The following is a 115343-nucleotide window of genomic DNA, read 5'->3' as shown; positions in this document are numbered from 1 at the left end:
TAAATTCGATACTGCCCCCTCCAATATCCATGATCAGATTCTTATCATCACCAAAATCAAGTGCTTTGCTGGCTCCAAGGTGAATAAGCTCAGCTTCCCTCGTTCCCGAGATCACCTCAATTTCAATCCCCGTTTGTTTCTTTATTTCAGCTACGAGTGCCTGACCATTGCTGGCATTTCTGATTGCACTGGTGGCAGTGGCAAAGACCTTATCAATGTTTCCCTTATCAATAGTGGCCTTAAACTCATTGAGCGCTTTCAGAGCCCGGTCCCAGGCAGCTTGGGTGATCTCACCCTGGTTAATGCCCTTTTCTCCAATCTTTACCGCTTTGCGTTCACGATACAACATTTCATGAGAATCCCGATCCACTCTGGCAATGAGCAGGTGGAAGGTATTGGTGCCAAGATCTATTACTGCGACTCTCATAAACAGGCCGCAATATAGCAAATTGGATTTGAGTGCTTTTGGATTTGACCAATAGGACCAATAGATAAATCACTAATTCCACATTGTCCAATGGTCACCTTATCTTTGGCGTTTTGCAATCGAGATATGAGTACAGAGAAACCAAAAACCGCAACCAACATACAATCCATCGCAGAAAAAACAGCGCGACTGGAATCCATGAATGAAGAGGCGCTGAAGGGTGGAGGTGAAGACCGAATTGCCAAGCAACATGAGAAAGGAAAGTTGACCGCACGCGAGCGAATTGATCTTCTTTTGGACGAAGGTTCTTTTCAGGAAATAGGAAAGTTTGTGACTCATCGCGCTACTGATTTCGGGATGGACGAGCAGAAGATTTTGGGTGATGGTGTGGTGACAGGATATGGAACGATCGACGGTCGATTGGTTTATGTATTCAGCCAGGACTTCACCGTTTTTGGTGGGTCGCTTTCAGAGACCTTTGCCGAGAAGATTGTAAAGATCATGGACATGGCCATGAAAAATGGTGCGCCGGTAATTGGACTCAATGACTCTGGTGGAGCGCGGATCCAGGAAGGTGTTGTTTCACTTGGTGGCTATGCAGATATTTTCTACCGAAATACGTTGGCTTCTGGGGTTGTACCTCAGATTTCTGCTATCCTCGGTCCATGCGCCGGTGGCGCTGTTTATTCACCGGCCATCACGGATTTCATTTTCATGGTGGAGCAGAGCAGCTACATGTTCGTGACCGGGCCAAACGTGGTAAAAACGGTGACTCAGGAAGAGGTAACAAGCGAAGAATTGGGAGGCGCGCAAACGCATGCCACAAAAAGTGGAGTGACTCATTTTGCCTGTGCAAATGAGGCTGAGTGTATCCGCCAGATCAAACAACTGATGAGCTACATCCCTTCCAACTGTGAGGAGGAGCCACCCAGGCTGGAATATGAAGTTGGAGACGAGACTAGAAAGGAACTTGATGGTATTTTGCCAGACAATCCAAACCAACCCTACGATATGCATGATGTGATCAATGGAATCATTGATTCGGGTAGTTTCTTAGAGGTGCATAAAGATTTTGCTGAGAATATCATCTGTGGGTTTGGAAGATTGGCAGGGAGAAGCATCGGGATAGTGGCCAACCAGCCCATGAGTATGGCAGGGGTATTGGATATTCATTCAAGTACTAAAGGCGGTCGCTTTGTTCGTTTCTGTGACGCATTTAATGTGCCTTTGCTGGTTTTGGTAGATGTACCGGGATTCTTACCGGGTACCGATCAGGAATGGAACGGTATAATCACCAACGGAGCAAAACTTCTGTATGCATTTAGTGAGGCGACAGTCCCACGAATCTCGGTGATTACCCGTAAGGCTTATGGTGGTGCCTATGATGTGATGAACTCCAAGCACATTGGTGCTGACATGAACTACGCATGGCCTACGGCTGAGATTGCCGTGATGGGAGCACAAGGAGCATCTGAGATTATTTTCAGAAAGGAGATTCAAAAAGCAGATGATCCCAATGCGAAACTTCAGGAGAAAATCAATGAGTACACTGAGAAATTTGCAAATCCGTATATCGCAGCATCACGTGGATTTGTGGACGAGGTAATCATGCCGCACAATACCAGAACAAAACTTATTCATGCGTTCTCGATGTTAGAGAACAAAGTGGATAAATTACCCAGAAAGAAGCACGGAAATATTCCTCTTTAAGCTACAAGGCTAAAGCGACAAGCGGCAAGAATGAGAAATTTTAAAGAGTTACTGATCTGGCAAAAAAGGAATGGAGATTTGATAATTGAAGAACAAAAAATGTTGTCTGGATTCCTCAAGAAACTTGTAGCTTGAACCTTATGGCTGGCCTATGTCTTGAGGCTTGAAACTTAAAACTTAAAACTTGATACCTAAAAATATGGATAAGAAGAGCAGAGATTTCCTTTTCAAATACCTCAATAATGCTGCGCCTACAGGCTTTGAGATGGAGGGTCAAAAAATATGGTTGGATTACATCAAACCGTATGTAGACGATTATGTGGTGGATACCTATGGAAGCGTTTATGGGGTGGTAAATCCGGATGCGAAGTACAAAGTAGTGATTGAAGCGCATGCCGATGAGATCAGCTGGTTTGTGAATTATATCACTGATAAAGGATATATCTATGTGGTTAGAAATGGTGGCTCTGATCACCAGATTGCACCGTCTATGCGTGTGAATCTTCATACCAAAAAAGGAATTGTGAAGGGAATATTTGGCTGGCCGGCTATCCATGTGAGAAAAGAAAAAGAGGACGCCCCAACCTTGAAAAATATTTGCATTGACGTTGGAGCGGAGAGCAAAGAGGAGGTCGAGAAAATGGGCATCCATGTCGGTACAGTTGCTACCTTTCAGGACGAGCTCTTCGAGATGAATAAGAAATACTTTGTCGGCCGGGCGCTTGACAACAGAGCAGGAGGATTCATGATTGCCGAGGTGGTGAGGAGGATTTCTGAAAACAAAGTGAAGTTGCCTTTTGGCCTTTATGTGGTGAATTCTGTGCAAGAGGAAATTGGTCTGAGAGGGGCAGAAATGATTTCCCGAAGGATCAAGCCGGATGTGGCCATCGTCACCGATGTGACGCATGATACGCAATCTCCCATGTATGACAAGATCACCAGCGGAGACATGGCTGCTGGTAAGGGACCTGCTATTACGTATGGTCCGGCTGTGCAAAACAATGTGCGCGATATGATCATCAAAGTGGCTGAGAAGAACAAAATTCCATATCAACGAATGGCGGCTTCCAGAACTACAGGAACTGATACAGACGCGTTTGCCTATTCTGACATTGGAGTGGCATCTGCACTTATTTCCCTTCCCTTGAAATACATGCATACCACGGTTGAAACCGTGCATAGCGAAGATGTAGAGAACGTGATCCGACTGATCTACGAAACCGTGATTCAAATCAAAACCGGACAGGACTTCACATACTTCAAATGATGAGATTACTTTCACTCGTATTTGTGTTACTGCTTGCCTGCTCGGAAGCAGAAAAACCGCTGGCTGGCAAGTGGTATACTTATGCGGAGAGTGGCGATTATATGGAGCTTTGGCTGGGTGAAGACAAGGCGATGAGCTACCTGAGCGGGATTGATCAGTTCTTGCTTTATGACCTTGAAAGAGAGGGTAAAACACTCAGATTTTCCCTGATAGAAAGCAGAATTATTGATGAACACAATTTCCATCTGGAGATAACCAAGTCGGATGGGGAGCTTTTCCAGGCCACCTTCATTGGTGACAACAAAGTCGATTCATTGAAGACGTATTTTTTGCTAGATGCTGAAGTGCCAGCCATCAAGGGAAGTTTGGAAGGAAATCAGTCACTCATGAATGAAATGTTCGAGAGGCTGGAAAGTGGCTCTCATGCTGGACATGGGCATTAGCTATGTCCGCCTCAAGAAAAATAACTGATATGATGGGGAGGGAAGTTGAAGTCCCTGTTCTTCCAAAAGGAATCATCTCCCTTGTACCCTCACAAACAGAATTCCTGTTAGATATTGGTGCTCCCGTTGTTGGGAGGACAAAGTTTTGTATCCACCCGGCAGATAAAGTGAAAGACATTCCAATCGTTGGAGGAACTAAAAATTTCCGTTTTGATGTAATCAGAAATCTCAAACCAGATCTAATCATAGGAAATAAGGAGGAAAATTATGAGGAAGGAATTGAAGAGTTGACGCAGGATTTTCCGGTATGGATGAGCGATATCTATACGATGGAGGATGCTTTTCAGATGATGACGACCATAGGCCACTTGTGTGATTTGGAAGCTCGTGCAGATGAAATTATTCGGGAATGCCGCGAGGCAACCGAAAGCGTGAAAGGATCGAAATCTGGAAAAGTCATCTATCTGATATGGAGCAAACCATGGATGGCGGCCGGAAAAAATACATTTATCGATCACATGCTCACTCACTTGGGGTATGAAAACCTGGTCACTGAAGAACGCTACCCTGAGTTAACCACGGAGCAAATTACCGAATTAAATCCTGATAAAATTCTATTTAGCTCAGAGCCATTTCCCTTTAAGGAAGAACATTTGACGGAAGCTAAAAGCCAATGGCCAAGTGCAAAAGGCCAATTAGTAGATGGAGAACTATATAGCTGGTATGGGAGCAGATTGAGAAAGTGGGAATCTACTGCTCAATGATTCTTGCTGAGATGATCCTCACATTTTCTACCGGACGATCCAGTTCATTCACCTGAACTGCCGCGATCGAATCTACCACCTCCATGCCTGAGATCACTTCGCCAAATACGGTATAGTTTTGATCCAGGTGGGGAGTTCCTCCCAGGGATCGATAAACTTCCCGGTGTTCCTCAGGTATCGTGTAGTGATCAAATTCGAATGATTTGGCGAGTGATTTGAGGGAATCATTGAGCTGAGAGTAAGTCTCCCATTCCTGATTTTCCATAGCCTTTTCCATCTCATTCTTCAACAATTCATTTTCTGGTGCATTGAGCACATAATTCTCCGCCAGCCACCCATTGATCCTGGATTCTCCTCTGTCTATCAGGCTATCGGTGAGCGCTCCTCGCTGCACGATGTAAAACTGCATGGCTGAGGAGGCTCGCTCCGAATTCCCATCCCGGGCAGCTCCCAGTGCGCCTCTTTTATGAAAAAGGGTCGTATCAAACTCTGCAGGGATTTTATAATCACGATCACCATCCCCAAGCGCAGCAGAGTCATGGGCATATTTACTCTCAGGATCGCCTGCCTGAACCATAAAACCTTCAATCACCCGATGAAAGAGCAAGCTGTCATAGGCATTTTCCTTCACCAGTTGGATGAAATTATCCCGGTGCTTTGGGGTTCTGTCAGACAGCTCCAGCACGATGGTGCCTTTAGAAGTCACTAGCTCAACTTGGACAGGTTGGGTGGCTTCTTCCTGCTTTTCTTTGGGTGAAGTACATGAGATTACTGAAATCAGTAAAAGGAGGGGTAAATAGGTTTTCATAGTTTGGGTTTCTAATTCGTGTCTCTAAAAACGATTTTGTTTTAGCTTTTTTCTTAAGAGTGAATAAAATCCTGTGAAGTACTCTTTTATAGCTATGGCTTCACCTTTCTCATTGATTTCAAATATGACATGGTCAAAGGGCCATTCCTCAATCCAAAACTTATGATCACCAATATAGGCCATAGGAAAGCACTCCTCCTTATAACAATAAACCAGTATTCCTTCCTCATTCAGTTTGATTTCAATGATTTGTTCTGTTTTATCATTATGAGCACCGTAGAATCCAACATATTTAGAGGGGTCATTCAATGGTTTAATGGAAATGGAGGGTTCATTGGGCTGAACACCCAGGTATTCAGCGGCGAATAGGCCGAAAACCTTTCTGGCATTGGTTGGGGTATGATCTGTATTTACAAATACCACAAAAGACACGTCCCTTGCAGGGAAGTAAACCATAATGGCGTAGGTAGATTTATGCCCACCAGTATGCCCGATGATTCTTTCACCAAAAAACTCTCCATTTCTGACACCCAGACCATATCCTGTTTGAATACCATCGGTCAATATTCGTGGCATTATCATCTCTTCAAAGGAAGATGGGCTGATGATCACTCCGGATGCCCATTGTCTTGGGAACTGCGCCAGCATGATGGAGGTAGCAGTTAGGCCACCATCTCCTTGGATCCAGGTCCAGTGAGGATAATGAAGGTAGTTGGAATCTACCAATTCCCAATAAGGGGACATTTCGGGAAGTGATGTGGCCTCTGCAATCAGTTTTAAATCCATGCTGGTAGGTTCGTTAATTACTCGGTCAAATTCTTGCTGCAAGGTATTTCCAGTAATTTGCTCAAGGATAATCCCAAGTAAAACATACCCCGAATTGCAATAGCTATAATTGGACCCGGGTTCAAAGAGTAAATCTCTCCCTTTAAAGAAATTCAAGTAATCCTCTCTGGTTGGTGCTTTGCCTGTTTTGACAAAAATCGTGTCAATCACTTTGGCGTATTCTGGCAGACCCGAAGTGTGACTTATCATATGCTCCAATGTAATTTTTTTTGCTTGTTCAGGGTTCGGGAAGTCAGGCATCAATTCAAATAAAGTCTTGTTCAGACTTAGCTTTTCTTCCTCTACAAGTTTCATCAACAGAGTCGACCCAATCAATTTGGATACGGAGGCCATTAGAAATCGTGTGTCCTTGGTAATGGGCATGGTCTTTTCTACATCCATAAAACCAAATCCTTGATTGTAAACAGTATCTGCACCCTGCATGATGGCTACAGAAAAACCCACAACTTGCCCCTCTTTTAGAATGGACTGCCCCAGAGAATCAAGCACTGCAATTTTCTGATTGATATCTGTGCTTTTGGTTTTTTTGGTTTCACAGCAGATAGTGACTGAGATTAGTGAAATGATTATTGGCAATAACCGATGTAAATGTTTTTTCATACTTTGGTGAGTTTAGCTGAAATTAAGTTAGTTAAAGAAAATGTCATTCAGATATTTGACCCTTTCAGGTTTATATGAATAATTAATTTCGTGCTAAATGCCAATTTACCAACTGACAGACGACTTGATATTTCCTCCGGTAGAAGGAGCCCAAGATGGCATTGTCGCGGTGGGTGGGGATCTGTTGCCCGAGCGGCTGGTCATCGCCTATCAGTCGGGGATTTTTCCCTGGTACAGTGAGGGCGACCCAATCATCTGGTGGAGTCCCGATCCTCGCTTTGTCCTTTTCCCCGAGGAGTTGCACGTTTCAAAATCCATGTATCGGGTGTTGAAAAAGGAAGATTTCTCTGTGACGGTTGATCAAAATTTTGAGGAGGTCATTCAGAAATGCCGGAGGATTCCACGGAGAGGGCAAAAGGGGACGTGGATTACGGAGGAGATGGAACTGGCCTATATTCGGTTGCATGATATGGGGATCGCTCATTCAGTTGAGGTTTGGGAAAACGATGAGCTTGTGGGTGGGATGTATGGCGTTCGGTCAGGTAAGGTTTTTAGCGGGGAGTCCATGTTTTCCAAAGTGAGCAATGCCTCCAAAGTGGCTCTTATTAGCTTCATCCAACGATTCCAAAAAGAGGGGGGAGTGCTGTTTGATTGTCAGGTGCATTCAGATCACATGGCAAGTATGGGCGCCAAAGAGATTGGTCGGGAAGAGTTTTTAAAATACCTTAACTAAAACCCCTCAGCATAATTATCCCCGCGAGTATAATCCGCACCACCTTCCAGCATTCCATCTTCTCTGATCAGGATACAATCCATTCTGCCCATCGCTTCTCTTGGCTCTATTTCATGCCCCAAGCGTTCTAGCTTTTCGATCACCCGAGGGTCAATCGGCCGTTCCTCTATAAGAATTCTATCCGGCAGCCACTGGCTGTGAGTTCGTGTCGCATTCACGGCATCCTGCATGCTCATGCCATGATCAATCACATTCATGATCGCTTGAAAATTGGAAGTGATAATGGTAGCTCCTCCGGGTGTACCCACCACCATTTTTAATTTTCCATCTTTCTCCACAATGGTAGGCGTCATGCTGCTCAGCATCCGTTTTTCCGGTCGGATGGCATTGGCTTCCCCTCCTACCAGGCCAAACTGGTTGGCAACTCCGGGTTTGGCGCTGAAGTCATCCATCTCATTATTGAGGAAAAATCCTGCGCCTTTGACATATACTTTGCATCCAAAAAACGAATTGAGGGTGGTGGTGAGCGAAACGGCATTTCCTTCGGGATCAACAATCGAAAAATGGGTGGTCTCCACACTTTCGATGATTTCCACCTCTCCTTCTTTTATCTCCTGAGAATCGGTCTTTTTAACTAATGAGATGGAGGAGAATCGATCCTTATTATAGTCAGGATCAAGGAGCATTTTCACGGGCACATCATAAAAGTCCGGGTCGCCGAGGTGAGTGGCCCGGTCAGCATACACCCTCCGCTCCAACTCCGTCATCAGGTGAATTGTCTGAGCCGTGTTGTGCCCCATTTCCCGAATGTCGTACTGCTCTGCTCCCTGAAGGAGCTGCAACAAAGCCACACCACCGCTGGAGGGTGGCGGCATGGAAATTACCCTATGCCCACGATAATTTCCGGTTATTGGCACTCTCCATTTGGCTTTATAGGATGTGAGGTCTTCTTTGGTGATCAGTCCACCGCCCCGTTCCATTTCCTGTACAATCTGATCGGCCACTATACCTTCGTAGAATCCCGCTCTTCCCTGATCGCGAATCTGAATGAGGGTACCGGCCAACTCCTGGAATTTGACACTATCTCCGGCTTGCCATGGTTGATCCTTTACCAGAAAAAAATTGGATCCGTTTACACGGACAAAATCTTCTCTTTTTTCATTGAATTCATCTGCCTGGTCTTGCGTGATGGCATATCCTGAAGTTGCCAGGTCAATGGCTGGCTGGCTGAGCCGACTCAAAGGCTGAGTGCCATGCATTTCATGCAGCGCTAAAATCCCGTCTACTGAACCCGGCACAGCAGCGGCTAGATGCCCCACAGTGCTCAATTCATCAATCACATTGCCAGCAGAATCAAGATACATATCCCTCCTGGCACCTTTTGGCGCTTTTTCCCTGAAGTCAATTGCTCCAATCGTGCCATCATTTTTCCTGAAAACGGCAAATCCTCCACCTCCAATATTGCCAGCCCGGGGGAAAACCACCGCCAGGGCAAACTTGACCGCCACTGCTGCATCAAAGGCATTCCCGCCATTTTTTAAAACTTCCACCCCAATTTTGGTAGCCAGGGGATGAGCCGATGAGATCATCGCTGTTTCTCCAAGCGGCCCGGTTTCACTTGTTGGTGAATTGGTTTGCTGTGGTTGACAAGCAAAGGCAACCCAAAGAAGCAAGCTGAGTCGAAAGGTTTTCATGGGCTAGGATTTCATTCGAACAATCTTGGTTCGCTTTCTTTTGTGATGTTTTGCCTGGTCATAGGGAAACCAGTGCTTTTTTGGCTTCACCACTTTCACGGTATGCTTACCTGAACTACAGGATGAAACCATGGTGGCTCCCATCAGGATTACGAACACTAGTAAAATCTTTTTGAACATATCAACCCAGAAAGCTAAACAACGTTGTTTGGGTAAAAAAATGATATTACGCATACGTTAAGGATGAAGGTTTTTAGCTGATTTCATAACTCCATCGTTCTCAGTGATTAGCAAATAAGTATTTAAATGAATTGATGGATATAAAATTTTGTTGTTACGGGTCGAATTACTATCTTCATCGGCCCTAAGAAAAAGCAACCAATCTTATCAACCTAGAAAAGCTAACCAGCCTTATGAAAGATTCTCCAAGAACTCCCGTAGAAATTGAAATTCCCAAAGGATACAGAAAGTACAGGTTGAAAGGAGTGGATCGGGAGATTATCGCCAAAAAAGGCGGCCCTACTGCAAAGCAGATCAAAACGAAAGCTTCTTATAAGGAGCTTAGAAACAATCAAAAGGAATTTGGGGTAGCATCTATGATGGCCAAGACGCTGAGGCAGTCCCTTTCAACCGGGATGTCCGAAATCTGTGAAACTTATGTTTCCGGTAAGCTGACAGCCCAGTTTCGAAACCTGGCCAAAATGGAGGAGGGCAAGACAGGAACCCGTCCACTATTTTTGAGTAAGCACGGATATTTGCTCAATGGGTTTGAGTTCAATTCAAAAGCTCCATATGAGAAAATCTTCGGTGCAAAATATTTTGTAAAACCGGGATCGCAGAGAGGGCAAGTCATTTTGCATTTTCCTGCATTTATTCCGGAAAAAACATTCAAAAGCCCAAAGGGAGCTACCAATTTTAAAATTACAGCCAGATTGATCGCACTTTCCGACTATCAGTTTGATCAAAAAGCTGGTGGATATAAACCTGTCAATAAAGACCTGCACGGCAAGTTTGGAACCTACGAAAGCTCCATGCTGCCACTTTTGAAGATACCAACGGAACCGATGACGGGTATGATCTCTATCGACAATCGAATCATTCCGGAAGGAACAGGCCTTTTTCTGGTGATGGCTGTAAGCTTCTATAAGATGGAGAGCGGCAAATTTGAGCATCTGTGCAAAGAGAGCAGCATGCAGATTCAGAAGGTGTTATAACTAATTCACCTGACTGATCGTTTTCATGGAGAATCCCAAACGCCATGAGATCGGCCATCCTGACTTTCTTTTTCCTTAATTCAAGCCTACTTTTCGCTCAGGACTATTATGAGCAGGCCAGATCATGTTTCAATCGAAATCAACTTGATTCCGCCAGGTTATTTATCAATCATAATTTGGCCAGAAAGCCAAACGCACAGGACTATTTTCTGAGCGCGATGATCCATGAAGCTGAGGGGAAAGACCTTAGGGCCCTGGCAGATTACGAGGCGGTAATTAAGCACGATCCAACCAACCTTGAAGCGTATTTTCAAAAGGGGCTCATCTATTATCATTCAGCCAGTACGGATCAGGCAATCGCAGATTTTACCCATGTCATTGAAAATCAGTCTGGATCTGAAACCAAAGCGATATACTATGTGAGTGACCCTGCCGGGGCAAGTGGTACGTTTTTGACCACCCTACAAACCATGCTGAGCAGGGTGTACCAATATCGAGGGATGGCCTATGAGAAGACCGGAGATTGGGAAAATGCATTGCGGGATTTCACTAAAGCATTTGAATACGACACGACAGTAGACTGCTATATCAATCGCTCACAGCTCTATGCGAAAATGGGAGAGGAGCAGGCAGCCATTGAAGATTTGAAGTCGGCAATCCGACTGGATTCAGGCAGCTATCTTGCCTGGTACAACCTGGCGATTTTGGATGAGTCTACACAATTGCCTCAGCAGCTAATGGACGATGAGGAATTTGCCCCCATGCTGAATCTGGTGGGAGCCAATGCTTATGAAAGTGGAAATTTCAGCCTAGCCGCCAAGTATCACTCCAGGGCAATTGAAGCGGATCCGGAAGACGATCTGGCATATATAAGTAGGGGAAAGGCCCTGCTCAGAATGGGTGATTACGGTCAGGCCCGGAGGGATTTTATAAAAGCCATGCAAATTGAGTCGGCCAGGACCGAGGCATTTTACCTAATCGGCAATTCGCTCTTTTATGAAAGTAAATACCAGGATGCAGTGGGCTTCTATGAGCAATACCTGTCTATAGATCGAGGCTATGAACATGTGTGGTTTAATGCAGCTATGGCTTACCTGAGCCTGGATGAAAAAGAAAAGGGATGTTCGTATTTGAAAAATGCGAGTAAGCTGGGTATGAAACAGGCGGATCAGATGCTGGACAAGCATTGCGGTAGCCAATAGGGGATTTTATTTTTACCTTTGTAATATGGCAAATAAAACAAGTTTGAAAATAGATATGCACACGCATATCCTCCCGCACAGCATTCCAAATTTTGCTGAGAAATTTGGGTATGGAGACTTCATCAGTTTGCTGCACCATAAGCCAGAGGCTGCACGCATGATGAAAGGTGATAAGTTTTTTCGGGAGATACAATCAAACTGCTGGGACGAAAAGCTGAGGATTGAGGAGTATAAAAAATTTGATACACAGGTGCAGGTGATCTGCACGATCCCTGTCATGTTTAGCTATTGGGCAGACGCGCACGATTGCCTGGATCTTTCCATGTTCTTGAATGACCACATTGCCCAGGTGGTTGAGGAAAATCCCAAAAATTACATTGGGCTTGGCACGGTACCCATGCAGGACCCTGATCTGGCAGTGAAAGAGTTGGAAAGACTAAAAGAGCTTGGAATACCGGGAGTACAGATTGGTTCCAATATCAATAATCATAACCTGAGCAAGCCGAGATTCTTCGAATTCTTTGAAGCCTGTGAAAGCCTGGGGATGGCCGTACTGGTGCATCCATGGGATATGATGGGCAAGGAATACATGGAGAAGTATTGGCTGCCGTGGCTGGTGGGGATGCCTGCAGAAACAGCCAGAGCAGCTGCTTCCATGATTTTCGGTGGGGTATTTGAGCGATATCCAAAATTGCGGGTCTGCTTTGCCCATGCCGGCGGATCCCTGCTGGCAACCATTGGCAGGTTAGAGCATGGGTTCAATTGTCGGCCCGACCTGGTGGCCGTCCACAACGATGTAAACCCAAGAGAATATCTGGGCAAGTTTTGGGTGGATAGCATCACGCATGACCCGACATATCTGCAGTACGTCATTGACTTGATAGGATCGGAAAAGGTGTGCCTGGGGTCAGATTATCCCTTCCCGCTGGGAGACCTTGAAATAGGGAAGTTCATCGAAGAAATGGATTTGCCTCAGAAGGATTTGGACAATATCTTTTTTCAGTCTACACTTGACTGGCTGGGACTAAGTGAAAGCAAAAACAAGGAATTGATAAAAGTGCTGATGGAGGAGCGCTAGCCTTTCTCCTTCAGGTAATGATCCAGCGACATCCGCGCTATCTTCCTTACCCGATTTTTGATCATTGGGGACCAGCCGAGTAAAACCCCGGTAAGTCCCAGTGCCATTTTGGACCATCGCCAAAAGTCAAACTCATCCGTGTGTCTGATAATCAGGCCATCCTTAAATTCCATAGTGCAGTGAATAATATTGTGAACCGGATTGCCGGTTTTTGAAAATTCATATTCAGCTTCCCAAATACACTGCGCAAGCGCATCATCACCCATCACCGTGTGAAAGTCAATTTCAAGATTTCCATTCGAGCGTTTGATGAGCATGTCCCACATGGCGGTGGTCTGCGCGTAATCCAGGTTTTTAAATACAGGATCATTGAAAACAACCTCTTCATGGTAGCACTCTGCCATGGATTTGGCATCCAGTTTTTGGAACGATTGATAAAATTTTTCAAGTGTGGATTTGCTCATGGTAATTTTTGATCAGGTATTCTTTGACTTTGGGCAGGCCGGTGCTGGCAGGCTCTTCATAAAGATAAAAATTATTTCCGGTAGCGGTCTCCGGAATTTTTGGATCCACCACGAATTTAGGTACCTCCGGTCGGATGAAGTCGAGCAAACCTGCGGCTGGATACACCACCAGCGAAGTGCCCGCAACAATAAAAATATCAGCAGAAAGAGCCTCTCTTATTGCCGGCTCCATCATCGGCACAGGCTCTCCGAACCAGACAATGTGTGGACGAAGCTGCGATCCCTTGCCACATTTGTCACCCTCCTTCAGTTCCCATCCTTCCAGTTCATAAATCAGTTCCGGGTCAAGTGTGCTTCTCACTTTACTTATCTCACCGTGAAGGTGGAGTACGTTTGAGCTCCCGGCCTTTTCGTGCAGCGCATCTATATTTTGGGTGATGATCACCACTTCAAAAAATTCCTGCAATGTGGCCAGTGCCAGGTGTCCGGGGTTGGGTTTTACTTCAAGTGCTTGTTTTCTTCGCTGATTGTAAAATTCCAGGACCAAAGCCCGGTCCCTTGCCCAGGCTTCCGGGGTAGCTACCTTGGTCACATCATGGCCTTCCCAAAGTCCATCCGAGTCCCGAAAAGTTTTTAGGCCGCTTTCAGCACTGATGCCCGCCCCGGTAAGTACTGCGATTTTCTTTTTCATGTTGCAAATAAAAAAGAGCACATCTCAAAAGTGTCATTCTGAACGATAGTGAAGAATCTTCAACTTTTAGATAACTGAAATGCTGAATAGTTGAGATTCTTCGTTCCTGCCTTTGCCGGCCGGCAGGCTCAGTATGACAGACCAGTTAGGACTTATGAGACATGCTCCTGATAGTTCGCTTGGTGTTCTCCTAAAAGGAATAAACCACTCCGCCTTTCATATTGAAACCAAAAGGATCGTTGGCTCCATCAGGTTTGGCCATATTATAATTCAATGCAGCAGCAGCACCTAGGTTGCCGGAAAGTGGAAAGATTGCCCCAGCTCCGAGGCTTAAACTCAATGTACCATCTACATCTCCTCCGAGATTAGTAAGCCCGGCAGAGCCATATACCTGCGTGTCCCCGGTCACAAAGTAATAGCGATAATCGATTCCCAGAACATTGGTGGTAAAGCTGTCTTTGGTGTAAGAATAATACTCCAGCGAGCCAGACATTCCCGACTTGAAAACGTATTCGAAGTTGGCACCAAAGCCGAGCGCCCCGTCTCCTCCAAAAGGAGAAAATCCAAATCCAAGACCTGCACCTGCACGAACGTCCCCCTGACTTTGGGCAAATGATGCTACCGAAAGAAAAACCAGGATCAGGCTTACTAGTTGTGTTTTGATTTTCATGTTTGATGAGTGTTTTAGTTGATTGATAATTTTTCCTTTAAACTTAACCAAAGAATGCCTCAAACTAGCGTTGCTCCACACTTAAATAACCTTCCTTTTGCTCATTAATCAAGTAGCTGCCGCCATTGATCCTTCACATTCCTTTCCCAGGCTAAGTTTTTTTAAATTTAATTATTTAAATAAATAATTTAACTATTCAAATAGAGTGAATTTGGAATCATTGATTTGGCCTACCAAAGCCCCTTTTATTTCACATTTTGAGCCTCGAAATCAGCCATTTATAAAATACCACCAAATGGGTATTTGCAGATGCAACTATCCTGACTATATTGCGTCTATTGTACAACCAAATTATTTATTAATCCTATGAAAAAATTTACTATTCTTTCAGTATTCGCAGCTCTTCTTCTAGTAGGAACGACTGCAAACGCACAAGAGCAAGGTGATATGAGCATCAATGCTGGTGTTGGTATTGCTACTGGAGCTTTCGGCGGTGACGAAAGCACTACTGGTTTTGGTGGAGGTTTCGAGTATGTCTTCATGGATGCTATGTCTGGTACTGTTGAGTATTACTCTTACACAAAAGACAGCTTCACTGCAAGCGCTATTGGAATTGACTACAAGTATTACTTCATGACAGACGCTTTTAAAGTATTCGGTAAGGCTGGTCTTACTATGCTTGGAGGAGATGTTGACAGCACTATGGGTCTTAATCTTGGACTAGGTGGTGTTTATGGCATTTCTGATCAGTTTGGTATCGGTGCTGGATTGGACTATAACTTGGCAAAGCCTGATGGAGCAGAAGATCCATTTGGATTGATCATCAAGTTTGGCGTTTCTTACTCATTCTAAGGGATACCGATAAAAGATTAAAACCTCAGCGCAAGCTGGGGTTTTTTTATGCCTATACTTATTCGGGAAGTCCAAAAAAAAATCACAATGTTTATATTGCAAGTATTAAAAACTAAAAATCAAATCACATTATGAAGAAAATTTTACTAACCGCCACACTCGTGGCATTATTTGGATTTGCTGCTACCGCTCAGGAGCAGGGAGAAATTAGAGTTGGTGCAGGACTCGTATATGGCACCAAAGCGACGGTTGATTTGACCGATGGCGATGAGAAAGGAGCATTGGGAATCAATATTGGAGGTGAATATCTTATTACTGATGTTATTAGTGCGGCTCCTAGCTATACCTTTTTCTTCAAAGAAGAAGAGGGGGGAGCATCCGTTAAGACATCATCTTTCAACTTAGATGCAAGATATTATTTCAGTGATGGAAAATTTTACGCACTAGCTGGTCTAGGTTTTGGGTCAGCGAAGTTTTCAGGTGGAGGATTTTCTATTTCCGATAATGAAACAGGAATCAATTTGGGTGGAGGAGCTATGATCCCAGCAGGGGACGCTTTATACATCAATGGTCAATTAAAGTACAATACTGCTTTCGAGCAGTTCGTTATTCAGGCAGGTTTATCTTATAGAATTGGTGGATAATCAACATTGTACTTCGAATCAAAAACCTCTCCTACGAGAGGTTTTTTTATGTCCTTATTTTTTTTATGCCTTATGTTTGCCGCCGTTTTAAACTAAAATATGAAACAATGAAAAAATCACTACTTACCGTTACGTTGGTAGCATTTTTCGGGGTTGTCCATGCGCAAATAGAAAAAGGAGGGTGGCTTATAGGCCCTAATTCCAACCTTGGATTTTCATCTACCAGTTTTGATGGTTCCGGGGATAACGTAACCAGTTTCAATATTGGTGGCAAGGCAGGATATTTTTTGATTGATAACCTTGTGGCAGGGGTGAATGTTGGATTCTCCAGCGTAAAACAGGGGGATTCAAAAAGCACATCTACCCAGATTGGTCCATTTGCGAGATACTATGTTAGTGGTATTTTTTTTCTTGGGGCATCTTTTTCAGCTGCTTCAAGCAAATTGGATTCAGGAATAGGTGAAGCAAAAATCACTTACAATGTTCTTGCTTTTGAAGGAGGCTATCCGATCTGGATTGTGGATAACATAGCAATTGAACCTGCCCTGAACTATACCATGTCTTCCGGTGATGATATTATCGACCGGAATACTTTTGGGCTGAACATTGGGTTCACGCTGTATTTCTAGTATCTCAAGATTACAAAAACCCTTCCAGGCTGGAAGGGTTTTTTATATCTAATGAACAGGAACATAAATAATTTTCTTCGTCTTAAAGAATTCTTCTTCAAAGTATTCCGTTAAATCCTTTTCAATATATCTTCTTCCGAATTCCTTCATTTCCAGGGTCAGATCCCCGCCTTTTAGCAGGATCATTCCATTGTCCAGGTTGTTGCGTTGGTCCTTGCTCACCTTTTGGTGCGCCCAGATAAACAGTTGCTTTGTTTGTGCCACAGCTCTCGAAACAATAAAATCAAAAGAGCCCTTTACTTTCTCCATTCGCTGATGTTCGGCTGTCAGGTTGTTTAGCCCGATTGAGCTGGCCACCTCGCTTACCACCGTAATTTTCTTCCCTATGGAGTCTACTAAATGAAAGTAACAATCTGGAAAAAGTATGGCCAAAGGAATGCCCGGAAATCCACCTCCGGTACCCACATCCAGGATGCTGGAATCATTGGTAAACGAAATGAATTTGGCAATCGCCAAGCTATGCAGGACGTGCCGTTCATACAATTGGTCTATGTCTTTTCTACTGACGACATTGATCTTTGCATTCCACTCCTTATAAAGGGGGAGTAGTTGTTCCATTTGACCCTTTTGTTTGTCTGTGAGGTCAGGGAAGTAATTTTTAATGATTTGACTAGTCATGATTTAAGGAATATTCCTCCCTTGAGGGAGGTTAGGAGGGTGTTTTTAGTTCTAGCTTAAAACACCCCTGTAGTCCCTCAAGGGGACATATTTAATTTAATTAGATATGCTTTTTCTTATCCTTCACGAGCTCGTACATGAGTTCACGGGCACGGTGCAATTGTGCCTTTACCGTACCAAGCGGGGCTTCCAGCTCTTGGGCAATTTCATCGTATGAAAGCTCATCAAAATATCGAAGTTTTACCAATCGCTGGTATTTGGCCGGGAGCTTATCTACAAACATGCGAACCAACTCAATCTTTTGGTCTTTGATCGCTTCCTGATCGGGAGTAAGGTTTTTATCCTGCACATCCATGTTTACGGACTCACCACTGTCGTCGGTGAAGGTGCTGTTCAGGCTGAAGGTATTCAGTTTTTTCTTTCGGATAAAGTCAATGGCATTGTTGGTCGCGATCCGGAAAAGCCATGTGCTGAATGTGTAGTCCTTTTTGAACCGGCTCAGGTTTTTGAACGCTTTGGCAAAGGCCTCAATCGTCAGGTCCTCCGCATCGTCTACATTCCTCACCATTTTGAGGATCATGTGGTAAACAGGCTTCTTGTATCGCTGCATGAGCTCCGCATAAGCAGCCTGATCTTTGCCCTCAGTGGCCAGATCAATCAGCTTAAAGTCCCGGAGGGCCTTTTCAGAAAACTGACGATTTAGTTCTTCCATTTAATGTCCTTTACGAGTTTTGACCGCAATGCAATCACCGGGGTGAGAAGTGCATACAGCATGTCAACGAGTGGAAGCAGCAGATAGTTGATGCTGGTTCCAATTTTGCCTGCGGCAAATCTATAACTCATGAATTTAATAAATAGGTAAAAAAGGAGTGTCGGCCAGAAAAAAGAGTGAGTGGTATTGAAAAGACAGCCAGTTACAAACAAAAAGTGAACCCCATGATTTAAACCTAATATTAGCTGATCACTTTTTTTGTAGAAATGTCCGACGGATAAATGCCTGACCTTCTGGTGAAAATAAGCCTTCCAGGTCTGCTCCGGTTCAGTTTCCATCAGGCTTTCCCTGCCCAACACTACCCGGGTATTTGTGGTTGTTGCATTTTTCTGGATAAAAAGGTCATCATCACCCCCTGTAATGGACTTGAAAGGAAGGTAGCCGCCAACTTTATGGAAGAAGGATTTTCTGATGGCCATGTTTCTGCCTACTCCCATGTAAGGCCTGCCATAGTGAGCTTTTGATATATAGGAAAAGGCAGTCATGAAGGATTCAAAACGGATGAAATGTGACAAGAACGTACCATGAGCTCGGTAAGGTGAAACCCCGAGAATAATCTCAGTTCCATCTTTCATATTACCTGTCACGTTTTTCAGCCATTGATTGGAGAGAGGGACACAATCTGCATCCGTAAGTACCAGCCACTCTCCACTGGCAGTGTCAATAGCTGAGGTCAGTGCATATTTCTTGGGATTCCACCCCGTTGGCACCTCAGATATTTCTACACTTTTGACTTTAGGATGAGCCAGTGCTTTTAGGTATTTTTTGCTTTCGTCCGTACATCTGTCCAGGGCTACAATGACCTCAAAATCCATATAGTCCTGCTGGAGAAGTGCAGGTATCAACTGCTTCAGGTTTTTTAATTCATTGCGTGCGGCAATGACAACACTTATAGCTGGAGATCGCTCATTTTCAGCATGCCTATACTTGCTAAATGCAAGTGCAAAAATTAACGTAAAAGCCAGGTGGTACAGTCCGAAGGCTACCCAGAGTGTGAAAATCATGTAGTGAAATAAACAAAACCTGGGACCAAAAGGAATCCCAATTCAAAATACCCTTCATCCATACGATTTAAGCGTATTTTTGCGCCCCAATGCAATTTGATTTACAGCATACAGATAGTAAAACTTCCGCTCGTGCAGGCATAGTGAAAACAGCGCATGGCGAGATTCAGACTCCCATATTTATGCCTGTGGGCACGGCCGGGACGGTGAAGGCAGTGCATCAACGTGAGCTTAAAGAAGATATTAAAGCTCAGATTATCTTAGGAAATACCTATCACCTGTATATGCGTCCGGGATTGGAGGTTATTGAGCAGGTGGGAGGATTGCACAAATTCAATGGCTGGGATCGTCCTATCCTCACGGATAGCGGGGGATATCAGGTTTATTCGCTTGCGGATAATCGCAAGATTGTGGAAGAGGGTGTGCATTTCCAATCCCACAAGGATGGGAGCAGGCATTTCTTCACCCCGGAATCGATCATGGATATTCAGCGAACCATCGGCGCAGATATCATCATGGCTTTTGATGAATGCACACCATATCCATGTGAGTATAGCTATGCGGAAAAATCGATGCATATGACTCATCGCTGGCTGGATCGATGCGTACAACGATTTGATGAGACTGAGGGTAGGTATGGCTATGACCAAACGCTCTTTCCGATTGTACAGGGGAGTGTGTATAAGGATTTAAGAAGTCAATCGGCTGAGTATATAGCGAGTAAAGGCAGGGAGGGGAACGCCATAGGTGGGCTTTCCGTAGGTGAGCCTGCTGAGGAAATGTATGCAATGACCAATCATGTGTGTAGTATCCTACCTAAGGACAAGCCTCGGTACCTGATGGGTGTGGGCACACCTGCAAATATCCTGGAGTGCATTGCTTTAGGAGTAGATATGTTTGATTGCGTGATGCCGACTCGTAATGCCCGAAATGGCATGCTATTTACCACTCAGGGGATTGTGAATATCCGTAATGAAAAATGGAAAGATGACTTTTCACCGATCGATCCTGAACTGGGTGGATATGTGAGCACTTTTTATACAAAGGGATATCTGCGTCATTTAATCACCAGCAATGAGATTCTTGGCGCACAAATTGCCAGCATTCAAAACCTCACTTTTTACCTCTGGCTGGTAGGGGAGGCACGCAAACAAATCTTAAGTGATAACTTCGCTGGCTGGAAAGATACAATGGTGAAAAAGGTGAGTCAGCGGCTGTGATTTGGCACGATCAATGAAAAAATTAGACTGGTACATATTAAAAAAAATCCTGGTGGCATTCGTTTTTGTGGTGCTATCCCTGGAGGTAATTATTTGTGTGCTGGACTATGTGGACAAGAATGATGACTTCATTAAAAATGATGTTAGTGGGGAATTAATCCAGCAATACTACCTCACCTTTATCCCTTTCATAGCCGGTCTTTTGACGCCTATCACGGTGTTTATTGCCACTGTTTTTACCACTGCCAAGATGGCTGGCAAGTCTGAGATTGTAGCGATTCTGGCAAGCGGTGTAAGCTTTCGGAGGATGCTGTTTCCGTATCTGATAGCCGGGGTGATGATTGCCATTGCCAGCTTCTACCTCAATAGTTATGTGATCCCCAACGCCAACAAGTTTCGGATTCAATTTGAATTGGAATACCTAAAAGACCCTTTTTACAATACGGATAAGCACATCCACATGAAGATTGCCGAGCGGGATAGCCTCGAAGATTACATCTATATGTACCGATATGATGTGCGTAGGGATATCGGATCGTCTGTGACCATGGAAACCATGCATGGTACGAAGCTGGTGGATAAAGTAACCGCACGACAGATTGCCTGGGATACTACGGGGAGATGGACACTGAAGAAATGGCAAAGGAGGCAGATCAATGAAGGTGGGGAGATCATAACCGAAGGCGCAAGCATGGACACTTTGCTGAATATGTATCCTTCTGATTTTGGAAATAAGGATCGGGTGTGGGAAACCATGACCATGTATGAGCTGAACGATCATATAAAGCTCCAAAAGTCACGCGGTGCAGACGATGTGCATATCTACGAGACCGAAAAGTACATTCGATACATGGCACCTTTTACGGTGATCATCCTGATGGCCATCGGTGTAATTGTGTCCGCTCGAAAGACCAGGGAGGGTACAGGCTTTCAGATCGCCCTCGGTTTTGTGATTGCTTTTGCTTTCATTATCACATTTGTATTGGGTAGGGCCATTGCAGAGGCTGGCTCCATGAATATAATCCTTGCTATCTGGATGCCCAACATCATCTTCACCGGAGTAGCGATGTTGCTTTATAAAACAGTACCGCGATGATCCAGGAAAAGAAGGATTATCTCATACTTCATTTCATTGTTTTGATATGGGGTTTCACGGCGATTTTAGGCTTGCTCATTCAAATTCCATCGGTGGAGGTGGTCTTTTACCGAACGCTTATCGCAGCTGTTGGACTTTGGGCAGTGTTGAAGTTTTCGAAGCGATCCCTGAAAATTAATTCGAGGAAACACTACCTGATTATCCTTGGAACGGGAGCACTCATTGCCGCTCACTGGATTCTGTTTTTCCTGTCTGCACGTATTTCCAATGCATCCGTTTGCCTGGCTGGTATGGCCACCTGCTCACTTTGGACCAGCTTGATAGAACCACTTTCTCAGGGTAGAAAAATTCGTGGGTTTGAAGTTTTGTTGAGCGTTATTGCCTTTATCGGGATCGGCGTGATTTTCAATGTAGAGTTCGATTACCTATCTGGTTTGCTCACCGCAGTACTTTCGGCGTTTATTGCCTCGGTATTTACAGTAATTAATGGGAGGCTGACAAAGTCGTACGATCCTTATGTGATCACCTTTTATGAGATGATTGGAGCCTGTGCGGCTACAGCCCTCTTCTTCCCCATCTATGCCGGATACTTTGTTGATTCACTTTCGCTATCCCCCTCACTTTCCGATTGGCTGTATCTCAGCATCCTTGCAATTGTGTGTACGGTGTATGCTTACTCTGTCTCCGTGGAATTAATGAAGCGCCTATCCGCATTTTCCATCAATCTGGTAGTGAATCTGGAGCCAGTTTATGGCATTATCCTCGCTTTGATTATTTTCGGAGATAGCGAAGAGATGAGCCCCGGATTTTACTTAGGGACATTATTGATCCTAACCTCAGTGCTACTCTACCCGTTATTGAATCGGCGCTACAAGAAAAAGGCGCTATCAACCGATATTATAAGATAACTATGCTTTTAACTACTACAAATACCGTAGAAGGGAAAACCATCTCTACATACTATGGGATGGTGACCGGTGAGGCCATCATTGGTGCCAATATTTTCAAGGACATTTTTGCATCCATCACGGATATTGTTGGAGGCCGATCTGGTGCCTACGAAAAGTCACTCCGGGATGCCAAGAATATTGCCATTCAGGAAATGATCGAAGCAGCAAAGGCACTGGGAGCCAACGCAATTCTGGCCATCGATCTGGACTATGAAACCCTTGGGAAAGATTCCGGGATGATGATGGTGAGTGCCAATGGCACAGCCGTGAAGCTGGATTAGTTTCAAACCTCCCTATCCATCAGATCCGTCACTACATGGTAGCGAGGATCATCGATGGATGATACAATCATATTTTCAAACTCCGGGCTGGCTTTTTGTAAGAGCATTTTGCACTCTGGACTCAGGTGGGTCAGCCTGATTTGTTTGCCGTAATCCTTATATTTCTGAGCCAATGCATAGATTGCTTCAATTCCTGAGTGATCACTTACACGTGATTCAATAAAATCCAATTCAATCATTTCAGGATCATTGGCGGCATCAAATTTATTGTTGAATGCCTGAACAGAACCAAAAAACAGTGGCCCCCAGATTTCATAAACTTTGGTGCCATCCTCTTTGATTGACTTTCTGGCACGGATCATTGTGGCGTTCTGCCATGCAAATACCAATGCAGACATTATAACTCCTACAATCACGGCTATGGCCAGATCTTGCCAAACTGTTATAGCGGATACGGTAATTAAAACGATAGCATCCGCCAGTGGTATTTTATTGATGATGCGAAAGCTACTCCAGGCGAACGTTCCGATCACCACCATGAACATGACACCTACTAGTGCTGCAATTGGGATTTGTTCGATGAGAGGAGCGGCAAAAAGAATGAAACAGAGAAGTGCAACTGCTGCAGTGATCCCGGAGAGTCGGCCTCTACCTCCTGAACTTACGTTAATGATGGACTGACCAATCATGGCACATCCCCCCATCCCTCCAAATAATCCATTCATGATGTTGGCGCCTCCCTGGGCAACACATTCACGGTTTCCGCTTCCTCGTGTTTCCGTCATATCATCAATTAGGTTGAGGGTCATGAGTGACTCGATCAAGCCAACTGCAGCCAATAGGAATGCAGTGGAAATGATTAATCCCCAGTTTCCATTCAGGGTATCCAGCAAACCAAAAATCTGAAACTGGAAGGAGGGAAGGCTACCTTCAAGCCCGTTTCCACCTCCTTCGCGAATAAAAGAACCCACCGTGCTAACGTCTAACCCTCCGAAAATAGTGATGGATGCTACTACCACTATACCAATTAGTGCTGATGGAATCTTTTTAGTGAGCTTTGGCAAGAAGTACATAATGGCCATGGTAAGCCCTGCTAGACCGAGCATAATAAAAAGATCCTCCCCCTGCATCCATTGGTACTGACCATTCACTTTTTCTTTGAAAAGACCTAGCTGTGAAAGGAAAATTACAATTGCAAGACCATTCACAAATCCCATCATCACCGGGTGGGGGATGAGGCGAACAAACTTTCCCAGTCGTAAAACTCCGGCTAAGACTTGAATACCCCCAACCAAGAGAAGTGTGATGAAAAGCCAGTGCAATCCCAGATTTTCAATAGGGTTTGCCAGAGAAACTCCAGCTTCATTTCCTTTCTGGATCATATGAACCATCACGACGGCCATTGCACCAGTAGCACCGGAGATCATACCTGGACGGCCCCCAAACATTGAAGTAACAATCCCCATCATGAATGCGCCATACAACCCAACCATTGGATCTATACCTGCGACAAAGGCAAAGGCCACAGCCTCGGGCACTAGGGCAAGAGCTACTGTAAGACCCGATAGGATGTCATTCTTAGGATTGAAAGTGAAATTTCGAAATATTCTTTTCATGTGCCTTCTCGATTGAGCGCGCAAAGATAGAATATTTGGAGAGGGAGGGTAGGAATTGCTGGAGTTTTTGAAAGCGAGGAAGTACTACTTCTTGCCTTTCAATGACTCCATCTCTTCCTGGAGCTGATCCAGTTTCTGATGAAGCAGCTTATTTTGTGATGCTACAAAACTCTTGATGTGCTCCTCTTCTTCATGCATGCCTGCAATGGCCAGTTGGTTCATGGTATTTACCACGATTGCAATGAAAACGTTGAGGGTGGTGTAAGTAGCAATGAGGATAAACGTAACAAAATAGATAGCAGAGTAGGGCACGCCATCCATGATGGGCCGGGCGATAGCAGACGACCAGCTTTCCAGGGTCATGATCTGGAAAAGAGTAAAAAAGGCTTTGTCTAGCGTGCCAAAATACTCAGGGTATCCTTCCTGAAATAGATTATAGCCCACCACCGCATAGATGTAATAGACAATGCCCAGCAACACCACAATCCAACCAATACTTGGAAGGGAATGAAGCAATGATTCGATGATGAGTCGTAGCTTGGGGAGGCTTTTGAGCAGGCGTAGCGTACGGATGATCCGAAGCGCACGGAAAATGGAAAATGATCCCGCGGCTGGCAAGATGGAGATTCCAATCACGATGAAATCGAACACATCCCATCCATTTGTAAAGAATTTACGGCGATAGATGAAAATCTTCAGCGCAATCTCAATGGTAAAGCACACCAGGATCACCATATCGAACGTATCGATGAGGGGCTCGTAATCCTTTACGATCTCTGGGTAGGTTTCCAGCCCAATCAGAGCCGAATTGAGGATGATAATGCCAGTGATGAAATTTTGGAAGCGAGCCGACTCCAGGAAATTCTTAAGGATGTGTTCTACAAAGCGAAGCATGCGTGTGGTGATAGTATAACTAATCTGGAAAGATACATGCGATTGGCTTATAAATCGCTAGATAATGTGTTGGGTGGTGTATTGAATAAAGTTTTAGAGGCCAAAAGTCCTCCAGTTCTGATTGGTAATAGGCTTTTCAAACACCCCAAAAACCGTACTGCCGCTTCCGGTCATGGAGGCATAGAGCGCTCCAGCGTCATACATTTGCTGCTTAAGTTTTGCGATTTCCGGATGGTTGGGGAAAATAGAATTTTCAAAGTCATTGTGAAGCGTGCCTTTCCATTCCTTGGCTGGTTTTGAGACGATATCTATAATGGAATGTTCAGGCTTCTTTGGAGTGACTCCTGCGTATGCTTCCTTTGTAGAAATGTGAATGCCCGGGTTATGAATGGCTAAGTAATAGCCGGATAAATCCAGGTTGATAAGTTTAAGTTGCTCACCTCTCCCGGCTGCAAGGGCCGGTTGGTTTTTGATAAAGAACGGGCAGTCGCTTCCGAGTTGCAAGGCGTAAGCTTCAAGTTGCAGGTCGGAAATACCCAATCCAAACAAATCATTTAGTGCTTTTAAAGTAAAGGCTCCATCTGCTGAGCCTCCGCCCAGTCCGGCACCCATAGGGATGTTTTTCAGAAGGTGAATTTCCACTGGTGGGATGTCGTGATCGGCCTTGATCAGGTCATAGGCTTTCACACAGAGGTTAGAGGAGGAGTCTCCGGGGATATCCAGTCCATAGCTATGAAAAGCAAAAGAAGCTGCTTCTATTACCTCCAGACAATCATTCCATGGGATGGGATAAAAGCAGCTCTCAATGTTGTGATAGCCGTCTTCCCGCTTGCTCAGAATGTTGAGCCCAAGATTGATTTTGGCGTTTGGGAAAGCGATCATGATTTAGTTGCAAGCCTTAAGTTTCAAGCTTCAAGAAGTAAGTTGTTTTAAATAGCCCGAAAGCATCTTTTGCTCTTCAATTATCAGTTCTAAAATCCTATTAATCTCCGCTTCTTCAGCAAGTTTTAACCGTGTCATTCCAATGTAAAAAGTCTCAAGTTCAAAAGTAGAACCAAGGGCAATTTGAATAAACCTTGCCTGATCTTTTACTCCTTTTCGACTGGCTCCTTCTGCTATGTTGGCCGGTATGGAAGCTGACGCTCTGTTTATCTGACTTACTAAGCCAAACCGTTCATCAGCAGGAAGCAATTGAGTAATCTTGTACGATTCCTCCCATATCTCCATTCCCCTTTGCCATATCAGCAACTCTTTAAAGTTCCGCATACCAAACTTGCAACTTGAAGCTTGCGACTAGCTACTTACTCAATTCCTCCACCAATGCATCAGTAATCCCCGAAGTAGAAAACCCGCCATCGTGCATCAGGTTTTGCATGGTCACCATTCTGGTCAGGTCGGAAAACAGGGTGATACAGTAGTCTGCACAGCTTTCCGCATCGGCATTACCAAGCGGAGACATTTTGTCTGCGTAGTTGAAGAATACATCAAATCCAGGAACCCCCGAACCGGCTGTAGTCATCGTTGGAGACTGAGAGATGGTATTCACCCGTACTTTCTTGCTTACGCCAAGTCTGTAGCCGTAGCTTCTGGCGATGGATTCCAGTAAGGCTTTGGCTTGTGCCATGTCCGAGTAGTCCGGAAAAGTCCGTTGTGCAGCGATATAGGAAAGCCCTACAATAGATCCCCACTCATTCATGGCATCCAGCTTCTCGGCTGTCTGCATCATTTTGTGAAAAGAGAGGGCAGAGACGTCCAGTGTCTTTTGAAACCAATCATAATTCAAGTCACCATATGATTTTCCCTTTCTCACGTTGGGGCTCATGCCAATGGAGTGGAGCACGAAATCAATTTTGCCACCTAATGCTTCCTGCGATTTAGTGAAAAGGTTTTCCAGATCCTCCATGGAGGTGGCATCCGCAGGGATGATCTCCGAACCGCACTGCTCGGCAAGCTTATTAATCTCACCCATTCGCATGGCGATAGGAGCGTTGGTTAGTGTGAAGCTTGCACCTTGCTCTTTTGCTTTCTCAGCTACCTTCCACGCGATGGAGTTTTGATCCAGTGCACCGGAAATAATTCCTCTTTTTCCTTTAAGTAGATTATGTGACATAGTATTTGTTTTCTAGTTAGGGTTATTCTGAACCTGTTTCAGAATCTATTACCAATTTTACAAAAATAGACCCTGAAATAAATTCAGGGTGACTAAAGTTTTCATTTTATCAAAGCTGCAATAACTCCCTGGCACTCTCTACTGCAGAAGCCCCCGGATTCTCCCCGCCGATCATCTTGGCGATTTCTGTAATTCGGTCTTCATCTGCCAGCCGCCTGATCTTACTGACCGAACGATGAGAACTGTGATCTTTGTAGACAAAGTAGTGAGCATCCCCACCTGCGGCAAACTGCGGCAAGTGACTAATGCTAATTACCTGATGACTTTTCGCCATGTGCTTCATCATCCGGATCATCTGCAGGGCCACCTCTCCGGATACCCCCGTATCAATCTCATCAAAGATGATGGTAGGCATGGCAGTCTTGTCTGCAATCAGGTACTTCACCGCAAAAATCAGCCTTGAAAATTCACCTCCTGAGGCTACCTCCTTGAGCTCTTGCGGTTTGATGCCTTTATTGGCGCTGAAAAGCATTTCAATGGTATCCAGTCCATTAATAGAAGGTTCGGATGGGTTGACCTTGATCTCCACGGTTCCATTCTCAATGCCAATCTGTTTAATGATTTTCTCGATTTCATCCGAAAGGTTAAGTGCGGAAAGTTTGCGGGACTCGGAAAGTTTATTGCCTCTCTCCAGCATCACTTTCTCTGAATCAGCCAGCTCTTTTTTTGCCTTAGCAATCTCACTATCCAAATTGGCCACCTGGCTCAGGCTTTGATCCAACTCATCCCTCAGTTTGATGAGCTCATCGGTGGTGAGCACCGCGTGTTTTTTTTGCAGTCGATAGAGCAGGTCTAGCCGGTCTTTTAGCTTCTGGATTTTTTCAGGATCGTGCTCTACCTTATCCTGTATACGCTGCATTTCATTGGAAATGTCATTGAGCTCAATGGACACACTTTCCACCCGATCGCTGAGTTCGTCCAGCTCTTTGGAAAAAGAGGCAATTGAATTAATAAGCGATTTTGATTCGTTCAGTTGCTGAAGTACGGCCACCTCCGATTCATCCAGTAAATGAATGATTTGCGAAAGTTTGAGTTTGATATCCTCGGCATTTTCAAGCACCTCGAGCTCTTTTTCCAGTTCCTCCTGATGGAGGTCATCCAGCTTCGCTTCCTGCAGTTCATTGAGTAGAAATTGCCGGTAGTCTGCATCTTCTGCACTCTGAGCAGAAAGGGACTCCAGTCGCTCCAGTCGGTTTTTGCTTTCCGCATAGGCCTGATAGGCTATCCTATAGGACGAAATCCAGTCTGGATGGGCCGCAAAGGCATCCAGCACATTGAGTTGATACAGGTTTTTTCCCAGCTGTAGTGACTCATGCTGTGAATGCACATCCATAAGTTTTTCACCAATAGCCTTGAGGGCGTTGAGGTTAGCAGGAGTGTCATTGACAAATGCACGGGACTTTCCGGAAGGGCTTATTTCTCTTCGGATCACGCACTCTGGCTCATAATCCAGATCCTCTTCTTCGAATATTTTCTTCAGTGAGTAAGCTGAAATATCAAATACTCCCTCTACGATGCACTTTTGATTTTCATCCAGTAACACCTTGGTATCTGCACGTTTTCCAAGTAATAAACCAACAGCACCGAGCATAATGGATTTACCCGCTCCGGTCTCACCGGTAATAATGTTTAGGTTTGGAGAAGGGGACATCTCCAGGTCTTGAATGAGGGCGTAGTTTTTTATTTGTAACGACTTAATCATAAGCGGGTCACAAAGATATCAGAGACTACTCAATCAACGACTTATAATCGTCCGTTCTTGACGGATCAATATTATTGAGAAGGTTGTATGCCTGCCTGCGGGTGGCAAGGTTTGCTTCTGCAAATACCTGCAGCAGCTCACCGGATTTGGCATCCATGAAGCTGATTGTTAGGATAGATCTTGGTCGGGCACGGTTTGCCTTCTGCACCTCCGTGAGTGCAGCCAGAATGTTTTTTTCTGCCTCCTCTCGATTTTCCGCCATGATATCCAGGCCATTTCGATGGTAATTGTAGAGAGCTTTTCGGATAGGTTCCAGTTGAGGATTTTGTACATTTTCTACCAGCCAGTATCTGTTTCGCACACTGTTGAATTGCTGCCAGCCCTGATAGCTTGTTTGCTGGGCATTGTTTACGATTTTGAAGGCATTTTGAAAATGCGGGGTGCCGCCCAATTCTGAGAAAGTATCGTAATCGAACCCAATGATCATGTAGGCATAGTAGGCCAGCATGGAGGTAATATTGCTGGTAAAGGTGTTTTCATTGAAGCGGAGCGGCTGAGATTGTACGTATTCAAAATCCCAGTCCCGGTCGGCAAAATTCATCACCACAGATTCGTAGCTGGTACCGTACACCGGACGACTGGAGAGGACTTGTACGGAAGCCTTGAAGACACCTATGCTAGGCATTTCAGAAATGGTGATCACCAGGTTGCAGCTGATCACTTCTTCTTCTTCAAATTCATCATTGGTCCACTTGGTGGTGTTAAGAAACTGGGCAAACTCCGTTTCCATCTCGGTGAAGATGGCGCGCTCTGTTGTTTGCACCTGCTGGGCATTCACGATGACGCGGCAGTTGAGTTCCTGTGCGAAGGAAGTAATAGTGATAAAAATAAGAATGAATCCTAAATATCTCATGCAAGATTTTTTATGACATAATCTACAATATCCTGCGCCACATCAGCCTTACTCTTCAACTCAAATTTCTGCTCGTTATTGTTGCGATCAAAGAAGGTGACTTTGTTGGTGTCTTGCTGGAAACCGGCTCCTTCATCATTAAGTGAGTTGAGGACGATCAGGTCAAAGTTTTTCTTCTGTAGCTTTTCTTTGGCATTAACCGCTTCATTGGTGGTTTCCAATGCAAAACCCACGTGATATTGTTTTGTTTTCTTTCCTCCGAGAGTGGCGGCAATGTCAGGGTTTTTTACAAGCTCAAGATGTAAACTGTCATCATTTTTTTTAATCTTTTCCTTTGCAGGTTCTTTTGGGCGATAATCTGAGACTGCTGCAGAGAAAACAACAATATCAGCTTCAGCGTGATGCTTTTCTGCTTCATTTAGCATTTCTTGTGCGGATTGTACTTTGATGACTTTTCCCTGATTTGGAAAGTAATCTGCCGGGCCGGATATCATGGTGAATTCTGCACCGGCACTTCTAAACGCATTGGCAATGGCTGTGCCCATCTTGCCCGAGGAGTGATTGCCGATAAACCGTACTGGATCAATTGCCTCGAAAGTTGGCCCTGAAGTGATAAGCACCCGCTTACCCTTTAGTGCTTCTGAGTTAGCGAACTTTTTTTTTACGATCTCAAGTAGTTCTTCGGGTTCTGCCATCCTTCCCTGACCTGAGAGCCCGCTGGCTAGCTCTCCATCTCTGGCCTCTATCACTTCATTTCCAAAAGACTGTAGTTTCTTAAGATTTTCCTGAGTGCTGGGGTGCTGGTACATGTCCAGGTCCATGGCGGGGGCAACCATCACAGGGCATTTAGCAGAGAGATAAGTTGCGAGAAGTAGGTTGTCACAAATGCCATTGGCTATCTTGCCGAGCGTATTGGCACTGAGTGGCGCAATGAGCATCAGGTCTGCCCACATGCCAAGTTCTACATGGTTGTGCCATTCACCACTTTTCTCGTCAAAATACTCCGAATAGACAGGATTTTTAGAAAGCGTGGCAAGGGTGAGTGGAGTGATAAAGTCCTTGGCGCTATTGGTCATTATGACCTTTACTTCAGCACCTTCCTTTTTGAGCAAGCGCACAAAAAAAGCGGCTTTATAGGCTGCTATAGACCCACAAACCGCTAATAATATTTTCTTACCCGCCAACATGGCGACTAATTTATGCTAAATCCGAACGAGACTCGTCTTCTTCTTCAGGTAATCTGAAATTTAACTCCCCGTGCAAAAATTCTTCGGTAGCCATGGTTGTAGGCTTGGGCATTCTTTCATAGAATTTTGAGATCTCGATCTGCTCTCTGTTTTCGAAGATTTCTTCCAAATTATCTACCGAAGAGGCAAACTCGGCGAGCTTGGCATTAAGCTCTTCCTTTTGATTTGCACTGATTTGCCTGGCTCTTTTTGCTACGATAGCGATAGACTCAAACAGATTTCCGGTTGGCTCCAGGATGTCCTGATTGTCTCTGGTGATAAGTGAAGAAGTAATGTGCTGCATTTCGTTCTTTTTAATTTGAATCGGCAAATTTAGTTATTTCTTCGATGCTATCGGCATAAATTTTCTCAGCATCTTTCAAATATTTGCTATTCGGGTATTTGTCGATGAAGGCCAGGTAATAATCCACCGCAGTTTTGTAGCGTTCTTCCTGTCTGCTTCTTATACTTTCTTTGGCATAGTCATGGGATGTTTCAATCCTCAAATAGGATACATGCTCGTTGTAGTCCGAATCCGGAAAATCATCTGCAAAATTATCGTAGACCACCAGGGCAGCCTTGTACCTTCTTAGCTTATAGTAAAGCTTACATTGCTCATAAGCCTTTTTTTCCAACTTTTCCTGCATCTCATCAATGATCCTGTCTGACTCTGGTGCATAGTCTGAATATGGGTATTTGTTGAGGAAATTTTGCATGGCCGCCACTGCCTCGTAGGTCACCGTCTGGTCAAGCTGATAGTCTGGTGACTGTAGGTAAAGGGAGTAGGCGTGCATGTAGGCGGCTTCCATCGCATACTCCGATCGGCCGTAGATCTTCACAAACTCATCAAAGTGGTGGGCGCTGAGGATGTATTGCTTTTGATAATAGTAGCTATATGCCAGGTAAAAATTTCCAAGCTCGGCTTCCTGAGTGCCTCGAATGATCGGAAGGATATCTTCAAAAAGTATGATCGCCCGGTGATAGTCTTCTTCTTCATAATAGGCCAAAGCTGCCTCATACTTTACTTTCCAGTCACCACTCTTTTGGATCTTGCGAAATTTGCAACCACCCAAAGTGCCAACAGCCACAATTAGCAAGAAAAGAATTCGAATTTCCCTCATAATTTTTTAATAGGTCGGCAAAACTAAGGACTTATACCTTAAACGGAAACAAGGCAGTGATCATTCACCTTTACCTTTAAGGGATTTTAACATTTGCTTCCTTTCTTCGGGCGCCCCTTCCAGGTCGATTTTCTGATTTAAAGGAAGTTTGGCAGGTTCGGGTTTTTCCAATTTCGGGTCTTCAATATCGCTTATCAAATCCTTGAGTTCGGGTCGTTCATCCCCTCTCCATTTGAACCCTGCAAGTTTTTGCACATCTGGGGTCAATTCATGAGGCGGGATAAATCGTGCCTCTGGTTTTATATAGAAGGAGATATTGTCTAGTTCCTCATTTTTGAACCGGATGGTCATGTCACTGCACAGGATGCGATTCATCCCCATGGTACTCATTGCCCCGGTTTCATCATCTTCATCGAGCACGTAATAGATACTTTCCCCATTGCCATTTACATAGATGTGGTTGATTTCCGATTTCTCGAAGAAGGCATGCATCGTTCTTCCTTTGATCTGATTGTAATTTTTGAGGGTGTCTTCGGTGGTGAGAAATGCTCCCTGCTGAAGATCCATTTTTTTGATCTCTTTTTCGGTCACTTCCATGATCACCGTATCTCCCACCAGCTGATTCTTTAGGTTCCAAAAGATGGGATCTTCATAGAAGTAAAGCAATGAATCATGTAAAAAGTAAGATGCTGAGTCCGCCAGCCCCTGCAGGTTACTTTTCCAGATTCTCACATTGTGATAGGCCAGGATTCGCTTAGCGGAATCATATTCACTTTCGATGGAAACCAGCGTGTCTGCTGCGAGGTATAGCGTGTCCTGTTCCAGAAATCGCTTCATCAGGGCATTGCCATAAACCTTGCTTACTCCGCTATTCTTGTTAGAATAGCCCTTATCTCCGGTGATTACTACATCCTTGTTTTTGGCTGTGAGCTTCACGTTTCCCTTTGCATCATAATATTTTTTGAGGTCATCAAAGAAGAGTTCATCCCCCTCCATATAGTAGTCGATGGTTTCGATGTTGCCATCCACAAATTCTGACTGATCGAATTTAGTTCGGAAGGTTCCGCCCTTTGCATGAAGGATGGATTCATCTTCTGTGATAATCGTGGTTTTCCCCTCGGTGATGGCGATTTTCGGAATGGTATTGTATCGGAGTGTGTCCGACTTCAGTGTGTAGTCCGGAGCTGTCAAAACCACATTCGTCCAGAATAGCGCAAAATCCTGCAGCCCGTAATAGTAGCCTGTTTCACTGGTTAGAATATTGACTGAATCTTTGAGCTTACCTCCATTGAAATAGTTGCCTATCTCAGTATCCATATTATAATCCAGGAATTCTGTTGTGAGGCGCTGATCCCCTTTCACATAAACCACATTTTCCCTTAGCTTGGCCGTCCGGTCCTGTCCATTGTAAATCAGCTTCCTTGAGGTAATCGTTACCGAATCATCAATGATTTTGACGTGCCCGAAAGCTTCCATCACATTGTCTTTCACATAGTAATAAGAGCTGTCGCAATACATGGTAGAAGTCTTCTGCACAAACACCACATTGCCAATCAGGCGCCTGATCTTCTCTCCGTCTTTACGAAATTCAAATAAATCATCAGCTTTGTATTGGATTCGGTCGACCTTCTGGGAATAGGCACTCAGCGAGGCTGATAGAATCGTACATACAAATGTGGTTTGGAGTAACTTCCGCATCCGGCAAAATTAATTGATCAAGCTGTGCATTCTTTACAAAAACAGTTCCATGATTTTATTCATTCCAATCATTTGGTTGAGAGGGATGAAAAAGTGCTGCTCGCCGTGAGTGGAGGACTTGACTCCATGGTGATGGCGCACCTTTTTGTGAAGGAGGGAATGAATGTCTCCATTGCCCATTGCAATTTCGGGTTGAGGGGGGAGGAGTCTGATGGTGATGAGGCATTTGTGATGCAGTGGGCAGATCAGCATGGATTGAACTGCTATGTGAAGTCTTTTGATCTTGGTGCCGGATCCATTCAAATTGAAGCCAGGAATGCAAGATATCAGTGGTTTAATGAGCTGGCTCTGGAGAATGATTTTGGCAAAATCGCTGTGGCTCATCACCTGAATGATTCGTTAGAGACTGTTTTGATCAACCTCACGCGCGGTACCGGGATCAAAGGGGTGGCAGGTATTTCTATCCAAAATAAAAAAATCATCCGTCCGCTGCTTTTTGCGGAGAAACCTATGCTTTATGCCTATGCAATGGATACCGGACTGGAATGGCGGGAAGACTCCTCCAACCAACGGACGGAGTATGACCGAAACCTGATCAGGCATGAGGTGATACCAATTCTTGAAAAAATTAATCCATCGTTGCTCAAAACGTTTGTGAATACTTCAGAGCGCTTGTTTTTGGCACAGCAACTGGTGGAGCAACGGGTAGAGGAGGTTAAGACTAAAGACCTATCTGAGAGGCCGAATGGCTGGGAACTGGATCTCGGCTGGATGAGGCACCCTTCAGATGAATTGGTCTTGTCCGAAATACTCGCTGAGTTTGAGGTCAACTATGCCACGGCCAAAGAAATAGCTCAGGCGAGGGGAAAGTCAGGAAAGACTTTTCCGGTTGGTGGTTTAGTGATTTCGATGGATCGAACTTCGCTTTTTGTTGGTAAGCCGGAGAAACAAAAATTTCAGCCACTGATAATCAAAGAGGAAGGTGTCTATTCGGTTGGTGACCACCAACTGACACTTGAAAGAGTGGATCGGGATGAGGTTGTTTTCGGAGTAAAGCATAAAGCCTACTTGGATGCCGGCAAACTCACTTTTCCCATTACGATTCGAAACTGGGAGGTGGGGGATAAAATCCAACCGCTCGGGATGCAAGGTAAGAAGAAGGTCAGTGATTTGTTGGTCGATCAGAAAGTGCCACTTCATCGGAAAGGCAGTGTTTTGGTTCTGGAATCTAATGGAGAGATTGCCTGGGTGATTGGTTACCGGGTGTCTGATCTTTTCAAAATTGCGGATGGGACCAAAGAGGTGACGAAAATGGTGTTCAATTAAAGAATCTCCTTCACCCTTCCCACAATCCCATCTTCCAGCATTACTTTGATGCCATGTGGATGCGTTGCTGATTTGGTTAAAATTCGTTTTACCACTCCTTCAGTCAGCTCTCCGGAGCGCTGGTGGTGCTTTTGAACCACCGCTACTTCAGCTCCAATCTTAATATTGCTTCTTTGTGTCCCTTCCATCATGCTTTTATTCGCATTTGAATGAGTTTGAAAGCAGAGAATACCACCCAAACGAAATTGACTGCCACGAATGGGAAAGCTGCATTCATATACGCATTGTACAATAGCAGAATGGAACCGATGAGGTTCAGCAGCAGGTAGCTGGTGGATTCAGCGGTGATTTTTTGAAAGAGATTTAAGGCAAACCCCAACAATAAGCATCCTGCTCCCAGCCATCCAATTAATTCGAGTGTGTTCATACTTCAGAATGTTGAATAGCGAAAGTAGGATGCTTTTCACAAAATACGGTTACTCATCTTTTAAGTATTGCGCAGGGTTTGTTTTCGTCACCTTGAAAACTTGTGAAATAATGGTGATTAGAGCAATGGCTAAAGTGATTATTGCCGTTAAGCTTATGATTGAGCCATCAAAATCTACGTGGAAGGGATAATCTTCCAGCCATCCGTTGATGAGCACACTTCCAACCCCAATACCCAGGACCAGACCAATCAGGATGATAACAATAAATCTACTGGTAAATACCCGATAAAGATTTCCCGGGGTTGCTCCTAATACTTTCCTGATGCTAATTTCTTTCAGTCGCTGATTAAGCTGCAATCCCACAATGCCCAGCAAGCCCATCGCAGCAAGGAATATGGAGACAAAGCATCCAATCGCCACCAGCTGCATCATCCGTTCTTCTTGCTTGTACCCTTGTTGGTAAACATCCTCGAGGAAGCTGAATTCAAAAGGAAATGGATCGAAGTATTTGGCCCAGACGCTGGCAAACTTTTCTTGACTAAAGGTCGATCCCGGACTGAGTTTGAAATAGGCAGACTGCAACGGATAGGCAGGAGCCTGGTAAATGACCAACGGGTCTACGGTGCTTTTGGCAGACTGAAAGTGGTAATCTTCCACAACTCCGATAATTTTGGGATTCTTTAGGTCTCCATATTCGAATTCAGCTATTTCTCCGATTGGATTTTCCACACCCATTTTAGCGACAAAAGCTTCATTGACCAGAATATATTGTGACTGATCTGACAATTCTTCATCAAAATTTTTCCCTCTCACCACTTCAATATCCAGAAGTTTCAAGAGGTCTTTGTGAATGCGTAGGTGTCGGACACCAAATGGGTTTTCGCCTTTTGTACGGGTGCCGTTATACCCGGAAATGGCCGCCACGCTTTGAACGTCAGGTAATTGAGATAGCTCATTTACAAAAGGCTTAATATTACTTTCATCGCCCTGGATATAATCGAGACATATTACATTCTCTGTGTCAATTTTGGTGTCAAAAGTGGATAGATATTTGATTTGACTATTCATTGTGAGCATACCGGCAACCAAAACGGTTGCGATAATAAACTGCACCCCCAACAGAGACTGGGTGATCCATTTGCCGGATTTTATTTTCTGCTCACCTTTTAAGCTTTTAATGATTTGAAATCTGGATAATACCAAGGCAGGGTATACTCCACTTATGAATGCGACAAAAACAAGGATTCCGATGGCCCCAAGAATAAATTGAGTGTTGATGAGATAATCAAGAGTATAATTTTTCTGGACAAAGGACGAGAAAGTGGGTAGAATTAAAACCAACAGGGCCAAAGCGATTACCCCGGAGATGATAGCTGAGAGGAATGATTCAGTGATGAGCTGAGAAAAGATTCCTGATTTCTCTGCACCGATAACTTTTCTAAGTGCAACTTCTCGTGCACGGTTGATGTAAAGTGAGATATTGAAATTTGAATAATTGATCATTGAGATGATCAGACAGAAAATACCTATGCTCGCAAACAGTCTGATAAGCTCCGTATTTCCACCCCTTGTAATCCCATTGTATTGACCATAATCACTATTGAGGTGAATTTCTGATATAGGTTGCAGTCGCATGACCACTGTTACGTTATCATTGGTAATATCTTCCGGTTCGTTTTCCTGATGCAGTTTATTCATCTTTTGCTCAGCAGCAATTTTAGCTTGCGGACTGGTCAGTTTGATCAATGAATTCATGTTTATGTCGAACCATTGGGTGAGCCTTCTTTCGGGAGCATTAGCCAGATAGTTAGCGTAAGAAACGATCATGTCTCTGCGAACAGATGTGTTTTCAGGAATGTCTTTGTAAACACCCCGGATAATGAAATCCTCAAAGCCTTCACCTCCATTAGCTAGTGAGATGATCTCACCAACAGCCTTCCCTCGAAGGTTTAGCTTTCCGGCGAGTGATTCTGATATGATAGCATCATTTGGCTGATCAAACTGATTGCCTGATCCTTCGAGAAACTTAAGATCTAAATAACTAATTATCGATTGATCGGCAATAATGTATGGCTGATCTAAAGTTTCTTCTCCTTTCTTTATTACGCCATATTCTGATTTGAACCTTGCAACGCTTTCAATCTCGGGTATTTGCTCATCAAACAAAACAGTCATAGCATTGGAGCTACCACCGATGTAGTCAATATTATCTCCTCTTTGGATATCAATTACGATTCGATAGAGGCTTTCGTGATTAGAAAGATATTCGTCAAAGCTGGTCTCGTCATTCGCATACAAGTAAGCCAACCAGCAAAAAGAGATTCCCAAAGCAAGCCCTAAAATGTTTAGTCCTGAATACAGCTTGTGCTTTTTTAAAAATCTCCAGCCCGTTTTTATGTAGTTTTTGTACATCATAAGATATTGAGTTAAGTAGTGTGTGGGTTTTAAATTGGATGGTCGGATGGATCGCAAAACTTCGAAGATGAAAAACCATTTAGCTTTTGATATGCCCTTTTCTTTCAGTCTCCAGTGGTATGCTTCATGCAGGTCTCCCTGCACTTCTTCCACCAAAGGGGAGGCGCAGCATTTCTCGATTAGCCAATCGGCCCACTTTGGTGGATTAGGCCCTGACATACTGTAGTGATGGTTTAGTTACACCACTCCACAGCTTGGATTTTGCTTCATTCAACTCGCTAACGAGTTGGTATCCTTTAGGTGTAGCCCAGTAGATCCGCTTTCTTCGGCCTCCGCGCTCGGCGGTCGGTTCACCAAACTCAGATCTCACCCACCCTTTCTTTTCCATGCGTTTAAGCACCACATGAATGGCGGGAATGGAAATGTTCTTACTCAGCGCATCTTCATACTCCTTGGCAATATCCACACTGTTGATTCGCTCATTTTTAAGCAGAATCATCAGGACAATTTCTTCCAGTGATCCAATCGACTCCATTAGATTAATAATTGTTTAAGTTATGGATACGAATATCATTAATAAATGTTTAAGTAATAAATAAAAAAGGACAGAATTTCTTCTGTCCTTCATTAACACATCAACCTTGATTAAGCCTCTTCATGCTTACTTAGATTTCAGTTTTTTCCAGTTTTCGTCAGCACTTTTTGCCATGGAGTTGTGTCCTTTTTCATTCCAAACCTGCAAGGCATCCACCTCCACACTATTTAGAAATACATAGTACTTCCCTTCTCTTGCCAAAAACTTATTCGGGTCTGTTCTGAATTTCGCACCGATGGCAATTCCTGTAGCACACCATCCGCCATATTGAGGAAGGTACTTCTTAGGGTTTGCATCAAAGGTTTTTTTCTGCTCTGCAGATGTGAAGAAGTACTTCACTCCATCGTATTCAGAGACATATTCCTTTGAACCTCGCTGGGCGAGCTGTAAATCCAGGTACGAAACCGGACTGTAGCCATTCAGAGCGATTTTACTGTCATCCGTATTGTATGCCTGAGCATATGCACCAAAGGTCCCTAGAACCAGGAGTGCTGTAGTTAGAATTTTCGACATGCTATTGTTTTTTAGTTTTGAAAATATGTTTCATCTATGACCTGTCCGTCTTTCCATTTGCGACGGATCACTTCATGCCAGTTAATTTCACTTCCATCCTCCATTTGAAAATGAAAGCGGAATTCTGACATGCTTACATCCTGACCTACCGAACTATTGAGTAGCGATATTTCATTGACTTTAGCAATGGCTCCTACAAATCCTGTAAGCTTTTGGATGGCTTCTTCCTTTGTGGCTGTTTCTGAGCCATCTACATCTTTTGTGTGAGCAGAGTCACTGAAAAATTTGGCCACTGCCTGGGGGATCTCCCCTCGCAGCACCATGTTGTCCATTTCTGATACTAGTTTTTGCATTGTTTTAATGTTTGAATACAATGCAAATCAAGAAAGCAAGTGACCCTCGCTGTTTATAAAAAATTCCTAACCTATGGTACTTTCTGCGGAAAGGGAGGAGGGACTGGACCTGTATGGAGTTTGAAAAAAGCAGAAAAATGGCTGATCTCCTCAAAGCCTAATCCGAATGCAACGGAGGTCACGGACTCCCCCTGATCCAGCATTTTTTTTGCTAAGGAGATTAAATGTTTGGTGATGTGTTCTTTTGGTGTGAGTCCTGTCGATAGTTGGATGTTTCTACTGAGTGTTTTCGGCGTTTGATTGAGTAGATATGCATAAAAGGAAACCCGGTGAGAATAGGTGATATTTTGCTCAAGTGCCTGCCGGAACGCCTCAGAAAGGGCCTGATTTCTGGATATATTCTCTAATCCATCCACAAATTGACCGGGAGATAATGAAGTTTGATTTTTAAAAAATCGGGAAAAATAGGCCGGGTCTTTAAACCCCAGTAGGTAGGATGCCTCCTTCACCGATCCTTTCGTTTCGAAGAGCAGTTGTCTGGCCTTGTTGATTAGTTTGTGATTCTTCCATTGAAAGAAGGTCAGGTGAAGTTTTTCCCTGGAAATTCGCTGGACATCCTGATAGGATAAAAAGGAGTCTGGGGATTCCATTTTAGCAGCTACATTCCGTTCCAGCCATTCATTCAGGTCAAACAAGGTGGATAGCTCATCATATGTAGCTTTGAATGGATTCATTTGTAACCACCTTTCCTGTGCTGATTTCAGTGTCTCATGATGATTGACCAAAGGCAACTTTTCATCGGCATGCACATGACCTACGGTGAGCACCTGCGAAAAGAGGAAGCGATAATGACTGGTTGAGCCATCTTCTACAGCCAGGCTGTGAGCAGGCTCAATACTCACATATTGCCCTTTGGGAATAAAGATGGCAGAAGCTTCGCTGAAATGATAGGTTTGAAAATTGAGTTTTATGGAACTATCAGCGGGAATCAGATAGATGAATGGCTGCCGGGTTTTTTCCATCGCAAGTTAAAGGTACGATTTACAGGCAGTGGAGTCTATTATTCATCATTCCTTTTAATGTGATTGTCTACTGAGCGTCAAATATTTGCAGGCTCCACCATCACCACCTCTTCTTTCTCCACAATCACCTGACCCGCAGGAGCACCCTTCATTTTTCGCACAAACTTCTTTTGGGTGTAAATAACCGGGCAGAGGGTATCGGTCTTTCGTTTGGAGTTGGCGGCCGCCAGGGCAGCTGCTTTTTCAATGATGTGAGAGGGGAAGTTTTGTCCGGGCTTTTGTCTCACGACCACATGCGATCCGGCCACATCTTTCGCGTGCAGCCAGAGGTCATTTTTATTGGCCACTTTCAATGTTAGTTCGTCGTTGGCTTTTGCATTCCTCCCTAGCAGAATTTGCCAGCCGTCCACAATAAATTCATGGTAGGGGAGGTGCTCATCCTTCACTTTTTCCTTTTGAGATAACCCGTGATCCTTCAAATATCCTCGTAGCTCCTTTTGATCGGCAATCTCCTGAATATGCAAAACCTGTCTGCTCAGCGTATCAATAAGCTGCTCTTTGGCGGCTAAATTTTCCTTAAGTGCATCTATCTCCTGATGCCTGTTTTTGGCTTTTCTGTAGAGGTTCTCGGCATTTTTTTGTGGACTTAGCTCTCGATTGAGCTTGATTTCAATAGGCGCGTCATGGTAAAAATCATGAAGCACTGCTTTGGATAATCCGGTCTGTAGGCTGTTAAGATTGGCCATTAAAATATTGGCAACTTCCTCCGGACTCCTGGTATTTTCGATCTGTGCCAGTTTGGTTCTGGTTTTGGAAATGTAGCTCTCCGACTTCCTGATCCTTTGCTTCAGCTTAGCAACTGCCTGAGCTTTTTCTTTTTCGAAAAAAAATCCACGTACCAACTGATGGTAAAGCCAGTTGGCTGCTGTGATCGCACTTTCAGTGCTTTCTCCGGCAGGGCTCAGCAAGCTTATTGAAGGGGTTGGATGAAGGTATATTGGATTCTGATCCAATTGTTGAAGTAGGGAATTGAACTTCACCCATTTTTGATTCTCATTCAGATCATAGAAGCCTGTCTGCTCCAGGTAGATTTTGGTTTCCTTCCCCAGGGCAGGCAGTAAGAGGGTGGGATCGCAAGAATGAGCATTGAAATTTTCCTTGTTGATTTCGATTTTTCGGTTTAGTTCAGAAGGAATGATTTCGATATCCTGCCCTAAACTTTTTCGAAAAATATTCACCACCTCATCGTTTTGAGCATGAAGGATATTGGCTCGCCGGGCGTGCATTTTGAAGATGAGCACGTCCTCGTCAAATGCTATTTGAAAGGACCTTTCATACTGGAAAACGGTTACCCCGGTCACTTCTTTGTCCAATAGTCCGGAGAAAAGATCTACACTATTTTTTCCTGCTCTAGCAAACTCATCAGGGAAGGAGAGAAGCGAAACATTGGGGTCAAGATTGGCCCGGATGTAAAATTCTTTTGCTTTTTCCTTCCTCCCGAATCCAAGGATCAGCTCATCCTTATTTTGGGAAAAGCATTCAAGCAGCGTCAGCCCTTTCAGCTCATGCTCCAGCTCAGGTGCCAGTCTTTTCAGAAAGAAGTAGTTGTGGAACATGCCAATTGTCAATTATTAATTGTCAATTGACAATTGTAGTCCATCCCAGGCAATCTCCACATTGTCAGGTAGCTCTTTGGAAACTTCCTGGTGTCTGCCCATGAAGTGCCCAAGGTGCGTAAGGTATCCTTTCTCCGGCTTCAGCTCTTCCATCATTTCAAGTGCTTCTTCCAGATTGAAATGACTGATGTGTGTCTCCCTTTGCAAGGCGTTCAGCACTAAAACCTTAGACCCTTTGATCTTCTCTTTCTCTTCTTCGCTTATTTTATTAGCATCTGTGATGTAGGTAAAATCCCCAAACCTGAATCCCAGCACCGGAAGCTTATAGTGCATCACCTCAATGGGAATGACCTCTATGTCTTGAATGGTGAACGGTTTGTTTTCGATCGGGCACATTTCTACTTTGGGGATGCCGGGATAGTCATCTTCTGTAAAGATGTATTCAAATTCCTTTTTCAACCTGCTAAAGACATGCTCCGTGGCATAAATAGGCATGTCCTTTTGTTGGAGGAAATTATAACTACGAATGTCATCCAGTCCTGCCACATGATCTTTATGCGCATGGGTGAATAAAACGGCATCCAGCTTATCCACTCTTTCCCTCAGCATTTGCTGCCGAAAATCCGGGCCTGTGTCAATTACGATTTTAGTGTTATTGATGTCTACCAGAATGGATGCTCTAAGTCGATTGTCCCGATAGTCCACCGACGAGCACGTCTCACACTTGCACCCGATGACCGGTATGCCTTGCGATGTGCCGGTTCCCAGGAAAGTAACCTTCACAATTGTAATTGATTATTGGTGATTTCAGAATAGAGTTTCTTGTTGCCGTCGCTGAGTTTGCTGGTGTCTATTTTGATAGAGCGGATGATTTCAATGAGGCTGTTCACCTTTCCTTCCAGTGCAAAAAACTTATTGACAACCGCCACCTTGCTGTCATTGAGGATGCAATAGCCTGATTGAAAATTCCCTTTTTCATACCGCAGGATGTAGTCGGTCTCTGACATGATATCCTCCAGCTTGTGCAAAAAATGGTTGGTGTATTTAATGACCATCCGTATACTTTTTCACCATCTCTACCACTGAGTCATAGTTCAAAGGTTTAGGGATATACGCGTTGATCCCGGCTTTGTCAAAATCCTCCATGGTGTAATTATTGGCATTGCCGGTGATCGCTACGATGGGGATATTCTGATTGTTTCCCGTCATGCTTCTGATCCGGCGGGCACACTCCATGCCGTCCATCACAGGCATGTGGATATCCAGAAGTACCATGCTGTAGTCATCTTTTTCCAGCAGATCTAAAACCTGCTGTCCGTTCTTTACGGAGGAGATTTCATACTTTAGTTGGGTAAGGATTTTTTTGGTTAGGTTTTGGATCACACTGCTATCCTCGGCTACAATTATTTTTTTACTCATCGGTGACTAATAGGTTTTGGCTACTTTCTTTAAATTCCTGGAACAGCTTTTTGAGAAGCTGGACTTCCCCCTCCATTCCCTCAAATTTATTTTCTTTTAGGTTCTTTTCAATGGCGGCTGCCTGTTTAGAAAGTTTTTCTACTCCAAGTGTCCCGGCATTTCCCTTCAGTGTGTGTAATTCGCCACGCATTTTGACGTAATTTTTTTCCTGAAAGAATTTCTCTGTGTTGCTCACCAGTTGTTCAGCCTCTTCTTCAAACTCCATCAGGGTGGCTTCTATCAGTTCCTGCCCGCCAAACTTCGCCAATTGATTCAGGGTATTTTGATTGATGGCCAGATCTTCGGTTTTCTCAGCGATTGCCTCAATGGACACTTCAATTGGCTTGAAATCAACCCATTTTTTAATCTTGGCAATGAGCATTTCTGCTTTGATTGGCTTGGCCAGGTAATCATCCAGGCCTGCTTTCAGGAACCGCTCCCGATCCTCCTCCATGGAATAAGCAGTCATGGCAATAATCGGTGTATTGGCCCCAAATTTTAATTTTCTCACTTCCTGGGTAGCCCGGATGCCGTCCATCTTTGGCATCTGAATGTCCATAAAGATGAGGTCAAAGTCTTCTCCGGTCACTTTTTCTATCGCATGAAATCCATCAAAAGCTTCCTCCACCTGACAGCCGGATTTGAGCATAATGCTGCTGGCCACTTTGCGGTTCACATCATTGTCATCCACAAGCAGGATTTTTGGTTGCTTGCCGGTAAATTCCTTCGTAAATGGTTTGTCCGGTTGGGCCTGTTTTACCTGATCGGGGGAAATCTCTTCTCCCATAAAGGTGAACCAAAATGTGCTCCCCAGCCCGGGGGTGGAAACCACGCCAATCTCCCCCTTCATGGATTTGACCAGTTCTCGTGAAATAGCCAGGCCTAGCCCGGTACCGCCAAAGTTTTTAGAGCTGCTGTTGTCCAGCTGGTGGAAGCTCTGGAACAGGCTCTTTTGGTCTTCCTCGGAAATTCCAATGCCCGAATCTTTGATCGCTACCTTGAACACAAACTGCTTGCCCCGCTTTTTCACCAGGCGTATGCTCATGTTGATGTTTCCCTTGTTTTCGCTGAATTTGATGGCATTCGATGTGAGGTTGGAGAGCACCTGGATCAACCGTGTCTCGTCCCCCAAAATCCATTCAGGGATCCGGTCATCGATGTGGTAGTATAGATTGTTGTCTTTGGAGGAGGCTTGCTGCGAAAACAGATCGTATACTTTTTCAATGGTCTTGACCAGGTGCACCGGCTGCTGGCGGAGGTCCATTTTACCGGCTTCAATTTTAGAAAGATCCAGAATGTCATTCAGGATATTCAGAAGTGTCTGGGACGACTTGTTGATCGTTTTCACGTATTCGGACTGCTCCTCGTCCAGCTGCGTGCTTGCCAGCAGGTCAATCATCCCAATGATGCCGTTCATTGGCGTTCGGATTTCATGGCTCATGTTTGCTAAAAAGCGCTCTTTGATTTTCAATGAGCGTTCGGCCATTTCCTTGGCCCGCATCAGCTCCTCGTTGGTTTTTTTCAACTGGGAAATGTCCCTGGCCACCCCTTCAATCTCCACCGATCCATCGTCTTTGTCTATCAGTCGGATGTTGAAGAAAAATTGGAGTTTCTTTCCGTCTGCGGTCTTGAGTGTCCCCTCCACGTTTCGGATTCGCTTTTCTCTGTTGATCCTCCTTCCAATCTCCAGGATTTGGGTAGTTCTGTCCGCATAGTCTAGAACACTTGTATTGATCACCCGTCCCGGCTCATACCCTATAACCTCCTGCACTGAGGGACTGATCATGGTCACTTTTCCTTCTGTATCACACCGGAAGTAGATATCCTGAAAGGACTCGAAAATGGTCCGGAATTTTTCCTCACTGGCAATGAGTGCGCTCTCAGATTCTTTCTTCTCAGTGATGTCATTGGCGATAATGGAAAGCTCCTCGATTCTGCCATTCGGTAGGAAAATCGGGTTTACGAATACCTCCCGCCAGACCATTTTGCCAAACTTATCAAGGTTGTTCGTCTGGAAGTTTACAAACTTTCCAGTGAAAGCTTCATCATACTTTTTTGTCCAGAACTCCTTATTCTCCGAATCAAGGTGCTCTTCCTTCACATCGCGAATGCTGATGCCAATTTTCGGGGAAATACCATAGTATCGTTTGAAGGCAATCTCATAGTTTTGGTTGAAGGAAGTAAAACGAAACTCCCGATCAACTGACCAGATTTCGTGGGTACTGCTATCGAAAATTGCTCCAAGTGTGGCAGCCTGGTTTTCGATTTTTTCTTCCTTGATTTGTCGCTCCATCGCCAGGCTGATCTGCCCACCGATATAGTCCAGAAGTTCCAGGTCTTTATTGTTGAAGGCACTCTGATCATTGTAGCTACAGATAGACATAACCCCCGTATCGGTGGCCGTTCGAATGATCACGCCCAGCCAGATTTTAGGAAGTGGATCTTTAAACTCGATACCTGTCTGCTGCCCAATTTTTTCAATCCCATCCCGGTAAATGATCAAAGACCTGTCCCGATTAATGGTGTAATCCATCAGGTTGTGATCAATATCAAAGGAAAAATCGTATTCCTTGGATTTTTCATTAATGAAAAATACCTGACGGTAGCTCTTACCATCCTGAAGCGAAATGTGAAAGTTTCTCACTTTCAACATTTGATGCAGCTGATGATAGATGTTCTTGTAAAGCTGCTCCAGATCATTTTCTGTGATGGTGATGTTGGCAATCTGGTAATACAGGCTTTGTGCACTCTCGGCGCGGATTCGTTCTGTAATGTCATAGAATACACACCGGTACTCTACCGGTTCATCGTTTTCAAAAACGGAAGTCAGCTTTCCGGTCACGTAAATATTCTTCCCGGTTTTTGAGGTCAGCACCGTTTCGAACCGCTCAAAGCGGCTACCCGCCGTGATTTTCAGGATATTTTGAAGGGCCGCCCGGCGGTAATCAGGATGAACCACCTCCAGAAATTTCAGATCGGTAATTTCCTCTTCAGTGTAGCTGAGCTTGTTTTTTACCGCTTCATTGGCAAACCGGATTTCCCCGGTTTTTTTAAAGATGGTGATTAGGTCGTTGGAGTTGTCAAAGAGGTCCTTGAGGTTTTGATTTGTTTTTTCTACAAGAGTGTAATAATCGCGCTGCGTATTGTCTAATTGCGCCTCAAGGTTGGCGATTTTCTTTTTAAGCTGATCAATATTGTTTTCCACCTCTGCCATATCGAGAGCTATGCCCTGTTAAGAAAGTAAAGCCTCAAAATTGCGATGAAATGTAAATTGCAGGCCTTGATGTCTTTACTTGAAATTGATATCATTAGCAATAAAATTAGGCATTTTAGCCATTACAAATGAGGGAGAATAGCCACAAACCATTACTAATTTCCATCGTAGGGCCTACGGCCGTTGGGAAAACCGCTGTGGCTATCGAATTGGCACAATGGCTGGGCACTGAAATTGTGTCGGCGGACTCTCGCCAGTTTTATCGCGAACTTAACATTGGGACTGCCAAACCTAGCCCAGAAGAATTGAAAACGGCAAAGCATCATTTCATCAATTCCCATTCTATAGAACAATTGTACAGTGCCGGGGAATATGGTAGGGATGCCGTGGTGAAAATTCAGGAATTGCATAATCGATACTCAAGTGTGATTGCTGCAGGAGGTTCAGGTTTGTATTTGAAAGCCATATGGGAAGGGTTTGACGATATGCCTGAAATGGATTCCTCCATCCGGGAGAAATTGAATGTCGAATTTGAATCGAAGGGGCTGGCGCCACTCCTGGAAGAGCTTAGATCCGCAGACCCGGAGTATTATGCCCGGGTGGATCGCCAGAATGGCCAGCGGGTGATACGGGCACTGGAGGTCATCAGGGGTACCGGAGCACCTTTTTCATCTTTTAGGAAAAAGACTATGAATCAAATGCCTTATCATCAATTACGAATTGGTCTGAATCTGGCACGTGAGGTACTTTTTGACCGGATCGAGCAAAGAATGGATGCAATGATTGATGATGGCCTTTTTGAGGAGGCAAAGCAACTGTATCAGTTCAAGGATCACAATGCCCTCCAGACAGTAGGTTACTCTGAGATTTTTGGGTATCTAAACGGAGAATATGACAAAGAGGAGGCCATCCGTCTGCTGAAGCGGAACAGCCGGAGGTATGCCAAGCGGCAGCTGACCTGGTTTCGGAAATTTGAGGATATCCATTGGTTTGAACCTGGTCAGGTAGAGCAGATAAAAAATCTTATTGCACGACATCTCCCCGATTAAAGGAGATTTATATTGCTTTGTCCGAAGATTCATGAGCACCAATCGCAAAATCCTAATCATAACATATTATTGGCCACCAAGTGGGGGTGTGGGAGTGCAGCGGTGGATGAATTTTGCCTTGCAGCTCAAAAAGAGGGGCTGGGATCCGATGGTCCTAACGCCTGAGAATCCCCAGTTTGAAATCAGGGATGAAAAGCTATTGGAGCGGGTAAAAAATATTCCAGTCATCAAACTACCCATCTGGGAACCTTTTGATTTGTTTCATAGAATTACAGGTAATAAAAACCGGGAAAATGTGCAGCAGGGGCTGGTGCTTGAGAAAACAAACAAGTCGGTTAAAGATCAGGTAATGGTATGGATCCGGGGTAATATGCTCGTGCCGGATCCCCGGGTTTTTTGGGTTCGTTTCGCAGCGAAAAGGGCAATCGAGTTGATTGGGGAAGAGGGAATAGGAACCATCATCACCACAGGTCCACCTCACAGCATGCACCTGATCGGAAGACGGGTGAAGCGAAAAGCGGGAGTGAGGTGGCTGGCAGATTTCCGTGATCCATGGAGCAGGTGGGATGTCCTGAAGAAATTGAATACCTCATCATTTGTTCTGGATATTCATCGGAGGATGGAGCAAAGTGTGATCCGTGAGGCAGATGTGGCTGTGACGGTGAGCAGGAGGCTGGCCGAGTCGCTAGGGAATGTTCAGGTATTGCACAATGGCATCACTGTGGGAAGCACTTCCACTACCCAGCCAAATGAAGCCAGATTCACTATCGGATATTTTGGCATGCTCAATGAATTGCGAAATCCACGACAACTGTGGCACCTGCTTGATCAGATGTGTCGGGAGAATCAGGTCTTTGCGAACAAACTGCGGATCAGGATCGGAGGGATTGTTGCCGAATCTATTAAGCAGGAAATCTGTGATTTGGCAGAGCTAAGGGATCGGGTGGAGTTTTTGGGATACCTCTCTCACGAAAGCATGCAGGATGAATACAGCCGCTGCGATGTATTGCTGCTATTGCTCAATAAGTCTGACAACTCGAAGTGGATCCTGCCAGTCAAATTCTTTGAATACCTGGCAGCCAACAGGATGATTTTAGGGCTTGGAGACCGCAAAAGTGATCTTGGTGACCTGATGAATAGTAAGTATGTCGGGGAAATACTGGACTATTCGGAAATAAGTGAGATTCGTTCCTTTATTGAAGATATTTTTGAAAATGAAAGAAGACCGGATGCATCGGAAGTCAAGAGCCTGATGGATCAGTTTTCACATGATAAACTTGTTTTGAAGCTGGAAGAATTACTGATTGAAAATGAACAAAGTTAGGGTTGGACTCGTCGGTTGCGGGAGGATTGCGCAACGTCATGCCGGACACATTCAGAGGCTAGGGAAGCTGGCTGCAGTGTGTGATATAAATGCAGAAAAGGCACGGAATCTCGGAGAAGAATTTGATGCTCCCTATTTTACCCATGTTGCGGATTTTCTAAAGGTCAATGATATGGATGTGGTGGCGGTATGCTCCCCAAATGGACTTCATGCGGAGCATACCATTGAGTCACTCAAAGCCGGATTTCATGTACTTTGCGAAAAGCCCATGGCCCTTACTTCGGCGGATTGTGAAGAGATGATCAAAACTGCCGAGCGCTGCAATAGGCGACTGTTCATTGTAAAGCAAAACAGGTTTAATCCGGCCATTGAAGCCGTAAAAGAAAAGCTGGAGGCCGGTGCATTTGGCCAGATATATTCTATTCAGCTCAATTGCTTTTGGAATCGGAACTTTGCCTACTATCAGGGCTCAGATTGGAAGGGCACTAAAAAGCTGGATGGTGGCACATTATTTACCCAGTTCAGTCACTTCATTGATCTACTGTACTGGCTCATTGGAGATGTGGAAGAGACGGCCGCCACGATAGCCAACTTCGCCCATAAAGATGTAATCGAGTTTGAGGATACCGGAGTAGTCTCATTAAAATTCAAAAACGGCGTATTGGGCACCATCAATTATACAGTGAATGCTTATGCCAGAAATATGGAAGGTTCCATCACCATTTTCGGGGAAAAAGGTACGGTGAAAGTAGGGGGGCAGTATCTCAATAAGCTGGATTATCAATCCTTTGAAGGGGAGGAAATCGGGGAGCTGAAAGAAGGAAACCCCGCCAATGAATACGGTGAGTACCAGGGCAGCATGAGTAATCACGACAGGGTTTACGAAAACCTGATTGATGTATTGCAAAATGGAGGAAGCATTGCCACGAATGGACTGGAGGGACTGAAGACGGTGGAGATCATAGAAAAGATTTACAAATCAGCCAATGGCTAATCAGTCATTCATAGTGGGGGATGCCGGCGGCACCAACACCCAATGGCGTGTGGTGAAAAATGGGGCGATACAGCAGTTTGAGACGATTGGATTCAATGCTTACACCCACAACCTTGACGATTTGAAAACCAGTATCAGGCAGACCTTTAGTGATCATATTTCAAAGCAAGACCCGGTATTCTTCTATGCGGCTGGTGTAGATACTCCGAGGCAAGCAGCGGAGACTGCTTCTTCGTTGCAGGAAGTACTGGGAGATCAACTGCTGGTGGCCAATGACCTGGTGGGGGTGGCCCGTTCTTTATGCGGAAAGGAGGTCGGCAATGTGTGCATCCTGGGCACTGGTGCCAATGCGTGCTACTATGACGGAAATTCGGTCAATAAAGTGAGTGCCTCACTTGGGTATGTACTTGGCGATGAAGGGAGCGGTGCATATATGGGAAAAAAACTGATGATGGGGGTGTTTAGGGATCACTTCTCCAAAGAGGTTATTGATTTGTTTCAGGAAACATTCCATCTCACTTCCCATGAGGTAATTCAGCGAATCTACCACCAGCCCAGACCTAATCATTTTCTGGCATCCTTCGCCACGTTCATTTATCAGCATCGGAACCATCCGGAAATATATCAACTTATCTATTCAGCCTTTGAGGACTTTTTTCAGGCATTTTTCCTAAAAAACCAACACCCGGATCTCCTTTTTCATTTTTCCGGTTCCATCGCCTATTTCTTCTCCGATATTTTGAGACAGGTGGGTAATGAAAGGGGAATTAACATCAAAACAATTGTTCAGTCGCCCATTTCAGGGCTAGTTTTATATCATCAGCAGTATGACTAAAAAGCCCCTTACCGAGTCAGATTCACATTATGATCATTTGGAAAAGATGACCATCGGGGAGCTGCTAAGCAATATCAATCAGGAGGATCAAAAAGTAGCGGGTGCAGTCAAAAAATGCATCCCTGAAATTGAAAGGCTGGTGACAGAGATCGTAATCCGAATGAAGAAGGGAGGGCGTCTATTTTACGTGGGAGCAGGGACCAGTGGGAGGCTGGGTATTGTGGATGCCTCGGAGTGTCCTCCTACTTTTGGCGTACCACACGATCTGGTCATAGGCATCATGGCCGGTGGCGATGGCGCCATCCGCAAAGCAGTGGAATTTGCCGAGGATGATCCCGACCAGGGATGGAAGGACCTCCAGGTATTTGAAATCACGAAATCTGATACGATCATCGGGATAGCAGCATCGGGCCGTACACCATATGTGATTGGAGCAGTGAAATCTGCACGAGACTTTGGGTGCCTCACAGGATGTATCACATGCAATGAGGACAGTAGGCTGGCAGAAGTAGCCGAGCATCCCATTGAGGCGCTGGTGGGCCCTGAATTTGTAACCGGCAGCACACGTATGAAAGCCGGAACTGCACAGAAACTCATTCTGAATATGATCTCCACCACAGTCATGATCCAACTAGGGCATGTGCATGGAAACAAGATGGTGGATATGCAATTGAGCAATGAAAAATTAATCGAGCGCGGAGTTGAGATAATTGCAAATAAATTGAATGTTACCAGATCGGAGGCTAGGGAGTTGCTAGAACAATATGGATCAGTTCGGAAAATCCTACAGGAAAGAGGTCTTTTCTGACAATTTGGGATAGCATACCTTTGAAATTGCAATATCGCAGAATAGAGAGCGATTGATTTTAACAAATAGCAAAATTTTCTCTGTTACCTATTTGTTAAAGTGCCCAAATGAAATTTAAACGTAGCGAAACACTCGATGAAACAGTAGATTCTACTTTTGTATCGCTTATTAAACCTATAATAGAAAATTACTGAAAGCATGAAAAAATTTTTACTTCTTGCATCATTCATTTTCAGTGGTTTGATCCTACTTGGACAAGGATCAACTACCTCTGCAATGAATGGAAGGATCACCGATGCAAACGGTGAGGCCTTGATTGGAGCGACTGTTTTGGCCGTTTATACGCCAACAGGTGCGGAATATGGTAACATTTCGGATGTGGATGGTTACTATCGAATCCCAAACATGACAGTGGGCGGACCTTACACGGTCACAGTTTCTTACATTGGATTCGAGACTTACACTGAAGAGAATGTTTATTTGAATCTCGGCCAATCGTACAAACTTTCCATGGAACTGCGGGAGTCAGCACAAGCCCTGAGCGAAGTAGTTGTGACGGCCTCTTCCGGCCTTATTGATGGCAACAGGACTGGTGCAGATACGAAAGTCGGCAAGGAGCAAATCTCCACCCTTCCCAATGCGAGTAGGGGACTCAACGACTTCACAAGGCTAACTCCACAGGCAAGCTTCACTTCCGGTGGAGGTCTTAGCATTGCAGGAACAAACAATAGATACAATTCCATTTTCATCGATGGAGCTAGCAGCAATGATGTTTTTGGTTTGGCTGGCAATGGTCAAAACGGAGGACAAATTGACAACTATCCACTCATCAGTGTGGATGCGTTGGATCAGATCAGCGTAGCTGTTGCGCCGTACGACGTTACCTTGAGTGGCTTTGCGGGCGGAGGTATCAGTGCTGTAACAAGGAGCGGTACCAACGAATACGAAGGATCGGTTTACTACTTTGTGAGAAACCAGAAACTTTCCGGAAAGACCCCAAAATTCATCTCCGATCCTGCGGATATTGAGAGAGAAAGACTTGCTGAGTTTTCAGCCAAGACTTACGGATTTAGAGCCGGTGGGCCGATCATTCCAAATAAGCTTTTCTTCTTCGTAAATGGCGAAATCCAAAGAGAAGAAACTCCTGTGCCGTTTGATTTTGCATCGTACACCGGCAGTGCAACTCAGGCAGACATTGATAACCTGATTTCCACACTCGATGGACTAGGCTATGCTCCTGGATCGTATGAAGATGTGATCAGAAAGCTGGAAGCTGAAAGGTTCCTGATCAAATTTGACTATAACCTGAGCAAGCAGCATAAAATCTCCTTGAGACACAGCTACAATAAAGGTGAAAACTTCTCGCCAAGTGGATCATTCACTACAGGCATTCGATTTGCTAATTCAGGAGTTTTCTTCCCGAATACAACAAACGCAACAACTCTGGAAGTAAGATCAAACTTTGATAACATCTCAAATAAGCTGATCATTGGTTATACCTCAGTTTCAGATGACAGGGATCCACTGGGAAGTCCATTCCCATACATTGATATTACTCAGGGGGATGTGGAAGTAGGAAGTGAACAGTTTTCTACTGCAAACCTGCTTACTCAGAAAATCTTTACAGTGACAGACAATTTCAATCTGTATAAAGGAAAGCATACGATCACAGTGGGTACGCACAATGAGTACTACGATATGAACAACGTATTCATTCGTCAAAATTTTGGTTCCTACCGATACAATACCATCGCAGATTTTATTGCAGATGTGAACGGAGCTTCAGGCTTGGCTTTCCAGTATGACCGAAGCTACTCTCTTATTGACAATACTACAGGTGATAACACAGGAGCTTCGGCAGCTTTCAAAGCGTTGCAGCTTGGTTTCTACGTGCAGGATGAATTTCAGGTAAACTCGAAACTTAAATTAACAGGAGGACTAAGAGTGGATATCCCGATGTTTATGGATGATCCGGGAGAAGACACTTACTTCAATACAACTGCTGCCCCACTAATCGAAGCTGCCGGGTATGATCTGAAAGGGGCAAGGGCTGGTCAAGCTCCAGATGCTCAGCTGTTATTCTCTCCAAGATTTGGGTTCAACTATGACCTGAATGGTGATCAAAGCACACAGATCCGGGGAGGAATTGGTGTATTCACCAGTAGAATTCCTTACGTATGGCCGGGAGCGATGTACAACAATAATGGGGTAACTGTGGGTGGTACGAGACAATCCAGTGGAATTGATTTTGTAGCTGACCCGTTTGCCCAGCCTTCCAAGAGTGATTTTGGAGGCACAGACGATATTCCTCAGGGACAAATGGACTTGTTTGCTGCAGATTTCAAATTTCCTCAGGTTCTCAGAGCTAGTATAGCTGTAGATCAAAAGCTTCCAGGTGGAATTATTGGAACGATTGAAGGTATCTACACCAAGAATATCAATGCGATTTTCTATGAAAACGTGAACCTTGTTCCGTCTACTGAGCGATTTGAAGGAACACCTGACAATCGCCAAAGATTTACAAATGGAAGAATTGATTCCAACTATACTGCGATTTATCTTGGATCAAACACCAACAAAGGATACACCTACAACTTCACAGCCAGCCTGACCAAACCCTTCGAAAATGGACTGACTGCAAACCTGGCTTACAGCTATACAGATGCATACGCCATCTTTGAAGGTACGTCATCACAAAACTCATCCCAGTGGAGAGGAGTATACAGCGTGGATGGAAGGAACAATGCTCCGCTTGGCCGATCTGATTTTGCTTCAGGATCCAGAATCCTTGCATCAGTATCTTATAGAAAGGAGTACCTGAATAATTTTGCTACCACCCTGTCATTCTTCTACAACGGACAGGAGGGAGATCCATTTTCATACACCTACAACAGCGGCCTGACTGGGGAAGATTCTAGGGAGCGAGCCCTGATCTACGTGCCAGCCTCTCAGGATGAGATTGTCTTTGCAGATGCAGCCACAGCAGATGCACAATGGGAAGCCCTGGAGCGATACATCAATGAGGATGACTATCTGAGAAGCAGAAAGGGACAGTATACCGAGAAAAACATGGCCAGACTACCCTTCGTGAGTATTCTGGACGTGAGATTGCTTCAGGACTTTTATCTAGACATGAGCAACGGTAAGCGAAATACCATTCAGCTGTCATTTGATATTTTCAACTTTGGAAATTTCCTGAATGCTAACTGGGGTAAAAGATACTTTACTCCAAATGGCGATGGTACATCTGTGCAGTTGCTTGATTTTGAAGGATTCCAGGATGGGACAAATATTCCAACCTACTCATTCGATACCAGTCTGAGGGATAAAAAGGATATCATAGGCAAAGATGATTCTGGGCTGATCAGCTCCAGATGGCAGATGCAGTTTGGTATCAGATATATCTTCAACTAATCTCAATCAATAACATCAAGATGAAAAATATATTAAAAATTGCTTTCACAGTTCTACTGACCAGCCTGATACTAGTAGGCTGTGTTGAAAACGATGAGGTTTCTCCGAAAGGATACTATGTATCAGTTCGGGTCACAAGCGGAACCTCAACTGTTGGATTTGAAAATGAATCCATCTCCATTCCTTTGGAATTGAGAGCGTCTCAGGGAATTGCCTCACTGGATGCAAATGGAACGGATATTCCGGTTACAGAAGGCGAAATTGAAGAGACAGTAACATATGCTTTTACGGTTCCTGCGAATAATGTGAATACATCCATTGAACTGACCTTTACACTTACAGATAGTGATGGCAATGAGGGCACATTTGTCTACACCATTAGTACCCAGGAAGATCCATCTACCTTCTCTGAGCTTGATATGATTGACCTGGGTGATGGCGAGGGAGCTGCAGAAATATCTGCTTACGATACTGCAACCATGCAACTCTTTGTGGTAAATAATGATGATGGTGCCGGAAACAATAGAATTGACGTGTTGGATTTTTCTGATCCATCTGATATTTCGCTTGTCACATTTATCGACCTTTCTACTTTCGGAGGAGGGGCCAACAGTGTTGCCGTTTCGCAAGGCAGACTCGCAGTAGCCGTTCAGGCAAATACAAAAACTGATAATGGTGTTGTATTGATCTGGGACACAGACGATCTGGATGCTATCCCTGTTTCCATCACCGTAGGAGCTCTCCCAGACATGGTGACCTTCTCGCCTGACGGAAACTGGATTCTGGTAGCTAACGAAGGTGAGCCTAATGACGACTACACTGTAGATCCTCAGGGAACTGTTTCAATTATCGATGCATCGGGAGCCACTCCTTCTTTGGCGGGAACTGCTACCTTCACTTCATTCAATGATCAGGAAGATGAGCTGGAAGCCATGGGCTTTAGGGTATTCGGTCCGGGAGCCACTTTGGCGGAAGACGTAGAGCCTGAGTATATCACAGTATCTTCTGATTCGCAAACAGCTTTTGTGACCCTTCAGGAAAACAACGGCGTAGCAATCATCGACATTGCAAGTGCCACGGTTACCGATATCATTCCACTTGGTTTCAAGGATTACACCCTTGTGGGTAACGAAATCGATCCAAGTAACGCGGATGGTGGTGTGTTCTTTAGAACAGGCGTTTCCTTCCCTCTCTATGGAGTTTATCAACCAGATGCCATTGCTGCGTTCAATATTGGAGGTGTGGATTATGTGATCACGGCCAATGAGGGAGACGCAAGAGAGTACGAAGGTACTCCAGGCTTCATCGGTATCGAGCGGGTTTCGGACGTGACGCTGGATGGAACCGTATTTGAAGAAGCTGGCGATCTACAGGAAGATGCTTCATTCGGAAGGCTGAACATGATGCTGGACCTGGGAGATGCAGACGATAATGATGAATACGAAGCGATCTACAGCTACGGTGCGCGCTCATTCTCAATCTGGGATGCTACTGGCGCACAAGTATTCGATAGCGGCAATGACCTGGACATGAAAGCGATAGCCGCCGGAATCTATGACGATGGCAGAAGTGACGACAAGTCTGTGGAGCCGGAAGGTGTAGTAACCGGTGTTATGAACGGCTCTACATATGCTTTTGTAGGCCTTGAAAGAGTGGATGCGGTAGCAGTGTATGATGTGTCTACACCTTCTGCTCCGGTATTCGTTCAAATGATCGAAACAGGAGATGAACCGGAAGGATTGGTGTTTATCCCTGCTTCTGAAAGCCCCAACGGCCGAAGCTTGCTAGTGGTAAGCTCCGAGGCTGACGGGACAGTAAGAGTTTACCAGACAAACTAAATATCTGACTAATCTAATCTTTAACCCCTGGCGATTTCGCCAGGGGTTTTTTGTTTCTATCCTTCAAATCTACATTTGCCTTCATGCATACCCTCACTCCGTATGAGCGCTGGAATCAGTATTACAATTCCAGCTATGACGATCGGTCTCCGTTTGCTGGGAAGGAGTACAATTATGATGTCTACTCAGAAAATATCTATGGCTACTACATTGACCCTGCCTGGGATTTTTTCGGATCAGAGACCCTCTATCTCAAGATCATTTTTGCGGATTATGATCTTGGTTTTGCTGTAATAGAGTTGATCGGAGAGTGGAACGATGCACTCAATAATGACATCATGCTACTGAAGCGAAACATTATCGAACATATGCTGGATCACGGCATCAACAAGTTTGCGCTGGTAGGAGAGAATATCATGAATTTTCATGGCAGTGATGACTGCTACTACGAAGAATGGTTTGAAGATGTGGAAGATGCCTGCCCTGACAAAGGAAGTGGCTGGATCGCCGGGATCAACTTCGGGGAGTTCATCATCGATGAGATGAAAAACTTCAACATCGACAACTACATCAACATGTCCGGGAGCCTTCAGATCGAGAAATGGAGAATCCTGCCACCACTTCGTTTTTTCGAATTGGTAAATGGGCTGATCTCCAGAAGGCTGCCTATCTAGCCCCTAATTTCAGCAGCTTCAAATTGCTTAATTGCCTCATGGAGATCAATGCGATTGATCCGGGCAATGACCTCTTCACTGAGTTTCAAAAAATCCTCGGCCACTGCACTTTGTTGGGTGAAGCCATAGAGTGACTGGCTCATTTCGTTTGCCTCGCTCACACGGATCGATTCCCGTATACGCTGATCCAGAATCAGGCTGCCCAGCTCCTTTTCAGCTTCCCTCACAATCTTCTGGTGGAAAAGCGTATGCTTTCGATACTGATTGAAAAAAATCCCCAGCACATTGAGCGGGCGATCTTTTTCAACCTGACTCAGATAGGTTAGCAGCTTTTTGAAGCCCGAAACCGAGAAGGAACCCGGAGTGGCAGGAATTAATATGCCGTTGATATTGGCAATGAAGGATTTGACGGTGATTCCAAAATGGGTAGGGAAGTCAAGCAGGATAAAGTCATAGCGATGCTTGATCGCAGTGAGCAGCTTGTAGAAAATGATATGGCCAAACGAAATGAATTGAGTGTTGGACTCTATTTCAGCCATCAGATAATCACCCGGGATCAAGTGGAGGTAGGGATGAATTTCTATGGGCTCTATGGCAGGCTGCTCGTTGTGGAGAAGTTTTTTTGTCAGGGTGAAGAGGGTATTTCGATGAGATTCTGATATGAGGGCTTGCGTGAGGTTGGTTTGCGGGTCACAGTCGATCACCAGCACTTTGAAAGACCTGGACCAACTATGTGCAAGGCTCAACGTGGTGCTGGTTTTGCCCACCCCACCTTTGAAATTATAAACTGCTATCGTTTGGGACATATCTCCTCTCTTGAATGCCTGAAACCCAGCAGCAGTGATTAGCGTGTTAAAATAGTAAAACTTTATCTTAAAATCATCCTAATTATTAGGTTTATTATTTTTCCGCGTACTGCACTTCCGCCAGATCGGAAATCATATACTTTCTTTTTGTTTGAACCTCCTGACAAAGAGACCTGGTGCGTTTCTTTTCCAGTTTGACGAAGGTTTTCTTATTGAACTCAAAGGGTTGACCTACTGGGATATCCTTGAGCAGGATTTTATCAGAGGGGTCGTCAAACTGCTTCAATAGTTGATATAGGATGGGATCTGAACAGCTGGAGGCTTTTGGATTTTGAAAGTACTTTTTTAGTGCGGCAAGTACCCTGAGGTCAAATATTTCAGCAATGAGCATGGGTTGGGATACTTGTTGAAAACATTGCTTCCATTCCTTTCCATGCGGCTGAATCCTCCTTCCGTACTGTTTGAACGCAACCAGGTGTGCGACCTCATGCAGGTAGGTGACCAGAAAGGCATAAGGGTTCAAATCATTATTGATTGTGATGGTATGTCGCCCGGACTGTGGGTGAAACCGATAGTCTCCAAGCTTGGTCTGCCTGGCCTTCTTGATCTTGAATTCAAAGCCAAGCTGTTCATAAAGCTTGTTGCAATAGCTCACTGCAGGGGACGGTACAAATCGCTGAAAAACCTCTCGAGAAGTCATTATTTATGTCAATCGAGAATTTTGGTGAAAGATTAATCTACATAAATTCAAAGTATGTAGAAAACTAATTGCGGTATTCATTACTTTAGACTAGTTTGAATAATCATTATTACTACTAGCCATGAAATTTATACTATCTATCATAGTTTTAGTACTCACCAGCTCCAATTATTTGTTTGGCCAATGTGGTGTGGGTTATGCATATCCGGGAGGAGGAACTCAATCGGGCACGTGCTCGGAGACCGCAGGAAATAGAAATATCAATGGTGCATTTACTGTCGATGGTGATCTGACCATTAATGGTGATTTTACGATTGGAGGTACAGACTTAGTTGTAAATGGAACATTAACTGTTACTGGTGACCTGATATCAGGTGGCGGATCTTCTGTGGTGATAGCAAACGGAGGAACAATTAACGCTGATAATTTGACTAGTGCGCTGTTTGCGACCTTTACTGTTGAAAGTGGAGGCACGCTAAATGTGACCAATGATGCAGGAACCGGCTTGTTTGCGGCCTTTACGGTTGAGGATGGAGGCACGGTAGATATAGGAGGAGACTTTACCACTGGCGGAATTGGAATAACCACGATTGATGGGGATATGAATGTTGATGGTGACTTTACTAATGTAGGTGGAGGAGTTGTTGATGGAGATGGGGATCTAACCGTAGGCGGAACGTATACCAATGGTGGAGATGATTCAGGCTTTACTGGTACCTATAATGGAGGAGACCCACTTCCTGTAGAGATGGTCTACTTTAGAGGTGAGGCTACCAATGATGAAGTCAGGCTCAATTGGCTTACTGCCTCAGAGATTAATAATGAAGGGTTTGAAATAGAGCGAAGTTCTGATGGTGTCCACTTTACTCAGATTGCCTTTGTAGCAGGTTTTGGAACCACCAATGAACCAAATGAGTACACCTATATCGATCGATCGGTGGCAGAAAGATCCTACTATCGATTGAAGCAAGTGGATTTCGACGGACAATTTGAATACAGCTCAATCATAGCTATAAATGGCGGCTCAATGGCTGGCAAACTTGAGGCCTACCCGAATCCAACCAATGGACCTGTACACTTACTGACTGCAATCAGTAACTACCAGCTATACGATCAGATGGGCCGGGTGGTGATGAGTGCCTCATCCACTACCAGCATCATGGCGGAGCAGGAGATAAGCCAGTTTTTGGAGAATGCTAATCCGGGCTCGTATGTACTCGTTTCTGAAATAGACGGAAAACCGCAAAGGTTAAGATTGGTCAGGCACTAGTCTATTTTTTCCTGAACACCATTTTTATCGGCACACCTCTGAAGTCAAAGTGCTCCCTCATCCGATTGGTAAGGTAGCGCTGATATGGCTCCTTAATATATTGAGGGAAATTGCAGAAGTATGCAAAAGTGGGGGTGTGGGTAGGTAGCTGAGTGATGTATTTTATTTTGATATAATGGCCTCTCACAGCAGGAGGAGGATACTTCTCAATCTCCTTGCCCATGATCTCATTGAGCTTGGAGGTAGAAATCTTACGGGATCTATTTTCATGCACCTGAAGGGCAAGCTCAAGGGTTTGCATGATTCGCTGCTTGTTTAGTACCGAAGTGAAAATGACAGGAATAAAGCTGAGCGGTCCTAATTTCTCTTCCAAAAACTTTCTGTACGTATCGGCAGTCTTAGAGTCCTTTTCCTGAAGGTCCCACTTGTTCACCATCAGCACAATACCCTTTTTATACTTATCTGCCAGCCCAATGATGTTCATATCCTGGGACTCTATGCCTGTCTCCGCATCAATCATCACGATGCACACGTCCGAATCCTGAAGTGCCTGAAGCGCCCGCAAAACGGAATAAAACTCGATGTTTTCCCTTACTTTGGATTTCTTCCGGATTCCCGCCGTATCGGTCAGGATAAAGTCTTTCCCAAACAGGTTATATCGGGTGTTGATAGCATCCCTGGTCGTACCTGCAATATTGGTCACAATGCTTCTTTCCTTTCCGACAAGTGCGTTAACAAATGAGGATTTTCCAACATTGGGCCTCCCCAAAATGGCAATTCGCGGCACATCTTCTTTTGCAATTTCCTCATCATCAAATTGCTTGACTACCTCATCCAGCATGTCGCCTGTGCCTGAGCCGCTAGCTGCAGCTATTGGAAACAACGGAGCATCCAGGCCCAGCGAGTAGAATTCATTGGATGCTAGTAGTTTCTCCTGATTATCTGCTTTATTGGCCACCAGGTAGATCGGTTTTTTTAACTCCCGCACCACATTGGCAAAGTCCTGATCCAGCCCATGAAGCCCCGTATCACAATCCACCATAAACAGGATGGCGGTGGCTTCATCTAGTGCTTCTTTCACTTGCGTTCTTATTGCCCCTTCAAAGATATCGTCTGAGCCTTCCACATATCCGCCTGTATCGATCACGGTAAATTTCTTCCCATTCCACTCTCCATAGCCATAGTGGCGGTCTCGGGTCACGCCGGACTCATTGTCCATGATCGCCTGCTTTTTTTCTATCAGTCGGTTAAAGAGCGTAGATTTTCCTACGTTGGGTCTTCCTACGATTGCGAGGATATTAGCCATATCAAATTCAAGTGATCAGAGCGCGAAGTTAAGGCAAAAGCAAGCGCTACTTCGCTTTTTCTGCTGATATGTATTTTTCAATTTGTGCGATCAGGATGGGCAATGGGACGGATCCATTTTTCAAAATCTCCTCGTGAAATTTCTGGATGTCAAACCTGTTGCCCAATTCTTTGGTGGCTTTTTCCCTAAGCCGCTTGATAGTGAGCTCGCCAATTTTGTAGCTCACAGCCTGCCCCGGCCATCCAATGTACCGATCAATTTCGGTATTCACTTCGTGAAGGGAGAGTGCAGTGTTTTTAGCCATATAGTCTACGGCTTCCTGCCGGGTCCAGCCTTTGTAGTGTAATCCCACATCCACTACCAGCCTGCACGCACGCCACATTTCGTAGGTATATCTGCCAAAAAGATCGTAGGGAGTTTCATACATTCCCATCTCTTCACCTAGGTACTCAGCATATAATCCCCAGCCTTCACCGAACGCACTGATGTAATACCCCGATCTAAAATCAGGAAGTCCCTCCAGTTCGGAGGCTAGTGTAATCTGCAGGTGGTGCCCTGGCACTGCCTCATGCAGAGTAAGCGCTGGCAAAGTATACAGCGTCCGGCTTTTTAGGTCGTAGGTATTCACCCAGTAGATGCCTGCTTTGTTTTGCGAACGGCTGCCACCAACATACCTGCCCCCAGTGTATTTGGGAGCGATATCATCAGGGACCGGCTCTACGGTAAATGGCAAGGTGTACAGCTTTGAAAACAGCTTGGGAAGCTGGCCTTCAGCTTTCTTGCTTAGCCAAGCAGCTTTGTTGAGGAGCTCCTGACCTGTTTTGGGATAAAACTGGGGATCTGTACGAAGGAAATTTAGAAATGCCGCAAAATCTCCTTTGAACTCCACTTCCTGTATGATTTCATCCATCAGACTTCTGATACGGCTGACCTCTGCTAACCCGATATTGTAAACCGAATCAGGCGAAATATCCAGCGTGGTGAAATGCCGAATGCGATCTTCGTAATACGCTCTTCCATTTTTGATTTCGCTGATCCCTACCTTTTCGGGCGATGATGGAAGATACTTTTCATTCAAAAAGCGAAGAAGCGCCTGATAGCTTGGGAGGACTTTTGTCTTGATTGTATTTTTAACCTTTTCCTTATTATCCGCTGAGACACTTTCATTATTTATGGCCATGAAAAATGGATTGGAAGCAATATCGTCACTCGTCCAGGGTTCCAGCAAGGCAATGATATTTTGGACAATGACCTTGGGGGCTTGAATTTTTTCTTTCATCCCCATCCTTAGAAGATTCTGGTTGTAGGAAATGTACTCGCTAAATGAGGGGAGCCATCTGATGTAGTCTTCAATGTCTTCATCATTAAATGGCAATCGGGAAAGGAAGAATGAAGGGGAATTGAAGAACCCACCCTCGGCATTGAAAGGAATTAAATAAGTCTTGTATTCAATGTCACTAATTTCATCCTTCAGTTGGAGAATTCGAATGGATCGGTTGATCTGCTCCTGATCGGTTAATTGTTCTTCTAAGATTGCCTCAAGATCCGCCAGGTACTTAGCCTGATACTCCGCTTTTTCTATTCGCTTTTCAACGGTTTGATAAGTAAATTTTTCAGGATGCTGACCCCACCAGATGGTATTCTCTATCCGGTAGGCATTGTCCAGACTATCAAGTTGGTTGAAAATAAGTTGAAGGGTTTCATTTCCCTGAGAGCTGGCAAAAAATGGCAGACATAAGAGGATCAGGAATATCTTTTTCATAAAAATCAGAAGTTAATAATAACCCTCTCAAGTTACTTCAAAGCTCTGAAATGGGTCAGTCCCAGTCTCCGTCAACTTTCAGCGAGTCTGTGCTTACCGAATCCATCATTAGGGGATTGGTGACCATTCTCAGCGAATCCATCCGCAAGGAGTCAAGTATGGCGGCTTGCCTGGCCATCTCCTCAGCTATTTTTCTGGCTACTTCTTCCTGAGCTAGCTCCATGGCCTTCTCCAGTATCTCATCTCTGCCTTCGCGGATGCCGGCAATGGTTCGTTCCACTTCCGCATCGAGGGGTATACCTACACGCTGTGTTTCCTGCTTGTTTGCATAAAACACGCCCATCCCGGTCATTGAGGTGTAATAGCGATCATAGATCGGGAACTTGGAGTCCTTACCATCCGTGCCGGCAGTCTGACCGCCAACCACGACTACATTAGGGGCTGTTTGCAGGCACATGCACGTAAATTCGGCGTGATCCTGCGTCAATTCGTTTACCAACAAAATCACCTGCCCCTTGAAATAATCTTCATTTACCTCACCGCAAGCGTTTTCGCCATTCCACACAAACTTACCGGGATAGCTTAGGTCCGGTTTTGTATAGATGGCAAATGTGGTGTCTTTGGGGTTCAGGTATTTGGCAATCGCTTTGTAGGTGCCTCTTGGGTTATTCCTCACATCAAAAATGATCACGGTTTTATCCATCATCTCACCCATCATTTGGTTCACGTCTCCTACCGATAGTTCACCCAAATTGACATAGCCGATAGAATCTGTGGGGGAGGACCACTTTGGTTTTGGAGCGGGCTTAGTATAAGAAATATCGGAGTATTTGTAGAACGTTAAATAATCTGTTCGCATGGTTCCGTTTCGTTCGATGGTGACTTTTGGCGCTTCTTTTAGTCCCATGAAAAGTGTGTGATAGATGCTCCGGTCTTTCACCGCCCCATTCGATCCCCAAATGTATTTTTTGTGAGAGTCATGCAGCTCCCTCACCGTTTGGCCATTCACCCTTTTTATGACGTCACCAACCTTCAGGTCGGCCATAATGGACTTTTCATTGTCAATGATCTCCGTGATTACAGCCTGGTCTTCTATCATCTCAAATTTAGCCGGGAGGTAATTGTAGTAGGGCATCTGATCGAGCACGGGAGTGACTAGCCCCGCATGGCTGTCGTCTGCTTTCACCACCATCTCCAGCATGGCCAGATGAAAATCCAGCTGGGTGCTTACATCTATAAACTTAGGGATCATCTCTTTTAATACGTCATCCCAATCCTGATCAGTCTGGTACTTGTATGGATAGAAATACTCAATGTAGTTCCAGTATCTGAAAAGGGGGATCAGGCGCTGATTTTCCTCCTTCCAGATCAGGTCGTATTGCTGGGGTTCGTTTTTTGGTTCGAATTGGCCTAAGTCACCCTGCCCAATGTAATAGTGATCGCCCTGAAACCTATTGTTCTCAATGTTTTTCAGGCTCTTTCTAAATTCATCCGAAAACTTGCTGCTTTGCGTCCATGACAGATCAAAATTTTCCTGAAATGGCTCATATTGGCTTCTTTGGTTGCAAGTTCGGCATGGTGGAATCTGACCCAGGTAATAGATCCACTTGGCCATATAGTCCGAAAAAGCCTCGTAGGTCTGAATGTTTTTGGTGTTGTCGATCAGTGTGAGCAGTTTATCATCCCAATTGAATGATCCTTTGCTTATCAGCGGATGATAATATTTCATAAACCCCCAAATCTTGCAGGTGAGATAGAGCCGCTCAATCTTCGATAATGGCTCTTCTGCCCTGATGGGTTCTTTTGGTGAAAAAGATGATGTGAGCAGTAAGACGAATGTTATTGCTAGAACGGAGAATCGACGCATGGCATTTTTGCAAGTTGGTTAGTAACCAAACTTAGTCAATTTTCTGTCATCTTTTCGCCAGTCCTTCTCCACCTTCACGAAGGTTTGCAGGTGGATTTTCTTCCCAAAGAATTCTTCCATGTCCATCCGGGCCTGCATGCCTACTTTCTTGATGGATTCTGCTTTCTTTCCAATGATGATTCCTTTCTGGCTGTCCCGCTCCACATAGATTTCGGCATCAATGTAGATGATGGAGTCTTCCTCTTTGAATGAGGTCACCACCACTTCAGAGCTGTAAGGGATTTCCTGTTGGTAGTTGAGGAAGATTTTCTCACGAATGATTTCCGCACAGATGAAACGCTCGCTTTTGTCCGTAAGCTCATCTTCAGGAAAATAGGCGGGGTGATGGGGGAGTAGCTCCAGAATCCGATCCATCAGATCTTTCGTCCCGATCTGCTCCAAAGCGGAAATAGTCATAATCTCAAGATCCGGATATAATTCTTTCCAGTAGGTTGTTTTATCCAGCGTTTGCGAGCCTTTGTTCTGATCCGTTTTATTGATAAGAAAAATAACCGGAGCATCGGCCCTGAGCGCCATTTCAATCAGCTCCGGGTATTCATTTTTATCTTCCAGTGCCACCATAAAGAGGATGACATCTGCATCATCCAGTGCAGTTCGCACGTACCCCATCATCTTCTCTTGTAGCTTGTATGCAGGATCAATAGCTCCGGGAGTATCTGAAAAAATTATTTGGTGATTTTCTTCAGTGAGAATCCCGAACATTCTATGACGGGTAGTCTGTGCCTTGCTGCTGGTGATGGCCAGCTTTTCACCCATGAGGGCATTTAGCAGGGTAGATTTTCCTACATTCGGCCGCCCAATGATATTGACGAACCCCGACTTGAAGTTTGGAGTAGTGCTCATTCGTTGCAAAGCTACCCAAACCATAAATTTCTTTCAGAAGATTATTTGGCAATCCGTATATTCTTTCTACTTTTGCCATCCACATCGCGGGGTGGAGCAGTTGGTAGCTCGTCGGGCTCATAACCCGAAGGTCACAGGTTCGAGTCCTGTCCCCGCTACTAAGAAAAATCAGGCAGTTACGATTTGTGACTGCCTTTTTTCATTTTAGGGGTAAACCTATGGTTAAACAATTATCTAGTTATTTATACACTTTTAGGTCGGAACTAAAAATTGAATGCACTAACCCAATAACTGTTTCATATTAATGTGATTTATTAGAAAATTAACTTAGGGTTTAAGGTTTATTTGAGATTTTGACATAAGTTTATTAAGATTTATGAGTATCGCCAATCTCATCACCACTTACCTATCAGCTATTCTTTTTCTGCTGATAACCCACAAAGCCACTTCACAGGAATGTGTTTCCATTCCAACCGGAACATGGGACGCTGAAACCATCAATGGATCCCATGGGAAATATGGTTCTTCGCAAGTCTCAATTTCCATTCAGGATTCAAGCTATGTTATAAGTGACTTTACAGGAGGACTATTTGGAGAGTTCTCTGGGGAAGGAGTTGAATTGACTTTTTCTATCAATTGCAATGGTACCCTGATTGGAGATGAGTTTGATACTGACTATGGACGTTGCGAGATAACAGGTGGGTACTACGATTCACTCAACCAAGAGCTTAAAATCGATTGGGTTATACCCTTCAATCAACTGGAAGAGACCACAGTGTTTACCAAATAGCCATGATCAGATATTATCTAATAGTTGTAGTATCCTGCACGCTTTGTTTTCCATCTTTTTCACAAGTAGATGCTGATCTTTTGACAGGTGCGGTTACGGCAAATCTTCCTATTCATACCATTCAAACCGGAAGTTTCAATGTTCCCATTGGGGTCAGTTACGGATCAAATGGTTTGAGAGTTAATTCCTCGGCAGGTGATCTTGGGCTATCCTGGCAGTTTAATGTGGGAGGCAGTATCTACAGAGAGATAAGAGGATTGCCAGATGAATACAAAGGAGACACTATTACGGTTATTGCAGATTCCATATATCTATATGACAATCGGGTAGGTTGGCTTCACAACTCTACCGCTGAAGATGTGGGCGAAATGGAATTTACGGCCGACGATGACTACTCCACTTGGACAGATGAAGCAGGCGACTATGCAAAGCTGGAGCAATTGGGAAAAATGGATTCTGTCAATGGCACTGTGGAAGGAATGGACGCCCAGCCTGATATCTTTCACCTTAACGCACCGGGAATCAGCTGTTCTTTTGTCTACACGAATGACAATGTGATTATAACCGAGCCATACCAGGACCTTTTGATAACTCCCCAATTTAATCAGGATAGCAGCTCAATATTATCATTTCGGATTGTAGATAATGCCGGTAATAGCTATGAGTTTGGATTTCCATCGGCAGCAAATTTTGCGGTTTCCATGGACACCACAGATTTCCAGGTTGAGAACCTTTTTTTTCCTAGATATTTCAATGAAAGAATTGCTCCTTTTTATCCCATTAATACCACCTGGAATCTGCTGAGCAAAACCCCACTATTCACTAGTACAAACCTGTCTCAATTAAGAGACAAGCTAAGTTCTCTCTATGAACTACATCACAGCAGGCTTTCAGCAGATCAGCACGAGTGCACAGGGTGTAGGAGTACATGAGCAGGTGGAAATAAATGACATCATTGCAGATAGAGCAGGTTACTTACTGGCTTATCTAAGCAATGAAAACTCCGAAGCGGTGAACATTCATTTTGATGATTTTGAGGTGCGTCACGCGAAGACGAATGTTGTTCAGGCGATAGATTACTATCCGTTTGGCTTAGAAGCCATGACCTATACAAGGACTGCTGCTGATCCGAGCAAAACCCCACTATTCACTAGTACAAACCTGTCTCAATTAAGAGACAAGCTAAGTTCTCTCTATGAACTACATCACAGCAGGCTTTCAGCAGATCAGCACGAGTGCACAGGGTGTAGGAGTACATGAGGAAGTGTTGCTAGAGGATATTGTTGCAGATAGAGCAGGTTACTTACTGGCTTATCTAAGCAATGAAAACTCCGAAGCGGTGAACGTGCATTTTGATGATTTTGAGGTGAGACATGCGAAGACCAATGTGGTGCAGGTGATAGATTACTACCCATTCGGCTTAGAAGCAATGACCTACACACGAACAGCAGCTGACCCAACGAAGTACTTGTATAATGGAGGAGTAGAGAAGAACCCACACAGTGGGTTTTATGAAACGTTCTATCGCTTGTATGACCCGGCCATTGGCCGGTTTACGGCGATTGATCCTTTAGCTAGTTCATTTACTTCACTCACCCCGTATCAGTATGCCTATAATGATCCTGTTTACTGGAATGACCCGAATGGAGACTGTCCAGAATGTGATGTATGGTGGGAAAATTTCTTTAGAGTAGTTGATTCTTTTTTACATGACGATGGAATAGGAAATGGAGGCATGACATACATGGACGGAAGTTGGGGGGCTGCTTATGGTGCCGAGATTGCATTTTGGACAGGGCATGATTACAATGAACAACATAACTCATGGGGTATTTTTGGGGGACCAGGCTCAGCTACTGAAGCAGCAAACGCTTATTATGTCTATCAAAACATGAATTCCTACGTGATGGTAAATTCAAGCACAATGATGCCAGTATTGGATGCAAATGGCAATGATACCTACTCTGGTTTTACAGCTTTGGATCAGGTAACAGTGAGTGGAAGAAATATGAGCTTAGATACTGGTAATGACGCTTGGAGTGGATTTACTTCCTCGATGGAAAATATGTTTGGTTGGCAAAGGGATCAAATGCGGGATGATCTCGGACCATTGCCGCTACCTCAAGGTGTAGATAGACAAATCGGAGGAGTCATTCAGCATAACTCTAGTGTTGGATATGCGGGAAGTAGGGGTTATTTTAATACGGTTGCTGATTATGTTGAAGGAATTGAGGACTTTACCATAATGTATCCAACAGGGAGTAATTCGAATTTATATGATAGAGCGCAGTATTTTATGGGGTTTTTTGAAAGATATGTAGATTTAATTCAGGATGGATTGACACCATCGAATGATTCCATAAAGTATCATGACTGGGGACGTGAAATACGATTAGGTCCAGACTCAACTCTTATGGATATGATATATCCAAGAGGATATAAAGTTGTTACACCTAATGGATCATTTCATTTACCAAGTAGTAAATGGCCAGACTAACTATGAGAAAAACTGTTTTAATATTTTTTTTAGCATTTCTAACAGAGTGTATTAGTAATCAACCAGAAAAAGTTGTAAAGGTAGAGAAGGGCATAAAAAAGGTTGGATTCTTTCTGAACGGAAAGTTGCATGGGGAGCTTAAGGAATATGATTCTTTAGGTAATCTAATTTTGAAATCAAATTATGAAAGAGGTGTCCAAAATGGGAAGCATATAGAATACTATAGTAGTGGTGAAATTATGTATGATTTGAACTTTAATCGAGGCAAAAGAAATGGTGTGATGAAGCATTATCAAAAAGGGGGCGAGATATGGGAGTATGCTTACTATGTAAGTGACACGGTTCTATATGCTAAAATATATGATTTGGAAGGACGCATAGTTAAATATTTCGCGGGAGCTAAAGTTGGGTTAGCCCCTTTAGGTGATTCTTTGCAAATTATTGCAAGTCTTATTCATACAAACTTAGAAAATCCTGAAGTTGGAATAATCTTATATGGCAATTCCAAAAAGGACACGATTTCTTATGCAAAAGAAGTTGGTATGAAAATTGATTTTATGATAAGCAAGGATATGTTTGAACGATATGAGAATCTTTCTATTGAGGTCTGTGAGATAGAAAGTGGTAATATTTATGCCAGATGTGAAGTTCCAATTGATTATATAAGTTCTGAAGATACATACTTTGCTGAATGGATTGGAAAAGGATTTAGATAAGTGTTTACATAGGTCCCATCTGGCGCAAGTCTTCCAGCGTTGGGTATTGAGAGTTGGCGCGACTTGTGCCCAATGTGATACAGGCAGTGGATTACTACCCCTTCGGCTTAGAAGCAATGACCTACACGAGAACTGCTGCTGACCCCGGCAATACCCCACTATTTACTAGTACAAACCTGTCTCAATTAAGAGACAAAGCTATGTGGTGCATGAGATGCACCATCGTTCTTTGTTTTCTTTAATCCTCTTTCTCACTGCTTGCTTTGCTTCGTCTTTCCAGGCCATGTCTTCAACAGAATTGGCTCCCTTATAAGCCTCATCAGGAGTCAGTCCATTCAATACTTTCAACGGCTTATTTTGGTTGGTATCCAGGAAGAAAAAATCGACCTGCTCCCTGAGTTGTGGTAGATTATGAATGCTTTGCTTGAGTAGAAACCGATGCTTTAGCTGACGGAATACAGCTTCAATCATCGAGTTAGATTGTTTAATATCCACCGTTGCTCTTAACCGCGTCATTCGATTTTCTTCCAGCATTCGGTTAACGGATGCATTGAAGTTTTCAGAGCCACCATCTACCACAAGTTTGGGGGAGAGATTGCTCATATGATGGATTGCTGCCTTCTCCAATACTTCCTTCATCATTTTTCCGCTAAGGTGATCGGCTACTTTCCATGCCAGGATCTTTCGTGATGCATTATCCATGATCGTGTAGATATAGCCTTTTGCACCATTCAGACATTGATGAATAGATACATCCGCATGCCAATATTCATTTGGATAGGAGGCTCGCAAAGGTTGATAGATGGCCTTTCGATACCTCTGTTCTAGCCTTCTCCACCGGAATATTTGGTTGTACTTGTACCAGGTATTTAGCGATGCATGGAGGATACCGTTTCTTCTGGCCCAAAGCTGAATAGAGCTAATTCCCCAGTGTCTAAACTTTGGTGCCGTCAGTAGCTTTTCAAGTGTTGCTACTTCATTGGACGTAAGCTGATGAATGAAACGCTTTTTACATAGCTTAATGGGCGATAGTCCACATTGTGTTTTCCAATGGTAGTAGGTGTTTCGTGAAATCCCGAAGATCCTTATGGCACTTTTGAGTGGTATGATGCGGATGGTCGATGAAATGGCCTTAACGACCTTTTCCTTTTGTTGAAAGAGCTGGTTTTTGAAATCCCTGGACTGGTCACAGATGGCTTTCAGTGCATAGAGTAGCCTGCCACATGCAAAGAAAAAACCGGGATGCTTATCAATGCTTATAAGCAGCGATTGAAAGGATTCGATCTTCATCTCATCGCTACCATAGTACTTGCTTTCAGGTTCATTTTTCCAGCGATAAACATTTGCCCTGGGAATCAGCGCTAAGATATAGGATGGGCACAACCCCATCCGAACCAAATCTTTGAGTGCGGTGTGGTATGTTCTTCTGTTGCTCATATGAGGGCGCAAAGGAAAATATGAGTTGCTCAAGATTTCAATACCCAGTTTCGGGTAAATTAGACTAGAGGAATAATCATATTTACTGATCTTTGCTCGTGCGAATTTTAATTCTATTCATCGCGCTTTTTAGCTTTAGTGAGATTGTGGCCCAGATCAAAGTAGAAGCAACACCTACTGGTCGGCACGCAGATGCGATCAACCGCGCAAGGCAATCAAAGGAAACAGCTGAGAGACTACAAGAACAGGCAGAGGCACAGTGGGAGTACAAAGAGCGATATGAGCAGATGAAGCTTGACTCTGTGCAGAAAGATTCGCTATATCTGCGAGATTTTTCCAGAGAGGATTCCTTAGCCATTTCACAAAAGGTGTTGGAGGAAACAGACTTTCCACCAGAGTATAGGGATTTGATCCTGAACCCAGTGGAATTGAGGGAAGGGCTAACCACCGAACAATCGGACAGTGTAGCATTGGCACGGGCAAATGCCATTCTGGAAGATGAGGCTCGAAAATTTCTACCTGCGGAGTTGGGAGAATCTCAGGATCCGATGGATGGGTTGGCCACTACCGCAATCCCCTCCAAGCCCAACCCCAACTTGGTCAAGCCAGAGGCAGCCAGGGAACTATTCAAGAAGGTAGATCCGGAGCAATTCAAGGAGGCTCAGATGGATATCACGAAACTCAAAAAGAAATACAGCGAACTGCCCGATACCCGCTACCCGGAGGAAGGAACCAAACGAAATTCATTAGAGGATGTACCCTTCGCAAAACGGCTGTATTTCGGTGGCAATATAAGCATTATGTCCACTGATCCATTCATTCTTAATTCCAACCTGCAACTGGGCTACTGGCTGAATAAGAAATGGCTGGCAGGATTGGGGTTCATAATCAGAGAGCAGTTTGGAAATGATAGCACTTTATCTGTTGCAGGAGATGGGCATGGATACAGTATGTTTACGAGATATGATATTCCAAAGGGGTTTGACGTTTGGGGTGAGGTAGAGCGACAGATCAATAAGTCATTATTCTCTTCGGAGCAGTCAATGGATGCCACCTGGCAATCGGCTTATTTGCTAGGAGTAGGCAGGGACTTCAGCTTGGGGCCGGTACGTATGACCAGCACCATCCTCTACGACTTCAACTATCAAAACAACGAGCTGAATGCACGTCCCTGGGTGTTTAGGCTAGGGGTGCAGTTTAGTAAGAGACCAGGGGTGGGTTAAGTAGGTATTGTTTTGTGTGGTGGGGAATCTGTTCACTCCAGAGATTTAAGTAAATCTCTCATGATGAATAAGAAATTAATTGAATTCTGATACCTAAGGTGATCATATTTCCCCTCTGGTAGATTTGAATTAGTTGAAAAATATCGGATAGAATCGTCTAACCTTTCAACTAATAATTCAGGTTTGCCATCAAAATCACATTGAATCATCTCTAATGACGAATTACTAAGTTTTAAGTTCATAATTGTACTAATTTGTTTATTAAAAAATTATAAATATTTGATTATCAATTACATAAATACTCCTGTCCCCGCTACTAAGAAAATCAGGCAGTTACAGAAATGTGACTGCCTTTTTTGTTTCAGGGTTAAACAATGGCATTTAATAGGAATACCCATCTTTCCACGCTAACTTGGTAAGGCTGATCAAGAACTGGAATTAAGAGGCCTTTCTTTATTCTTCGTAAGAATCAAAAACTTCCTCGGATTTCTTTCATTCCTACCTACAAGTTCCTCACTGAAGTGCATTGAGCACGTGTTGGTCACTGAATAGTTTAATTGAGCTTTTCGTGACTTACCAAAAAGAGTCTATGCAACTAAGGCATTTAATCCAAACGGATAAAAACAATTTAATAGAAATACAATGAAAGAAGGAGTAGTAAAGTTTTTCAATACGTCCAAAGGATTTGGATTTATTAGCCCCACCGATTCAAGAGAGGATATCTACGTTCATGAGTCGGGTCTGATCGATGAAATACATGAAAATGATCGCGTGAAATTTGACCTTGAAAAGGGGAAAAAAGGGATGAATGCCGTAAATGTGAAAGTGGTAAGCTGATTTCAGAATCAGAGCATTATTATATAGTAAGCCATCTTAACAGATGGTTTTTTTGCGAGCTGGCTACTTTTTAACATGAGCTTAGCAAGTATCCTTCGCCTTAATAGCACTACCTTTTTAGGATATGCTTCATTTTTTTAGCAAAGGCTTCATCTCACCATGAATTACCTGACTCTAGCAAAACAAGCAGTCTTTTTTTAACGACACCCATAAATGAAGCAATTAAAGATCCTCTTTCAGATAACAAAGAGAACACAATCACTTGAAAAGTATCTGCATGAAGTTTCCAAGGTATCGTTAATAACAGCAGATGAGGAAGTGGTGCTGGCGAAACGAATAAGGGAAGGTGACAAAGTGGCTCTGGATAAGCTGACCAGGGCCAATTTAAGATTTGTTGTCTCTGTGGCTAAACAGTATGATCGAGGCATACATAATCTGACCTTAGGGGATTTAATAAGTGAAGGTAATATTGGGCTAATAAAAGCGGCGAGCAGATTTGATGAGACCAGAGGTTTTAAATTCATTTCTTATGCCGTATGGTGGATACGCCAGTCCATCATTTCTGCCATTTCTCAGGATTCCAGGATGGTAAGACAGCCCATGAACCGGGTGAGTAGTTTTAATCAAGTGACACGTTCGTTTGCAGAATTGGAACAAAAATATGAGCGTGAACCCACGGATGAAGAAGTAGCCGCTGCGCTTAATGTATCGGAAGATTTTGTTATTCAAATCAAAAAGGTGGGTAGCGTCCCGGCTTCTTTGGATGCACCGCTTAATGACGAAGAGGCGGGCAGTTTAATAGATGTTCTACAGAATCATGATGCCCTGAATCCTGAATACGGTTCTATGGCTTATTCGCTAAAAGCAGACATAAATAGCGCACTGAAAAGTCTGACCTTTCGGGAATCTGAGGTTTTGATTCTTTTTTATGGCCTCAATGATAAGCCAAGCCTGACATTGAGTGATATTGGGATAAAACTAGATTTAACCCGGGAGCGGGTTCGACAAATCAAAGAGAGTTCTTTGCGAAAACTACAGCAAAACCTGAGGGGGACTAACCGGTTAAAATCTTATCTGGGCTAATCAGCGAGTCCTAATTTTTGAAAAATTGGCCTTTACGGTAAGCTCCTGAAAGAGCTGCCGGGATTTCTGCTTCGGCCTCAATGACTAGCGCCCTTGCTTTCTGAATTTCTGCCAGCATTTCCTGCTCCAGTGCTACCGCCATGGCCCGGCGCTCTTCCGCTTTGGCATTGGCAATTTCAAGGTCTGCCATGGCCTGATCGATTTGAAGCTTCGCACCGATATTTCTGCCTATGTTAACATCGGCGATATCTATGGATAGTATTTCGTATACCGTGCCGGCATCCAGGCCTCCCCTTAAGACATGCTTTGAAATCTCCTCTGGTTTTTCAAGGATGATTCGATAGTTGGTTGCTTCGCCCATGCGGGAGATGATGCCCTGGCCCACCCGTGCTTTTATGGTTTCTTCCCCTGCTCCACCCACTAATTGCTTTAGGTTGGTCCTTACCGTTACCCTGGCTTCAGCCAATAACTGAATGCCATCGCCGGAAACACCGGTGATCGAAGGAACGATAATCATATAGGGTGTGACGGAAATCTGAACCGCCTCCAGCACGTCTCTTCCCGCCAGGTCAATAGCGGTGGCTTGCTTGAAAGTAAGGCTAAGATTTGCTTTATCTGCTACTATGAGAGCTTTAATTACACTCATGATATTTCCGGAGGCCAGAAAATGGGTCTCGAGGAGCTGAGAGTTTACATCCTTGATGCCGGCCTTGACTGCCAGTATCAGCGAGTTCACGATTAATTGAGGAGGTACTTTTCTGAAGCGCATAAACACCAAATCAAGCAGGTTGACTTTTACACCGGAGAAAACTGCAGTGATCCACAGATTTATAGGAAAAATGTATAGCAAGAGCCAGAGAGCGGCTATAACCAACCCAATAACAATCAATAGTTGAACAGGCATAAATTGGATTGATTAAAATGTTTAGAGGCGGAAGGTACAGCTATTTTTATTGATGGAGCCACTTTCTGAAAGTTCAATAGGTCTGAAGCTCTGCAAAGACCAGTTTCAGCTCTTCCCTGGTCTTTTTTAGCTTCTTTGCAAGTTTGTTTAGCATGCTCTCCCTTTCTCCCTCATCAAATTCAAAATCTGAATCATTAAGGATCAGGAACCTTTGTTTGAGCATGATTTTCTGTTCTCTCCAACTTCTTGTTATTTCCATTTCAGAGCTTGCCAATTTGTTTTTGAATTATGCCGCAATCTATCACACGTACCACCCATGAAAGGGTATCTACTACGCTTTATACACCTTCCTCTTTTTCTTCTAATATCTCAACTTCTTGTCCCGAGATTGAGGTGCAGATATTTAGCAATTTGGTTCGTTTGGCATTTAGAAACGATAACAGGCCGTGTTTATCAGTTCTGGAGATTATTCGTTCATTCAGGTTTCTTATGATGGCTTTCAATCTCACGATCTCCTCTACCACATCTTTTACTTCGCCTATGATAGCTTCTTTCTGATTTTTCATGTCTGCATTCTGTTTGTGGTTGCCACCTCCTTCTCTCGAGACTTTTCATTTTTAGCTTCTAACTCAGGATTCCCTACCAGCTCCCTTTCATAGTACACGAGTTCTTTACTTTTTGTATCATTCTGGATCTGGCAGTAGTATACCTGGTCTACATAGCGCCTGATGACCAGTGCGCGGATGGGGTTCACCTTGGCAAAAACCACATCGCCATGATTGTACTTATTTTGGACAAACTCTCTGCTCATAGCTTTTCATTTTATTTAGATAGTGACTTCTTCATATCCACTTTTGATGATGGTGGAGATCATTTTGAAGCGCACATTGGCTTTTATGCTATTTCGGGAATGGGCCGGGATGATGATCGATTGGCCTGTGTCAAGTTGATGTGACTGACCATCAATGACAATCTCAGCCCTGCCATCGATTACCTGGATGAAGGTGTCAAAAGGGGAGGTTTTTTCCGTAAGTGCCTCCCCCGAATCAAAAGATGATACTGTCACATTTCCGGTGGTTTTTTTGATGATGGTTTTGATCACCACGGAATTTGGGATATACTCAATGATCTCAACGATGATGAAGGTTTTTCCTTTTTCCAGTTCTGCCGCATTCTCCTCTTTCATTTTACGCTTTGATGTTTTTATTCTTCTCTGTTCTTTTCCTTACGTTTCTCTGCTTTAGCCGCTCGTTTTTCTTTTAGTGTCATGGCAGGGGCTGTCTTATCTGACTTACTCTTACCTTCTTTTTCTTTTGACATGATTTTGTTTTTTTTATTTCTTACCAATAGTTCCAATGGGTAAGTTCAGTAGGACCAGGCACATACCTGTTACATTTTTACCTGATAGTGTTACATATATCCTAGGTTTTGTCTACTCATACTTCTCGATGGTTAGCCGGGCCAGCAAATAGCTAAGGGTTGATTCCGCCCCCTGGTTGAGATTGACGTGATGTTCCTCCAGTCCGTCATAGCATCCGCCGGTGCACGGGTTGTATATAATCTGGTGCAGATGGTTGGCACCCAAAAACCAGTTAAATGCCGTTTTCAGTTGAGCCAGATGATTGGGTTTTCCGTATTCCGCATAGAAAGTATCCAGGGCCAATACCGTGTAGGCAATTTCGATAGGCTGCTCTCCAAAAGGTGTTTTTTCCTGGCCTTCATGGTGCCGGCCGATATTGGAGATCACTGAGAACTGGCCATTGATATGGGTGGTGGCAAGCAGAAAATCAAAGGTATTTTTCGCGGTTTCTTTGAATAGCTTGCTGTTTGTGCATTTTCCGGCGAGCAGCATGGCCTCCGGGATCACCGCATTGGCATAGGTCAGATAGGGTTCATACCATTTCCAATTTCTATTTGAAACTCCACGGTATTTTGAAATGAGGTTGTCTGCCAGCCGTGTGATGATTTCCAATGTTTCCGGCTTCTTCTTCCATTGATAATGGTAGTACAAGCCTTTGATGCAAAAGGCAATCGCGCGCGGGGATTGTAAGGTGCTGATCACAGGGATGGCCTCCTGGAATGCGGCCTCTACTTCTTTTTGTAAATGCAAACTGATGAGGTGGCGCAAGGATAGAAACTCGCCTAAAGCCCAGATTGCCCTGCCGTTTGCATCTTCCAGGTTTTCGTTCCTGTTTTTTGCATAAAATTGATGGTTGATGGAGACGTAGTTTAAAAAGGAACCGTCTTCCTGCTGGCAAAAAAGGATGAACTCCAGATAGGTGTTTATCAGGTGCAGGTCGTCAAAATTGCCTGTGAGTTCAAAGTTCTTGGTCAGGGCAATCAGGGCCCGGGCATTGTCGTCCAGTGTATAGCCCGATGAGGCGTCCGGCTCGGCAATTTTTGAAAACTGGATCATTCCAAAGTCGGTGGTCATTCTTTTAATATGCTCGGTGGCAATGGGAGGGAGGCGGTATTCCGGTTTGAATTTTTTGGTCTTCAATATCGATTTGGCGAGCTCCAGATGGGCAATGGCGGAATTTTGCCAGGCAGTGGGCCGGATGTTGTGCAAGGCGTTCATCCGCATTTCCTCCATCATTTTGGGGTTGGAAAGCATTAAGATGGCCGCATCTGCCAGCTGTTCAGAATTTTGAAAATCAAAGTTTAAGCCTGCGCCATTCAGCAGCTCCAGGGAGTGGGGAATAGGTGTAGAAATAACCGGGCAGCCGGCAGACATGGCGTAAGCCAGTGTCCCGCTGACGGCCTGCTGTGGATCTTTTGAGGTGAAAAGGTAGATATCCGTACGCTCAAGGTATTCGAGCAGGATGGGTAGCGAGAGGTACTTGTTTACAAACAGGACATGCTTTTCGATTTTTAACTGCTCCACTTTTTCATGCAGAAAGTCGCGGTACTTTTCCCCTTCATGTTCCAGCACTCCGGGGTGGGTTTTGCCTATGATCAGGTACAATACGCTGGGAAACAGGTTAACAATGCGAGGTAAAGCCTCAAGGGCTGTCTCGATGCTTTTCCCCTCACTGATCAGGCCGAAAGTGGCCAGTATGGTTTTATCAGGGAATGGCACATCTTGTCGGCTTACAAGTTTGTGCGGTTTGATTAAATGCGTTCCATGGGGGATGATTTCTATTTTGTCTTCTTCAATTTGGTATTCTGACTTCAGGATTTTGGCAGAAAGCCGGGTCATCAAAATCACCCGGGCGGATAGCTTTGCAATCTGTTGGACGATCGCTCTTCTTTCCTCTGATGGGTTGGACAGGATGGTATGAAATGTTGTGATTACGGGGATCCGGAGCTTCTTCAGCAGGTCTATGAGATAGGCTCCCATTTCACCACCATAAAGACCAAATTCATGCTGCAAGTAAATGACCCGTATCTTTTTGTCAAGATTAATGGCTTCTGCCAGCCGGGTGTAGTCTTTCCTGATCCATGTTTTCAAGCGGTATTTCACCGTGCCGGGATAGTCCAGCTGATCATCCTTTTTGAGTAATGCGCAAACCCTGACTTTAAATCCGTACTGGTATTTATCCTCTATGTTATGGATCAAATCCTGGCTGTAGGTTGCTATTCCGCATTTTCGCGGAGGAAAAGAGGTTATGACCAGTATTTCATTACTGGTCATATTTTGTGGTTTAGTAGCTCAGCGATCAGTTCTTTCATACTGAGTGATGCTACGGCTATACGTGTATCTGCTGCACCATAGTAGATATAGAGTCTATCTCCGAAGAGTGCGGTACCTGTAGGGAAGACTACATTATGTATCTCTCCTCGTATTTCATAGTCAAGATCTGGTCTGAATAATGGATAAGGCAACCGCGCCAGCTCTTTGGTAGGATCATCCAAATCCAATAAAGCGGCGCAGGCACAGTAGACATACCCCTCTACTGAGTCATGCACTCCATGATAGATCAGGAGCCAGCCCTCTTTTGTTTCAATAGGCGGACAGCCACCACCGATGTAGCTGATCTCATGATCAAACCTGGAACCCATCAGGATGTGTTTATCAAAATGCATGAGATAGTCTTTCCAATAGTCCTCAGTGAGGTCTTCAAGTGTGTAAACAGATGCTATTTGTATATCAGGTCGGATTCGATGCAGGAAGTAAAATTTGTCATTGATTTTTCTCGGAAACAGCATGAGGTTCTTATCTGACAACAGCACATTTTGCGTGTATCTGGTATTGATATCATACAGGATATAAAAGCGCTTATATTTTATATTGAGATTCACGTTGCATTCGGCCATGCGATGAAAATCCTCATAGGTGATTTGCGGGACCATTATCCCTTTCCTTTCAAAATTTTTCAGATCAGGACTTGTAGCAAGTGCTCCAAAGGCATTGATGCCATTGTAGGCGGTATAGGTGAGGTAATAGAGATCGTCTATCTTAACAATGCGTGGATCCTCCATACCCCTTGATTCGTATTCATGATCGGGGAAGAGTAAAGGCGTGTCATTGCGATGTGCCACAGTGGTAGGCCCGTCAAGCCTACAATAGCCAATGGTGGAATGGTTACCCTTTCGCACAGCCCTGTAAAAAACATGCACGGTATCCCCCTCCTGGATTACGGCGGGATTTAAAACGCCCTCGTTTTCAAATTCACGTTCTGTTTTATCAAGGAGAATGCCTTCTTTTTTTAATTCAATCATGTTATGCTTTTACTCAGGGTAACCATTCCAAAAAAAAATCAGATAATCCGAAAAGAGACAGGGATGCTGTATTTCACATTTACAGGTACATTATTCTGACTACCGGGGGTCCATTTTGGCATGGAGAAAACCAGCCTCACAGCTTCGTTTCGGAATGCCTGATCTACGTCTGTGCTGGTGGCATTGGTCACTTCCACATCTCTCACGGTACCATCACTACCCACCACAAAGTCTACAAATACGGTTCCTTCCAATTCATCCTTCTCTGCCTGCTCGGGATAAACCACATTTCCATTCAGGTACTTCATCATGGCACTGTTTCCCCCAACGAAAGTTGGGCTCACTTCGGACTTATTGTAGATTATGGCTCCCTTCCGGTCTGTGAATGTTGGGGACTTGTCTGCCATTTCATTCCAGGCTTTCATTCGTTTTTCGGCAATCATAGCTGAGTCTTTTTTGTGAATAGCCCTCCGTTGTTCCAGGGTGGCCAGTCCGCCTAATTGGGCATCCTTACCTGTCGCAGTAGTCTTTTCACTGCTACTTTCATTTTTTGATCCACACGCTTGCACTAGAAAGAGCAGGGCGATCAGTGTGTAAATTTTCGTTTTGTTTTTCATGGTCATATTATTATTAAATTTCTTTGTCCGGCATCAGGGGTTATCCCTAAACATGTCGGGATTATCGGGTTAGTTGATTGATTTGAAAGATTGGGTTATTTATACTTTATAATTTAATAGTGATGCCTAGTTTGCCACCTGAAAGGGTATTGCCTCCACCAACTTCGAGATTTAAGCCAACCTTGTCAGAGAAGTAATAACGACCGCCAACTTGAGCTCCTAAACCCAGGCCGGAGCTTCGGTCACCATCATAATTGTTTGGTGAAGACCATACATAAAATCCAACATTCAGTCCTGCGTAAAAATCCCATTGCTGAGAAATGTCCAACAAACTGTTAAAATGATAATTTCCGTTACCCGAAAACCCCATGACACTGTGGTTATAATTATCATTCCTCCAATTTTCCTTATATGAACGATAGGAGAATTCACCACCAACAGTAATGTCTTTGTGTACGCTGTGATCAAATCCTATGTAAACAGGAACACCCCAGCTAGACAGACCCACTCCAAAATTGAGTTGTGTCTTACCTACTGGTAAAGGACTTTGACTATAGGCATTGGTCCACAATACCGACAATGCAATCATTGCAAAAAATGTATTTTTCATAGTCGTATAATTTTTAGTTCTTGTTGAGTATTCAGACTTTCCCTGAAAATAAGCCGGGACATATGCCCCGGCTTTATATTTAGTCCCAATGTGTGTTAGCACAGCGGGGCATGTTGATTTATTCTACCTTGGTTATTGCGTTAGCATCTAAAATGACTGCTGTTTGCGCAAGGGCACGACCATTCATGGAAGCTCCGGTCTGGAATGTGATTCCTGTCATGGAGAGAATGTTTCCTTCAAAGTGAGAAGTGGTGCCAAAGGTGGCTTCCCCGGCAATTTGCCAGAAGATATTCTCAGCCTCTGCTCCGCCGCTCAAGGTGACGGAAACAGCCGCACTTTGTGTCAGGTCACCGTCTATTTGGAAGATCCAAACATCATCAGCACCACCTATTAAGGTAAGGTCGGAAGGTATTGTCACGGTACTTGACCACTTGTATAGGCCGGGAGTCAAAGTCATCCCGCCAATGTTTCCTGTACCTAGCTCTACGAAATCCGGAGAAGGTCTGTCGGCGGCATCATTGTAGGCGGTGATCATATTGTTTACCGCTGTGGTAAGATTTATAGGAGTAGGGTCAGCCATGTCCGCCGCATATACATTTCCAGTCACTTGTGAAGATGTGGCATAACCTGTAAAATCAACCAGTGCCAAACCTGTTATGTATGTGGTAGCGGCCGGACTTAATCCCAGGTCTCCGGTGATTGCGGAAGTCGAACTGTTGTTTATAGCCGTCTTGGCTAGTATTACATAATCAGCTGCGCTACCCAGATCTACATCATCGAGAACTGCAGAGCTGCCGCCGGTGGTGAAATCCCATGAGGTATTGCTGGCCAGTGCATTTCCTGCTAAATCCTTCGCACCAGTGGTAATGGTTGCCGTGTAGACCAGGTTAGCGTTTAAGTTGGCCGTGGAAGTAAATGTAGCCGCTGTGCCTGCATAGGCCACTACACCAGTAATGAACGTAGTGCCCTGCTGAAGAGTAAATGTTGAGGCGTTTATACTTGCAGGATCCATTTCCTCATTGAAGGTGATAGAAACTGTTTTGTTTCTGGAGACATCCACCGCATTGTTTAGCGGATCAGTGGATGTAACAAGGGGTGGGGTACTTTCTATGGCCGGGTCATTATCATTATTGCAACCCGTAAAAATTAGTAGCGGTAATAGCAGTCCTGCTATCAGTGCCTTTTGAAAATTCATTATGATTTTGTCTAAAATGTTTAAATCGTAATGCAAAGGTCACCTACTCCTTACCTGATAGCGTTACACAAGGAGAAGTCATTGTTACATATATCACTTATTAAGCTCCTGTCGACAGTAGAGTGTATTTCTAGCTTTTGAAATGCTCTGTGAGGGTTAAATCAAAAAAAATCACCTGAATAAAAATTTCAGGTGATTTTTGAAATGTTGCTCAATCAAATCCTATTTATTAGAACCCAATAGTATTTCCGGAAAATTAGGTTTGATAACAATGTCGATCCGGCGATTCAGCTTTCTACCTCCTAAGGTTTCATTGTTGGCAACAGGCCTGCTTTCTCCAAATCCTCTGGTGCTGAATCTTGCCTTATTGATTGATGTATTTGCGTTGAGATAACTGAGTACAGCATCTGATCGCTCTTGTGACAATTTTAAGTTAAGCTCATCTCCACCTTGCGAATCGGTATGGCCTTCAATCACAATATTCGCATCTTTGAACAAGTCCATAGCCTTTTGTAGCTTGGTCAGCTTTGCATAGTCTTCTTGTTTGATTTGAGACTTGCCTACATCAAAATTGATCCCAATCATACGTATGATCACATCATCTTTTTGACGGAAAACCTCTGCTTCTTCTTTGTTGAAAATCTGCTGTACTTGCTCAAATTTGAGATTAACCTCATCCATCCTGTCCATTCTGCTTTGGAGAGCGTCCTGTCTTTTTTGTGCTTTCAACGCTTCATCGGATTGTTTTCCTTTCACACTAGCCAGCATATTTTGTTGTTCATTCAACATTCCTCTCAGGCTTTCATTCGTTACTTTATAATTAAATAGCGATGATTCCAGGTTTGCAATGCGCAGTTGATCACTGGCTATTCTATTCGTAATTTCTGAAACCGGTACATCTACGCCTTTATCAAATCTTGAATGGATATTTAAGCTTTCACCTATAGTAGCTATTGGTTTATAGCTCATGAGTAGAAAGTCCTCCGTTTCAAAATCTTTATCATCATAGATCTTTTCCTCTTTAGAAATATGCATAGCCAGAAGTGCCTGATACTCTGCCTCTTTGGCCATGTACCTCGCGTCATCTGTGTCGTATCTATTTTCCAGTAATTCCTTCTCGGCTTTACTCACAAGTGCTTTTGATTCCCCAATGGTTTTTGGAGCTACCTTATAGACCTTATTCTTATCAGCTGTTTCCAGTAATCTTTTGGCGTTGGTGAGGTAATTTGCTTTGATAGATTCCAACTCAGCATTTCGATAGAGTTTGGTTGCTTCAACTGATTTTTCTTTTGCCTTGTCTGCATTACCTTTTTCAAGATCCTCGGCAGCATCTTTCATTTGCTCTTCAGCATCCACCCACATTTCGCTCACAAAACGATTCGCTTCGGCATTTCGAGCGTCTACCCTGGCTGACAAAGCGCTTGAAAACATGACTGCACCAACCTTTGTATTTTCGGTAGATTCTTTAAACTTACCATTGGCTTTTGCAAGCTTTTCTTTTATCTCAGAAAGCTCTCCCTCTTCATTGTATTTTTCCTTTGCATCATTGTATGCTTCTATCGCCTCGCCAAATGCACGCGGAGATAATACATCGGCTTGTGCTTGCCTTGCGATTCTCATCGATTGATTTGCTTCATTAAACAGTGATGCTTGAAACTCCTGACCATAAAGGCCGAATGTTGAAAATGTCATCAGTGCAAACAATGCCCCAACGATTTTTTTTAGTGATATTTTTTTCATGACTAATCTTTTGTGCAAAGGTTGATCACGAAAGGGTAGTGGGCGTTACACCTAAAAATTCATTCTTGCATATTTCACAGGTTGAGAGTATGGTTTTTGAAAAGAAAAAAGAGGTAATTACGAAAAAAAAGGCAGGCTTTTAAGTTCCTGCCTTTCCCACCAACCTAAAAAACCTAATAACTAGGATTGGTGGTGAATTTCATTGTCACTTGCGGGTGCCTGCTGTGAACAACCATAATTCACTTCTTTTTTCAAATCCCTTTCCATAAAAACAATTTCATGGCTTTTCTCGTCCAGGAGGCGGCAATAATATATTAAGCCACTTCTTCTAATGATAACCATTAATTGCTGTGGACGAGTGATCTCATAGACCGTGTCCCCCACCTCAAACTTAAATGGCTGTATCATCTTGAAATCACGAAGCATTACCCCAGCGGTCTATCCCCCTTTATGATTCGGAAAAGTATCGCTATCAAGGCGATGACCAGCAGGATATGGATAATCCCTCCCGAGCTGTAGCCCAGGTAGCCTATAGCCCATAGTATGATCAAAACCACTGCGACGAAGTATAATAAATTTCCCATAGTGCTATGTGTTTAAAGGAGAATGATTAAAAGTAATAGTATAATTATGACAGCCCCGACGGACATGTAAACTCCTCCACCGAGCTGTTTCAATTCTTTATTTATGGACTTGACTTCTTTTCTAATCGCCCGCTTTTCGACTGGTGACATAGCTGATTTGTCCATATCTTTTATTCGCTCCAGCCTCTCAATCAAGAGGACTGCCTTATCTGATGTTGTGCCGGATTCAGTCGAACCTGATGTTTCGGATGGGGTCGCATAGGCCGGGATGGCCGCTATCATGGTCAAGGCCACAACCAGAGATATTATGTACTTTTTCATTGGGATTGTTTCTTAGTTTCGTTTAAGGTTATTTAAACTGATTGTTAGGTGAAGTTGGAAATATTTCATCTTCAAACCATTACAAAAGATTCATTGATATTTACATATATCACAGGTGAATTTTAGAAGCCAATCTCCCGATATTGGGTATCGATCCATTTTTTTTTAGAATGAGCACAAACAAAAAAAAGGGATACGATCCCTTCTTTTAATTATGCTATTGTTGATTAAACCTTAACAGGTTGCACGTTTTTGATGATTTTGACCACCTCTTCGCGATTTTTGTTCAATCGTGTTTCTACTCTTTTTAAGAGATCATTTTCTTTACCAGCCTCAAATTTCAAATCTGCATCTGTGAGTGTGGAATATTTGGTTTTCAGTTGTTTAGACTGTTCTTTCCAATCACCTGTCATTTTGAAGGCTTCTACTTTTTTTTGATCTTTAGAATTTTCCATGATCTTGTCATTTATTATCGTAAATGAATTTCTACGACAACACAAAGGTGAGTGGTAATACAAGCGAATGTGTTACATGGGTTGGGGTATGAATTACATATTTCACAGGTGAATACATTTTTATACTGTTGGCGCAGACTGCTTTGCTACATAGTGATGCAGTCATTTAAGACTACAAATCCTCCAGATTTTGCTTTCGCTTGTCTTTTAGTTGCTTGTAAAAGGTGGGAGTCAATCCTGTAATTTTCTTAAACTGGTTAGATAGATGAGCCACACTGCTGTAATGCAGTTTGTAGGATATCTCGGTAAGGTTTAGTTCATCATAGATCAGCAGCTCCTTCACTTTTTCTATTTTATGAATGATAATGAACTGCTGAATGGTAATTCCCTTTACCTCCGAAAAAATATTGGCAAGGTAGGTATAATCATAGCCCAGTTTTTCACTTAAAAAATCCGAATAATTCACTTTGGGCAGTTCGTTAGAATAGTGAATCATTTCGATAATTATATTCTTGACTTGTTCAATCAGGATGCTTCTTTTGTCATCCAGCAGTTCCAGACCTGATTTCAACAAATTTGCCTTCAGCTGCTTGCGTTGGTCTTCTGTAATGTCTTCCAAAATCTCAACCATACCCAGATCAACGATAACATAGTGAAGTCCGAGCTTCAGTAGCTCTTCTTTCACCATCAATTTGCATCGCAGACTGACCATGTATTTTATGTATAACTTCACTATTGGAAAATCTAACCTATTAACCGTAATGTACCATATTTGAATGTAACCAATAATCCTGTCAATTGGTGCCTGATTTATGTTTTGCTGATTTCTAAGCCATTGTTTTGGCTTACTTGTAACTAGTTCAAATGGTCCAGATAAAATGATCTTTAACCAGCCGCTCTTTGTTCTCTTCCACATACTTTATTAGCTCATCTTGGGCGGGAGTCAGCACTTTGCCTTTGTTATAAATCAGGTTCCATTGAGTGATGATTGGGAGTCCTTTTAGCGGATAAATCCTAATTCGCTCATATTTCAGGGCTGTCCTTAAGCCAATTAGTGGAACAATTGACACTCCCAGCCCGGCATTGATTGCCTGCTTCACCGCCTCGTTAGATACCAGCTCCATGGCTTTCCCCACCTTTATTTGTTGAGCATCCAGATAATGCTGCATGGCATTGCGTGTGGCAGAGCCATCCTCTCTAAACAGTAAGGTAACCTTTTCGAGATCTTTAGGTCGTTTGATTCGATCTTCAAATTCAATACTCCCCACCAGGTTCAGCTCATTTTCCATTAGCTCTACCGTGAATACATTGAGATCATCCGGCACTACAGAGACCAGCGAAAAATCACTTTCATTTCGGTACATACCCTCTATCACGCGGTTTTTGTTGGACACATCGATTGAAATATCCACGCCGGGATATTTGTCCATAAAACCTTTCAGAAAGTAGGGGATCACATACTTTCCGGTAGATACCACAGAGATTTTGATCTTACCCGTGAGCAGTCCCTTATACTGGTCAATCGTGTATTTTATTCCTTCAGCCTCTTCCAGTATTCGCCTGCTTCGGATGGCTATTTCTTTTCCAAAATCCGTCACATATAGCTGCCGCCCGATCACCTCGGTGAGTGGCAATTCGAACTGCTCTTGCAATTTTTTTAGCTGAATGGAGATGGCCGGCTGGGTCAAATGGAGCTCTTCTGCAGCCTTTGTAATGCTCTGACAGTCAGCTACTTTGAGGAAGATTCTTAATTGATGTAAGGTGTAATGCATTTATATTTATTTATATAATACATAATAAAGTTAAATAAAAATTAATGAATTACCCGGTGCAACTTTGTGCAAACAAAAAAAACACAGATATGATACTAACGAAAGAAATGGAAAATTTTACAGAAGAAAAAGCTACTACTCAAACCCTCATAAAAGGGGAGTTTCAGGTAGATGATGCTGCCGAAATCCTGAATCACATGCTGATGACCAAGATCAATTTTCATGAGAGAAGAAATTTTAGTTCTCAGATCAGGTTTGGTCAAAACGATGAAGCATCCCTGCAAAGGATCAAAGAGTTGGAGGATTCGAAAAGCGAGATCAGGGAGCTGATCCAATTGGCCAGAACCAATGGTTTGTCTATGAGAATCTCATCAAATATCTCAATCGAACTTATTTAATCTCACTAAGTATGAAAAGTCTGAGATACATACTCATAAGTGTAGTGATTGGTGGTGCTTTTGGCGCCAAAGCTGGTGCCTTTCTCTCCACACTTTTAGAATCGCAGGTACCCGGAGATTTTATTGAATTCGGGTTTGTGGCAGGATCCCTTAGTTGTGCATTTGTTACCGCCATTTTTCTGATCATCACTTCGGCAGGTGCTTCTCAGAGCACTGCAATTTTCTGGAGACCACTTAGAATGACATCAATCAAATCAAACCATTAAACTCTTCACATGCAAGATTATATCTTAACGCTGATTCCTCTGCTCGCTCCGGTATTGTTGCTTTGCTACTCGCTGTTTGCGATCAGTGGCAAACGCAAAGTAGCACGGGCTGAAGCTTTTGGATTGGCCGGAATACTAATCTCGGGGGTCAGCGCCTGGGTGGTGCTGGAATTTGGTACACTACAATCCCCGCTGTTGGGATGGGCCGGACTGGGCTTGTCAATTAGGCTTGATGCTCTTAGCATCACCATGCTCTCCATGATTTCTCTGCTCGGGTTTGCCATCCTTAAATTCAGCGCGAATTACCTGGATGGAGATGCCCGAAAAGGAGTCTTCTTTAGCAGGCTGGCTTGCACCATTGCGTCCGTAGAGTTGCTGGTCCTTTCAGGAAACCTGCTGCAGATTCTGATTTTCTGGATCATCACCAGCGTTTGCCTGCACTACTTGCTTGTGTTCTACCGAAGCAGGCCGCAGGCCATAGCTGCAGCCCGCAAAAAGTTCATGGTGGCGCGTATCGGAGATCTCAGTCTGATCGGCGCAATCACCCTCATCTACCAGTCGATAGGGACGGGAGACATAGACCAGCTGTTCATCGCAGTGCAAAATGCTGGAGCTTTGGATAGCTACATGTTGTGGGCTTCCATCCTGCTGGTGATCGCTGCAGTACTTAAGTCGGCACAGTTTCCTACCCATGGCTGGCTGATTGAGGTGGTGGAAACACCCACCCCGGTATCGGCCCTGCTCCATGCCGGCCTATTGAATGCCGGCCCTTTCCTCATGGTCAGGTTTAGCCACCTGATGGCCGAGTCTGTCTCCGGATCGCTGATGCTCATCGTCATCGGTGGATTTACAGCCCTCTTTGCTTCGGTGGTCTACCTCACACAGCCTTCTGTGAAAGTGGCCTTGGGATATTCAAGCGTGGCTCACATGGGATTCTCGCTGCTCATTTGCGGTTTTGGCGTGTACTCTGCCGCAATCCTGCACGTGGTGGCGCACTCCTTCTACAAGGCACACTCCTTTCTGTCCTCTGGCAGTGCGGTGGATGTGGTTCGTGCCCGAAAAATTAAATTGACGATGAAAACTCCGAGTTTCATCCGCATCCTTGTTAGTGTATCGACAGTCCTCGCGATTTACATCCTTTTCTGCTACCTATGGGGCATAGAACCCAGCAAGGATTTTAGCCTTATGATGACTGGAGCGGTGATTGTAATGGGACTTAGTCAGATGATGGTGACAGCATGGAGCACTCAGGGCAGCAGATGGAGCTTCCTGCTCTCCGGCACAATGGCTTTCGTGGTTGCACTCTCTTTTTTCATGCTGGAATCCGGTGCGCGCGCCCTATTGACCTCCCAACTTCCTCAGGATCAGGTGCCGGATGTGGCCATAAAATTGGCATCTGTGATCGTAATAGTAAGCTATATGATTATAGTGTTGATACAGGTGACAGCTCAGGGCAAGAAACAATCTACCCTCGGATACAAATTGGGAGTTCACCTACGAAACGGACTATACGTCAATGTAATTTTTGACCGGATGATTGGCTCCCTGAAGAATGAAAAATTCAAATGGGCCAACCTGACCGTACAAGAAGAGCTAGACGGAAAGCGGGACATGGAACAGACGCTGATACGAAAACCGGAAGTAGCCCTTAACAATTAATTGAAAATGATTTTATCTCAGAAATATACAGATCAATCCAAGGTAGAAGAGGTGCTGAAAAGTGCTTCGGCCAAAATTGCCCCGCTGTGGTCATTGGAAAATTTCGTGGCTGTGAACCCCTTCCTGGGGATGTCGGACATGAAGTTTGAAGATGCGATGAACTTCCTGCACAAGACGGGAGAGGTGCAGGCTGCACTTCCGGTGGAATTTTATCTAAAGGCACTGGAAACAGGACAGCTTACCGAAGCGGACGTTGAGCAGGCACTTGATGGAAATGAGCTGGGGGTCACTGAAGGGGCAGAAGCATTCATTCGAAACCTGTTTACTAACCAGAAATCACCCACAGACCTGCGCATCAGAACGCTGGTGGATGTAGCCAGCGGGATCAATGGTAAGGAGTGGCGCAGATTCATGATCGACCGAATTTCGCTCTGGGCATCTGCCTACTTTGACCATCAGCAGGCAAGCTGGAAAACCACTCAGGAAGCTACCTCCATCTTTTCAGCATGGAAGCAGGAGGCAGAGATCGATTACAGCACGGAGGCGATGGGACTGAAAGGATTTAAAAAACTTGTGAAATCCCTACCGAACGATCACCTTGCCGCCACTTCGCTGGCCTTGGATGCCTTGCAAATCCCAGAAGAAATGCTGGATCATTACCTCAATGCCCTACTCATGAAAATGAACGGATGGGCCGGCTTTGCTGCACGGATAGATTGGGATGCCCGACTGGAAGGCAGGGATAGCCAGGCGGTTCAGGAATTTTTGGCCATCCTGCTGACCTGGGAAATGTGCCTTGGTAAACTGCTGAGCTATCCAAACTTTGCTTCTTCATGGAATCAGGCAAAACAGGAATCAGTAGCAAGCGTCAGTTCGTTTCAGATGAGCGAGCAGCTTGCAAGACAACTGATCCTGCAAAATGCCTTCGATATCGCACTTCAAAGAAACCTGATTCAACGAATCAACAGCCAGTCGTTAGAGGTGCAGGCCAGAGAGAAGGCGAAAGCACAGGCGGTATTTTGCATCGATGTGCGCTCAGAAGTATTCCGAAGAAACCTAGAAGCAACTGATGCAGGTATTGAGACATTTGGCTTTGCCGGTTTCTTTGGGTTTCCGGTCAAATATGTGCCACTGGGACATGACGAAGGAGCGAATCAATGCCCCGTCCTACTTACGACCTCCCACACGGTAGGTGAGCAGCTGGCTGATAAAAAACTAGAGAACAAGGCCCTGGCCCGTCGAACGTTCCGCGAGCACCTGTTCAAATTTTGGAAATCGTTCAGGTCGGGAGCCATTAGCTGTTTCGGGTTTGTGAGCCCGTTGGGGATCTACTTCCTGCCAAAACTCTTTACAGACCTCTTTGGATTTACCAGGCCTGTGGCACATCCTAATCGCTTTGGATTGAACGCGCAGGAATCGTCTGAAAAAGGGGTATCACTTGATCCCCACCATGGAATTGGAGGAATCCCGAAGGAGGATCGTGTGAAAATGGCTCACTCAGCTCTGACCGCCATGGGGCTAACGTCAGGTTTTGCGCCGATTGTGATGATCACCGGGCACGGAGCATCTACAGTCAACAACCCACATGCTACGGGGCTGGACTGTGGAGCGTGTGGAGGACACTCCGGAGAGGCCAATGCCAAAGTAGCGGCCGCCGTGCTGAATGATGCCGAGGTTCGAAGGGAATTAAGCACACTCGGCATCAATATCCCGGAAAACACCGCGTTTGTGGCGGCTCTGCATGACACCACCACGGATGAGGTCAGACTTTTTAACACTCCAAAAGAGTTGGAAAACACTTCGGAGTTTTCTGAGCTGAAGGAAGCCCTCCAGACGGCCGGAGCGCTTTCCCGAAAAGAGCGTGCAGGCCGAATGGGCATTGACGGAACGGAGCTGGACAAGCTTATGATAGGACGCAGCAAAGACATGTCGCAGGTGAGACCTGAATGGGGACTGGCAGGTTGCTCATCGTTCATCGTAGCTCCACGCGAGCGTACCTCCAGGTTGAATTTTGGAGGGAAGGCCTTCATGCACAGCTACAACTGGAAGAAGGATCAGGAGTTTAAGGTGCTAGAGGTCATCATGACTGCTCCGATGGTGGTCACCTCCTGGATCAATCTGCAGTATTACGCTTCCACGGTGGACAACAAAAAGCTTGGTGCTGGGAATAAGACCCTGCACAACATTGTCGGAGGTCTGGGTGTGCTGGAAGGCTATGCCGGAGACTTACGGGTAGGCCTGCCTTGGCAGTCGGTGCATGACGGTGAGCGATACCAACACGAACCCAACCGATTGAATGTGATCATCGAAGCGCCGGTAGACGAAATGAGTAAAATCCTGAAAAAGCATGATTCCATTCGCCAGCTATGTGATAATCAGTGGATTTACCTCTTCGCGATCAACGAGCAAGGCAAGGTAGCCTACAAGTACATCGGTGATCTGGAGTGGGAAGTGATAGGGTAGTTCAAATCCTCGGTTAGGGTAGCCCCGGACAGGATAGGGTCGGGGCTTTTTATTACTTATGCACTAATCACAGACTATCAATCATGTAACAATTGTTACACATCTCCGATTTCTGAACAAACCTCAGTGCATCACCTGATCTAGGTCATGAAAATCCAGTGACTTCTCACCTTACTTTAATCTTGAATCAAAGGTGAAAGTCATGAAAAATTTACTCATACTCGGCGCAGGATCAGCAGGTACCATGATGGTAAACCACCTGCACGATAAGCTACCAAAAGATTGGCAGATCACGATCGTAGATCAGTTTGAAAGACACTACTATCAACCAGGCTTCCTCTTTCTTCCTTTTGGAATTTACGATGAAGAAGACTGCTATAAAGACAAGAAGAGCTTCATCCCTGCACAGGTCAATTACATTCAAAAAAAGATTGACGTCATAGAACCGGAGAAGCATCAGGTGAAGCTTGAAGGGGAGGAGGTTGTCAGCTACGACTTATTAATAATTGCCACCGGATCCCGTATTGCTCCGGAAGAAGTGGAGGGGATGGATGGGCCGGAGTGGCAAAAATCAGTTTTTGATTTCTACACCTTTGAAGGTGCCAGCAATCTGAGAAAGAAGCTGGAGGCATTCGAAGGGGGTAAACTCGTGGTGCACATCACCGAGATGCCCATCAAATGCCCGGTAGCTCCGCTGGAGTTTGCCTTCCTGGCCGACTGGTATTTCAAAGAGAAGAGAATGAGAGACAAGGTGGACATCACCTACGTTACCCCGCTGGATGGCGCTTTCACCAAGCCAACCGCAGCGGCTACTTTGGGCCACCTCCTGGGAGAAAAGGGGATCAATATCGTTCCAGATTTTGCCATCGCATCTGTCGATAATGAAGACAAGAAAATTGTGAGCTGGGACGAGATCGAAGTGCCGTTTGACCTGCTGGTTACCGTGCCCACCAACATGGGGGATAATGTGATGCTGAGAAGTGGGTTGGGAGATGACCTGAACTTCGTGCCTACCAACAAGCACACGCTACAGTCTAACGCTTACGAAGACATTTTCGTGTTAGGTGATGCCACCAACATCCCTACATCTAAGGCCGGGTCAGTGGCGCACTTTGAAGCGGAGATATTGACTGATAATATCCTGCACCATATAAACGGGGAGCCTTTGGAAGAAGCGTTTGATGGACATGCCAACTGCTTCGTAGAGACCGGATTCAATAAAGCCATGCTCATCGATTTCAACTATGATCAGGAGCCGGTTCCGGGGGTCTTCCCATTCAAAGGCATAGGCCCGATGAAGCTACTAAGAGAAAACAAGATGAACCATTGGGGCAAACTCGCCTTCCGGTGGATTTACTGGAATATGCTGATGAAAGGCAAGAAAATTCCTTTCATATCTCCTCAGATGTCACTTGTAGGCAAAGAGATAAACAAAAAGGAAAAACAAGAAGCAACTGAAGTACTCAATTAAAAATAAAACGTCATGGAAACATTAATAGCAAATAGACCTGTGGAAGTAAATGAACAAGGATACTTACTCCACATGGATCAATGGGACAAAGAAATTGCTCGATACATCGCCGCTGAGGAAGATATCGAATTAACAGACCGTCACTTTGAGATTCTTCAATACCTGCGAGATGAGCAAGAAAAAGGCACGGCGCTTTCTATCCGAAGGGTAGGGAAGTCCGGAGTGGTGGACATCAAGGAATTCTACAAATTATTCCCAAATGGTCCACTTAAAAAGGCATCTCGAATCGCTGGAATACCCAAGCCAGCAAGTTGCATCTGATCACATTTAAAGATTACGAAAATGGAAACAAAAGAAGCACCCGCAAAAGCGAAAGTAAAGGACAAAAGAGCCCTGAAAAAGCTCATGATTATCAACTCCAAGGCCACCATCGATTCCGTATATGCGGCACTTATTCTTGCCAATGGAGCAAGGATGGAGGGTATAGAGTCAGAGATTTTCTGCACCTTCTTTGGATTGGAAATGCTACAGCCCAAGAAAATGGATAAGCTTCATGTAGCTACAGTAGGAAATCCTGGACTACACATACCGACAATGATAGGAGGATTGCCTGGCATGGAAATACTAGCCAGCACCATGATGAAGAAGGAAATGGATAAGCTGGACATTCCACCCGTCAGTGAATTTTTGGAAATCTACAAGGCGTCCGGAGGTAAACTATTTGCCTGCAAGCTCGCCATGGACATGTTCCATCTGGAAGAAGAAGACCTTTGGGAAGAAGTGGATGGTGTCCTGACAGTAGGAGACTTCTATGAGCGCGGACAGGAAGAAGGAACTCAGATTTTGTTCATCTAGGGTTAATTACTTACCTAACTGAGATGGCCGGCCTGTAGTGGGTCGGCTTTTCTTAATTCCTCACAAAAACCTTATCGCTGGTGGGGTGATGCATGGTGTACATGTAGTAGTTGATTCCGTCCTTGAGCCCAACGTCAGGTACCAAAATGCTTTTGGCTTTTGCAGCCTTCATCACCTGTATGTAGATATCTGATGCGGGTATAATCACATCTGCCCGGTCCGGGTTGAGCTGAAGCTTGTTCAGTCGATCATCGAGTGTCAGATTTTTGAGTACATCCTGCGTGCGCATCAGCCTGTCCAGACTCATCTTTTTCGTCTTCGTTTCAGGGTTAGACAGTTCATAGAGCTTGTTGATGTTTCCGCCTGTTCCTATAGCTGTAATTTTTTCACCCTTTTTAAAGGCAAACTTTGATACCCAGTCACGCATCTCCCGCCAGTTATCCGGAGTGTCCCGGCCCTCAAGTATTCTCACAGACCCCAGCTTGAAAGAATGAGAATAGACCTTTTCATGCTTCTCGTAAATGTTTAGCTCGGTACTGCCGCCACCCACATCTATATGTATATAGTGACCGTCATCCAGTCCTTGCAGGATCACCCGGTTGATCATCTCAGCTTCTTCTTCACCCGAGATGATCTGAATGGGAAGGTCCAGTTCTTTGCGTACCCTTTCCACGATCTCCGAACCATTTTCAGACTCTCGCATAGCGGAGGTGGCACATCCATAGAAGGCACTGATTTCATAGAGATCAATCAGGTTTTTGAAGGCCGTCATCAATTTAAAAAACCGTTCCTCATTGTGTTCGCTGATTCTGCCGATGGTAAAGACGTCATGGCCCAGTCGAAGAGGAAAACGCACGTATTCCAGTTTCTTAAATGTGATGATTTTTTCGTATTCCAGAACCTTGGTGATTTGCAGTCTCACTGCGTTAGAGCCTATGTCAATCGCCGCTAATTTCATTGTCCGATAAAGGTAACATCCTAATCATTGTTGGGAATCAAAAACTGATATATTTGCAATACTTATCAAGAAAGACCGAGGGATTGGGCCCTGTGACGTCTTAGCAACCTGTCCGCCAGCGAGTGGATTTCGGTGCTACTTCCCAGCCCGCAGTGACGGGAGAGATGAGCGAAATCCGATCGGAACTTTCTCTGGTAAGTAAGCATGAAGCCAGAGAATGAAGAAACTAACAGAACTTTTACATAAAAAAATCCTGGTGCTCGATGGGGCCATGGGTACCATGATTCAGCGATATCGGCTGGAGGAAAATGATTTTAGAAATCAGGATTTACAGGATCATCCAAAATCTCTGAAAGGAAATAATGATCTGCTTTCCATTACCCGACCGGATATCATCAAGGAGATTCACACTCAGTACTTTGAGGCAGGCGCAGATATAGCCGAAACAAACACTTTTTCGAGTACAACGATTGCGCAAGCTGATTACGGGCTGGAAGATTGGGTTTATGAGTTGAATTATCAATCTGCAAAACTCGCCAGGGAAGTGGCAGATGAATTTACCAATGAGGAACCGAATAAACTCCGATTTGTGGCCGGGTCTATAGGACCAACAAATAGAACGGCTTCATTATCTCCGGATGTGAATGATCCTGGATTTCGGGCGGTTACGTTCGAAGAACTCAGAGTAGCCTATAGACAGCAGGTAGAAGCGTTACTGGATGGCGGGGTAGATATGTTGTTGGTGGAAACTATTTTCGACACACTCAATGCCAAGGCAGCACTTTATGCAATAGATGAAGTGAAAGTCGAGCGAGGAATTGATGTGCCGGTGATGGTTTCAGGAACAATCACAGACGCATCTGGTCGCACACTCTCAGGTCAGACCACAGAGGCTTTCCTGATCTCCATCTCTCACATGGATTTATTGAGCGTTGGATTGAATTGCGCACTGGGTGCGGCTCAGCTTCGGCCATACCTCAAAATACTTTCCGAGAAATCTGATTTCTTCGTAAGTGCTCACCCCAATGCAGGACTACCAAATGAGTTTGGTCAATATGACGAAACACCTGAGAAAATGGCCGCTCAAATCGAGGAGTTTTTAAAGGAGGGTTTGGTGAATATTATAGGTGGATGCTGTGGAACCACACCGGAGCATATTGCGGCTATTGCTGATTTAGCTTCTAAATATGATCCAAGAAAGAAGGAGGAGTTAGTATGAAGCCATTGATACTTTCCGGACTTGAGCCACTAGTGATAAACGAACACACCAACTTCGTGAACATTGGTGAGCGAACGAATGTCACAGGCTCAAAACGATTTGCCAGACTCATAGCTGAGGATAAATACGATGAAGCCTTGGAGGTAGCGCTGGATCAGGTGAGAGGAGGAGCGCAGATTCTGGATGTGAACATGGACGAGGGAATGCTGGATGGCAAAAAAGCCATGGTTAGGTTTCTAAATCTTATAGCCTCCGAACCGGAAATCGCACGAATCCCGATCATGATTGATTCTTCCAAGTGGGAGATTATTGAAGCAGGAATGCAATGTGTTCAGGGTAAGGGAGTAGTGAATTCCATCAGTTTGAAAGAAGGTGAGAGGGAATTCATCGATCACGCAAAGAAAGTAAAGCGCTATGGAGCCGCTGTAATAGTGATGGCCTTCGATGAAAGAGGTCAGGCAGATAGCTATGAACGAAGAATTGAGATCTGCGAAAGGAGCTATCGGATACTGGTAGATGTGGTAAAATTTCCACCCCAGGATATCATTTTTGATCCGAACATCTTTCCTGTTGGTACAGGTATGGAAGAGCATGCTAACAATGCTCTTGACTTTTTCAAGGCGACTAGCTGGATAAAAGAGAATCTCCCTGGAGCAAAAGTGAGTGGGGGTGTGAGCAATGTGTCTTTCTCCTTCCGTGGTAACAATGTGGTTCGTGAGGCGATGCATTCGGCATTCCTTTATCATGGCATAAAAGCCGGTATGGACATGGGTATTGTCAATGCCGGGATGATTGAGGTTTATGATGAAATTCCTAAAGATCTGCTGGAGCATGTAGAAGATGTTTTGCTCAACCGAAGAGCAGATGCTACCGAGAGATTACTTGCATTTGCGGAGAATGTAAAGGGAGAGGGCAAAAAGAAATTTGAAGACTTAAGTTGGAGAAAGGCATCAGTCGAAGAAAGACTTTCTCACGCACTGATAAAGGGAATTGTTGATTTCATTGAAGAGGATACTGAGGAGGCTCGTGTAAAATACCAAAGCCCCCTGAAAGTAATCGAAGGTCCTCTAATGGACGGGATGAATGTAGTTGGTGACCTGTTTGGAAGTGGAAAAATGTTTCTGCCGCAGGTGGTGAAAAGCGCTCGAGTGATGAAGAAATCGGTAGCCTATCTAACACCATACTTGGAAAAGGAAAAAGCTTCCGGCAACACCAAAGGGAAGATTTTGCTTGCCACGGTGAAGGGAGATGTACACGATATTGGAAAGAACATTGTAGGTGTGGTGATGTCCTGCAACAACTTTGATATCGAGGACATGGGCGTGATGGTGCCGGCTGACAAAATCCTGGATCGGGCACAAGAGATTGGTGCAGATATCATTGGCTTAAGTGGCTTGATCACCCCATCACTGGATGAGATGGTGAATGTAGCTCAAGAGATGAATCGCAGAAAAATGAAAACTCCACTTTTGATTGGCGGAGCAACTACATCCCGCATTCATACAGCAGTGAAGATCGCTCCGAAATACGATCAGACAGTGGTTCATGTGTTGGACGCCTCGAAAAGCGTTGGTGTTTCCATGAATTTGTTAAGTGATAGGTCAGCAGACTTCAGCAAACTGATCAAATCTGAGTATCAGGAACTGGCGGCTGATCACGCCTCCAGAACAGAAATAAAAAGTTATATATCGTACCATCAGGCTGAATCAAATGCTGCTCCCTTCGAGTGGAGCTTATCACCAACAGTGGAGCCCAAGAAAAAGGGAGTTACCGTTTTTAGCGACTATGATTTATCAGAAATCCGAAATTACATTGACTGGACTCCATTCTTTTCTACCTGGATGCTGAAAGGAAAATATCCGGCCATTCTTGAGAATCCGACAGTTGGAAAAGAGGCAAAGAAGCTTTTTGATGACGCTCAAATTATGTTGGATGAGATCATTGAAATTAAGGCTCTTCGAGCAAAAGGAGTGGTGGGTCTTTTTCAAGTTTCAAGGCAAGGTGATGATGTCCAGATTGTAGGGGAAGATTATAAATTTCACTTCTTAAGACAGCAGGGGAAGAAAGCACCAGGCGTTCCTAATCTTTCATTGGTTGACTTCTTAAATCCGAATGAAACGGACTACATGGGAGGGTTTGCAGTAACAGCCGGGATAGGCATAGAATCACTAATCGAAAGACACAAAGCAGAACATGATGACTATAAGGAAATTATGGTCAAGGCACTGGCTGACCGATTGGCGGAGGCATTTGCCGAGCTGATGCATGAGAAAGTGAGGAAGGAACTTTGGGGCTATGCCGCCAATGAGAAATGTTCAATCGAGGATTTGATTAAGGAAAAATATCAGGGCATACGTCCGGCCCCCGGCTACCCTGCCTGCCCCGACCATACGGAAAAACGCGCATTATTTGATCTGCTTGAAGTGGAGAAAAATACAGAAATCAGGCTGACAGAATCCTTTGCCATGTATCCTGCCTCTTCAGTAAGTGGATTGTATTTCTCTCATCCTGAAGCAAGATATTTTGGACTGGGAAAAATCAGCAAAGACCAGGTAGAGGATTATGCCAAAAGAAAAAGGATGAGCGTGGAAGAGGTTGAAAAATGGCTCTCACCAAATTTAAGTTATGAAAGTTGAGAATGTATTAATGATGGCAAAAATTGAATCATTCGAGGAGCTTGATTGCTGGAAGTCCTCAAAGGAACTAACAATTCTCATTTACGATATTTGTGAAAGCGAGAAATTCAAAACGGAGTTTTTTGCTAAGGACCAACTCAAGCGAGCTGCCCTTTCATCCATGAATAATATAGCTGAGGGTTTCGGCAGATTTTCGAATAAAGAATTTATCCGTTTCCTAAATTTTTCCACAGCTTCCCTGGATGAGGTTCACAGTATGATTCTTCTCTATTCTGAGCTTGGTTATATCTCGGATATGGACAAAATCCGGGCAATAGAAATATTGAAAAAATCAAAGCATCAAACACTTGCTTTTATAAAGTATCTCCGCACCAAACTTTAGCACATTCTAAACCTAAATACTTTCCAAACCTCAAAATATGAAAGTTGTAGATCACATAAAAAACGCAAAGAAAACCCTCTTCTCTCTTGAGATCATTCCACCGAAGAAAGGGGACAGCATCAAAAATCTCTTTGATCAGATCGATCCACTGATGGAATTCAAGCCTCCGTTTATAGATGTGACCTATCACCGCGAGGAGTACGTGTATAAGGAGCGTGAAAATGGATTGCTGGAGAAGCGGAGCATTAAAAAGCGGCCGGGCACTGTAGGTATTTGTGCGGCCATTCAAAACCATTACCACATCGATGCGATTCCTCACATCATCTGTGGTGGATTCTCCAAGGAAGAAACGGAGAATGCATTGATCGATCTCAATTTTCTCGGGATCGATAATGTGCTGGCGTTAAGAGGGGACAATATCAAATCGGAACGAGAGTTTAAACCTGAGCCGGATGGTAATGCTTATGCGTCGGATTTGGTGAAACAAATCTCAGCGATGAATAGAGGAGAGTATTTGGATGATGAACTTCTCAATGCGATCCCATCTGATTTTTGTATTGGGGTAGCCGGGTATCCGGAGAAGCACTTTGAGGCTCCCAATATGAATTTTGATTTGAAATGGCTGAAAAAGAAAGTAGAGCTGGGGGCAGAATACATCGTTACTCAGATGTTTTTTGACAATCAGGCCTATTTCAAATTTGTGGATGAATGCCGGGCAATCGGAATCACCGTGCCAATCATTCCCGGGATCAAGCCGGTAGCGGTGCAAAAGCACCTTACCATCCTTCCAAATATCTTCAAGATCGACCTTCCGGCAGAGCTGGAGCAGGAGATATCCAAGTGCAAAGACAATGCAGCAGTGAAGGAGTTGGGTATTGAGTGGGGAATTCAACAGTGTAGGGAGCTGATTGAAAAGGGAGCTCCGGTTATTCACTTCTACAGCATGGGAAAATCAGACGCCATCCACCGGATAGCGCATGAGTTTTTTTAGTTTTGGCGTCCATGAAGATAATCGAGTGCCCCAGGGATGCGATGCAGGGATTGCATGATTTTATTCCAACCGAAACCAAGATCAATTATATCAATCAACTCCTTAAGGTTGGTTTTGACACGATTGATTTTGGAAGCTTTGTTTCCCCAAAGGCGATTCCGCAAATGCGTGACACAGCGGATGTATTGACAGGGCTTGATCTCAGCAATACTTCTTCAAAACTCCTGGCGATTGTGGCCAATGTGCGGGGAGCAAAGGATGCGTGTCAGTTTGATGAAATCAACTACCTGGGCTACCCGCTTTCCCTTTCTGAGACTTTTCAGCAGCGCAATACCAACCGATCGATCAATGATGCTTTTAACGACCTTTCGGAAATGCAGGAACTCGCAGATGATCACGAGAAAATACTGGTAGTCTACTTATCGATGGGGTTTGGAAATCCCTACGGGGATCCCTATGAGATGGATTATGTGGGGGAGTTTGTGGATCGATTGGATAGGATGGAGGTGCAGATCATTTCGCTGGCAGACACCATTGGAGTATCAGAGCCCAGCAATATCACCACCCTTTTTGAGACACTGATCCCGAAGTTTCCACATATAGAATTTGGTGCCCACCTTCACTCCACACCAGATACCATTGTGGAAAAAGTTCAGGCTGCATATGAGGCAGGCTGCCGCAGGATGGACGGGGCAATCAAAGGATATGGCGGTTGCCCCATGGCCAAAGATGACCTGACGGGTAACATGGCTACTGAGGCGATGCTCTCCTGGCTAAATGAGCGCGAGATAGAGACCGGGCTAGATCAGAAAAAATTTGAAGAGGCCCTTGAGATGGCCCCTTCTGTTTTTGGTTGATCATTATTCGTCTTTCAAAACATCCACCGGATTAATGGTGGCAGCCTTGTAAGACCGATAGCCCATCGTGCTGAGTGCAATAAGCAGGATTGACGCAAGTGCGGCAACCAGAATTTCCCATCCAAACGTGATTCGGTATTCAAACCCATTCAGCCACTGGTTCATTAGCCAGTAGCCGACAGATGAGGCAATCAGAAATGCAACGATCAAAATAACGACTACTTCTTTTAGGAAAATACGGATGATTTGGATGACCTCTGCACCAACCACTTTCCTGATCCCTATCTCTTTCTTTTTGGCATTGGCCATATAATCCGTAAGCCCATAAAGACCCAAAACAGAAATGATAAGTGCGATGATCACAAAGAATGTGGTTGATTTGCCAATTACATCCTGAAACTTGTATCGGTTTTTGATTTCCTCATCCAGAAAATCATACTGGATCAACAGGTTTGGATACACCTGGTCCCAAATAGATTCGATTTTCTTGAGCGTGGCTTGCATATCTTTCTTTCCAGTGTTGGATATACTTAGGGCCAATTCATAAAAACCACTTTTGCTGTAAAATAGAATTACAGGAGTTTGTTCGTTATCCAGCGACCTGGTCATGAAATCTTCCACCACACCCACGATTTTAAATTTGCCTCCCCAGCCGGCTTCAATCGTTTTTCCCAGTGCTTCGTGAGGATCACCTAGTTTAAGTTTCTCAAGCGTGATTTTTGTCACAAGCACATTTTCATAAGTATCCTGAGTGGTTACATTCCTTCCACTGATCAGCTTGATATCAAACAGGTCCAGGTATTTCTCGTCTATGCTTTTGGTATTGATCGTTACCATTTCCTCCTTGCTCACTTCAGGGTTGTAATATTTGTCTGTATTGTTTGTTCGGGCTACCGGGCTTCCAAGGTTTAAAGATGAGGCGGATATTTCAGGCTCAGCTTCCATGAGCATTTGAAGTCGGTGCTGCTTTTCAAAATCCGGCTCTGGAAATGTCATGCTGATGATGTCATCACTTTTAAAGCCCATATCATAATCTTTCATGTACTTCATCTGTAAGAATATGACCATCGCACTTATGATCAATAGAATAGAAAAGCCAAATTGAACACCCACCAGCAGTTTTCTCAAAGGCACTTTGCTCTGTCGGTCTATATTTGAAACTTTGGTTTTGATGGCATTGATGGGGGAAAATCTGGAGAGCACCATGGCAGGATATAGGCCGGAAAATATCGTCATCCCGATGATTACCACCGCAGAAAAAATCACCCAATCACTTACCGCTACATCTGTAAGGCTGATCGAAAACCCAATGTGTTCGAATAGACTGAGGATCTGATCTGCAAGCCCGAATCCGATGAAAAGTGAGAAGGTTACAATTACCAGACTCTCCATCATAAACTGTAGCACAAGTTCTAAGCGTTGGCTTCCCATCACCTTTCTAATACCCACTTCTTTGGCACGCTTGATCGCACGGGCGGTGGACAGGTTGATGAAGTTGATGGCACCAATGATGGCAAGAAAAACTGCCAGAGTATAGGAAAGTATTCGGTAATTGTCCTCAAAGACAATCCCACTGTAGTTGCCAGCAGGTTCTTTATGAATCTGTGCGAGAGGCTGTAGCCTGAGTGTATATCCGTCCACCACATTATGTTTTTCAAACGCGGCATTTACATTCTGCTGCACCAAAATCGGGTCCACATTATCCTGAATTTTCAGAAGGCATTGAGTGCCACCATTTAATCTTCCCCAGACTTCCGGCCCAAAATAGGGATTGAGACCTTCCTGCTTTTCATAGCTGGCAATCATTTCAAATGGAAAGTCAGTCTTTTTTGGAAAGTCCTTGTAAACACCTGCAACCTGAAGAGAGTGCTTATTTCCTATGATGATGGTGCGTCCTATCACTGATTCATAATCCGACTTCACATCAAAAAATTTACTAGCTACAGATTCAGAAATAAAAGCATTGTCTGGCCCGAAAGACTCTGGCCCACCGACCGTCCATTCAAAAGTGAGGATATCAAGTGCATCTTCCTGAATGAAGCCCATCCGCTCCTGACGAATCTTCTTGATGTTGTCATTCGGTAATGGAATATTGACCTGATCATTCAGCATGTAAAGGTTGGAAATGGCTACCACATTGCTAAGTTCCTCCCGGATCCCATTCGCCAAGGGATGGGGTACCGTCGCTGTAGTCCCTTGGTCGTCCCCAATGTGGTAATCCCCAACAATTCTGAAAATCTGATCCCCATCTTTTTGATGAGTGTCATAGTTGGACTGGAAATTTACGATTGCGTAAATTGAGATTACGCATGAAATGCCCAGCGACAAGCCAAGGAGTCCAAGCCCAAAATAGGTTTTGTTTCGGCTAAAAGTTCGAAAGGAGGTAATGATGAAATTCTTAAGCATAGTTAGTTGCTGTTAGCTGCACTTTTTAGTGTTAATACTATGCCAAAACAAAAAAGTGACAGATTATCAAGCGGTTAGGGCGAATTGGTCATTGCGCAAATGTTCAATTTCGAACAAAAAAACGAACACTATGCCAAGCCAAACTTCTTCCCTGGCAGGCTCTTCACCAGATTCTTGAATTCCAGACTGAGTAGGTGAGAAGCCACCTGATTGATGGGGATCTGTGACTTGATGGCAATCAGATCGATTTCTAAAGGAGACCTGCTCTCGTTTAATAACTCGTAAATCACCTGCTCCTCCTTCGTCAAATCTGGCAGTACTTTTGGCTTATCAGATTTTTCCTCCACATCCCAGTTTAGATGATAGATTAGGTCTTCTATCCCTGTGTAGATCAGAGCTCGTTGCGTTGCTATTAGTTTATTTGTGCCTTCCGAATAGGTGTGACCCACATCGCCGGGCACCGCAAATACCAGTCTATCGTAGGAGTCAGCGATATTGGCTGTAATAAGTGCTCCACCTTTTGCGGCCGCTTCCACAATGATGGTCGCATCTGTCATTCCAGCAATGATTCGATTTCTAGCTGGAAAGAGGTGAGGATCTGGTTTGGTGCCCGGGATACTCTCTGAAATGATGGCTCCTCGATCCTGTATTTCTTCAGCATATTTCTTGTGAACGGAGGGATAAATTCGATCCAACCCTCCAGCCAAAATGGAGAGGGTAGGAAGATTATTTTTCAAGCATGCTTTGTGAGCCTGAATGTCAATACCATAGGCCAACCCACTCACCACGGTCACATTCAATGCTGCCAGACCCTCAACGATTTTGTCTGTGATGCTCCTGCCATAATCTGTGGCTTTCCTTGTGCCTACAATAGCGATGCATCTTTTAGGGTTCAAATCCCCGTTTCCCTTTCTGTAGATGATGTTGGGTGAATCCGGGGCTTGCTTGAGTCTGGCAGGAAATTCGCCATTTGTATAATGCAAAACTGAGGCACCTATCTTTTCAGCGGACTTTAATATATCTTCAGCTTCTTTGAAGGGTGACGAATGGAGGATTGCTTCCGCCATTTTTTCACCTACTCCGGGTATTTTAAGCAGCTTGTTTTTGGATGACCTAAATACTTCGGATGCTGAGCCACAGTAGCTCATCAATTGCTTCACGCCTCTATTGCCCACGCCTGGAATCAGCTCCAGCGAAATCTGGAAAACCAACTCTTCGGACATTGCTAGGAAAGCTCTTGCTTAACTTCCAGGAGAAATTTTCTGATCTTCTTGAGGGATTCGATCATTTCCATTTTATCAGATGCAGCTTCGCCACCATTGGAGATGAAATCCCTGGCACCCTGAAGTGTATAGCCCTTTTCTTTCACCAGATGGTAAATGAGCTTTACGTTTTGAAGATCGTCTTTGGTGAATTGCCGGTTACCTTTTCGGTTTTTCTTCGGCTTGATATTGTCAAACTCTCCCTCCCAAAACCGGATAAGGGAAGTGGCTACACCAAGCTCGTCAGCTACTTCGCCGATGGTGTAGTACTTCTTTTCAATTTCCTTTTCCTTGTAAGGCACGGTAGGTGAGTAGGCTTTTAGTTTTGAAGATAGACTATCCTTCCACTGTCATCAATTATCACCGGATTTTCAGGGAAGTCTTCCAAAGATAATCTTTGAATTGTTTTTATAGAAGAAAGATCGAGATCATTTCTTGGACCAAGTGAATAACTCTGCCGAAAAGCATGAATTTTTCCGGAAATAAACCTTCCTTCCGCATTAGTTTTCACTTCAAGTATAGGAGCCTCGCCTGCCAGCCCCCTCAGATTGAACCTCCCGTAGGTCAGAAAATTTCCCAGGCTGTAGGCAATGATTCGTTCTTTGTAAACTTCCACAGCCCGAATGATATGAGGCCCATGCCCCAGCACTACATCAGCACCGTGATCGATCATCATGTGAGATAGCTCATAGACATTTCCCCGGTCTTCTCCATAGTAATACTCCCTTTCTCGGGTTACATGCTGATGTTTCGAGCCTTCCGCACCGGCATGGAAGGATGCAACTACAATATCTGTTAGCGAATCCAGATGTTGAATAATGGATTTTATATTTTCATACTGGTGGATGCTGACTGTGCCTCTGTTTGGTGCGAAGGCACAGAAACCTATTTTTAAGTGACCAATCTTTGCAATCTTGAAGGGCTGATCAATAGATCCTGCATGAGCAATCCCCAGAGAATCTAGCACTCGTTGGGTGTTTGTCCTGCCTTTCAAGCCAAAATCATTTGCGTGGTTGTTTGCCACACTCATCAGGTCAAAACCATTTTCAACGAAATTTTCGGCCAGGTATTCCGGTGATCTGAACAGGTAGCAAAGCTTTGGGTTGTTGCATTCTTTTTGTTCTCCGCCATCATTTAAAATTGTTCCTTCAAGGTTACCAAAGGTGATGTCTGCACGCCTCAGAATCGGGCCAACATCCTCCCAGAGGTAAGAGCCGTTTCCTTTTGGAAGGTAGGATTTGTCAGGAAAATTTGTCCCCACCATAATATCACCAACTGCCGCAATTGTCACAGTGTCGGGAAGCAACCTACTCATGGGAATTTCGATTTCCTGATCCAACGACACGAGCGTATCACCTTGCTGTGTGATCAGGTAAATGGAATCCGGCTCAACCTCCATCGCAATGGTATCAACAGGGATCGTAACAGGATTGCTGGGAAGGGGTCGGGTCGTTTTGCACGCCCAGGCCGCAATGAGAAGAAGGAGTAGGTGATGAAATTTCATTTGGATACAAATAAAAAAGCGGTCAGCCACATTGACTAACCGCTTTCAAATTTTCTTTTTTATTATCTAATACGATCCCATTGCCTGGTTTTCCCTGGATGCCAGATCAAGGATTTTGGCAAACTCATCATCAGACAATCCTTGATTGAAATAATAAACAGGATTACGTTTCTTATTCTTTTCAATCACCTCATAGTGCAGGTGAGGAGCAGTGGATTTGCCACTATTTCCTGAATAGGCGATGATTTGACCCCTTTTTACTTTTTGTCCTGGCTTCACCAGAAATTCACTCAGGTGGGCATATTTGGTCACATAGCCATACCCATGATTGACCTCTATCTGATTGCCATATCCGCTAAAACTTTTGCGGGTCATCTTCACAACCCCATCTCCTGTAGCATATACAGGGGTGCCTATTGGAATGGAAAAGTCTACCCCTTCATGCATCCGTCGGGTCTTTAGGATTGGATCGATTCGGAATCCGTATCCGGAAGCTAATCGCTTAAGCTCTTTATTGGAAACTGGCTGTATTGCAGGTAAGCTAGCCAGCATATCTTCTTTATCCCTGGCCATGTCCATGATGTCATCGTAGGATTTGGTTTGGATGTACATCTGTTTTTTCAGCTTGTCTATGCGCTGCATATTTTTCAGGATCAGTTCTTCCCGCTTCAATCCTTTTTCCAGCATCTCTCTGTACCTGTTGGCTCCCCCGACACCCGCACTTCGTATTTCATCAGGAATCGGCTCCACACCAAACACCACCCGGTAAATATCATCATCCCGTTCTTCCAATACGGAAAGCATCTTGTTGGCCTCAGCAATATCTTTTTCCAGTAGTTCGTAGTAAAGTTTGAGCTCTTCATTTTCTTTTCTTAGTGAGGCCTTTGCCGGTGATTCAAAATAGTGATCAGTCACAAAGAAGATTCCCAGTCCGATGAGTGAGGAAACTACGAGAAATCCCATAAGGTTGAGCACAATGTCCCAGGATGAGACCTTTATGCGCTCGTACCGGCAGGATTCAGTGTCATAGTAGTACTTAATTTTAGCCATGGGTTGATAGGGTAATTGTCGTAATTTTGTAAAAAAATTCTTGTCGGTGGTTCACAAAAATACGGCAGCAATTTACGGATTATTCGGATTTTTTCATAATTACAAGATTTTACAGTAACATTCTAATTTTTTAGTCCCTCAATGGATTCCAAATCGATCAGGAAAACGTTCCTTGAATTTTTCGAGAGTAAATCTCACAAAATCGTCCCTTCTGCACCTATTGTAGTGCAAAATGACCCAACCCTCATGTTTACCAATGCGGGGATGAATCAGTTTAAAGACTTCTTTTTGGGTAATAAAGTTGCCGAAAACAAACGAGTGGCCGATACGCAGAAATGCCTCAGAGTGTCGGGAAAGCACAATGATCTGGAGGAGGTAGGAATCGATACCTATCACCATACCATGTTTGAGATGCTGGGCAACTGGTCATTTGGGGACTACTTCAAAGAAGAGGCTATTGCATGGGCATGGGAGCTACTCACTGATAAATTCAATTTACCCAAGGATCGTTTTTATGCCACAATCTTCGAAGGAGATAGTAATGAAAACCTGGATATGGATACCGAGGCAAGGGACTTCTGGCTGAAATACCTTCCGGAGGATCGGGTGCTGAATGGAAGCAAAAAGGACAACTTCTGGGAGATGGGCGATACGGGCCCCTGTGGTCCATGCTCGGAGCTTCATATTGATTTACGGCCCCAAAGTGAAGTGGATAAAAAGCCCGGACGGGAGCTTGTGAACATGGATCATCCCCAGGTGGTGGAGGTTTGGAATCTGGTATTCATTCAATACAATAGATTGGCAAATGGAACGCTGGAAAATCTTCCTGAAAAACATGTGGATACAGGGATGGGATTCGAACGACTGGCTATGGCCATCCAGGGTAAGCAATCCAACTACGATACAGATGTATTCCAACCATTGATCCAGAAAGTAGCTGAAAAAGCTGGCGTCACTTATGGCAAGGACGAGAAAATAGACATAGCTATTCGGGTGATTTCAGATCATATACGTGCCATTGCATTTACAATTGCCGATGGCCAGCTTCCAAGTAATAATAAGGCAGGCTATGTGATCAGAAGGATTTTAAGAAGGGCAGTGCGCTACGGATATACGTTCCTCGACTTCAAAGAGCCTTTCCTGTATGAACTACTGGATATCCTGGTTAATCAGTTTGATGGAGTATTCCCTGAACTTACCGGCCAAAAGGACTTTATTGCCAAGGTGATCCGGGAAGAAGAGCTTTCTTTTCTAAGGACCCTCGATAATGGCTTGAAAAAGCTGGATATAATGACGTCCGCTAAAACAGGCAAAATCGAAGGAGCCACAGCCTTCGAACTATACGATACCTATGGATTCCCATTGGATCTTACCGCATTGATTGCCAGGGAGAATGGGATGGAAGTAGACGAGGCGGGCTTCCAAAAGGAGATGGAAGTACAGAAAAACCGATCCAAAAGTGTTGGCAAGCAGACCACCGGTGACTGGACAGTGATCAATGAAGGTGACGAGACGGTATTTGTGGGTTACTCAGAAACAGAATCCATGACACAAGCCCTGAGGTACCGTGAGGTGAAGCAAAAGGATAAAACACAATACCAGATCGTGCTGGAGAAAACCCCTTTCTACGCCGAGAGTGGCGGTCAGGTAGGAGATACTGGCTATTTAGATTTTGGAGGAGATAAGATAGAGGTGGTGGACACCAAGAAAGAAAACGACCTGATCGTGCATTTTGTGAAAAAGCTGCCTTCAAAGCCGGAAGGAGTGGTGCATGCAGTGGTGAATGAGAGCAAACGAAGACTAACCGAAAACAATCACTCTGCCACTCACTTGCTCCATGCCGCATTGAGAAAGGTGCTGGGAGATCATGTGCAGCAGAAGGGATCGCTGGTGAATGACAAAATCCTGCGATTTGATTTTTCTCATTTTGCTAAAATGACTGAGGAGGAAATTGAAGAAGTGGAGCGCATCGTTAATCAAAAGATCAGGGAAAATATTTCGCTGGATGAGAAGAGAAATGTACCCATCGGTGAAGCGAAAGAGATGGGAGCCATGGCACTCTTCGGTGAAAAATATGGCGATTTTGTTCGCGTCATCACTTTTGACAGAAATTATTCGGTAGAGCTATGTGGAGGAACCCACGTGCCGAGAACCGGCAACATAGGCATGTTCAAGATTGTGAGTGAAGGATCCAGTGCCGCCGGCGTTCGGAGGATTGAGGCGGTGACTTCCGTGGAGGCGGAGAAATTCTACAAGCAGAAGCTGGAGCTGATTGCTGAGCTGGAGGAGATGCTGAAACATCCGAAAGATTTGAAAAAGACGGTGGAGAACCTGGTAAAGGAGAATCTGACAAATCAGAAGAAGATTGATGAACTCAACAGTAAGCAGGCAGGTCAGATTAAAAATCAACTGAAGGATAGTGCCCGGAAAGTAGGAGATAAAAATGTGATCACCTACAAAGGCGTATTTCCTTCGGCGGACAATATGAAGCAGGTGGCTTTTGACCTGAAAAGAGAGGTGGACAACCTGGTGCTTTTGATTGCGGCTGAGATTGAGAGTAAACCGATGCTTACCGTAATGCTGTCGGATGAATTGGTGAAGCAAGGCATGAATGCGAATGAAATTATCCGAAAAATGGCTGCCGCTATAAAAGGCGGAGGTGGAGGGCAGCCTTTCTATGCCACAGCCGGAGGGAAGGAACTTTCAGGTCTGGATGAAGCTTTGAAGATTGGAACAGAGCTGGTGGAAGCCTCTTAGTCCGCTTGGATTGGGAGCTTTAAATCATAATTTTGAAAAAAGGAAATGAATAGTGATCATGCATAAATTTTGGATACTGGTTTTGATTGTCGGATTGCTGGGTTGTGGCCAGCAGGGTGGAGATGGAGTGAAACTCAAAGGCAACCTGGAGCAATTCCAGGCCGGAGGAGTAGCAGTGGTGGAAATTGTAGGAGAGAATGGATTGGCACCTTTCGATACGCTGGAGGTGGACACCAATGGCGATTTCGAAACATACCTGACTATCGAAGAGCCGGCTTTCTATAGGCTCAATTTCAATGGCAGGCAAATCATTACCCTGATCCTGACAGGAGAAGAGAAAGAGGTGGTAGTAAATGCACATGGCAATGACCCTCGGGGCTTTTCTGAAGTCTCAGGATCTTACGATACGGAGTACAAAAACCAGATCGATGCGATCATGGCGGACTATCGAAATCAGGTTCAGGGTCTCCAGCAAGCACAGTATCAAGCCAGATCTAACGGGGATGTTCAGGCATTTCAGACAGCACAGGTTCAAATGATGGAGCTGGCCAGGGGTGCTGAAGCGAAGCTAAAATCATTGATTCGTGAAGCAAGCCCATCGCTCGCTGCTTTCTATGGCATCCAGATGATAGATGCCACTCAAAACTTTGCCTTTATCGATTCCATTGCCACGGAAATGCAGGCAGAAATGCCGGAAAACTTTCATGTGGAAAGCCTTATTTCACAAGTATCTGCAAAGAAGAGCCTGGCTATAGGCAAAATGGCCCCTGAGATTTCGCAGCAAAATCCGGATGGGGAAATTATTACGCTTAGTTCTCTCCGGGGTAAATATGTATTAATAGACTTCTGGGCGGCATGGTGTGGTCCTTGCAGGAGGGAAAATCCCAATGTGGTGCAGGCTTACAATAAATACGCCGGAGAGAATTTTGAAATCCTGGGAGTGTCCCTGGATCGGACAAGGGAAAAGTGGCTGGCAGCTATTGAGCAGGATGGGCTTCCATGGCTGCATGTTTCGGATTTGCAATATTTCCGAAACCAGGCTGCACTCGATTATCAGGTGAATGCCATCCCGGCTACTTTCCTCATAGACCCGGAAGGGAAAATCATAGCTAAGAATTTGCGAGGAGCAAGCCTGGAGGCCAAGCTTAAGGAGATTTTTGGGTAAGTTTTTTCAGGTTTTAAATTTCCCCCCTTGAGGGGGACAAAGGGGGTGATTGAGATCATTTCCCTGGAGAGGAACATAGTTTTTCTTACGATCATCTCCCCCTGGAGGGGGACCAAGGGGGTGAGGTAACGCCTGGCTATGATGAGTGGGGATTAGAAAGCACTAACCTCTCGTCTCGAACATAGCCACGCCTAGATCTAAATTTAAAACTTGTGGCGGACTTTCCAATCCCCACAAAAATATCCTGACTGATAAAACCCCATTCATTCATAGCTTATGTTAGCTGGCGTCAATATATTTCTTTGACCTTTATTCCGCTTTTGTTGATTAACCATGTTCCAAGTTGTCTAAGAATTAGGTCATCTTCATAATATAAGTTAGGGCTCCAGCGGCTTAAGACTTTGTATGCAAGTGGAACATGCGCTTCTATGGTCCATCTAGAACCATCATTTCCAAGTGTCCATTTGTAAGATTTCATTATCCAGAAATTCGCATTAATCAACATCATTTTAAATTCCTCAAATTCATGCTGCTTTATTTTTTTTGATGATTTCTTCAACTGACCAGAGTTTTTATCAATTTCAGTGATTTGTATTTCTGCATTCTCCTCTTTTGATACCAAGGTTAAAATGTAGTCATTATGGAATGAGCGAGTCCAAGTAAATCTGTAATTCTCATATCCGAGATAGAAGTTGCTGAGAATTGGCTCTTTAGCCTTATAGAGCAGTTCAGATAAGTAATCTACCGTTGTAGAATCAATACCCCGTTGATAATACGTGTGGAGTTTGTCCTTAGGTATTTTATTTGGGTCTGGCTCTTCGTGAAAAGGAGGGTCAGCGACTAAATACCCCATTGGTTCAAAATCTTCAAAATCCTTGTAATCGAAATAAGGGATGAACTCTTTTGGAAACCCTTGTTCATCCAATAACCATTTGTAGTTTTTATATTCAGAGCCAACATCTAAGTTATCCTTGCTTGGAAATACAAGTTCACGTTCTGGCAATTGAGCAGTAGCTTGACAAATGAAGAAAGAAAAAATGATGGTTAAGTATTTCATATTAATGCGTACAATATGCCAGCTAACGCCAAGCTAGCAGGAGTGCGCCCCGAGCTTAGCAAGTTCCGATAAAACTAATGAATCTGCCGGTGCTTCCAAAGTATCCAAGAGGCAGTGCGTTTAGAAGATAAAAAACTCCTGCGAACTGAACTAGGTAGAAAGCAGATCAGTTTCATCAGCGGCTGATTCACGGTCGAGTTCCACTGAAACTGGCTAAATGCTCAGTTCGCACATGCGTCCATACACAATGTTACACACCGGTTATTCTTCTCTCCATTTTCGCAGTTGTTCAATTTCATGCTCCAAAACAGCCAAGGCCCTGGACTTATATTCTGACATGAGTTTGAAATGTTCAACTAAAGCCAAAGTTGGATCGTTAGATTGCCGTTCAGGAGGCGGAGGAACAGTTGCTTGTTCGTTCATGAGGAATGGAAACTCAAAACTTCTTGATAAGCCACAACTGTTTATATCAATGATTCCCTTTGCGTTCGGGTTAGAATACACTAGCCAAAAGTGTTCACCCGTATCTGGAAATGCAGAGCAGATTGTTTGATATTCTCCAGCAACAATTGAGTCTGGAACATCTCCCTTAAACAGTTCAATTATTCGAAATTCATAAGACCCATCATCATTTGATTTGGCTAGCTCGCCAATAAAAATGAGTTCAGAAGTCAAGTAACTCTCACGTTGAAATGCTTCCAAATCCTTAATTCTGGCACAATCGCATGCGTTCGAGTTGATCCAGAAAAAAGTTAGAATAACAGGAATTATTTGCTTCATGTGAGACTGGTGTGTAACGTCTCGCTAAGCAGCGGTTTGTCCGCTCTTAGCTTGAAAGCACTAAAAGTAACTAAGGTGCACCACCCCTCAAAAGCTTCCTCGAAGAAAATGCGTTGTGAAAGATAAATGCCAGAAGCAAGACAGTTGCTAAGGCTTCTCAACTTTCAGAAGGTGCTCTGAAGTGGGACAGTTGCAGATCAGGATGTGAATAGCACGCTGACAAATGCCGCTTAGCAACTGTTATGTGTTGTTTAGGCTATCCACTCAATTTTAAATAGAACTACGTCGACTTGTCTAAGAGATTCTTTAAGAGTGGAGTAAGCATCCTTAAATTTTTTGTAGTTGTATTTTCCATTTGTTCCCTTAATGGAGTTTTCGAATTTCTCAAATAGTTCTAGTACTCGTTCTTTTGTGATTTTGTTGTTATAGACGCAAAATTGAAATATCCCGTATTCACCATATGGTTTGGAGAAAGTTAGATGAGGTTCGGAGTTGAGGAGGTAGATTTCATTTTTGTTTAGCTCTCCAATTTCCATCGTATGGCCAACCCACGCGTAGTAGTATTCAAAATTATCCTTATTCCTTTCCTTTGTCCATTCTTGGCATGGATTGATGGACAGTAGTTCAATGTTAGAAATACTATCAATTGGTAATCTGTAAATATCTTCCGGTAGAACAGTGGTTAGCTTGTACCCATCAAAATGTGGATATTCTATTGAATAGATTGTGTCATAAATTGTTAGAAAACTATCAGTTATTAAATTCTCTCTTGCGAAGCTCTCAAAGCTGTAATCATTGTTGTTTAGCTTAATTCGATCATAATTAGGATCGCCTGCAAGTAAATAGCCTTCGAAAGTGCTGTCACTGACTTGGATTTGAACGTGATATTTTTGACAAGTCCAGCCACCCGCTAGAGATAGAGTTATGCTAATAAGCACAAAAGCTATTGATAGATAAAATTTCAATTTAGCAGAATAATAACACATAACTATAATGTAACGCGAACAGTGCGCATTATTTTCCTTATATATTTTTAGGCGCTTTTGATTCTAACTAGTTGATGCTCAGCTTTGAAAACGACATTTAGTCGTTTGTAAGCATTTATTGTCGGATATAATGCGCACGCTTTACCCTTTCAAATATACCGTTTTCTCTCAACTACATCCCATTCATTACCTCACCAAAAACCCACCGTTA

At 44.2% G+C, this 115343-nt stretch carries 113 protein-coding genes, 1 tRNA gene and 1 riboswitch (1 of these 115 running past the window's edge); of the genes, 48 read left to right on the top strand and 66 right to left on the bottom strand.

Features of this window, described 5'->3' with window-relative positions; genetic code table 11:
• Positions 1-427, bottom strand: the 5' portion of a protein-coding gene (locus RLN88_RS00590) for a Ppx/GppA phosphatase family protein (RefSeq protein ID WP_350219431.1). The gene continues 521 nt to the left of window position 1, outside the view; 427 of the gene's 948 nt are visible here — the first part of the coding sequence; its start codon is at positions 425-427; its stop codon lies beyond the left edge, outside the window.
• A gap of 198 nt (positions 428-625) precedes the next feature.
• On the opposite strand from RLN88_RS00590, the gene RLN88_RS00585 reads away from it, so the two are divergent.
• The 4 genes from RLN88_RS00585 (at position 626) to RLN88_RS00570 (ending at position 4611) form a co-directional block, all read left to right on the top strand.
• On the top strand, positions 626-2137 hold the full coding sequence (locus RLN88_RS00585; RefSeq protein WP_350219476.1) for an acyl-CoA carboxylase subunit beta: 1512 nt from the start codon (positions 626-628) through the stop codon (positions 2135-2137).
• Between the two features lie 199 nt (positions 2138-2336).
• Entirely contained in the window at positions 2337-3404 is a 1068-nt protein-coding gene (locus RLN88_RS00580) for a M42 family metallopeptidase (protein ID WP_350219430.1), read from the top strand.
• Positions 3401-3847, top strand: a complete 447-nt coding sequence (locus RLN88_RS00575) for a hypothetical protein (RefSeq protein WP_350219429.1) — start codon at positions 3401-3403, stop codon at positions 3845-3847. Before RLN88_RS00580 ends, RLN88_RS00575 begins: the two co-directional genes overlap by 4 nt.
• Positions 3848-3849: 2 nt before the next feature.
• The gene (locus RLN88_RS00570) at positions 3850-4611 is read left to right on the top strand and encodes an ABC transporter substrate-binding protein (RefSeq protein ID WP_350219428.1); all 762 of its coding nucleotides are present in this window, start codon (positions 3850-3852) and stop codon (positions 4609-4611) included.
• On the opposite strand, the gene RLN88_RS00565 is transcribed toward RLN88_RS00570, so the two are convergent.
• Both RLN88_RS00565 and RLN88_RS00560 read right to left on the bottom strand, forming a co-directional pair.
• Positions 4598-5419, bottom strand: a complete 822-nt coding sequence (locus RLN88_RS00565; protein WP_350219427.1) for a peptidylprolyl isomerase — start codon at positions 5417-5419, stop codon at positions 4598-4600. The genes RLN88_RS00570 and RLN88_RS00565 overlap by 14 nt on opposite strands.
• 24 nt (positions 5420-5443) lie before the next feature.
• On the bottom strand, positions 5444-6865 hold the full coding sequence (locus RLN88_RS00560; RefSeq protein ID WP_350219426.1) for a serine hydrolase domain-containing protein: 1422 nt from the start codon (positions 6863-6865) through the stop codon (positions 5444-5446).
• A 97-nt stretch (positions 6866-6962) separates the two neighbouring features.
• Here RLN88_RS00560 and aat point away from each other — a divergent pair, with 97 nt between their 5' ends.
• Positions 6963-7598, top strand: coding sequence for a leucyl/phenylalanyl-tRNA--protein transferase (gene aat / locus RLN88_RS00555; protein WP_350219425.1), 636 nt, complete (start codon positions 6963-6965; stop codon positions 7596-7598).
• Here aat and ggt read toward each other — a convergent pair.
• Together ggt and RLN88_RS00545 are read right to left on the bottom strand one after the other, a co-directional pair.
• A complete protein-coding gene (gene ggt / locus RLN88_RS00550) occupies positions 7595-9292 on the bottom strand; it encodes a gamma-glutamyltransferase (RefSeq protein WP_350219424.1) in 1698 nt (565 codons plus the stop codon). The genes aat and ggt overlap by 4 nt on opposite strands.
• Before the next feature lie 3 nt (positions 9293-9295).
• On the bottom strand, positions 9296-9451 hold the full coding sequence (locus RLN88_RS00545; protein ID WP_350219423.1) for a hypothetical protein: 156 nt from the start codon (positions 9449-9451) through the stop codon (positions 9296-9298).
• A gap of 254 nt (positions 9452-9705) precedes the next feature.
• Between RLN88_RS00545 and RLN88_RS00540 the strand changes: the two genes are divergently transcribed.
• From RLN88_RS00540 to RLN88_RS00530, 3 genes are read left to right on the top strand one after another with little or no spacing between them, the layout of a single operon-like run.
• A complete protein-coding gene (locus RLN88_RS00540) occupies positions 9706-10506 on the top strand; it encodes a hypothetical protein (protein ID WP_350219422.1) in 801 nt (266 codons plus the stop codon).
• Positions 10507-10550: 44 nt separating this feature from the next.
• A complete protein-coding gene (locus RLN88_RS00535) occupies positions 10551-11708 on the top strand; it encodes a tetratricopeptide repeat protein (protein ID WP_350219421.1) in 1158 nt (385 codons plus the stop codon).
• 25 nt (positions 11709-11733) lie between these two features.
• Positions 11734-12786 (top strand): amidohydrolase family protein, encoded by a 1053-nt coding sequence (locus RLN88_RS00530; protein WP_350219420.1) that lies wholly within the window; start codon positions 11734-11736, stop codon positions 12784-12786.
• On the opposite strand, the gene RLN88_RS00525 is transcribed toward RLN88_RS00530, so the two are convergent.
• The 3 genes from RLN88_RS00525 to RLN88_RS00515 form a co-directional block, all read right to left on the bottom strand.
• A complete protein-coding gene (locus RLN88_RS00525; protein WP_350219419.1) occupies positions 12783-13250 on the bottom strand; it encodes a nuclear transport factor 2 family protein in 468 nt (155 codons plus the stop codon). The two genes, RLN88_RS00530 and RLN88_RS00525, sit on opposite strands and share 4 nt — an antisense overlap.
• Positions 13231-13941, bottom strand: a complete 711-nt coding sequence (locus tag RLN88_RS00520; protein ID WP_350219418.1) for an SIR2 family NAD-dependent protein deacylase — start codon at positions 13939-13941, stop codon at positions 13231-13233. The genes RLN88_RS00525 and RLN88_RS00520 overlap by 20 nt, the downstream gene beginning before the upstream one ends.
• Before the next feature lie 190 nt (positions 13942-14131).
• Positions 14132-14611 carry a hypothetical protein gene (locus RLN88_RS00515; protein ID WP_350219417.1) on the bottom strand — a complete coding sequence of 160 codons (480 nt, stop codon included), beginning with the start codon at positions 14609-14611 and terminating at the stop codon, positions 14132-14134.
• A gap of 366 nt (positions 14612-14977) precedes the next feature.
• Here RLN88_RS00515 and RLN88_RS00510 point away from each other — a divergent pair, with 366 nt between their 5' ends.
• From RLN88_RS00510 to RLN88_RS00500, 3 genes are all read left to right on the top strand, one after another.
• Entirely contained in the window at positions 14978-15463 is a 486-nt protein-coding gene (locus RLN88_RS00510; RefSeq protein ID WP_350219416.1) for an outer membrane beta-barrel protein, read from the top strand.
• A gap of 131 nt (positions 15464-15594) precedes the next feature.
• Entirely contained in the window at positions 15595-16107 is a 513-nt protein-coding gene (locus tag RLN88_RS00505) for an outer membrane beta-barrel protein (RefSeq protein ID WP_350219415.1), read from the top strand.
• A 107-nt stretch (positions 16108-16214) separates the two neighbouring features.
• A complete protein-coding gene (locus RLN88_RS00500; RefSeq protein WP_350219414.1) occupies positions 16215-16736 on the top strand; it encodes a hypothetical protein in 522 nt (173 codons plus the stop codon).
• A gap of 48 nt (positions 16737-16784) precedes the next feature.
• Here RLN88_RS00500 and rsmG read toward each other — a convergent pair whose 3' ends face one another.
• The 3 genes from rsmG to RLN88_RS00485 form a co-directional block, all read right to left on the bottom strand.
• Positions 16785-17354 carry a 16S rRNA (guanine(527)-N(7))-methyltransferase RsmG gene (gene rsmG, locus RLN88_RS00495; RefSeq protein WP_350219413.1) on the bottom strand — a complete coding sequence of 190 codons (570 nt, stop codon included), beginning with the start codon at positions 17352-17354 and terminating at the stop codon, positions 16785-16787.
• Between the two features lie 160 nt (positions 17355-17514).
• Positions 17515-18126 carry an RNA polymerase sigma factor gene (locus tag RLN88_RS00490; protein WP_350219412.1) on the bottom strand — a complete coding sequence of 204 codons (612 nt, stop codon included), beginning with the start codon at positions 18124-18126 and terminating at the stop codon, positions 17515-17517.
• A complete protein-coding gene (locus RLN88_RS00485; RefSeq protein WP_350219411.1) occupies positions 18114-19190 on the bottom strand; it encodes a glycosyltransferase in 1077 nt (358 codons plus the stop codon). The genes RLN88_RS00490 and RLN88_RS00485 overlap by 13 nt, the downstream gene beginning before the upstream one ends.
• A gap of 89 nt (positions 19191-19279) precedes the next feature.
• Here RLN88_RS00485 and tgt point away from each other — a divergent pair, with 89 nt between their 5' ends.
• From tgt to RLN88_RS00465, 4 genes are read left to right on the top strand one after another with little or no spacing between them, the layout of a single operon-like run.
• Positions 19280-20410: a tRNA guanosine(34) transglycosylase Tgt gene (gene tgt, locus RLN88_RS00480; protein WP_350219410.1), complete on the top strand. Its 1131-nt coding sequence runs from the start codon at positions 19280-19282 to the stop codon at positions 20408-20410.
• 13 nt (positions 20411-20423) lie between these two features.
• On the top strand, positions 20424-21506 hold the full coding sequence (locus tag RLN88_RS00475) for an LptF/LptG family permease (protein ID WP_350219409.1): 1083 nt from the start codon (positions 20424-20426) through the stop codon (positions 21504-21506).
• Entirely contained in the window at positions 21503-22414 is a 912-nt protein-coding gene (locus RLN88_RS00470) for a DMT family transporter (RefSeq protein WP_350219408.1), read from the top strand. The genes RLN88_RS00475 and RLN88_RS00470 overlap by 4 nt, the downstream gene beginning before the upstream one ends.
• A 2-nt stretch (positions 22415-22416) precedes the next feature.
• Positions 22417-22737 carry a heavy metal-binding domain-containing protein gene (locus RLN88_RS00465; RefSeq protein WP_350219407.1) on the top strand — a complete coding sequence of 107 codons (321 nt, stop codon included), beginning with the start codon at positions 22417-22419 and terminating at the stop codon, positions 22735-22737.
• Positions 22738-22739: 2 nt separating this feature from the next.
• On the opposite strand, the gene RLN88_RS00460 is transcribed toward RLN88_RS00465, so the two are convergent.
• From RLN88_RS00460 to RLN88_RS00410, 11 genes are all read right to left on the bottom strand, one after another.
• Positions 22740-24353 (bottom strand): SulP family inorganic anion transporter, encoded by a 1614-nt coding sequence (locus RLN88_RS00460; protein ID WP_350219406.1) that lies wholly within the window; start codon positions 24351-24353, stop codon positions 22740-22742.
• A gap of 84 nt (positions 24354-24437) precedes the next feature.
• Complete coding sequence (locus RLN88_RS00455) at positions 24438-25247, bottom strand: ion transporter (RefSeq protein WP_350219405.1); 810 nt, start codon at positions 25245-25247, stop codon at positions 24438-24440.
• Between the two features lie 93 nt (positions 25248-25340).
• Positions 25341-26129, bottom strand: coding sequence for a 4-(cytidine 5'-diphospho)-2-C-methyl-D-erythritol kinase (ispE, locus tag RLN88_RS00450; RefSeq protein ID WP_350219404.1), 789 nt, complete (start codon positions 26127-26129; stop codon positions 25341-25343).
• Between the two features lie 30 nt (positions 26130-26159).
• On the bottom strand, positions 26160-26513 hold the full coding sequence (locus tag RLN88_RS00445) for a four helix bundle protein (RefSeq protein WP_350219403.1): 354 nt from the start codon (positions 26511-26513) through the stop codon (positions 26160-26162).
• A 31-nt stretch (positions 26514-26544) separates the two neighbouring features.
• Positions 26545-27357, bottom strand: a complete 813-nt coding sequence (locus RLN88_RS00440) for an enoyl-ACP reductase FabI (protein WP_350219402.1) — start codon at positions 27355-27357, stop codon at positions 26545-26547.
• Between the two features lie 109 nt (positions 27358-27466).
• On the bottom strand, positions 27467-29119 hold the full coding sequence (gene recN, locus RLN88_RS00435; protein ID WP_350219401.1) for a DNA repair protein RecN: 1653 nt from the start codon (positions 29117-29119) through the stop codon (positions 27467-27469).
• 25 nt (positions 29120-29144) lie between these two features.
• Positions 29145-30032 (bottom strand): type IX secretion system protein PorD, encoded by an 888-nt coding sequence (gene porD, locus RLN88_RS00430; protein WP_350219400.1) that lies wholly within the window; start codon positions 30030-30032, stop codon positions 29145-29147.
• Positions 30029-31219 carry a bifunctional phosphopantothenoylcysteine decarboxylase/phosphopantothenate--cysteine ligase CoaBC gene (coaBC, locus tag RLN88_RS00425; protein WP_350219399.1) on the bottom strand — a complete coding sequence of 397 codons (1191 nt, stop codon included), beginning with the start codon at positions 31217-31219 and terminating at the stop codon, positions 30029-30031. The genes porD and coaBC overlap by 4 nt, the downstream gene beginning before the upstream one ends.
• Positions 31220-31229: 10 nt before the next feature.
• A complete protein-coding gene (locus RLN88_RS00420; protein WP_350219398.1) occupies positions 31230-31562 on the bottom strand; it encodes a DNA-directed RNA polymerase subunit omega in 333 nt (110 codons plus the stop codon).
• 10 nt (positions 31563-31572) lie between these two features.
• A complete protein-coding gene (locus tag RLN88_RS00415) occupies positions 31573-32379 on the bottom strand; it encodes an outer membrane protein assembly factor BamD (RefSeq protein WP_350219397.1) in 807 nt (268 codons plus the stop codon).
• 60 nt (positions 32380-32439) lie between these two features.
• Positions 32440-34077: an OstA-like protein gene (locus RLN88_RS00410; protein WP_350219396.1), complete on the bottom strand. Its 1638-nt coding sequence runs from the start codon at positions 34075-34077 to the stop codon at positions 32440-32442.
• Between the two features lie 24 nt (positions 34078-34101).
• Between RLN88_RS00410 and tilS the strand changes: the two genes are divergently transcribed.
• Positions 34102-35403 (top strand): tRNA lysidine(34) synthetase TilS, encoded by a 1302-nt coding sequence (gene tilS, locus RLN88_RS00405; RefSeq protein ID WP_350219395.1) that lies wholly within the window; start codon positions 34102-34104, stop codon positions 35401-35403.
• Here tilS and RLN88_RS00400 read toward each other — a convergent pair.
• From RLN88_RS00400 to RLN88_RS00345, 12 genes are all read right to left on the bottom strand, one after another.
• Positions 35400-35591 (bottom strand): YwbE family protein, encoded by a 192-nt coding sequence (locus RLN88_RS00400; RefSeq protein WP_350219475.1) that lies wholly within the window; start codon positions 35589-35591, stop codon positions 35400-35402. The genes tilS and RLN88_RS00400 overlap by 4 nt on opposite strands.
• Positions 35591-35830 carry a CBU_0592 family membrane protein gene (locus RLN88_RS00395; RefSeq protein WP_350219394.1) on the bottom strand — a complete coding sequence of 80 codons (240 nt, stop codon included), beginning with the start codon at positions 35828-35830 and terminating at the stop codon, positions 35591-35593. Before RLN88_RS00395 ends, RLN88_RS00400 begins: the two co-directional genes overlap by 1 nt.
• A gap of 49 nt (positions 35831-35879) precedes the next feature.
• Positions 35880-38465, bottom strand: coding sequence for an ABC transporter permease (locus tag RLN88_RS00390; RefSeq protein WP_350219393.1), 2586 nt, complete (start codon positions 38463-38465; stop codon positions 35880-35882).
• The gene (locus RLN88_RS00385; RefSeq protein WP_350219392.1) at positions 38452-38781 is read right to left on the bottom strand and encodes a PadR family transcriptional regulator; all 330 of its coding nucleotides are present in this window, start codon (positions 38779-38781) and stop codon (positions 38452-38454) included. The genes RLN88_RS00390 and RLN88_RS00385 overlap by 14 nt, the downstream gene beginning before the upstream one ends.
• 126 nt (positions 38782-38907) lie before the next feature.
• Positions 38908-39354 carry a YHS domain-containing (seleno)protein gene (locus tag RLN88_RS00380; protein WP_350219391.1) on the bottom strand — a complete coding sequence of 149 codons (447 nt, stop codon included), beginning with the start codon at positions 39352-39354 and terminating at the stop codon, positions 38908-38910.
• 11 nt (positions 39355-39365) lie between these two features.
• Positions 39366-39707: a hypothetical protein gene (locus RLN88_RS00375; RefSeq protein ID WP_350219390.1), complete on the bottom strand. Its 342-nt coding sequence runs from the start codon at positions 39705-39707 to the stop codon at positions 39366-39368.
• A 71-nt stretch (positions 39708-39778) separates the two neighbouring features.
• Entirely contained in the window at positions 39779-40729 is a 951-nt protein-coding gene (locus RLN88_RS00370; RefSeq protein WP_350219389.1) for an AraC family transcriptional regulator, read from the bottom strand.
• Between the two features lie 77 nt (positions 40730-40806).
• A complete protein-coding gene (locus RLN88_RS00365; protein ID WP_350219388.1) occupies positions 40807-42345 on the bottom strand; it encodes an NFACT RNA binding domain-containing protein in 1539 nt (512 codons plus the stop codon).
• Between the two features lie 15 nt (positions 42346-42360).
• Entirely contained in the window at positions 42361-43128 is a 768-nt protein-coding gene (locus RLN88_RS00360; protein ID WP_350219387.1) for an MBL fold metallo-hydrolase, read from the bottom strand.
• Positions 43125-43400 carry a hypothetical protein gene (locus RLN88_RS00355; protein ID WP_350219386.1) on the bottom strand — a complete coding sequence of 92 codons (276 nt, stop codon included), beginning with the start codon at positions 43398-43400 and terminating at the stop codon, positions 43125-43127. Before RLN88_RS00355 ends, RLN88_RS00360 begins: the two co-directional genes overlap by 4 nt.
• Entirely contained in the window at positions 43390-43764 is a 375-nt protein-coding gene (locus RLN88_RS00350; protein WP_350219385.1) for a response regulator, read from the bottom strand. The genes RLN88_RS00355 and RLN88_RS00350 overlap by 11 nt, the downstream gene beginning before the upstream one ends.
• On the bottom strand, positions 43757-47017 hold the full coding sequence (locus RLN88_RS00345) for a PAS domain S-box protein (RefSeq protein WP_350219384.1): 3261 nt from the start codon (positions 47015-47017) through the stop codon (positions 43757-43759). Before RLN88_RS00345 ends, RLN88_RS00350 begins: the two co-directional genes overlap by 8 nt.
• A gap of 128 nt (positions 47018-47145) precedes the next feature.
• Here RLN88_RS00345 and miaA point away from each other — a divergent pair, with 128 nt between their 5' ends.
• The 8 genes from miaA to RLN88_RS00305 all read left to right on the top strand — a co-directional run bounded on the left by miaA (position 47146) and on the right by RLN88_RS00305 (position 57953).
• Positions 47146-48066, top strand: a complete 921-nt coding sequence (gene miaA / locus RLN88_RS00340; protein ID WP_350219383.1) for a tRNA (adenosine(37)-N6)-dimethylallyltransferase MiaA — start codon at positions 47146-47148, stop codon at positions 48064-48066.
• 31 nt (positions 48067-48097) lie between these two features.
• The gene (locus RLN88_RS00335; RefSeq protein WP_350219382.1) at positions 48098-49390 is read left to right on the top strand and encodes a glycosyltransferase family protein; all 1293 of its coding nucleotides are present in this window, start codon (positions 48098-48100) and stop codon (positions 49388-49390) included.
• Positions 49377-50384 carry a Gfo/Idh/MocA family protein gene (locus RLN88_RS00330; RefSeq protein ID WP_350219381.1) on the top strand — a complete coding sequence of 336 codons (1008 nt, stop codon included), beginning with the start codon at positions 49377-49379 and terminating at the stop codon, positions 50382-50384. Before RLN88_RS00335 ends, RLN88_RS00330 begins: the two co-directional genes overlap by 14 nt.
• Positions 50377-51219, top strand: a complete 843-nt coding sequence (locus RLN88_RS00325; protein WP_350219380.1) for a hypothetical protein — start codon at positions 50377-50379, stop codon at positions 51217-51219. The genes RLN88_RS00330 and RLN88_RS00325 overlap by 8 nt, the downstream gene beginning before the upstream one ends.
• The gene (murQ, locus tag RLN88_RS00320) at positions 51212-52027 is read left to right on the top strand and encodes an N-acetylmuramic acid 6-phosphate etherase (protein ID WP_350219379.1); all 816 of its coding nucleotides are present in this window, start codon (positions 51212-51214) and stop codon (positions 52025-52027) included. Before RLN88_RS00325 ends, murQ begins: the two co-directional genes overlap by 8 nt.
• A gap of 198 nt (positions 52028-52225) precedes the next feature.
• Entirely contained in the window at positions 52226-55441 is a 3216-nt protein-coding gene (locus tag RLN88_RS00315; protein ID WP_350219378.1) for a TonB-dependent receptor, read from the top strand.
• 20 nt (positions 55442-55461) lie between these two features.
• On the top strand, positions 55462-57279 hold the full coding sequence (locus tag RLN88_RS00310; RefSeq protein ID WP_350219377.1) for a choice-of-anchor I family protein: 1818 nt from the start codon (positions 55462-55464) through the stop codon (positions 57277-57279).
• 83 nt (positions 57280-57362) lie between these two features.
• On the top strand, positions 57363-57953 hold the full coding sequence (locus RLN88_RS00305; protein WP_350219376.1) for a hypothetical protein: 591 nt from the start codon (positions 57363-57365) through the stop codon (positions 57951-57953).
• Here RLN88_RS00305 and RLN88_RS00300 read toward each other — a convergent pair.
• Complete coding sequence (locus tag RLN88_RS00300; protein ID WP_350219375.1) at positions 57950-58759, bottom strand: ParA family protein; 810 nt, start codon at positions 58757-58759, stop codon at positions 57950-57952. The two genes, RLN88_RS00305 and RLN88_RS00300, sit on opposite strands and share 4 nt — an antisense overlap.
• Positions 58760-58853: 94 nt before the next feature.
• Positions 58854-59459, bottom strand: a complete 606-nt coding sequence (locus RLN88_RS00295; RefSeq protein WP_350219374.1) for a SprT-like domain-containing protein — start codon at positions 59457-59459, stop codon at positions 58854-58856.
• Positions 59460-59580: 121 nt separating this feature from the next.
• Between RLN88_RS00295 and RLN88_RS00290 the strand changes: the two genes are divergently transcribed.
• Complete coding sequence (locus RLN88_RS00290) at positions 59581-60729, top strand: T9SS type A sorting domain-containing protein (RefSeq protein WP_350219373.1); 1149 nt, start codon at positions 59581-59583, stop codon at positions 60727-60729.
• 1 nt (position 60730) lies between these two features.
• On the opposite strand, the gene der is transcribed toward RLN88_RS00290, so the two are convergent.
• From der to era, 4 genes are read right to left on the bottom strand one after another with little or no spacing between them, the layout of a single operon-like run.
• Entirely contained in the window at positions 60731-62035 is a 1305-nt protein-coding gene (gene der / locus RLN88_RS00285) for a ribosome biogenesis GTPase Der (protein ID WP_350219372.1), read from the bottom strand.
• 46 nt (positions 62036-62081) lie between these two features.
• On the bottom strand, positions 62082-63797 hold the full coding sequence (locus RLN88_RS00280; protein WP_350219371.1) for a DUF885 domain-containing protein: 1716 nt from the start codon (positions 63795-63797) through the stop codon (positions 62082-62084).
• A 55-nt stretch (positions 63798-63852) separates the two neighbouring features.
• On the bottom strand, positions 63853-65664 hold the full coding sequence (locus RLN88_RS00275) for a S41 family peptidase (RefSeq protein ID WP_350219370.1): 1812 nt from the start codon (positions 65662-65664) through the stop codon (positions 63853-63855).
• An 18-nt stretch (positions 65665-65682) separates the two neighbouring features.
• Positions 65683-66591 (bottom strand): GTPase Era, encoded by a 909-nt coding sequence (gene era, locus RLN88_RS00270; RefSeq protein WP_350219369.1) that lies wholly within the window; start codon positions 66589-66591, stop codon positions 65683-65685.
• A 61-nt stretch (positions 66592-66652) separates the two neighbouring features.
• Between era and RLN88_RS00265 the strand changes: the two genes are divergently transcribed.
• The 6 genes from RLN88_RS00265 (at position 66653) to RLN88_RS00240 (ending at position 70570) form a co-directional block, all read left to right on the top strand.
• Positions 66653-66725: transfer RNA gene (locus tag RLN88_RS00265), tRNA-Met, on the top strand.
• Between the two features lie 218 nt (positions 66726-66943).
• Entirely contained in the window at positions 66944-67357 is a 414-nt protein-coding gene (locus RLN88_RS00260) for a hypothetical protein (protein ID WP_350219368.1), read from the top strand.
• Positions 67358-67359: 2 nt separating this feature from the next.
• On the top strand, positions 67360-68289 hold the full coding sequence (locus tag RLN88_RS00255) for a hypothetical protein (protein ID WP_350219367.1): 930 nt from the start codon (positions 67360-67362) through the stop codon (positions 68287-68289).
• Positions 68225-68617: a hypothetical protein gene (locus tag RLN88_RS00250; protein ID WP_350219366.1), complete on the top strand. Its 393-nt coding sequence runs from the start codon at positions 68225-68227 to the stop codon at positions 68615-68617. Before RLN88_RS00255 ends, RLN88_RS00250 begins: the two co-directional genes overlap by 65 nt.
• Positions 68553-69854, top strand: a complete 1302-nt coding sequence (locus tag RLN88_RS00245) for an RHS repeat protein (protein ID WP_350219365.1) — start codon at positions 68553-68555, stop codon at positions 69852-69854. Before RLN88_RS00250 ends, RLN88_RS00245 begins: the two co-directional genes overlap by 65 nt.
• Positions 69855-69856: 2 nt before the next feature.
• Positions 69857-70570, top strand: a complete 714-nt coding sequence (locus RLN88_RS00240) for a toxin-antitoxin system YwqK family antitoxin (protein ID WP_350219364.1) — start codon at positions 69857-69859, stop codon at positions 70568-70570.
• Positions 70571-70768: 198 nt separating this feature from the next.
• Here RLN88_RS00240 and RLN88_RS00235 read toward each other — a convergent pair whose 3' ends face one another.
• Positions 70769-72007, bottom strand: coding sequence for a DDE-type integrase/transposase/recombinase (locus RLN88_RS00235; protein WP_350219363.1), 1239 nt, complete (start codon positions 72005-72007; stop codon positions 70769-70771).
• Between the two features lie 98 nt (positions 72008-72105).
• Between RLN88_RS00235 and RLN88_RS00230 the strand changes: the two genes are divergently transcribed.
• The 3 genes from RLN88_RS00230 to RLN88_RS00220 all read left to right on the top strand — a co-directional run bounded on the left by RLN88_RS00230 (position 72106) and on the right by RLN88_RS00220 (position 75150).
• Positions 72106-73230: a hypothetical protein gene (locus RLN88_RS00230; protein WP_350219362.1), complete on the top strand. Its 1125-nt coding sequence runs from the start codon at positions 72106-72108 to the stop codon at positions 73228-73230.
• A 642-nt stretch (positions 73231-73872) separates the two neighbouring features.
• The gene (locus RLN88_RS00225) at positions 73873-74067 is read left to right on the top strand and encodes a cold-shock protein (RefSeq protein WP_350219361.1); all 195 of its coding nucleotides are present in this window, start codon (positions 73873-73875) and stop codon (positions 74065-74067) included.
• Positions 74068-74280: 213 nt separating this feature from the next.
• Positions 74281-75150: a sigma-70 family RNA polymerase sigma factor gene (locus RLN88_RS00220; protein WP_350219360.1), complete on the top strand. Its 870-nt coding sequence runs from the start codon at positions 74281-74283 to the stop codon at positions 75148-75150.
• A gap of 10 nt (positions 75151-75160) precedes the next feature.
• Here RLN88_RS00220 and floA read toward each other — a convergent pair whose 3' ends face one another.
• The 16 genes from floA to RLN88_RS00140 form a co-directional block, all read right to left on the bottom strand.
• Positions 75161-76054, bottom strand: coding sequence for a flotillin-like protein FloA (floA, locus tag RLN88_RS00215; protein ID WP_350219359.1), 894 nt, complete (start codon positions 76052-76054; stop codon positions 75161-75163).
• A 73-nt stretch (positions 76055-76127) separates the two neighbouring features.
• Positions 76128-76313 carry a hypothetical protein gene (locus tag RLN88_RS00210; RefSeq protein ID WP_350219358.1) on the bottom strand — a complete coding sequence of 62 codons (186 nt, stop codon included), beginning with the start codon at positions 76311-76313 and terminating at the stop codon, positions 76128-76130.
• A 79-nt stretch (positions 76314-76392) separates the two neighbouring features.
• Entirely contained in the window at positions 76393-76620 is a 228-nt protein-coding gene (locus RLN88_RS00205; protein ID WP_350219357.1) for a hypothetical protein, read from the bottom strand.
• Positions 76617-76865: a hypothetical protein gene (locus tag RLN88_RS00200; RefSeq protein WP_350219356.1), complete on the bottom strand. Its 249-nt coding sequence runs from the start codon at positions 76863-76865 to the stop codon at positions 76617-76619. Before RLN88_RS00200 ends, RLN88_RS00205 begins: the two co-directional genes overlap by 4 nt.
• A 15-nt stretch (positions 76866-76880) precedes the next feature.
• Positions 76881-77240 carry a cupin domain-containing protein gene (locus RLN88_RS00195; RefSeq protein ID WP_350219355.1) on the bottom strand — a complete coding sequence of 120 codons (360 nt, stop codon included), beginning with the start codon at positions 77238-77240 and terminating at the stop codon, positions 76881-76883.
• 246 nt (positions 77241-77486) lie between these two features.
• Complete coding sequence (locus RLN88_RS00190) at positions 77487-79688, bottom strand: glycosyltransferase (RefSeq protein ID WP_350219354.1); 2202 nt, start codon at positions 79686-79688, stop codon at positions 77487-77489.
• Positions 79685-80716 (bottom strand): glycoside hydrolase family 130 protein, encoded by a 1032-nt coding sequence (locus RLN88_RS00185; RefSeq protein WP_350219353.1) that lies wholly within the window; start codon positions 80714-80716, stop codon positions 79685-79687. The genes RLN88_RS00190 and RLN88_RS00185 overlap by 4 nt, the downstream gene beginning before the upstream one ends.
• Positions 80717-80754: 38 nt before the next feature.
• Positions 80755-81333, bottom strand: a complete 579-nt coding sequence (locus RLN88_RS00180; protein ID WP_350219352.1) for an energy transducer TonB — start codon at positions 81331-81333, stop codon at positions 80755-80757.
• Positions 81334-81439: 106 nt separating this feature from the next.
• Entirely contained in the window at positions 81440-81943 is a 504-nt protein-coding gene (locus RLN88_RS00175) for a hypothetical protein (RefSeq protein ID WP_350219351.1), read from the bottom strand.
• A gap of 118 nt (positions 81944-82061) precedes the next feature.
• The gene (locus RLN88_RS00170) at positions 82062-83138 is read right to left on the bottom strand and encodes an ice-binding family protein (protein ID WP_350219350.1); all 1077 of its coding nucleotides are present in this window, start codon (positions 83136-83138) and stop codon (positions 82062-82064) included.
• 222 nt (positions 83139-83360) lie between these two features.
• Complete coding sequence (locus RLN88_RS00165) at positions 83361-84878, bottom strand: OmpA family protein (protein WP_350219349.1); 1518 nt, start codon at positions 84876-84878, stop codon at positions 83361-83363.
• 425 nt (positions 84879-85303) lie between these two features.
• On the bottom strand, positions 85304-85462 hold the full coding sequence (locus tag RLN88_RS00160) for a lmo0937 family membrane protein (protein ID WP_350219348.1): 159 nt from the start codon (positions 85460-85462) through the stop codon (positions 85304-85306).
• A gap of 12 nt (positions 85463-85474) precedes the next feature.
• On the bottom strand, positions 85475-85783 hold the full coding sequence (locus RLN88_RS00155; protein ID WP_350219347.1) for a hypothetical protein: 309 nt from the start codon (positions 85781-85783) through the stop codon (positions 85475-85477).
• 227 nt (positions 85784-86010) lie between these two features.
• A complete protein-coding gene (locus RLN88_RS00150; protein ID WP_350219346.1) occupies positions 86011-86238 on the bottom strand; it encodes a hypothetical protein in 228 nt (75 codons plus the stop codon).
• Between the two features lie 172 nt (positions 86239-86410).
• Positions 86411-86971: a helix-turn-helix domain-containing protein gene (locus RLN88_RS00145; protein WP_350219345.1), complete on the bottom strand. Its 561-nt coding sequence runs from the start codon at positions 86969-86971 to the stop codon at positions 86411-86413.
• A gap of 127 nt (positions 86972-87098) precedes the next feature.
• On the bottom strand, positions 87099-88010 hold the full coding sequence (locus RLN88_RS00140; protein WP_350219344.1) for a LysR family transcriptional regulator: 912 nt from the start codon (positions 88008-88010) through the stop codon (positions 87099-87101).
• A gap of 89 nt (positions 88011-88099) precedes the next feature.
• Between RLN88_RS00140 and RLN88_RS00135 the strand changes: the two genes are divergently transcribed.
• The 7 genes from RLN88_RS00135 (at position 88100) to RLN88_RS00105 (ending at position 95122) form a co-directional block, all read left to right on the top strand.
• The gene (locus RLN88_RS00135) at positions 88100-88408 is read left to right on the top strand and encodes a hypothetical protein (protein ID WP_350219343.1); all 309 of its coding nucleotides are present in this window, start codon (positions 88100-88102) and stop codon (positions 88406-88408) included.
• Positions 88409-88419: 11 nt separating this feature from the next.
• Entirely contained in the window at positions 88420-88674 is a 255-nt protein-coding gene (locus RLN88_RS00130; RefSeq protein ID WP_350219342.1) for a hypothetical protein, read from the top strand.
• A 9-nt stretch (positions 88675-88683) separates the two neighbouring features.
• The gene (locus RLN88_RS00125; RefSeq protein ID WP_350219341.1) at positions 88684-90333 is read left to right on the top strand and encodes a proton-conducting transporter transmembrane domain-containing protein; all 1650 of its coding nucleotides are present in this window, start codon (positions 88684-88686) and stop codon (positions 90331-90333) included.
• 6 nt (positions 90334-90339) lie between these two features.
• Entirely contained in the window at positions 90340-92796 is a 2457-nt protein-coding gene (locus RLN88_RS00120) for a YbcC family protein (RefSeq protein ID WP_350219340.1), read from the top strand.
• A 202-nt stretch (positions 92797-92998) separates the two neighbouring features.
• The gene (gene sqr / locus RLN88_RS00115; RefSeq protein ID WP_350219339.1) at positions 92999-94267 is read left to right on the top strand and encodes a type III sulfide quinone reductase, selenoprotein subtype; all 1269 of its coding nucleotides are present in this window, start codon (positions 92999-93001) and stop codon (positions 94265-94267) included.
• Positions 94268-94279: 12 nt separating this feature from the next.
• Positions 94280-94588, top strand: a complete 309-nt coding sequence (locus RLN88_RS00110) for a TusE/DsrC/DsvC family sulfur relay protein (protein WP_350219338.1) — start codon at positions 94280-94282, stop codon at positions 94586-94588.
• Positions 94589-94609: 21 nt separating this feature from the next.
• Positions 94610-95122, top strand: a complete 513-nt coding sequence (locus RLN88_RS00105) for a DsrE/DsrF/DrsH-like family protein (RefSeq protein ID WP_350219337.1) — start codon at positions 94610-94612, stop codon at positions 95120-95122.
• Between the two features lie 52 nt (positions 95123-95174).
• On the opposite strand, the gene RLN88_RS00100 is transcribed toward RLN88_RS00105, so the two are convergent.
• A complete protein-coding gene (locus tag RLN88_RS00100; RefSeq protein ID WP_350219336.1) occupies positions 95175-96080 on the bottom strand; it encodes a Ppx/GppA phosphatase family protein in 906 nt (301 codons plus the stop codon).
• Between the two features lie 59 nt (positions 96081-96139).
• Positions 96140-96251, top strand: a riboswitch (SAM riboswitch).
• Between the two features lie 46 nt (positions 96252-96297).
• On the opposite strand from RLN88_RS00100, the gene RLN88_RS00095 reads away from it, so the two are divergent.
• The 5 genes from RLN88_RS00095 to RLN88_RS00075 are packed head-to-tail and all read left to right on the top strand — an operon-like array spanning position 96298 to position 102165.
• On the top strand, positions 96298-97299 hold the full coding sequence (locus tag RLN88_RS00095) for a homocysteine S-methyltransferase family protein (protein ID WP_350219335.1): 1002 nt from the start codon (positions 96298-96300) through the stop codon (positions 97297-97299).
• The gene (gene metH / locus RLN88_RS00090) at positions 97296-99935 is read left to right on the top strand and encodes a methionine synthase (RefSeq protein ID WP_350219334.1); all 2640 of its coding nucleotides are present in this window, start codon (positions 97296-97298) and stop codon (positions 99933-99935) included. The genes RLN88_RS00095 and metH overlap by 4 nt, the downstream gene beginning before the upstream one ends.
• Positions 99925-100317, top strand: a complete 393-nt coding sequence (locus tag RLN88_RS00085) for a four helix bundle protein (protein ID WP_350219333.1) — start codon at positions 99925-99927, stop codon at positions 100315-100317. Before metH ends, RLN88_RS00085 begins: the two co-directional genes overlap by 11 nt.
• 37 nt (positions 100318-100354) lie before the next feature.
• Positions 100355-101308, top strand: coding sequence for a methylenetetrahydrofolate reductase [NAD(P)H] (metF, locus tag RLN88_RS00080; RefSeq protein WP_350219332.1), 954 nt, complete (start codon positions 100355-100357; stop codon positions 101306-101308).
• 11 nt (positions 101309-101319) lie between these two features.
• Positions 101320-102165: a hydroxymethylglutaryl-CoA lyase gene (locus RLN88_RS00075; RefSeq protein ID WP_350219331.1), complete on the top strand. Its 846-nt coding sequence runs from the start codon at positions 101320-101322 to the stop codon at positions 102163-102165.
• Positions 102166-102168: 3 nt separating this feature from the next.
• On the opposite strand, the gene RLN88_RS00070 is transcribed toward RLN88_RS00075, so the two are convergent.
• The 5 genes from RLN88_RS00070 to RLN88_RS00050 form a co-directional block, all read right to left on the bottom strand.
• The gene (locus RLN88_RS00070) at positions 102169-104571 is read right to left on the bottom strand and encodes an ABC transporter permease (RefSeq protein WP_350219330.1); all 2403 of its coding nucleotides are present in this window, start codon (positions 104569-104571) and stop codon (positions 102169-102171) included.
• 128 nt (positions 104572-104699) lie between these two features.
• Positions 104700-105794: a DNA-processing protein DprA gene (gene dprA, locus RLN88_RS00065; protein ID WP_350219329.1), complete on the bottom strand. Its 1095-nt coding sequence runs from the start codon at positions 105792-105794 to the stop codon at positions 104700-104702.
• A 2-nt stretch (positions 105795-105796) separates the two neighbouring features.
• Positions 105797-106135, bottom strand: coding sequence for a MerR family transcriptional regulator (locus tag RLN88_RS00060; protein ID WP_350219328.1), 339 nt, complete (start codon positions 106133-106135; stop codon positions 105797-105799).
• A gap of 17 nt (positions 106136-106152) precedes the next feature.
• Positions 106153-107337 (bottom strand): CapA family protein, encoded by a 1185-nt coding sequence (locus tag RLN88_RS00055; RefSeq protein WP_350219327.1) that lies wholly within the window; start codon positions 107335-107337, stop codon positions 106153-106155.
• Between the two features lie 66 nt (positions 107338-107403).
• Positions 107404-108387, bottom strand: coding sequence for a M23 family metallopeptidase (locus RLN88_RS00050; RefSeq protein ID WP_350219326.1), 984 nt, complete (start codon positions 108385-108387; stop codon positions 107404-107406).
• A gap of 141 nt (positions 108388-108528) precedes the next feature.
• Between RLN88_RS00050 and alaS the strand changes: the two genes are divergently transcribed.
• The gene (gene alaS, locus RLN88_RS00045; protein ID WP_350219325.1) at positions 108529-111144 is read left to right on the top strand and encodes an alanine--tRNA ligase; all 2616 of its coding nucleotides are present in this window, start codon (positions 108529-108531) and stop codon (positions 111142-111144) included.
• A gap of 58 nt (positions 111145-111202) precedes the next feature.
• Positions 111203-112309, top strand: coding sequence for a redoxin domain-containing protein (locus tag RLN88_RS00040; protein WP_350219324.1), 1107 nt, complete (start codon positions 111203-111205; stop codon positions 112307-112309).
• A 289-nt stretch (positions 112310-112598) separates the two neighbouring features.
• Here the strand turns inward: RLN88_RS00040 and RLN88_RS00035 are convergent, their stop codons facing one another.
• From RLN88_RS00035 to RLN88_RS00025, 3 genes are all read right to left on the bottom strand, one after another.
• Positions 112599-113366, bottom strand: a complete 768-nt coding sequence (locus RLN88_RS00035; RefSeq protein WP_350219323.1) for a hypothetical protein — start codon at positions 113364-113366, stop codon at positions 112599-112601.
• A gap of 261 nt (positions 113367-113627) precedes the next feature.
• Positions 113628-114146: a hypothetical protein gene (locus RLN88_RS00030; RefSeq protein ID WP_350219322.1), complete on the bottom strand. Its 519-nt coding sequence runs from the start codon at positions 114144-114146 to the stop codon at positions 113628-113630.
• A 251-nt stretch (positions 114147-114397) separates the two neighbouring features.
• On the bottom strand, positions 114398-115111 hold the full coding sequence (locus tag RLN88_RS00025; RefSeq protein ID WP_350219321.1) for a hypothetical protein: 714 nt from the start codon (positions 115109-115111) through the stop codon (positions 114398-114400).
• Positions 115112-115343 lie beyond the last annotated feature (232 nt).

This window comes from Ekhidna sp. (assembly GCF_040223195.1).
Classification (GTDB): Bacteria; Bacteroidota; Bacteroidia; order Cytophagales; family Cyclobacteriaceae; genus Ekhidna.
The sequence above is the reverse complement of the archived record's forward strand: the minus strand, read 5'-3'. Positions and strand labels throughout refer to the sequence as shown.

Bases quoted from the DNA above. Each gene is read 5' to 3' on its own strand.
- RLN88_RS00245 (WP_350219365.1), top strand. From the start codon at position 68,553: ATGAACTACATCACAGCAGGCTTTCAGCAGATCAGCACGAGTGCACAG.
- RLN88_RS00470 (WP_350219408.1), top strand. From the start codon at position 21,503: ATGATCCAGGAAAAGAAGGATTATCTCATACTTCATTTCATTGTTTTG.
- ispE (WP_350219404.1), bottom strand. From the start codon at position 26,129: ATGATCGCTTTCCCAAACGCCAAAATCAATCTTGGGCTCAACATTCTG.
- RLN88_RS00565 (WP_350219427.1), bottom strand. From the start codon at position 5,419: ATGAAAACCTATTTACCCCTCCTTTTACTGATTTCAGTAATCTCATGT.
- RLN88_RS00220 (WP_350219360.1), top strand. From the start codon at position 74,281: ATGAAGCAATTAAAGATCCTCTTTCAGATAACAAAGAGAACACAATCA.
- RLN88_RS00200 (WP_350219356.1), bottom strand. From the start codon at position 76,865: ATGAGCAGAGAGTTTGTCCAAAATAAGTACAATCATGGCGATGTGGTT.
- RLN88_RS00370 (WP_350219389.1), bottom strand. From the start codon at position 40,729: ATGGAAAAAACCCGGCAGCCATTCATCTATCTGATTCCCGCTGATAGT.
- rsmG (WP_350219413.1), bottom strand. From the start codon at position 17,354: ATGGAACAACTACTCCCCCTTTATAAGGAGTGGAATGCAAAGATCAAT.
- RLN88_RS00310 (WP_350219377.1), top strand. From the start codon at position 55,462: ATGAAAAATATATTAAAAATTGCTTTCACAGTTCTACTGACCAGCCTG.
- RLN88_RS00445 (WP_350219403.1), bottom strand. From the start codon at position 26,513: ATGCGGAACTTTAAAGAGTTGCTGATATGGCAAAGGGGAATGGAGATA.
- RLN88_RS00135 (WP_350219343.1), top strand. From the start codon at position 88,100: ATGATACTAACGAAAGAAATGGAAAATTTTACAGAAGAAAAAGCTACT.
- RLN88_RS00355 (WP_350219386.1), bottom strand. From the start codon at position 43,400: ATGGTCATTAAATACACCAACCATTTTTTGCACAAGCTGGAGGATATC.
- RLN88_RS00535 (WP_350219421.1), top strand. From the start codon at position 10,551: ATGAGATCGGCCATCCTGACTTTCTTTTTCCTTAATTCAAGCCTACTT.
- alaS (WP_350219325.1), top strand. From the start codon at position 108,529: ATGGATTCCAAATCGATCAGGAAAACGTTCCTTGAATTTTTCGAGAGT.
- RLN88_RS00235 (WP_350219363.1), bottom strand. From the start codon at position 72,007: ATGAGCAACAGAAGAACATACCACACCGCACTCAAAGATTTGGTTCGG.
- RLN88_RS00305 (WP_350219376.1), top strand. From the start codon at position 57,363: ATGCATACCCTCACTCCGTATGAGCGCTGGAATCAGTATTACAATTCC.
- RLN88_RS00540 (WP_350219422.1), top strand. From the start codon at position 9,706: ATGAAAGATTCTCCAAGAACTCCCGTAGAAATTGAAATTCCCAAAGGA.
- RLN88_RS00190 (WP_350219354.1), bottom strand. From the start codon at position 79,688: ATGACCAGTAATGAAATACTGGTCATAACCTCTTTTCCTCCGCGAAAA.
- RLN88_RS00575 (WP_350219429.1), top strand. From the start codon at position 3,401: ATGATGAGATTACTTTCACTCGTATTTGTGTTACTGCTTGCCTGCTCG.
- RLN88_RS00105 (WP_350219337.1), top strand. From the start codon at position 94,610: ATGGAAACAAAAGAAGCACCCGCAAAAGCGAAAGTAAAGGACAAAAGA.
- RLN88_RS00260 (WP_350219368.1), top strand. From the start codon at position 66,944: ATGAGTATCGCCAATCTCATCACCACTTACCTATCAGCTATTCTTTTT.
- RLN88_RS00175 (WP_350219351.1), bottom strand. From the start codon at position 81,943: ATGAAAAATACATTTTTTGCAATGATTGCATTGTCGGTATTGTGGACC.
- RLN88_RS00210 (WP_350219358.1), bottom strand. From the start codon at position 76,313: ATGGAAATAACAAGAAGTTGGAGAGAACAGAAAATCATGCTCAAACAA.
- RLN88_RS00075 (WP_350219331.1), top strand. From the start codon at position 101,320: ATGAAGATAATCGAGTGCCCCAGGGATGCGATGCAGGGATTGCATGAT.
- RLN88_RS00155 (WP_350219347.1), bottom strand. From the start codon at position 85,783: ATGAAAAAGTACATAATATCTCTGGTTGTGGCCTTGACCATGATAGCG.
- RLN88_RS00125 (WP_350219341.1), top strand. From the start codon at position 88,684: ATGCAAGATTATATCTTAACGCTGATTCCTCTGCTCGCTCCGGTATTG.
- RLN88_RS00325 (WP_350219380.1), top strand. From the start codon at position 50,377: ATGGCTAATCAGTCATTCATAGTGGGGGATGCCGGCGGCACCAACACC.
- RLN88_RS00050 (WP_350219326.1), bottom strand. From the start codon at position 108,387: ATGGCTAAAATTAAGTACTACTATGACACTGAATCCTGCCGGTACGAG.
- RLN88_RS00350 (WP_350219385.1), bottom strand. From the start codon at position 43,764: ATGAGTAAAAAAATAATTGTAGCCGAGGATAGCAGTGTGATCCAAAAC.
- RLN88_RS00120 (WP_350219340.1), top strand. From the start codon at position 90,340: ATGATTTTATCTCAGAAATATACAGATCAATCCAAGGTAGAAGAGGTG.
- RLN88_RS00380 (WP_350219391.1), bottom strand. From the start codon at position 39,354: ATGTCGAAAATTCTAACTACAGCACTCCTGGTTCTAGGGACCTTTGGT.
- RLN88_RS00580 (WP_350219430.1), top strand. From the start codon at position 2,337: ATGGATAAGAAGAGCAGAGATTTCCTTTTCAAATACCTCAATAATGCT.
- RLN88_RS00130 (WP_350219342.1), top strand. From the start codon at position 88,420: ATGAAAAGTCTGAGATACATACTCATAAGTGTAGTGATTGGTGGTGCT.
- RLN88_RS00180 (WP_350219352.1), bottom strand. From the start codon at position 81,333: ATGAAAAACAAAACGAAAATTTACACACTGATCGCCCTGCTCTTTCTA.
- RLN88_RS00385 (WP_350219392.1), bottom strand. From the start codon at position 38,781: ATGGAGTCGATTGGATCACTGGAAGAAATTGTCCTGATGATTCTGCTT.
- RLN88_RS00420 (WP_350219398.1), bottom strand. From the start codon at position 31,562: ATGCAGCACATTACTTCTTCACTTATCACCAGAGACAATCAGGACATC.
- aat (WP_350219425.1), top strand. From the start codon at position 6,963: ATGCCAATTTACCAACTGACAGACGACTTGATATTTCCTCCGGTAGAA.
- ggt (WP_350219424.1), bottom strand. From the start codon at position 9,292: ATGAAAACCTTTCGACTCAGCTTGCTTCTTTGGGTTGCCTTTGCTTGT.
- metF (WP_350219332.1), top strand. From the start codon at position 100,355: ATGAAAGTTGTAGATCACATAAAAAACGCAAAGAAAACCCTCTTCTCT.
- RLN88_RS00165 (WP_350219349.1), bottom strand. From the start codon at position 84,878: ATGAAAAAAATATCACTAAAAAAAATCGTTGGGGCATTGTTTGCACTG.
- RLN88_RS00295 (WP_350219374.1), bottom strand. From the start codon at position 59,459: ATGACTTCTCGAGAGGTTTTTCAGCGATTTGTACCGTCCCCTGCAGTG.
- RLN88_RS00275 (WP_350219370.1), bottom strand. From the start codon at position 65,664: ATGCGTCGATTCTCCGTTCTAGCAATAACATTCGTCTTACTGCTCACA.
- RLN88_RS00490 (WP_350219412.1), bottom strand. From the start codon at position 18,126: ATGGAAGAACTAAATCGTCAGTTTTCTGAAAAGGCCCTCCGGGACTTT.
- RLN88_RS00475 (WP_350219409.1), top strand. From the start codon at position 20,424: ATGAAAAAATTAGACTGGTACATATTAAAAAAAATCCTGGTGGCATTC.
- RLN88_RS00085 (WP_350219333.1), top strand. From the start codon at position 99,925: ATGAAAGTTGAGAATGTATTAATGATGGCAAAAATTGAATCATTCGAG.
- RLN88_RS00365 (WP_350219388.1), bottom strand. From the start codon at position 42,345: ATGTTCCACAACTACTTCTTTCTGAAAAGACTGGCACCTGAGCTGGAG.
- RLN88_RS00460 (WP_350219406.1), bottom strand. From the start codon at position 24,353: ATGAAAAGAATATTTCGAAATTTCACTTTCAATCCTAAGAATGACATC.
- RLN88_RS00570 (WP_350219428.1), top strand. From the start codon at position 3,850: ATGTCCGCCTCAAGAAAAATAACTGATATGATGGGGAGGGAAGTTGAA.
- RLN88_RS00255 (WP_350219367.1), top strand. From the start codon at position 67,360: ATGATCAGATATTATCTAATAGTTGTAGTATCCTGCACGCTTTGTTTT.
- RLN88_RS00390 (WP_350219393.1), bottom strand. From the start codon at position 38,465: ATGTCAGGGCCTAATCCACCAAAGTGGGCCGATTGGCTAATCGAGAAA.
- RLN88_RS00315 (WP_350219378.1), top strand. From the start codon at position 52,226: ATGAAAAAATTTTTACTTCTTGCATCATTCATTTTCAGTGGTTTGATC.
- RLN88_RS00525 (WP_350219419.1), bottom strand. From the start codon at position 13,250: ATGAGCAAATCCACACTTGAAAAATTTTATCAATCGTTCCAAAAACTG.
- tgt (WP_350219410.1), top strand. From the start codon at position 19,280: ATGCAATTTGATTTACAGCATACAGATAGTAAAACTTCCGCTCGTGCA.
- RLN88_RS00170 (WP_350219350.1), bottom strand. From the start codon at position 83,138: ATGAATTTTCAAAAGGCACTGATAGCAGGACTGCTATTACCGCTACTA.
- murQ (WP_350219379.1), top strand. From the start codon at position 51,212: ATGACTAAAAAGCCCCTTACCGAGTCAGATTCACATTATGATCATTTG.
- RLN88_RS00505 (WP_350219415.1), top strand. From the start codon at position 15,595: ATGAAGAAAATTTTACTAACCGCCACACTCGTGGCATTATTTGGATTT.
- RLN88_RS00440 (WP_350219402.1), bottom strand. From the start codon at position 27,357: ATGTCACATAATCTACTTAAAGGAAAAAGAGGAATTATTTCCGGTGCA.
- RLN88_RS00205 (WP_350219357.1), bottom strand. From the start codon at position 76,620: ATGAAAAATCAGAAAGAAGCTATCATAGGCGAAGTAAAAGATGTGGTA.
- RLN88_RS00395 (WP_350219394.1), bottom strand. From the start codon at position 35,830: ATGAACACACTCGAATTAATTGGATGGCTGGGAGCAGGATGCTTATTG.
- coaBC (WP_350219399.1), bottom strand. From the start codon at position 31,219: ATGTTGGCGGGTAAGAAAATATTATTAGCGGTTTGTGGGTCTATAGCA.
- RLN88_RS00345 (WP_350219384.1), bottom strand. From the start codon at position 47,017: ATGGCAGAGGTGGAAAACAATATTGATCAGCTTAAAAAGAAAATCGCC.
- RLN88_RS00110 (WP_350219338.1), top strand. From the start codon at position 94,280: ATGGAAACATTAATAGCAAATAGACCTGTGGAAGTAAATGAACAAGGA.
- RLN88_RS00055 (WP_350219327.1), bottom strand. From the start codon at position 107,337: ATGAAATTTCATCACCTACTCCTTCTTCTCATTGCGGCCTGGGCGTGC.
- recN (WP_350219401.1), bottom strand. From the start codon at position 29,119: ATGATTAAGTCGTTACAAATAAAAAACTACGCCCTCATTCAAGACCTG.
- RLN88_RS00455 (WP_350219405.1), bottom strand. From the start codon at position 25,247: ATGCTTCGCTTTGTAGAACACATCCTTAAGAATTTCCTGGAGTCGGCT.
- RLN88_RS00095 (WP_350219335.1), top strand. From the start codon at position 96,298: ATGAAGAAACTAACAGAACTTTTACATAAAAAAATCCTGGTGCTCGAT.
- RLN88_RS00560 (WP_350219426.1), bottom strand. From the start codon at position 6,865: ATGAAAAAACATTTACATCGGTTATTGCCAATAATCATTTCACTAATC.
- RLN88_RS00250 (WP_350219366.1), top strand. From the start codon at position 68,225: ATGAACTACATCACAGCAGGCTTTCAGCAGATCAGCACGAGTGCACAG.
- sqr (WP_350219339.1), top strand. From the start codon at position 92,999: ATGAAAAATTTACTCATACTCGGCGCAGGATCAGCAGGTACCATGATG.
- RLN88_RS00140 (WP_350219344.1), bottom strand. From the start codon at position 88,010: ATGCATTACACCTTACATCAATTAAGAATCTTCCTCAAAGTAGCTGAC.
- RLN88_RS00035 (WP_350219323.1), bottom strand. From the start codon at position 113,366: ATGAAATACTTAACCATCATTTTTTCTTTCTTCATTTGTCAAGCTACT.
- metH (WP_350219334.1), top strand. From the start codon at position 97,296: ATGAAGCCATTGATACTTTCCGGACTTGAGCCACTAGTGATAAACGAA.
- RLN88_RS00335 (WP_350219382.1), top strand. From the start codon at position 48,098: ATGAGCACCAATCGCAAAATCCTAATCATAACATATTATTGGCCACCA.
- RLN88_RS00040 (WP_350219324.1), top strand. From the start codon at position 111,203: ATGCATAAATTTTGGATACTGGTTTTGATTGTCGGATTGCTGGGTTGT.
- dprA (WP_350219329.1), bottom strand. From the start codon at position 105,794: ATGTCCGAAGAGTTGGTTTTCCAGATTTCGCTGGAGCTGATTCCAGGC.
- RLN88_RS00290 (WP_350219373.1), top strand. From the start codon at position 59,581: ATGAAATTTATACTATCTATCATAGTTTTAGTACTCACCAGCTCCAAT.
- miaA (WP_350219383.1), top strand. From the start codon at position 47,146: ATGAGGGAGAATAGCCACAAACCATTACTAATTTCCATCGTAGGGCCT.
- porD (WP_350219400.1), bottom strand. From the start codon at position 30,032: ATGAGATATTTAGGATTCATTCTTATTTTTATCACTATTACTTCCTTC.
- RLN88_RS00500 (WP_350219414.1), top strand. From the start codon at position 16,215: ATGAAAAAATCACTACTTACCGTTACGTTGGTAGCATTTTTCGGGGTT.
- RLN88_RS00585 (WP_350219476.1), top strand. From the start codon at position 626: ATGAATGAAGAGGCGCTGAAGGGTGGAGGTGAAGACCGAATTGCCAAG.
- RLN88_RS00515 (WP_350219417.1), bottom strand. From the start codon at position 14,611: ATGAAAATCAAAACACAACTAGTAAGCCTGATCCTGGTTTTTCTTTCG.
- RLN88_RS00375 (WP_350219390.1), bottom strand. From the start codon at position 39,707: ATGCAAAAACTAGTATCAGAAATGGACAACATGGTGCTGCGAGGGGAG.
- RLN88_RS00030 (WP_350219322.1), bottom strand. From the start codon at position 114,146: ATGAAGCAAATAATTCCTGTTATTCTAACTTTTTTCTGGATCAACTCG.
- RLN88_RS00510 (WP_350219416.1), top strand. From the start codon at position 14,978: ATGAAAAAATTTACTATTCTTTCAGTATTCGCAGCTCTTCTTCTAGTA.
- RLN88_RS00465 (WP_350219407.1), top strand. From the start codon at position 22,417: ATGCTTTTAACTACTACAAATACCGTAGAAGGGAAAACCATCTCTACA.
- RLN88_RS00185 (WP_350219353.1), bottom strand. From the start codon at position 80,716: ATGATTGAATTAAAAAAAGAAGGCATTCTCCTTGATAAAACAGAACGT.
- RLN88_RS00400 (WP_350219475.1), bottom strand. From the start codon at position 35,591: ATGGAAGGGACACAAAGAAGCAATATTAAGATTGGAGCTGAAGTAGCG.
- der (WP_350219372.1), bottom strand. From the start codon at position 62,035: ATGGCTAATATCCTCGCAATCGTAGGAAGACCCAACGTAGGAAAATCT.
- RLN88_RS00100 (WP_350219336.1), bottom strand. From the start codon at position 96,080: ATGAAATTAGCGGCGATTGACATAGGCTCTAACGCAGTGAGACTGCAA.
- RLN88_RS00280 (WP_350219371.1), bottom strand. From the start codon at position 63,797: ATGAAAAAGATATTCCTGATCCTCTTATGTCTGCCATTTTTTGCCAGC.
- RLN88_RS00150 (WP_350219346.1), bottom strand. From the start codon at position 86,238: ATGGAAAATTCTAAAGATCAAAAAAAAGTAGAAGCCTTCAAAATGACA.
- RLN88_RS00330 (WP_350219381.1), top strand. From the start codon at position 49,377: ATGAACAAAGTTAGGGTTGGACTCGTCGGTTGCGGGAGGATTGCGCAA.
- RLN88_RS00485 (WP_350219411.1), bottom strand. From the start codon at position 19,190: ATGATTTTCACACTCTGGGTAGCCTTCGGACTGTACCACCTGGCTTTT.
- RLN88_RS00300 (WP_350219375.1), bottom strand. From the start codon at position 58,759: ATGTCCCAAACGATAGCAGTTTATAATTTCAAAGGTGGGGTGGGCAAA.
- RLN88_RS00225 (WP_350219361.1), top strand. From the start codon at position 73,873: ATGAAAGAAGGAGTAGTAAAGTTTTTCAATACGTCCAAAGGATTTGGA.
- RLN88_RS00415 (WP_350219397.1), bottom strand. From the start codon at position 32,379: ATGAGGGAAATTCGAATTCTTTTCTTGCTAATTGTGGCTGTTGGCACT.
- RLN88_RS00240 (WP_350219364.1), top strand. From the start codon at position 69,857: ATGAGAAAAACTGTTTTAATATTTTTTTTAGCATTTCTAACAGAGTGT.
- era (WP_350219369.1), bottom strand. From the start codon at position 66,591: ATGGTTTGGGTAGCTTTGCAACGAATGAGCACTACTCCAAACTTCAAG.
- RLN88_RS00520 (WP_350219418.1), bottom strand. From the start codon at position 13,941: ATGAAAAAGAAAATCGCAGTACTTACCGGGGCGGGCATCAGTGCTGAA.
- RLN88_RS00410 (WP_350219396.1), bottom strand. From the start codon at position 34,077: ATGCGGAAGTTACTCCAAACCACATTTGTATGTACGATTCTATCAGCC.
- RLN88_RS00070 (WP_350219330.1), bottom strand. From the start codon at position 104,571: ATGCTTAAGAATTTCATCATTACCTCCTTTCGAACTTTTAGCCGAAAC.
- RLN88_RS00530 (WP_350219420.1), top strand. From the start codon at position 11,734: ATGGCAAATAAAACAAGTTTGAAAATAGATATGCACACGCATATCCTC.
- RLN88_RS00195 (WP_350219355.1), bottom strand. From the start codon at position 77,240: ATGAAAGAGGAGAATGCGGCAGAACTGGAAAAAGGAAAAACCTTCATC.
- RLN88_RS00160 (WP_350219348.1), bottom strand. From the start codon at position 85,462: ATGGGAAATTTATTATACTTCGTCGCAGTGGTTTTGATCATACTATGG.
- floA (WP_350219359.1), bottom strand. From the start codon at position 76,054: ATGCCTGTTCAACTATTGATTGTTATTGGGTTGGTTATAGCCGCTCTC.